99 protein-coding genes and 1 pseudogene (1 of these 100 running past the window's edge) are annotated in these 115,343 nt (G+C 71.5%); 41 read left to right on the forward strand and 59 right to left on the reverse strand.

The features are described 5' to 3' along the window. The first annotated feature begins 52 nt into the window (after nt 1-52). Together MMF94_RS07360 and MMF94_RS07365 are read left to right on the forward strand one after the other, a co-directional pair. A complete protein-coding gene (locus tag MMF94_RS07360; protein ID WP_277398668.1) occupies nt 53-1,777 on the forward strand; it encodes a S8 family serine peptidase in 1,725 nt (574 codons plus the stop codon). 84 nt (nt 1,778-1,861) lie between these two features. Then, nucleotides 1,862-2,545: a hypothetical protein gene (locus tag MMF94_RS07365; protein WP_241035533.1), complete on the forward strand. Its 684-nt coding sequence runs from the start codon at nt 1,862-1,864 to the stop codon at nt 2,543-2,545. 6 nt (nt 2,546-2,551) lie between these two features. Here the strand turns inward: MMF94_RS07365 and MMF94_RS07370 are convergent, their stop codons facing one another. Together MMF94_RS07370 and MMF94_RS07375 are read right to left on the reverse strand one after the other, a co-directional pair. Continuing rightward, the gene (locus MMF94_RS07370) at nt 2,552-4,009 is read right to left on the reverse strand and encodes an SGNH/GDSL hydrolase family protein (protein ID WP_241035534.1); all 1,458 of its coding nucleotides are present in this window, start codon (nt 4,007-4,009) and stop codon (nt 2,552-2,554) included. 139 nt (nt 4,010-4,148) lie between these two features. Continuing rightward, entirely contained in the window at nt 4,149-6,197 is a 2,049-nt protein-coding gene (locus MMF94_RS07375) for a SpoIIE family protein phosphatase (RefSeq protein WP_241035535.1), read from the reverse strand. Nucleotides 6,198-6,460: 263 nt separating this feature from the next. Between MMF94_RS07375 and MMF94_RS07380 the strand changes: the two genes are divergently transcribed. Both MMF94_RS07380 and MMF94_RS07385 read left to right on the forward strand, forming a co-directional pair. Continuing rightward, on the forward strand, nt 6,461-10,609 hold the full coding sequence (locus tag MMF94_RS07380) for a HAMP domain-containing protein (RefSeq protein WP_241035536.1): 4,149 nt from the start codon (nt 6,461-6,463) through the stop codon (nt 10,607-10,609). Next, entirely contained in the window at nt 10,606-11,145 is a 540-nt protein-coding gene (locus MMF94_RS07385; RefSeq protein ID WP_241035537.1) for a response regulator, read from the forward strand. The genes MMF94_RS07380 and MMF94_RS07385 overlap by 4 nt, the downstream gene beginning before the upstream one ends. An 81-nt stretch (nt 11,146-11,226) precedes the next feature. Here the strand turns inward: MMF94_RS07385 and MMF94_RS07390 are convergent, their stop codons facing one another. The 6 genes from MMF94_RS07390 to MMF94_RS07415 form a co-directional block, all read right to left on the reverse strand. Beyond that, the gene (locus tag MMF94_RS07390) at nt 11,227-11,394 is read right to left on the reverse strand and encodes a CsbD family protein (protein ID WP_241035538.1); all 168 of its coding nucleotides are present in this window, start codon (nt 11,392-11,394) and stop codon (nt 11,227-11,229) included. A gap of 416 nt (nt 11,395-11,810) precedes the next feature. After that, on the reverse strand, nt 11,811-11,984 hold the full coding sequence (locus tag MMF94_RS07395; RefSeq protein WP_241035539.1) for a CsbD family protein: 174 nt from the start codon (nt 11,982-11,984) through the stop codon (nt 11,811-11,813). 138 nt (nt 11,985-12,122) lie between these two features. Further along, nucleotides 12,123-12,506 carry a VOC family protein gene (locus MMF94_RS07400; protein ID WP_241035540.1) on the reverse strand — a complete coding sequence of 128 codons (384 nt, stop codon included), beginning with the start codon at nt 12,504-12,506 and terminating at the stop codon, nt 12,123-12,125. A gap of 40 nt (nt 12,507-12,546) precedes the next feature. Next, a complete protein-coding gene (locus tag MMF94_RS07405) occupies nt 12,547-13,281 on the reverse strand; it encodes a class I SAM-dependent methyltransferase (RefSeq protein WP_241035541.1) in 735 nt (244 codons plus the stop codon). A gap of 68 nt (nt 13,282-13,349) precedes the next feature. Further along, a complete protein-coding gene (locus MMF94_RS07410) occupies nt 13,350-14,411 on the reverse strand; it encodes an AbrB family transcriptional regulator (RefSeq protein ID WP_241035542.1) in 1,062 nt (353 codons plus the stop codon). Nucleotides 14,412-14,613: 202 nt separating this feature from the next. Then, nucleotides 14,614-15,825: an acyl-CoA dehydrogenase family protein gene (locus tag MMF94_RS07415; protein ID WP_277398669.1), complete on the reverse strand. Its 1,212-nt coding sequence runs from the start codon at nt 15,823-15,825 to the stop codon at nt 14,614-14,616. A 180-nt stretch (nt 15,826-16,005) separates the two neighbouring features. Here MMF94_RS07415 and MMF94_RS07420 point away from each other — a divergent pair, with 180 nt between their 5' ends. The 3 genes from MMF94_RS07420 (at nt 16,006) to MMF94_RS07430 (ending at nt 19,710) form a co-directional block, all read left to right on the forward strand. Beyond that, nucleotides 16,006-17,697, forward strand: a complete 1,692-nt coding sequence (locus MMF94_RS07420; RefSeq protein WP_241035544.1) for an MFS transporter — start codon at nt 16,006-16,008, stop codon at nt 17,695-17,697. A 125-nt stretch (nt 17,698-17,822) separates the two neighbouring features. Then, nucleotides 17,823-18,242, forward strand: a complete 420-nt coding sequence (locus MMF94_RS07425) for an STAS domain-containing protein (protein ID WP_241035545.1) — start codon at nt 17,823-17,825, stop codon at nt 18,240-18,242. A gap of 193 nt (nt 18,243-18,435) precedes the next feature. Next, the gene (locus MMF94_RS07430) at nt 18,436-19,710 is read left to right on the forward strand and encodes a glycosyltransferase (RefSeq protein ID WP_241035741.1); all 1,275 of its coding nucleotides are present in this window, start codon (nt 18,436-18,438) and stop codon (nt 19,708-19,710) included. A gap of 126 nt (nt 19,711-19,836) precedes the next feature. Here MMF94_RS07430 and asnB read toward each other — a convergent pair. The 10 genes and pseudogenes from asnB to MMF94_RS07480 all read right to left on the reverse strand — a co-directional run bounded on the left by asnB (nt 19,837) and on the right by MMF94_RS07480 (nt 30,680). Beyond that, a pseudogene (asnB, locus tag MMF94_RS07435) lies at nt 19,837-21,658 on the reverse strand (asparagine synthase (glutamine-hydrolyzing)). A gap of 325 nt (nt 21,659-21,983) precedes the next feature. Further along, nucleotides 21,984-22,925: a 1-phosphofructokinase family hexose kinase gene (locus tag MMF94_RS07440; RefSeq protein WP_241035546.1), complete on the reverse strand. Its 942-nt coding sequence runs from the start codon at nt 22,923-22,925 to the stop codon at nt 21,984-21,986. Between the two features lie 60 nt (nt 22,926-22,985). Further along, on the reverse strand, nt 22,986-23,177 hold the full coding sequence (locus MMF94_RS07445) for a hypothetical protein (RefSeq protein WP_241035547.1): 192 nt from the start codon (nt 23,175-23,177) through the stop codon (nt 22,986-22,988). An 88-nt stretch (nt 23,178-23,265) separates the two neighbouring features. Then, on the reverse strand, nt 23,266-24,966 hold the full coding sequence (locus MMF94_RS07450) for a formate--tetrahydrofolate ligase (RefSeq protein ID WP_241035548.1): 1,701 nt from the start codon (nt 24,964-24,966) through the stop codon (nt 23,266-23,268). Further along, nucleotides 24,966-26,171: a methionine adenosyltransferase gene (gene metK / locus MMF94_RS07455; RefSeq protein ID WP_241035742.1), complete on the reverse strand. Its 1,206-nt coding sequence runs from the start codon at nt 26,169-26,171 to the stop codon at nt 24,966-24,968. The genes MMF94_RS07450 and metK overlap by 1 nt, the downstream gene beginning before the upstream one ends. 5 nt (nt 26,172-26,176) lie before the next feature. Continuing rightward, nucleotides 26,177-27,286 carry a uroporphyrinogen decarboxylase/cobalamine-independent methonine synthase family protein gene (locus MMF94_RS07460; protein ID WP_241035549.1) on the reverse strand — a complete coding sequence of 370 codons (1,110 nt, stop codon included), beginning with the start codon at nt 27,284-27,286 and terminating at the stop codon, nt 26,177-26,179. Beyond that, complete coding sequence (locus MMF94_RS07465; protein ID WP_241035550.1) at nt 27,286-28,761, reverse strand: SAM-dependent methyltransferase; 1,476 nt, start codon at nt 28,759-28,761, stop codon at nt 27,286-27,288. The genes MMF94_RS07460 and MMF94_RS07465 overlap by 1 nt, the downstream gene beginning before the upstream one ends. Continuing rightward, nucleotides 28,751-29,695 (reverse strand): methylenetetrahydrofolate reductase, encoded by a 945-nt coding sequence (locus MMF94_RS07470; RefSeq protein WP_241035551.1) that lies wholly within the window; start codon nt 29,693-29,695, stop codon nt 28,751-28,753. Before MMF94_RS07470 ends, MMF94_RS07465 begins: the two co-directional genes overlap by 11 nt. Then, a complete protein-coding gene (locus MMF94_RS07475) occupies nt 29,692-30,306 on the reverse strand; it encodes a methylenetetrahydrofolate reductase C-terminal domain-containing protein (protein WP_241035552.1) in 615 nt (204 codons plus the stop codon). Before MMF94_RS07475 ends, MMF94_RS07470 begins: the two co-directional genes overlap by 4 nt. An 80-nt stretch (nt 30,307-30,386) precedes the next feature. Continuing rightward, nucleotides 30,387-30,680 carry a hypothetical protein gene (locus MMF94_RS07480; protein WP_241035553.1) on the reverse strand — a complete coding sequence of 98 codons (294 nt, stop codon included), beginning with the start codon at nt 30,678-30,680 and terminating at the stop codon, nt 30,387-30,389. Nucleotides 30,681-30,817: 137 nt separating this feature from the next. On the opposite strand from MMF94_RS07480, the gene MMF94_RS07485 reads away from it, so the two are divergent. The 3 genes from MMF94_RS07485 to MMF94_RS07495 are packed head-to-tail and all read left to right on the forward strand — an operon-like array spanning nt 30,818 to nt 34,645. Then, on the forward strand, nt 30,818-32,164 hold the full coding sequence (locus MMF94_RS07485) for a PucR family transcriptional regulator (RefSeq protein ID WP_241035554.1): 1,347 nt from the start codon (nt 30,818-30,820) through the stop codon (nt 32,162-32,164). After that, a complete protein-coding gene (locus tag MMF94_RS07490) occupies nt 32,161-34,005 on the forward strand; it encodes a bifunctional homocysteine S-methyltransferase/methylenetetrahydrofolate reductase (RefSeq protein WP_241035555.1) in 1,845 nt (614 codons plus the stop codon). Before MMF94_RS07485 ends, MMF94_RS07490 begins: the two co-directional genes overlap by 4 nt. A 46-nt stretch (nt 34,006-34,051) precedes the next feature. Further along, nucleotides 34,052-34,645 (forward strand): UdgX family uracil-DNA binding protein, encoded by a 594-nt coding sequence (locus tag MMF94_RS07495; RefSeq protein WP_241035556.1) that lies wholly within the window; start codon nt 34,052-34,054, stop codon nt 34,643-34,645. 24 nt (nt 34,646-34,669) lie between these two features. On the opposite strand, the gene MMF94_RS07500 is transcribed toward MMF94_RS07495, so the two are convergent. Continuing rightward, nucleotides 34,670-36,736 carry a helix-turn-helix domain-containing protein gene (locus MMF94_RS07500; protein WP_241035557.1) on the reverse strand — a complete coding sequence of 689 codons (2,067 nt, stop codon included), beginning with the start codon at nt 36,734-36,736 and terminating at the stop codon, nt 34,670-34,672. A 201-nt stretch (nt 36,737-36,937) separates the two neighbouring features. Then, nucleotides 36,938-37,060: a hypothetical protein gene (locus MMF94_RS43275; protein WP_277398670.1), complete on the reverse strand. Its 123-nt coding sequence runs from the start codon at nt 37,058-37,060 to the stop codon at nt 36,938-36,940. A 47-nt stretch (nt 37,061-37,107) separates the two neighbouring features. On the opposite strand from MMF94_RS43275, the gene MMF94_RS07505 reads away from it, so the two are divergent. After that, on the forward strand, nt 37,108-37,365 hold the full coding sequence (locus tag MMF94_RS07505; protein WP_241035558.1) for a hypothetical protein: 258 nt from the start codon (nt 37,108-37,110) through the stop codon (nt 37,363-37,365). 2 nt (nt 37,366-37,367) lie between these two features. Beyond that, on the forward strand, nt 37,368-38,477 hold the full coding sequence (locus tag MMF94_RS07510) for an alpha-hydroxy acid oxidase (protein WP_241035559.1): 1,110 nt from the start codon (nt 37,368-37,370) through the stop codon (nt 38,475-38,477). 152 nt (nt 38,478-38,629) lie between these two features. Here MMF94_RS07510 and MMF94_RS07515 read toward each other — a convergent pair whose 3' ends face one another. The 8 genes from MMF94_RS07515 to MMF94_RS07550 all read right to left on the reverse strand — a co-directional run bounded on the left by MMF94_RS07515 (nt 38,630) and on the right by MMF94_RS07550 (nt 47,569). Beyond that, nucleotides 38,630-39,283 carry a 2'-5' RNA ligase family protein gene (locus MMF94_RS07515; protein ID WP_241035560.1) on the reverse strand — a complete coding sequence of 218 codons (654 nt, stop codon included), beginning with the start codon at nt 39,281-39,283 and terminating at the stop codon, nt 38,630-38,632. Nucleotides 39,284-39,326: 43 nt separating this feature from the next. Further along, nucleotides 39,327-39,977 (reverse strand): hypothetical protein, encoded by a 651-nt coding sequence (locus MMF94_RS07520; protein WP_241035561.1) that lies wholly within the window; start codon nt 39,975-39,977, stop codon nt 39,327-39,329. Then, nucleotides 39,974-41,365 (reverse strand): ABC transporter substrate-binding protein, encoded by a 1,392-nt coding sequence (locus MMF94_RS07525; protein ID WP_241035562.1) that lies wholly within the window; start codon nt 41,363-41,365, stop codon nt 39,974-39,976. Before MMF94_RS07525 ends, MMF94_RS07520 begins: the two co-directional genes overlap by 4 nt. A 73-nt stretch (nt 41,366-41,438) precedes the next feature. Next, complete coding sequence (locus tag MMF94_RS07530; RefSeq protein WP_241035563.1) at nt 41,439-42,332, reverse strand: carbohydrate ABC transporter permease; 894 nt, start codon at nt 42,330-42,332, stop codon at nt 41,439-41,441. Next, entirely contained in the window at nt 42,329-43,222 is an 894-nt protein-coding gene (locus MMF94_RS07535; RefSeq protein WP_241035564.1) for a carbohydrate ABC transporter permease, read from the reverse strand. Before MMF94_RS07535 ends, MMF94_RS07530 begins: the two co-directional genes overlap by 4 nt. A 75-nt stretch (nt 43,223-43,297) precedes the next feature. Then, nucleotides 43,298-44,320, reverse strand: a complete 1,023-nt coding sequence (locus tag MMF94_RS07540; protein WP_241035565.1) for a LacI family DNA-binding transcriptional regulator — start codon at nt 44,318-44,320, stop codon at nt 43,298-43,300. After that, a complete protein-coding gene (locus MMF94_RS07545; RefSeq protein ID WP_241035566.1) occupies nt 44,313-44,936 on the reverse strand; it encodes an HAD family hydrolase in 624 nt (207 codons plus the stop codon). The genes MMF94_RS07540 and MMF94_RS07545 overlap by 8 nt, the downstream gene beginning before the upstream one ends. An 80-nt stretch (nt 44,937-45,016) precedes the next feature. Continuing rightward, on the reverse strand, nt 45,017-47,569 hold the full coding sequence (locus MMF94_RS07550) for an ATP-dependent Clp protease ATP-binding subunit (protein ID WP_277398671.1): 2,553 nt from the start codon (nt 47,567-47,569) through the stop codon (nt 45,017-45,019). 157 nt (nt 47,570-47,726) lie between these two features. Here MMF94_RS07550 and MMF94_RS07555 point away from each other — a divergent pair, with 157 nt between their 5' ends. The 5 genes from MMF94_RS07555 (at nt 47,727) to fabG (ending at nt 52,383) form a co-directional block, all read left to right on the forward strand. Then, nucleotides 47,727-48,167 (forward strand): MarR family winged helix-turn-helix transcriptional regulator, encoded by a 441-nt coding sequence (locus MMF94_RS07555; RefSeq protein WP_241035567.1) that lies wholly within the window; start codon nt 47,727-47,729, stop codon nt 48,165-48,167. Between the two features lie 69 nt (nt 48,168-48,236). Then, the gene (locus tag MMF94_RS07560) at nt 48,237-49,100 is read left to right on the forward strand and encodes an SDR family oxidoreductase (protein ID WP_241035568.1); all 864 of its coding nucleotides are present in this window, start codon (nt 48,237-48,239) and stop codon (nt 49,098-49,100) included. 212 nt (nt 49,101-49,312) lie between these two features. Next, nucleotides 49,313-50,692, forward strand: a complete 1,380-nt coding sequence (locus MMF94_RS07565; RefSeq protein WP_241035569.1) for an MFS transporter — start codon at nt 49,313-49,315, stop codon at nt 50,690-50,692. 50 nt (nt 50,693-50,742) lie between these two features. Further along, nucleotides 50,743-51,498: an IclR family transcriptional regulator gene (locus MMF94_RS07570; RefSeq protein ID WP_241035570.1), complete on the forward strand. Its 756-nt coding sequence runs from the start codon at nt 50,743-50,745 to the stop codon at nt 51,496-51,498. A 123-nt stretch (nt 51,499-51,621) separates the two neighbouring features. Continuing rightward, entirely contained in the window at nt 51,622-52,383 is a 762-nt protein-coding gene (fabG, locus tag MMF94_RS07575; protein WP_241035571.1) for a 3-oxoacyl-ACP reductase FabG, read from the forward strand. Nucleotides 52,384-52,491: 108 nt separating this feature from the next. Here the strand turns inward: fabG and MMF94_RS07580 are convergent, their stop codons facing one another. The 7 genes from MMF94_RS07580 to MMF94_RS07610 all read right to left on the reverse strand — a co-directional run bounded on the left by MMF94_RS07580 (nt 52,492) and on the right by MMF94_RS07610 (nt 61,287). Beyond that, a complete protein-coding gene (locus MMF94_RS07580; RefSeq protein WP_241035572.1) occupies nt 52,492-53,844 on the reverse strand; it encodes a hypothetical protein in 1,353 nt (450 codons plus the stop codon). Nucleotides 53,845-53,874: 30 nt separating this feature from the next. After that, the gene (cydC, locus tag MMF94_RS07585; protein ID WP_241035573.1) at nt 53,875-55,626 is read right to left on the reverse strand and encodes a thiol reductant ABC exporter subunit CydC; all 1,752 of its coding nucleotides are present in this window, start codon (nt 55,624-55,626) and stop codon (nt 53,875-53,877) included. Next, complete coding sequence (gene cydD, locus MMF94_RS07590; protein WP_241035574.1) at nt 55,623-57,374, reverse strand: thiol reductant ABC exporter subunit CydD; 1,752 nt, start codon at nt 57,372-57,374, stop codon at nt 55,623-55,625. The genes cydC and cydD overlap by 4 nt, the downstream gene beginning before the upstream one ends. After that, entirely contained in the window at nt 57,371-58,375 is a 1,005-nt protein-coding gene (gene cydB / locus MMF94_RS07595; RefSeq protein WP_241035575.1) for a cytochrome d ubiquinol oxidase subunit II, read from the reverse strand. The genes cydD and cydB overlap by 4 nt, the downstream gene beginning before the upstream one ends. An 18-nt stretch (nt 58,376-58,393) precedes the next feature. After that, the gene (locus MMF94_RS07600) at nt 58,394-59,827 is read right to left on the reverse strand and encodes a cytochrome ubiquinol oxidase subunit I (RefSeq protein WP_241035576.1); all 1,434 of its coding nucleotides are present in this window, start codon (nt 59,825-59,827) and stop codon (nt 58,394-58,396) included. A 213-nt stretch (nt 59,828-60,040) separates the two neighbouring features. Continuing rightward, nucleotides 60,041-60,751, reverse strand: coding sequence for an anti-sigma factor family protein (locus MMF94_RS07605; RefSeq protein ID WP_241035577.1), 711 nt, complete (start codon nt 60,749-60,751; stop codon nt 60,041-60,043). Beyond that, nucleotides 60,748-61,287, reverse strand: a complete 540-nt coding sequence (locus MMF94_RS07610; protein WP_241035578.1) for a sigma-70 family RNA polymerase sigma factor — start codon at nt 61,285-61,287, stop codon at nt 60,748-60,750. Before MMF94_RS07610 ends, MMF94_RS07605 begins: the two co-directional genes overlap by 4 nt. A gap of 209 nt (nt 61,288-61,496) precedes the next feature. Between MMF94_RS07610 and MMF94_RS07615 the strand changes: the two genes are divergently transcribed. The 8 genes from MMF94_RS07615 (at nt 61,497) to MMF94_RS07650 (ending at nt 70,353) form a co-directional block, all read left to right on the forward strand. Continuing rightward, nucleotides 61,497-62,207: a hypothetical protein gene (locus MMF94_RS07615; RefSeq protein ID WP_241035579.1), complete on the forward strand. Its 711-nt coding sequence runs from the start codon at nt 61,497-61,499 to the stop codon at nt 62,205-62,207. Further along, the gene (locus MMF94_RS07620; RefSeq protein ID WP_241035580.1) at nt 62,204-62,800 is read left to right on the forward strand and encodes a DUF6529 family protein; all 597 of its coding nucleotides are present in this window, start codon (nt 62,204-62,206) and stop codon (nt 62,798-62,800) included. The genes MMF94_RS07615 and MMF94_RS07620 overlap by 4 nt, the downstream gene beginning before the upstream one ends. Before the next feature lie 10 nt (nt 62,801-62,810). Next, entirely contained in the window at nt 62,811-63,272 is a 462-nt protein-coding gene (locus MMF94_RS07625; RefSeq protein WP_241035581.1) for a Rieske (2Fe-2S) protein, read from the forward strand. A gap of 165 nt (nt 63,273-63,437) precedes the next feature. Next, complete coding sequence (locus MMF94_RS07630; protein ID WP_241035582.1) at nt 63,438-65,402, forward strand: methylmalonyl-CoA mutase family protein; 1,965 nt, start codon at nt 63,438-63,440, stop codon at nt 65,400-65,402. After that, nucleotides 65,399-67,570, forward strand: a complete 2,172-nt coding sequence (scpA, locus tag MMF94_RS07635) for a methylmalonyl-CoA mutase (protein ID WP_241035583.1) — start codon at nt 65,399-65,401, stop codon at nt 67,568-67,570. Before MMF94_RS07630 ends, scpA begins: the two co-directional genes overlap by 4 nt. A 35-nt stretch (nt 67,571-67,605) precedes the next feature. Beyond that, nucleotides 67,606-68,589, forward strand: coding sequence for a methylmalonyl Co-A mutase-associated GTPase MeaB (meaB, locus tag MMF94_RS07640; protein ID WP_241035584.1), 984 nt, complete (start codon nt 67,606-67,608; stop codon nt 68,587-68,589). Between the two features lie 89 nt (nt 68,590-68,678). Beyond that, nucleotides 68,679-69,482, forward strand: coding sequence for a metal-dependent hydrolase (locus MMF94_RS07645; protein ID WP_241035585.1), 804 nt, complete (start codon nt 68,679-68,681; stop codon nt 69,480-69,482). Nucleotides 69,483-69,525: 43 nt separating this feature from the next. Further along, nucleotides 69,526-70,353: a DUF1932 domain-containing protein gene (locus MMF94_RS07650; protein ID WP_241035586.1), complete on the forward strand. Its 828-nt coding sequence runs from the start codon at nt 69,526-69,528 to the stop codon at nt 70,351-70,353. A 95-nt stretch (nt 70,354-70,448) separates the two neighbouring features. On the opposite strand, the gene MMF94_RS07655 is transcribed toward MMF94_RS07650, so the two are convergent. Further along, complete coding sequence (locus MMF94_RS07655; protein ID WP_241035587.1) at nt 70,449-70,592, reverse strand: hypothetical protein; 144 nt, start codon at nt 70,590-70,592, stop codon at nt 70,449-70,451. 85 nt (nt 70,593-70,677) lie between these two features. On the opposite strand from MMF94_RS07655, the gene MMF94_RS43715 reads away from it, so the two are divergent. From MMF94_RS43715 to cysC, 3 genes are read left to right on the forward strand one after another with little or no spacing between them, the layout of a single operon-like run. Next, nucleotides 70,678-70,947 (forward strand): FAD-binding protein, encoded by a 270-nt coding sequence (locus tag MMF94_RS43715; RefSeq protein ID WP_379660326.1) that lies wholly within the window; start codon nt 70,678-70,680, stop codon nt 70,945-70,947. A 34-nt stretch (nt 70,948-70,981) separates the two neighbouring features. After that, nucleotides 70,982-71,218: a hypothetical protein gene (locus MMF94_RS07660; RefSeq protein WP_241035588.1), complete on the forward strand. Its 237-nt coding sequence runs from the start codon at nt 70,982-70,984 to the stop codon at nt 71,216-71,218. Between the two features lie 55 nt (nt 71,219-71,273). Further along, entirely contained in the window at nt 71,274-71,813 is a 540-nt protein-coding gene (cysC, locus tag MMF94_RS07665) for an adenylyl-sulfate kinase (RefSeq protein WP_277398672.1), read from the forward strand. A gap of 36 nt (nt 71,814-71,849) precedes the next feature. Here cysC and MMF94_RS07670 read toward each other — a convergent pair whose 3' ends face one another. From MMF94_RS07670 to MMF94_RS07715, 10 genes are all read right to left on the reverse strand, one after another. Next, entirely contained in the window at nt 71,850-72,776 is a 927-nt protein-coding gene (locus MMF94_RS07670; protein WP_241035590.1) for a sulfotransferase domain-containing protein, read from the reverse strand. Further along, a complete protein-coding gene (locus MMF94_RS07675; protein WP_241035591.1) occupies nt 72,773-73,723 on the reverse strand; it encodes a sulfotransferase domain-containing protein in 951 nt (316 codons plus the stop codon). Before MMF94_RS07675 ends, MMF94_RS07670 begins: the two co-directional genes overlap by 4 nt. A 45-nt stretch (nt 73,724-73,768) precedes the next feature. Further along, nucleotides 73,769-74,680, reverse strand: coding sequence for a sulfotransferase domain-containing protein (locus MMF94_RS07680; RefSeq protein WP_241035592.1), 912 nt, complete (start codon nt 74,678-74,680; stop codon nt 73,769-73,771). A gap of 126 nt (nt 74,681-74,806) precedes the next feature. Next, on the reverse strand, nt 74,807-76,009 hold the full coding sequence (locus tag MMF94_RS07685) for a CehA/McbA family metallohydrolase (protein ID WP_241035593.1): 1,203 nt from the start codon (nt 76,007-76,009) through the stop codon (nt 74,807-74,809). A 1-nt stretch (nt 76,010) separates the two neighbouring features. Next, nucleotides 76,011-77,141 carry an ABC transporter ATP-binding protein gene (locus MMF94_RS07690; RefSeq protein ID WP_241035594.1) on the reverse strand — a complete coding sequence of 377 codons (1,131 nt, stop codon included), beginning with the start codon at nt 77,139-77,141 and terminating at the stop codon, nt 76,011-76,013. Next, nucleotides 77,141-77,974 (reverse strand): carbohydrate ABC transporter permease, encoded by an 834-nt coding sequence (locus tag MMF94_RS07695; protein WP_241035595.1) that lies wholly within the window; start codon nt 77,972-77,974, stop codon nt 77,141-77,143. The genes MMF94_RS07690 and MMF94_RS07695 overlap by 1 nt, the downstream gene beginning before the upstream one ends. Beyond that, nucleotides 77,971-78,906: a carbohydrate ABC transporter permease gene (locus tag MMF94_RS07700; RefSeq protein WP_241035596.1), complete on the reverse strand. Its 936-nt coding sequence runs from the start codon at nt 78,904-78,906 to the stop codon at nt 77,971-77,973. The genes MMF94_RS07695 and MMF94_RS07700 overlap by 4 nt, the downstream gene beginning before the upstream one ends. After that, a complete protein-coding gene (locus tag MMF94_RS07705) occupies nt 78,878-80,290 on the reverse strand; it encodes an extracellular solute-binding protein (RefSeq protein WP_241035597.1) in 1,413 nt (470 codons plus the stop codon). The genes MMF94_RS07700 and MMF94_RS07705 overlap by 29 nt, the downstream gene beginning before the upstream one ends. An 85-nt stretch (nt 80,291-80,375) precedes the next feature. Further along, nucleotides 80,376-81,119, reverse strand: a complete 744-nt coding sequence (locus MMF94_RS07710; RefSeq protein WP_241035598.1) for a GntR family transcriptional regulator — start codon at nt 81,117-81,119, stop codon at nt 80,376-80,378. Nucleotides 81,120-81,158: 39 nt separating this feature from the next. Further along, nucleotides 81,159-83,993, reverse strand: coding sequence for a glycoside hydrolase family 38 N-terminal domain-containing protein (locus tag MMF94_RS07715; RefSeq protein WP_241035599.1), 2,835 nt, complete (start codon nt 83,991-83,993; stop codon nt 81,159-81,161). A gap of 229 nt (nt 83,994-84,222) precedes the next feature. Here MMF94_RS07715 and MMF94_RS07720 point away from each other — a divergent pair, with 229 nt between their 5' ends. Then, the gene (locus MMF94_RS07720; RefSeq protein ID WP_241035600.1) at nt 84,223-85,449 is read left to right on the forward strand and encodes a PucR family transcriptional regulator; all 1,227 of its coding nucleotides are present in this window, start codon (nt 84,223-84,225) and stop codon (nt 85,447-85,449) included. Here MMF94_RS07720 and MMF94_RS07725 read toward each other — a convergent pair. The 8 genes from MMF94_RS07725 to MMF94_RS07760 form a co-directional block, all read right to left on the reverse strand. Further along, entirely contained in the window at nt 85,439-88,285 is a 2,847-nt protein-coding gene (locus MMF94_RS07725; RefSeq protein WP_241035601.1) for an aminotransferase class III-fold pyridoxal phosphate-dependent enzyme, read from the reverse strand. The genes MMF94_RS07720 and MMF94_RS07725 overlap by 11 nt on opposite strands. Before the next feature lie 115 nt (nt 88,286-88,400). Then, nucleotides 88,401-89,165, reverse strand: a complete 765-nt coding sequence (pxpA, locus tag MMF94_RS07730) for a 5-oxoprolinase subunit PxpA (RefSeq protein ID WP_241035602.1) — start codon at nt 89,163-89,165, stop codon at nt 88,401-88,403. Then, on the reverse strand, nt 89,162-90,181 hold the full coding sequence (locus MMF94_RS07735) for a 5-oxoprolinase subunit C family protein (protein WP_241035603.1): 1,020 nt from the start codon (nt 90,179-90,181) through the stop codon (nt 89,162-89,164). The genes pxpA and MMF94_RS07735 overlap by 4 nt, the downstream gene beginning before the upstream one ends. Continuing rightward, nucleotides 90,174-90,977, reverse strand: a complete 804-nt coding sequence (locus MMF94_RS07740) for a 5-oxoprolinase subunit B family protein (RefSeq protein WP_241035604.1) — start codon at nt 90,975-90,977, stop codon at nt 90,174-90,176. Before MMF94_RS07740 ends, MMF94_RS07735 begins: the two co-directional genes overlap by 8 nt. After that, nucleotides 90,974-92,653 carry a purine-cytosine permease family protein gene (locus MMF94_RS07745; protein ID WP_241035605.1) on the reverse strand — a complete coding sequence of 560 codons (1,680 nt, stop codon included), beginning with the start codon at nt 92,651-92,653 and terminating at the stop codon, nt 90,974-90,976. The genes MMF94_RS07740 and MMF94_RS07745 overlap by 4 nt, the downstream gene beginning before the upstream one ends. A 333-nt stretch (nt 92,654-92,986) precedes the next feature. Next, nucleotides 92,987-93,715, reverse strand: a complete 729-nt coding sequence (locus MMF94_RS07750; protein WP_241035606.1) for a ferredoxin reductase — start codon at nt 93,713-93,715, stop codon at nt 92,987-92,989. Between the two features lie 14 nt (nt 93,716-93,729). Beyond that, nucleotides 93,730-94,338 carry a sulfite oxidase-like oxidoreductase gene (locus tag MMF94_RS07755; protein WP_241035607.1) on the reverse strand — a complete coding sequence of 203 codons (609 nt, stop codon included), beginning with the start codon at nt 94,336-94,338 and terminating at the stop codon, nt 93,730-93,732. Nucleotides 94,339-94,396: 58 nt separating this feature from the next. Then, the gene (locus MMF94_RS07760; RefSeq protein ID WP_338104173.1) at nt 94,397-94,957 is read right to left on the reverse strand and encodes a PadR family transcriptional regulator; all 561 of its coding nucleotides are present in this window, start codon (nt 94,955-94,957) and stop codon (nt 94,397-94,399) included. Nucleotides 94,958-95,103: 146 nt separating this feature from the next. On the opposite strand from MMF94_RS07760, the gene MMF94_RS07765 reads away from it, so the two are divergent. The 5 genes from MMF94_RS07765 to MMF94_RS07785 all read left to right on the forward strand — a co-directional run bounded on the left by MMF94_RS07765 (nt 95,104) and on the right by MMF94_RS07785 (nt 102,545). Next, complete coding sequence (locus MMF94_RS07765) at nt 95,104-95,595, forward strand: GNAT family N-acetyltransferase (RefSeq protein ID WP_241035609.1); 492 nt, start codon at nt 95,104-95,106, stop codon at nt 95,593-95,595. Nucleotides 95,596-95,686: 91 nt separating this feature from the next. Beyond that, a complete protein-coding gene (locus MMF94_RS07770; RefSeq protein ID WP_241035610.1) occupies nt 95,687-97,195 on the forward strand; it encodes a class I adenylate-forming enzyme family protein in 1,509 nt (502 codons plus the stop codon). After that, entirely contained in the window at nt 97,188-99,623 is a 2,436-nt protein-coding gene (locus MMF94_RS07775) for a xanthine dehydrogenase family protein molybdopterin-binding subunit (RefSeq protein ID WP_241035611.1), read from the forward strand. The genes MMF94_RS07770 and MMF94_RS07775 overlap by 8 nt, the downstream gene beginning before the upstream one ends. Continuing rightward, complete coding sequence (locus tag MMF94_RS07780) at nt 99,614-100,393, forward strand: enoyl-CoA hydratase/isomerase family protein (RefSeq protein ID WP_241035612.1); 780 nt, start codon at nt 99,614-99,616, stop codon at nt 100,391-100,393. Before MMF94_RS07775 ends, MMF94_RS07780 begins: the two co-directional genes overlap by 10 nt. A 7-nt stretch (nt 100,394-100,400) precedes the next feature. Beyond that, complete coding sequence (locus MMF94_RS07785; RefSeq protein WP_241035613.1) at nt 100,401-102,545, forward strand: FAD binding domain-containing protein; 2,145 nt, start codon at nt 100,401-100,403, stop codon at nt 102,543-102,545. A gap of 50 nt (nt 102,546-102,595) precedes the next feature. On the opposite strand, the gene MMF94_RS07790 is transcribed toward MMF94_RS07785, so the two are convergent. Together MMF94_RS07790 and MMF94_RS07795 are read right to left on the reverse strand one after the other, a co-directional pair. Next, nucleotides 102,596-103,594: a hypothetical protein gene (locus MMF94_RS07790; protein ID WP_241035614.1), complete on the reverse strand. Its 999-nt coding sequence runs from the start codon at nt 103,592-103,594 to the stop codon at nt 102,596-102,598. Continuing rightward, nucleotides 103,591-104,079, reverse strand: a complete 489-nt coding sequence (locus tag MMF94_RS07795) for an NUDIX hydrolase (protein WP_241035615.1) — start codon at nt 104,077-104,079, stop codon at nt 103,591-103,593. Before MMF94_RS07795 ends, MMF94_RS07790 begins: the two co-directional genes overlap by 4 nt. A 351-nt stretch (nt 104,080-104,430) precedes the next feature. Here MMF94_RS07795 and MMF94_RS07800 point away from each other — a divergent pair, with 351 nt between their 5' ends. Next, nucleotides 104,431-105,183, forward strand: a complete 753-nt coding sequence (locus tag MMF94_RS07800) for a DUF742 domain-containing protein (RefSeq protein ID WP_241035616.1) — start codon at nt 104,431-104,433, stop codon at nt 105,181-105,183. Between the two features lie 73 nt (nt 105,184-105,256). Here MMF94_RS07800 and MMF94_RS07805 read toward each other — a convergent pair whose 3' ends face one another. Beyond that, entirely contained in the window at nt 105,257-105,640 is a 384-nt protein-coding gene (locus MMF94_RS07805; RefSeq protein ID WP_241035617.1) for a hypothetical protein, read from the reverse strand. A 95-nt stretch (nt 105,641-105,735) separates the two neighbouring features. Further along, on the reverse strand, nt 105,736-108,261 hold the full coding sequence (locus tag MMF94_RS07810; RefSeq protein ID WP_241035618.1) for a DEAD/DEAH box helicase: 2,526 nt from the start codon (nt 108,259-108,261) through the stop codon (nt 105,736-105,738). 107 nt (nt 108,262-108,368) lie between these two features. Here MMF94_RS07810 and MMF94_RS07815 point away from each other — a divergent pair, with 107 nt between their 5' ends. The 5 genes from MMF94_RS07815 (at nt 108,369) to MMF94_RS07835 (ending at nt 114,711) form a co-directional block, all read left to right on the forward strand. Then, a complete protein-coding gene (locus MMF94_RS07815; protein WP_241035619.1) occupies nt 108,369-109,976 on the forward strand; it encodes an ATP-dependent DNA ligase in 1,608 nt (535 codons plus the stop codon). Between the two features lie 25 nt (nt 109,977-110,001). Then, nucleotides 110,002-110,748 carry a beta-phosphoglucomutase family hydrolase gene (locus MMF94_RS07820; RefSeq protein ID WP_241035620.1) on the forward strand — a complete coding sequence of 249 codons (747 nt, stop codon included), beginning with the start codon at nt 110,002-110,004 and terminating at the stop codon, nt 110,746-110,748. Next, nucleotides 110,745-113,105 carry a glycoside hydrolase family 65 protein gene (locus tag MMF94_RS07825; RefSeq protein ID WP_241035621.1) on the forward strand — a complete coding sequence of 787 codons (2,361 nt, stop codon included), beginning with the start codon at nt 110,745-110,747 and terminating at the stop codon, nt 113,103-113,105. Before MMF94_RS07820 ends, MMF94_RS07825 begins: the two co-directional genes overlap by 4 nt. 128 nt (nt 113,106-113,233) lie before the next feature. After that, nucleotides 113,234-113,593, forward strand: a complete 360-nt coding sequence (locus MMF94_RS07830; protein ID WP_241035622.1) for a TraR/DksA family transcriptional regulator — start codon at nt 113,234-113,236, stop codon at nt 113,591-113,593. A gap of 59 nt (nt 113,594-113,652) precedes the next feature. Next, nucleotides 113,653-114,711: a DNA topoisomerase IB gene (locus MMF94_RS07835; protein ID WP_241035623.1), complete on the forward strand. Its 1,059-nt coding sequence runs from the start codon at nt 113,653-113,655 to the stop codon at nt 114,709-114,711. Nucleotides 114,712-114,733: 22 nt separating this feature from the next. Here MMF94_RS07835 and MMF94_RS07840 read toward each other — a convergent pair whose 3' ends face one another. Then, a complete protein-coding gene (locus MMF94_RS07840) occupies nt 114,734-114,943 on the reverse strand; it encodes a hypervirulence associated TUDOR domain-containing protein (protein ID WP_241035624.1) in 210 nt (69 codons plus the stop codon). A gap of 76 nt (nt 114,944-115,019) precedes the next feature. On the opposite strand from MMF94_RS07840, the gene MMF94_RS07845 reads away from it, so the two are divergent. Further along, nucleotides 115,020-115,343: the 5' portion of a type 1 glutamine amidotransferase domain-containing protein gene (locus MMF94_RS07845; protein WP_241035625.1), read on the forward strand. 258 nt of this gene lie beyond the right edge of the window; 324 of the gene's 582 nt are visible here — the first part of the coding sequence; its start codon is at nt 115,020-115,022; its stop codon lies off the right edge, out of view.

Here is a 115,343-nt window from a genome sequence, read left to right on the forward strand (position 1 = left end):
AGGTCATCCGCACTCGTCCTGTCCCCGGGGCGGCACTCTCGGGAAGGCTGCGATGAGGAACCCCCGCGTACTCGCCCTTGTCGGCGTGCTCGTCGGCGTCGCGCTGGTTGCGCCGGTCGTGATGGTGGTGCCGAGGGCTGTGGCGCCCACGAGCACGGCGAACGTCGGGTACGCGGAGTACACGGTCCTGCTCACCGCGACCGGGGACGCCGGCGTGCGCGCCGCGGCCGACGCGGCGGTGCAGGCGGCCGGGGGGCAGGTGCTGCGCGAGAACGCCGCGGTCGGCGCGCTGGTCGTGCAGGCGCCTGCCACCGGATTCGTGGAGGCGGTCACCGCCGACGACGCCGTGTTCGGGGCGGTGCGTGCTCGGGTCGTCGGTGCAGCGCCGCCAGCGCACACCGCGCAGGCCCCTTCCCCGCTGACGGCCGCCTCGGCGGTCACGGCCGTTGCTCCCCGGGGGCCCGCGGGGCTCGACCCGATGGATTCACAGCTGTGGGGGCTGGCGATGATCAAGGCCGATGCCGCTCGCGCCGTGCAGGCCGGAGACCGGCGGGTGCAGGTCGGAATTCTCGACAGCGGCATCGACGCCACCCATCCCGACCTCGCCGCGAACGTCGACACGCGGCTGTCGCGCAACTTCGTCACCGACATCCCGCGTGACGAGACCGGCGCCGAGATGGACGGTCCGTGCGAGTTCGCCGACTGCATCGACCCCGCCGATCACGACGACGCAGGCCACGGCACGCACGTGGCCGGAATCGTGGCCGCTGCTGCCGACGGGTCGGGCATCTCGGGTGTGGCGCCGGGCGTCACGCTCGTGAGCATCCGGGGCGGCCAGGACTCGGGGCTGATGTTCCTGCAGCCGGTGATCGACGCGTTGACCTATGGCGCCGACATCGGGCTCGACGTGATCAACATGTCGTTCTTCGTCGATCCCTGGCTCTACAACTGCCTCGACAACCCGGCCGACCCGCCCGAAGCCCGGATCGCGCAGCGCACCACAGTGGAGGCGGTGAGCCGCGCGCTGGAGTACGCCCACGCCAAGGGCGTCACGCTGGTGGGCTCGCTCGGCAACGGGCACGTGGACCTCGGCAGCCCGGGATCCGACCCGACCAGCCCCAACAGCCCGGCCGGGAGCGCCTACGCGAGGAAGATCGACAACGGCACGTGCCTGCTCTTGCCGGCAGAGGGCCCGCACGTCATCGGGGTGTCGGCGGTCGGGCCGTCGGGCACCAAGGCCGACTACTCGAACTACGGCATCGAGCAGGTCTCCGTGGCCGCGCCCGGTGGCTGGTTCCAGGACGGGTTCGGGACACCGAGCTCCCGGCGTCCGGAGAACCTCGTGCTCTCCACCTACCCGCGCAGCCTCCTCCAGGCGAGCGGGGCGGTCGACGCGAAAGGTGCGGTCACGGCGAGCGGCACCGCCAACGGTGTGCAGAGTTTCTGCGGGCCGCGTGGCTGCGGGTACTACGTGCCGCTGCAGGGCACGTCGATGGCGGCGCCGTACGTGGCGGGCGTCGCGGCACTGGTGGTGAGCGAGTTCGGCACCCCCGACCCGCAGCACCCCGGGAACCTGACGATGGCTCCCGACGAGGTGGAGCGCGTGCTCGTGGACACGGCCGCGTCCAGGTCGTGCCCGGCGCCGGTCGTGTCCTACACCCGGGAAGGGCGGACGCCGGACTTCGACGCCCGGTGTGCCGGCGATGCGGAGTTCAACGGGCACTACGGCGCGGGCATCGTCGACGCGCTGGCCGCGGTGAGCGCCGACGCGCGCTGATCCAGCTGGTCAGCGCGAAACCCGGGGATGATTCCGGGGTTCCTCCGGAGCCCTCCCGCGCCGCGGTCCTCGATGATCGCGGCCATGGCGAGCACCTCCCGTCGTTGGCGGCAGATGACGGTCTGGCTGCACGTCCTGACCTCGGCGGGCTGGATGACATTGGCGCTGGTGCTCTTCGCGCTGCTCTACCTCGCCGCGACGGCCCGTGATCCGGTGACGGCGACCGGGGCGACGGCGATGGCGCACTACCTCGACGTCGCACTGCTTGCCCCGCTCGGGAACGCGTCGGCGGCGACGGGGATCATGCTCGGACTCGGCACGCAGTGGGGCTTGATCCATCACCGCTGGGTCCTCGCCAAGTTCGCGATAACGCTCGTACAGCTCTACGCCGGCGTCTTCCTGCTCTCGCCGACGCTCGACGCGACAGGCGACGCACCGGGTGCGGGTCCACCGCCGGGCCTGCTCCTGGGCACCGTGGCGATGGCCTCGGCCATCGCGTTCCAGGCGTGGCTGTCGGTGGTGAAGCCGGGTGGGAAGACCCGATGGTCCCGCGATCGGCGCACCGGTCGTCCGGTGCGTCTCCCCACGGCGGCGCCCTGGGTCTTCGCGGGTGCGGTGCTGGCGCCTGCCGCCGACATCGCCGTGGGCACCGCGCTCGGGTTTCCCAGCCCGTTCCTGTCGCTGATCGTGGTCGGCGTGGCGGTCGGGGTGCGTCGCCGGACGCTGCGGGCGGCACGGGCGCTCGCCGTCACCCCGGGCCTGGGCTGAGCCTGGTCAGCGCGTGGGCGTCGGTGCGATGAGCCGCACCACCGACGAGGCCATCCGCAGCGAACCGATCCCGGTGGGATGGAACGGGAAGGGGTCGGCCATGCCCTGCAGGTCGGGCCCCAGACCGTCGACCCCGTCCTCGCACAGCAACCCGAGCTCCGGGCGGGCCACCGCGAAGCCGTACTTCTCCGCACCGGTCTCCAGCACCGCGTTGAGCTGCTCGTTGCGGTCGGTGAGCAGGCCGATCTTGCCGGCGTCGAGCCCGGGGTAGCCCTCGGCGCGCGTGTCGGCGCAGTCGGCGTCGGGAGGGAACGCCCCGTAGGAGGTCATCACGATGATCTGGGGGCGGCCGGGAAGATCGTTGAGGTCGATGAGCAGGTCGCCGTAGACACGGTCGAAGGCCGCCATCCGATAGTCGAACTCGCCCTGGGTGAGCTGGTCGGAGCAGTCCGCCACGCCGTAGCAGTAGCGCAGGAAGTCGGTCCAGCCGACGTCGTTCGGGCCGATCGCCACCACGACGAACCGCAGGTCCCGCACCTGCTTGAGCACACCGATCTGGGCAGGGACCAGCCGGTCGCCGCGCTGCTGCGGACCGCGCAGGCCGGTGGTGACGGTGGCGCTCGGACAGGCGAGGTTGAGCACGTTGGCCGAGGTGAGATGGCCGATCTCGGCGGCGAGCGAATCGGTGCTGCGCTCACAGGCGCCGTCGTCGGCCGTGCCGCCGGGCAGCGGCGGCCCGCCGACCCGGACGGCCCGCGAGTCGCCGATCACCGCGCCCTCGAACCCGCTGACCGGCGGCCCGACCGGATCCGGGCTCAGGTGGTACGCGCCGACGAGCTGAGCGAGCGACGACACCCCGCGCAGCCCCTGCACGGCGCCGCCGTAGGCGAGCACCCCCGACACGCCCCACGCCACGACGGAGGCGACGACCGCGATCGCGGTCATCCGCCGCGCCGCCCGCAGGCAGTACGCGACGATCTCGGGAAGCGGCGCGTGGCCCCCCGTCTCACGGCTCTGGCGGCGGAGCACGACGAGGGTGCGCACACCGGCCGCGCCGGCCGCGGCCGTGAGCGTGAAGGCGACCAGCCCGAGGCCACCGAGCACGTACCAGGTGACGAAGCCCTTGGTGACGGTCGAGATCGCGGCCTCGCCCGCCTTGGGCGCCGCGCCGGCGTCGAACACCGCGGCTGCGGCGGCGTTGCGCTGCACCGGGCCCATGGTCAGCTGCGGGCGCAGGGGTCCATAGACCCGCAACCGGTCGACGTCGAGCGCGGTGTTCCCCACCTGCACGAGCCGGGCGGGACCGGCGACCGACAGCTGCGGGGGCCGGGCCCCGACCTCGATGTGCTGGCCGAACACCTCGAGATCCTGGGCCGGGGTGAGCGCGACCGCGGTGGGGATGCCGACACCGAGGCAGAACAGCACGAGCAGCAGCGTCGGCCACGAACGCAGCTCCTGGAGCACGGTTCGCCGGCTATCCCCCCTGTCCAGTGCTCCGCCCCCGTTCGTCCGTGATCGGCGATCGCCAACCAGGATGAGCGATCGCGACCACCGACGGTACCTGCGAGCGGTCGATCTCCGGAGTCCGATTCCTCCGGCCGGGTCAGCGTGCGGGTACGGCTCGCACCGCCAGGAGGGCCACGTCGTCGTCGAGCGGATCGGCGGAGAAGCGTTCGACCGCCTCCCGCACCGCTGCGACGACCTGTCGCGCGGGCCGCCCGGCCGCACCGGTGGCCACGTCGAGCAGCCGTTCCGCGCCGAACTGCTCGCGGCCACGACGGCGCTCGGTGACCCCGTCGGTGTAGACGAGGAGCGTGTCGCCCGGTCCGAGACGGTGCGGCGTGCACGTCAGGCGCACGGAGGGCAGCAGTCCGACGGCCGTGCCGAACTGCCCGATGAGCTCAGCGGTGCCGTCGGCGCGCAGGAGCACGGGTTGCACGTGCCCGGCGAGCACGAGCTCGACGTCGAGACCGGCATGCGTGCTGCGGCCCGACGGATCCATCCCGGCCGGTCGCCGCCTGCTGATCATCGCGGCGGCGAGGGTGCAGAACTGCAGGGGGTCACCGGCCTCGATCATGACCTGGTTGAGCATCTCGATGGCCCGCGGCAGCGGCCGGTCATCCCGCACGAGGACCCGCAGGACGTCCCGTACGAGACCGGTGCGCGCCGCGGCGCGGGCGCCCTTCCCGCAGACGTCACCGATCGAGACCAGCCAGTGCGACGGGTCGACGGTGAGCACGTCGTAGAAGTCGCCGCCGACATCGCTTCCCGTGCTCGCAGGGAGGTACTCGGCCGCGAAGTCGACCCCGGGCACCACCGGCAGCGCCCGGGGGAGCAGTGCCTGCTGGAGAGCCTGTGAGACGGCGACGTGCGCACCGGTGCTCTGTGCGTTGTGGATCGTCAGCGCGGCGCGGCGGGCGATGTCGCCTGCCATCACGATGTCCTCGGGGCTGTGCGGGCGCCCGTCGGGGCGTCCGACGAGGAGCGTGCCGATCGTGCGGCCGCGGGCGCGCAGCGGCACCGCGATCCCGTCGGTCGGCACCGCGAAGCGCACCGGGGCGGAGCCGTCGCGGGCCAGCTCGGTGAACCGGGACCGCAGCTCGGGAGGCAGGCCGGGGGAGCCGTCCGGATCGAGCACCCCGCGCAGCTCGGAGAGCTTGGTCTCGTCGGCGTGGGTGAGCGCGGCCAGCCGGAGACGTCCGGAGGGCTCGACGAGATGGACGGCGCACCACCGGCCCAGCCGGGGCACGACGACCTGAGGGACCACCGCGACCGCAAGGTCGACGTCCAGGGACTGGCCCAGCAGCTCGCTGGTCTCCGCGAGGTAGGTCATCCACGAGCGCCTGCGCTGGTCCACACCGCGCAGCCAGTTGGACTCGACGGCCATCGCGATGCGGGTGGCGACGAGCTCGGTGAGATCGCGTGTCCTGTCGGCGTCGATGCTCGCGTTCTGCCGGGACGGGCGGTGCACCACCCGCAGGAGGCCGCGAAGCGGTGCCGTCATGGGCAGGCGCACCTCGACGGACACGCCTCCGCTCGTCGCGGCGCCGTCCCGGGCGATCTCCCGGGAGCCGGTGCCGTCGCCCTCGTCGACCTCCACCTCCACCGACTCGGCGCCGAGGAGCTCACGCAGCCTCCGGACCAGCTCGGCCACCAGCTCCACCGGTTCCAGCCGGTCACCGAGGGCCGAGGGGACGTGCAGCAGCCAGCGGGCCTGCTCGGCACTGGTCCACACGCGCTCGGTGTCCGGCGGTGCGGCCGGGGCGGTGGGTGCGGCCGTGGTGCGGCCCCGGCTGAGGGAGAACCACGTGATGTGGCGACCGTCGGACTCGTGGCGGGTGCCCCACGTCGTGGCGAGGCGCTGCACGAGTGCGAGGCCGCGGCCGTGGCTGGCCGCGCGGCCGTAGCGCTGCCGTGGCTGGGCGAGGTGCAGCTCGAGCGGACCCGCACCCCGGTCCGTCACCGCGACGGTGACCTCGTCATCGCTGACGGTGAGGGCAACCTCGAATTCCGTGCCGGCGTGCAGGACGGCGTTCTCGCACAGCTCGCTCGCGAGCAGCACGACGGTGTCGACGAGGTCGGCACCGTGGGCCCCGGTGCTGCCATCGCCGCTGGTGGCGGGGTCGAGATCGCGCAGTGCCTCCTGGAGCATTCGGCGCGCTCGTCCGGCCGATCGGGCATCCGGCGGCAGCCTGGTCCGCCGCTCGAGCTGAACGGGCACGGACGCAGTGTGCACTGTCGGCTGCGGACGCGCTCGCGCCGCCGTCCGTAGCGCCGCCAGATCGATGGAAGCGGGATCGACTGCAACGGGATCGGTTGCTATGGGATCCACTAGGGTCGGGTGCTGCGGCGGCCGCGCCGGTGCCGTGGTGCGCCCGTGCCCGGCCGCTGTCCGAGCATGGGAGGACGGCGGGCATGACCACCACACGGCCCCAGAGCTCCCCGGTCCCCGGGGAGCCCGCCGCGGCCGGCGACACCGCCTTGTTGGCGGAGTTGGCCGAGGCCCTGCGCAAGGTGCGGCTCGGTCGCTTCGAGGTCCGATTGCCGCGGCGGCAGGGGCCCGCGGGAGAGGTCGTCGACGAGTTCAACGAGATGGTCGCGCTCCAGGAGCGGCGCAACCGCGACCTGCTCCGGATCAGCCGGGTGGTCGGCCGTGAGGGCCGGATGTCCGACCGGCTCAACGAGGAGTCCTACGACGGGGCCTGGGCCACCGGGGTGCAGGCGGTCAACGCGCTGATCGACGACCTGGCCGCGCCCACCGCCGAGATCGCGCGCGTGATCGAGGCCGTCGCCGAGGGCGACCTCTCGCAGCACATGGCGCTGGAGATCGAGGGCCGCCCGCTGCGCGGTGAGTTCCGGCGGATCGGCCGCACCGTCAACACGATGGTCGACCAGCTCTCGAGCTTCGCCGACGAGGTCACCCGCGTCGCGCGGGAGGTCGGCACCGACGGCAGGCTCGGTGGCCAGGCCGACGTCCGGGGCGTCGCCGGCACGTGGCGCGCGCTGACCGACTCGGTCAACACCATGGCGAGCAACCTGACCAACCAGGTCCGCTCGATATCGTCGGCGGCCACCGCGATCGCGCAGGGCGACCTGTCGCGCACGATCACCGTGAACGCCCGCGGCGAGGTCGCCGAGCTCGCCGACACGATCAACGCGCTGACGGCCACCCTGCGCCTGTTCGCCGACGAGGTCACGCGGGTGGCGCGCGAGGTCGGCACCGACGGCCGCCTCGGCGGGCAGGCCGTCGTGCCCAACGTGGCCGGCACGTGGAAGAACCTCACCGACGCGGTCAACCTGATGGCCGCGAACCTCACCGACCAGGTGCGCGGCATCGCGCAGGTGGCCACGGCCGTCGCCACCGGCGACCTGTCGCAGAAGATCACCGTGGATGCGCGCGGCGAGATCCTGGAGCTGAAGTCCACCGTCAACACGATGGTGGATCAGCTGTCGAGCTTCGCCGACGAGGTCACGCGCGTGGCCCGCGAGGTGGGCACCGAGGGCAAGCTGGGCGGGCAGGCCGCGGTGCCCAACGTCTCGGGCACCTGGCGGGATCTCACCGAGAACGTGAACCAGCTGGCGGGCAACCTCACCGCGCAGGTGCGCAACATCGCGCAGGTGACCACCGCCGTCGCGCGGGGCGATCTGAGCCAGAAGATCACGGTGGACGCTCGGGGCGAGATTCTCGAGCTGAAGTCCACGGTGAACACGATGGTGGATCAGCTGTCGAGCTTCGCCGACGAGGTCACGCGCGTGGCCCGCGAGGTCGGCACCGAGGGCATGCTCGGCGGCCAGGCCGAGGTGGAGGGCGTCGCCGGCACCTGGCGCGATCTCACCGACAACGTGAACTCCATGGCCTCGAACCTGACCAGCCAGGTGCGCAATATCGCGCAGGTGACCACGGCGGTGGCCGGGGGTGACCTGACGCAGAAGATCACGGTGGATGCTCGGGGCGAGATCCTGGAGCTGAAGTCGACGGTGAACACGATGGTGGATCAGCTGTCGTCGTTTGCTGATGAGGTCACGCGGGTGGCTCGTGAGGTGGGCACCGAGGGGAAGCTGGGCGGGCAGGCCGAGGTCAAGGGTGTCGCGGGGACGTGGCGGGACCTGACGGAGAACGTGAACCAGCTGGCGGGGAACCTGACCGACCAGGTGCGCAACATCGCGCAGGTGACCACCGCCGTCGCGCGGGGCGATCTGAGCCAGAAGATCACGGTGGACGCCCGGGGCGAGATCCTGGAGCTGAAGTCCACGGTGAACACGATGGTGGATCAGCTGTCGAGCTTCGCCGACGAGGTCACGCGCGTGGCCCGCGAGGTCGGCACCGAGGGCAAGCTCGGCGTGCTGGCGCAGGTCCACGGGGTGTCCGGCACCTGGCGCGACCTCACCGAGAGCGTCAACCAGCTGGCGGCCACGCTCACCACGCAGCTGCGCGCGATCTCCGCGGTCTCCACGGCGGTGGCCCACGGCGACCTCACGCAGCAGATCGCGGTGGCGGCGCGGGGTGAGATCGCCGACCTCAAGGACACGATCAACCAGATGATCGCCAACCTGCGCGAGACCACGCGGCAGAACGCCGAGCAGGGCTGGCTGGACTCCACCCTCGTGCGCATCGGCGGGCTGCTGCAGGGCCAGCGCGACCTCGGCGAGGTCTGCCGCATGATCATGAACGAGGTTGCCCCGCTGGTGAACGCCCAGGTCGGGGCGTTCTTCCTGGCAGCGGAGCCGGTGAGTGGCTCCCGGGGCGCGCGCTGGGTGATGAGCGGCGGATACGCGATGACGCCGGGCGACCCGCCCCTCTCGTTCGGCACGGGGGAGGGCCTCGTCGGGCAGGCGGCGGCCACCCGCAGGATCGTTCGGGTGGAGGCCGTTCCGGAGGGCTATCTGCCGATCCGCTCCGGGGTGGGCTCCGCCGCGCCACAGGCGGTGGTGGTGCTGCCCGTCCAGTTCGAGGGCGAGTGCCTCGGCGTGATCGAGCTGGGCTCGGTGTCGCCGTTCTCGCCGCTGCACCTGACGTTCCTCGAGCGCCTCGTCGCCACGATCGGCGTCGCGATCACCACGATCCGGGCGAACCGCCGCACCGAGGAGCTGCTGGCCCAGTCCCAGGGCCTGGCGATGGAGCTGCAGGACCAGTCGGCGGAGCTGCAACGGGCCAACTCCGAGCTGGAGGAGAAGGCCGAGGAGCTCTCCGAGCAGAACCGCAACGTCGAGATCAAGAACATGGAGATCGACGCGGCACGCCGAGGCGTCGAGGAGAAGGCCCAGCAACTCGCGCTCGCCAGCCAGTACAAGTCGGAGTTCCTCGCGAACATGAGCCACGAGCTGCGCACGCCGCTCAACTCCCTGCTCCTGTTGTCCCGGCTGCTCGCCGACAACCCGAACAACAACCTCACCGACAAGCAGATCGAGTTCGCCAGCACCATCCACAGCGCGGGCTCGGATCTTCTACGGCTGATCGACGACATCCTCGACCTCTCGAAGATCGAGGCGGGGCGCGTCGACGTCGACCCGGCCCCGGTGGACCTCGTCCAGATCCGCGGCTACGTGGAGCAGGCGTTCCGTCCGCAGGCCGAGGAGAAGAGCCTGGAGCTGCGCGTCCGGATCGATCCCGACCTGCCCGAGACGATCATCAGCGACGCGCAGCGGCTCCAGCAGATCCTGCGGAACCTCCTCGCGAACGCCGTCAAGTTCACCGACTCCGGGTTCGTCGAGCTGTCGATCGGGGTCGCCCCGCCGGGAACGCTGCACGGGGTGCCGGCGCTCGACGCGGCGCACACGGTCATCGCGTTCTCCGTGCGGGACACCGGGATCGGCATCCCGAACGCGAAGCTCGACATGATCTTCGAGGCGTTCCAGCAGGCCGACGGCACGACCAGCCGGAAGTACGGGGGCACGGGGCTCGGGCTCTCGATCTCCAAGGAGTTGGCCCGGATGCTCGGCGGCCGCATCGAGGTGACCTCCGAGGTCGAGGAGGGATCGGTATTCACCCTGCTGCTGCCCGACGAGCTTCCGCCGGTCACGGCGGCGGCCGCCCGGATGATGCCCCGGCGTGTGCCGGACATGCCCGCGCTGGAGCGTCCTGCCTCCGCGGGGCAGCCCATCCTGCGGCCTCCGTCGGGCGACGGCCCGGTGGGCGGGCGGCCCACACCCGAGCTCGCCGGTGTCACCGTGCTCATCGTGGACGACGACGTGCGCAACGTGTTCGCCTTGACCAGCGCGCTGGAGCTGCACGGGCTGACGGTGCTCTACGCCGACAACGGCAGCGACGGGATCCGGCTGCTCACCCAGCACCCCGAGGTGGACGTGGTCCTGATGGACGCGATGATGCCCGATATCGACGGCAACGAGACGACCCGGCGGATCCGCACCCTTCCGCAGGGACGGGACCTGCCCGTCGTGTTCCTCACCGCGAAGGCGATGCCCGGAGACCGGGAGTCCAGCCTCGCGGCCGGCGCCACCGAGTACGTCACCAAACCGGTGGATCTCGACGCGCTGCTCTCGCTGATGGCCGAGTGGGTGCGGCCCAGATCGGTGTCCGCACGTGCAGGGGAGTCGGCCGAATGACCGGACGACAGGCGGCCAGGGTGCTGGCCGTGGACGACCGCCGCGACAACCTGCTGGCGCTGCAGGCGATCCTCGAAGGACTCCCGATCGAGATCGTGTCGGTCACCAGTGGTGAGGACGCCCTCAAGCGGCTGCTGGTGGAGGACTACGCGGTGATCCTGCTCGACGCCCACATGCCCGGCATGGACGGCTTCGAGACCGCGGGCCACGTCAAGCAGCGCGAGCGCACGCGGCACATCCCGATCCTGTTCCTCACAGCGGTGGACTACGACCCGCACCTGGCGTTCCGCGGGTACCAGGCGGGCGCCGTGGACTACATCACCAAGCCGTTCGACCCGTGGGTGCTGCGGTCCAAGGTCACCGTGTTCGTCGACCTGTGGACGATGCACACGCAGCTCGCCGAGCGTGCCGCGGAGTGCGGCATGCTGCGTGCGGCCGTGGACGACGCGCTGGAGTTGCTCGAGGGCGGCGACCCGACCGGCAAGGACCGGGCCCGGGAGCGCCTCGCCGTGGCCCGCCCGCCCCGGCCCCGGTAGGCGGCGCGCACCCCCCTGACGGCCACGGACCCGGCCGCTCCTGCGAGCGACCGGGCCCGGTATCGGTGAGCTGGCGCGGGATCAGCCGCGGTAGACGTCCTTCATCTTCTCGCCGACCTGCCGCATGTCGCCCTTCGCTTGGTCGGCGTGCCCTTCGGCCTGGAGCTGCTGGTTGCCGGTGGCCTGGCCGACCTTCTCCTTGGCCTTGCCCTTGAGCTTCTTGGCCTTGTTGCGGACCTTGTCGCCCATTCCTCAGTCTCCATTCTCATCGGATGCCGCGGACGCCCGCGGAATCACCTGCGGTCAGGAGCTACCCCGGGGCCCGGTGAGCCCACACTCCGTGCGCGAGGGATTACTCGGACGTGTCATCCCGGCACAGGTAGAACGGGTGGCCGGCCGGGTCGAGTACACCCGAAAGGTGATGCCCGGGCCGGTGCTCGTGCCCACGGGCACCGATCGCGAGCCCCGGCCTTCGATGGCGGCCCACCGCCATCATCGTTCGGGGGTTCGGCAGCCGCGAGTGACACGGCTCGCGGGCCCGAACCGCCGATCGCGAAAGACCAGCGGGCGGGCCGGGACATGCGATGCGCGGGACGCGGACGCGCGAGGGCCCGGCCGCTCCAGGCGCGACCGGGCCCGTTCTGCGGTGAGCGGAGCGACAAGGCTCAGCTGCGGAAGACGTCCTTGATCTTCTCGCCCGCCTGCTTGAGGTTGCCCTTGGCCTGGTCGGCGTGACCCTCGGCCTCGAGTTCCTCGTCGCCCGTGGCGTGGCCGATCTTCTCCTTGGCCTTGCCCTTGAGCTGCTCGGCCTTGTTGTCGATCTTGTCGTCGGTACCCATGTGGAGCCTCCGTTCCTCGGATGCCCGGGGAGCGCCCCCGGCATCGATCGCTGGAACCGGCCTACCCGGGCTTCGGCGATCCCACACACCGGCCGCCCCCGGTGGCCGTGGGGAGGGGGACGGCCGGCTGTTGTGCGACTACGAGGCGGGGGAGGCTAGGCAGAGGCAGAACGGGTGGCCGGCGGGATCGAGGTAGACCCGGAAGGTGGTGCCGGGCTGGTGCTCGTGCTTGCGGGCACCGATCGCGAGCACCTGCGCCTCTGCGGCGTCGAGGTCGGGCACGTCGAAGTCGAGGTGGATCTGCTGCGGCTGCTCCTCGCTCGGCCATTGCGGCGGGACGTGGTCGGGAGCCAGCTGGAAGGCCAGCGCGACACCACCCTGGCCGGCGAGCTGCACCCAGTCGTCCTCCGAGCGCACGACGGGAGCGCCGGAGAGCGCGCTGTAGAACTCGGCGAGGGCCTTGGGCTCGCGGCAGTCGAGGGCGATGACGCTCAGCGTGGCGATTCCGGTGGTGGTCGTCATGGCACGGACGGTAGCGGGTCCACCCGACATTTCGGGCCGGTCAGGACCGGGGGCGCAGGACGTAGCCCGTGTAGCCGTAGTCGCCGCCGTAAGCACGGCGGATCTCGATCTCGCGCGCCACCTCGTCGAGTGACGCTCCGTCGATCCCGTCGGCCCGCAGCGCCTCGATGCGTGCGGCGAGGGGGTCGTAGTAGGCAGCCCAGTCGGAGTCGGGGAGCAGGTAGGTCGCGGCGACGGTCCAGCCGGCCGCCAGCGCTGCGCGGACGTTGCCGTCGGTGGTACGCATCGCCGGGTACGCCGCGTCCCAGAACGCGCGAGCACCGGGGGCGGGCTCGGGGGTGGTCCACTCGCACTCGGTGAGCACCAGCGCGCCGCCCGGGGCCAGCAGGTCTCGCCATGCCGCGAGCGCCGCGTCGAACCCCATCAGGTAGGCCGAGCCCTCGGCCCAGAGCAGGTCCACCGAGCCGGCGGGGAGCGGTAGGTCCTGCATCCGTGCGGCCACGGTGCGCACCCGGCCACCGAGACCGGCCGCGGCAGCGGCTGCCCGCGTCTGCTCCAGGAACGGCTCGTGCGTGTCGACGGCCACGACCTCGGCGCCCGCCTCCGCGGCCAGAAGGACGCTCGCCTGGCCACCACCGCAGCCGATGTCCACCGCGCGGGGTCGGGCAGGCAACGGTCCGGCCAGCCGGAGCAGCAGGCGGGTCGTCGCGGCCGACCCCGGGGCCTGCTGCGCGAGCCCGTCATGGGCCGGCCAGAACGCATTCTCGACGTCCATGGCGCACACCCGACCGTATGAGCGGCACGTTGGTCCAGCGATTTCGGACGCGTGTGCCGCTCGTGCGGTCAGGGCTCCGGCGCGCGGCCGCGCCGGCCCACCAACCGGGCCAGCAGCGGCGCCACCAGCAGCATGAGGACCAGCCGCAACACCTGGACCGCCACGACGAAGGTGGCGTTCGCGCCCGACGAGACCGCCGTCGCCAGCACCGCGTAGATCCCGCCGGGTGTGGTCGCGAGGTAGGTCTCCAGCGGGGTGGCACCGGTCAGGCCCGTGAGCAGCAGACCGAGGCCGGCGCACGCGACGATCACCGCGGCGATGAGCGCCGCGGCGAGCGGCAGTATGCCGAGCACCATGCGCAGGCTCTCGCGGGTGAAGCGCACGCCCGCCTGCCAGCCGATCACGGCGTAGGCGACCTCGACGATGAGCGTGGGCGGGGTCGCGCCGAAGGACCAGCCTGCGAGGTTGAGCGCGATCGCGACGGCCATCGGCCCGAGCAGCCCGCCCGCCGGTACCCGGGCGAGGTGGGTCAGTGCGAGCCCGACGCCGGCGCAGACCACGAGGAAGCCGAGGTCGACATACCAGGCCGGCCCTCCCGTGTCCGGGCCCGACGTGGTCGAGCCGGACGCGCCGAACACGAGCGCCGCCACGATCGGCATCGTCGCGGTGACCAGGCCGACGCGCAGGTACTGCACGACGGCCACGACCCGGTCGTCGGCACCGAGGTCCCGGCTGACCGCGACGAGCCCGGAGGCCCCGCCCGCGGTGAGCGCGAGCATCCCGGTCAGGGGGGTGACACCGGGACGCAGTCCGAGGAGCAGGCCCGCCGCCATGCTGACGCCGAGTGTGGCCACGCTCACCAGCAGCACCGGCAGCCAGTCCGCCGCGAGCTGGGTGAGCGTGGAGGGCTGGGCGAGCACGCCGATGACCACCCCGATCACCGCCTGGGCCAGAGTGGTGGCCGACGGCGCCACCTGCTTGGGCGCCCAGCCGGCGAGCGCGAGCACGGTGGCGACGACCAGCCCGGCGAAGAGGCCGGGAGACGGCACGTCGAGCAGGGCCATCCCGCCCGTCACCACCGCCGTCAGCGCGACCAACAGTGCCCACTGTGCCCAGCCGCGCGATCTCATCGCCTCGATCCTCGGCCACGGGGGCGTCGCGACGCACTATGGCCGGGCCGACAAAGCCCACCTCAGTGACGAGACGAACAGTGCGGGCTACTCCACCCCGCCGCACCCGCTGGTCCTGGCGATCCGAGGTTCATCGCGGGTGAGGATGCGTGCGCCGCACAGGCCACCCGGCCGCGGAGCGGACAGTTCGCACGCGGGCGGTTCAGATCAGGTTGCTGACCTGTGGCTCGACGCCGAGCAGCGCGCGTCCGTAGATCTCGCGGCTGAGGTCGGGGGAGAGGATCTGGTGCCGTACCACCGTCTCCAGGTCGCGCCAGATCCGCTGGACCGGGTTGCCCAGGTCGAACCCGCCGCTCCCACCCGCGTCCAGGAGCAGGCCCACCGCCTGCTGCGTGCTCCGCATGACGGTGCCGACGTCCATGCGGATGCGGGCACGGGTGTCCAGGTCCAGCGGGTGCCGCTCACGGACACCCTGCTCCATGTCCCGGACGGCCCGATCGGCGTGCATCCTGGCGGTGTCGATCAGCCGTGCGGCGTCGGCGACGTTGAACTGCACGCTCGGTGAGTCGATCGCGTTCTGGTAGATCGACGTCCCGACCGCCCGGCCCGCGCCGAGGACGTCCAGCGTGTGTTCCAGAGCCGCGGCGGCCAGGCCGAGCGCCGGGGCCGCCTGGGCGACGGCCACCAACGAGGACGCCGAAATGGCGTACCGCGGCTCGTCGGAATGATCGGCCGCGTAGTCGCCGGCGAGCGCCCTGGGCATCGACAGAATGCGATGTTCGGGCACGAAGACGTCGTCGACGACAACGGTGTTGCTGCCTGTTCCCCGCATTCCGGCGACATTCCAGGTCTCTTCGATGCGGGCCTGGCTCATCGGCACGAGCACCAGCTTCCGGTCGACGACCGCGCCCTGCTCGTCCTGAACCGGTAGGCCCCCCATGACCCACTGGGCGTGGTTGCAGCCGGACATGGGCCGCCACCGCCCGCTGACGACCATGCCACCCTCCACGGCGCGGCTGCGAGCACTCGGGTTCGGGTTCAAGCAGACCGCCGCATGCGGGTCGGCGGCCCAGACGTCGGAGCGGGCGCGGTCCCCGAGCAGGCCGACCCAGTGGGAGCCCATCGAGAGAAGCGTGGCGACCCAGGCGCTGGAGCCGCATCCGCGGGCGAGCTCGGCGACCACGTCGACCCATGTCCGGAAGTCGACCTCAGGTCCTCCGACACAGCGCGGGGCGCCGAGTGCGAAGAAGCCCGCGTCGCGCAGCGCGGTGACGTTGTCCTCGGGGAGTCGGCCGAGGCGCTCGGTCTCGGCGGCGTTCGCACGCAGGAGCGGCACGAGCTCCCGGGCCCGATCGATCAGTTCGTCGTGCGGACTCGTGCATTCCGTCGAAATCGACGGTGAAGGGCCGATCACAGTTCCTCCACGGTCTGGGTCGACGTTCGACGAGAATGGGTGACCATCTTCGCAGTATTGGCGCCGGGGCCGGTGACAGGCAATGCACGGGTGTCGTCGGCCATGTTTCGGTGTCCGGGCTCCCGGCTAATCGCCGGCATGGTGGGGGCGAGCACGGTACGAACCGACGTTCCGGCTCGAATGGATCGCCTCCCGTGGGTGCGCTGGCACCGGCTCGTGCTGCTGGGCCTGGGCACCGTCTGGATCCTCGACGGTCTCGAGGTGACGATCGTCGGCGCGCTCGCCGCCCGGCTCACCGAACCGGACAGCGGCCTGGCGTTGACCGACACCGAGGTCGGGCTCGCGGCCGCGATCTACGTCGCAGGCGCCGTCGTCGGCTCGCTGGTGTTCGGCTACCTGACCGACCGGTTCGGCCGCAAGAAGCTCTTCCTCGTGACGCTCGGGCTCTACCTCGCGGCCACGATCGCCACCGCCTTCTCCTTCACCGCCTGGTTCTTCCTCGTCATGCGGTTCCTGACGGGCGCAGGCATCGGCGGGGAGTACGCCGCCATCAACTCGGCGATCGACGAACTGGTGCCCGCCCGCATGCGTGCCACCGTGTCGCTGGCCGTGAACGGTTCGTACTGGGCGGGCGCCGCGGTCGGGGCCGCGCTCACCCTGGTGCTGCTCGATCCCGTGCTCATCCCGGCCGAGATCGGCTGGCGGGTGGCGTTCGCCCTCGGCGCCGTGCTGGGTGCGGTGATCCTCGTCGTCCGCCGGCACGTCCCGGAGAGCCCGCGCTGGCTCTACACGCACGGCCGCAACGACGACGCCGAGGCCCTGGTCGGAGACATCGAGCGCGGGGTCGAGCGGGAGACCGGTGCGCCGTTGCCCCCGGTGGAGGACTTCCTGGAGGTGACCCGGCGAAGCAGCACCGGCTTCGGCGAGATCGCCAGGACGGTGCTGGGCACCTATCCCCGGCGCGCGCTGCTCGGGCTCGCGCTCTTCGTGGGCCAGGCGTTCCTCTACAACGCCGTGTACTTCACCTTCGGGCTCGTCCTCGCCACGTTCTTCGGGGTGCCGAGCGCCTCCACCGGCCTCTACCTCATCCCGCTGGCGCTGGGCAGCCTGATCGGGCCGCTGGTCCTCGGCAGGCTGTTCGACACGATCGGGCGCCGGGTGATGATCACGGTGAGCTATGTGGGTTCGGGTCTGCTGCTCGTCGGCACGGCGTGGTTGTTCTCGGCGGGCGCACTGTCGGCCTGGACCCTCGTGGCGGCCTGGACCGCCGTCTTCTTCCTCGCGTCCTGCGGCGCCAGCGCGGCCTATCTCACGGTGTCGGAGATCTTCCCGATGGAGATCCGAGCCATGTGCATCGCGCTCTTCTACGCCGTGGGAACGGGACTCGGCGGGATCATCGGGCCGGTGCTCTTCAGCTCGCTCGCGGCGAGCGGCCGCGAGGAGAACGTCGCATTCGGTTACTACATCGGCGCCGGGGTCATGATCGTCGCCGGGCTCGCCGAGCTCCTGCTGGGGATCGAGGCTGCCGGCCGGTCGCTGGAGGACGTCGCGGCGCCGCTGTCGGCACGGACGGCGGGCAGCCGGGCCGGGCACGCGGAGACCGACGGGCGGCCACCAGGCCGTCCGGCCGTTGCCGCCCGCAGCGACAACCAGGCGCCTCCGATCGAGGACCCCGAACGAGACCGGGAGCTGGGCGCCATCCTCGAGGCGCTGCGCAACGGCCCGTTGCCGTCGTCGGAGCTGGGCGAACGCGTCGGCGCGGACGCCTGGGCGCCCGACCGGTTCGCCGCGGCGCTGCGCTACGGGCTGGCCGTGGGCGCGCTGGTCGACGACGGGCCGGACGGCGCGGTGCGGGCCCGCTTCCAGGACTGAGGGCCAGATCACCCACCCGCCGACCGAGTGGCGTGGTTGCGCCCCAGGTCGGCGGGGAGCATCGTTGAGGCTGCTCGGGGTTGGTGGTGCCCCTCATTTACCTCACCACCGGAGGTGAGTATCGGATGACACGGCGCTTCGAGCTCGCCTCGGCCGGCTCCGAGGTCCCGCAGCCGCGCACTCCTGTGTCGCTGCGTCCCGATCTGCTGACGGTGCCGGTGTCCGAGCCGCGAAGCGGAGTGCTCGTCGTCGCACCGGCGGGCGAGGTGGATCTCTCGACCGCCGGGCTGCTGCGTGAGGTGGCGTTCCGGGCCGTGGACGCGGGCCCGAAAGGGCTGGTCGTGGACATGTCCGGCCTGTTGTTCTGCGGTTCGACGGGGCTCGTCGTGCTGATGGACGCCCGCAGTCGCGCAGACGCAGGTGGAGTCTCGTTCCGCACGGCAGCCGCTGGACGGGCCGTACGTCGCGTCCTTCAGATCACCAACCTGCTCGAGGTGTTCCGGCACTGCGACACCCTCGACGAGGCGATCGCCGAGATCGCCTGAGCCGAGAGCCGCGCCCGCGGGGTCGTTCGGTTTCCGGAGCGCGACGGAGCGTAGTAATTGGCTCCGACGAGTAGCAGTTGCGCCTGTGAGGTTTTCTTCGCAGTGGCAAGAGTTAATCCCTTGGCGTGAACATTCTGCTGTGGCACGTGAACGGCTCGTGGACGACGCCCGTCGTCGGAAGGAGCTGCTGCTGATGCGTATCGCGATGGTGTCCGACCACGCCAGCCCCCTCGCCGCACTGAGCGGGACCGACGCCGGCGGCCAGAACGTGCACGTGCTGGAGCTGAGCTCCGCTCTTGCCGCGATGGGCCACGAGGTGACGGTGTGGACGCGCCGCGACGATCCCTCGCTTCCCGACACGGTGCCGTTGCGACCGGGCGTGGTGGTCCGCCATGCATCGGCGGGCCCGGCCGAATCGCTACCGAAGGACGAGCTGGTGCCGCACCTCCCGGCCTTCACGGACACGGTGAAGGCGGCCTGGGCGACCGATCGGCCCGATGTCGTCCACGCGCACTACTGGATGTCCGGCATGGTGGCGCTCGCCGCCGCGGGTGGGCGGATACCCGTCGTGGAGACCTTCCACGCGCTCGGGAGCGTGACGCGCCGCCACCAGGGCAGCGAGGACACGAGCCCGGAAGGGCGCATCCGTGCGGAGCTCGCCGTGGCTCGCGCGGTGGATCGCGTGCTCGCCACCTGCACCGACGAGGTCTTCGAGCTGGCGCGGCTCGGTGCGCCGCGCCGGCGGATCAGCGTGGTGCCGTGCGGGGTCGACACCGAGCTGTTCGCTCCCGAAGGGCCGGTGGCGCAACGCTCCGAGCGACCGCGGCTTCTCTCACTCGGCCGAATGGTGCGGCACAAGGGTGTCGACGAGGTGATCGAGGCGTTGCGCCGCATTCCGCACGCCGAGCTGGTGGTGGCCGGCGGGGCGCATTCCGACGATCCGTACGCCGAACGGTTGCGCTCGCATGCAGAGGCCGTCGGGGTGGCCGATCGGGTACGGCTGATCGGGCCGGTCGGCAGGGACGAGGTCCCTGCCCTGCTGCGCTCGGCGGACGCGGTGGTGTGCGTGCCGTGGTACGAGCCGTTCGGGATCGTGCCGCTCGAGGCGATGGCGTGCGCGCGTCCGGTGGTGGCCAGCGCCGTCGGAGGGATCCAGGACACGGTGGTGGACCAGGTCACCGGCCTGCTCGTCCCGCCTCGCCGTCCGGACGCCGTGGCTGCCGCGGTGCGTGACCTGCTCGCCTCCCCGACGCGTGGCGCGGCCTTCGGCATCGCCGGGCACGACCGCGTGCTCGCCCGCTACGACTGGGAACGGGTGGCGGCGGCCACCGCGGTCGTCTACGAGGAGGTCATCGAGGTGCGCAACGGCCGCGTCCGTGCCGCAGCGGATCCCGAGCCGGACGTGGACGGTGCCGAGATGGACGGTGCCGAGATGGACGGGACGAAGACCGCAGGCGCGGGCCGATGAGCCAGCGGCGGCGCCTGTGCCGGGCGTACCGGTGCCGCCGACCACGTCGACCGGCACGGTGGCCACGCTGATCGCCTCCTCCGTATTCTCCGGCGACGGCGGTGACCCCGATCGACTTTCGCGGGATCAGATTTTCAGGGTCGGGTTGTAGATATCGAGCCAGATGGCCAGGTCGATGGACCGTCGAGGCTGCGGCGGGTGCTCGGCCGCGCCGGCCCATCCTCGACGACGGCACCGGCCAACCAGTTGCGATCGACCAGTTCGACAACCGGATGGGCTGAGCCGATGACATAGTCTCGGCAGATGCCCCGCAACTTGGTCACGTAGGCGGGATCCTGAGTGGAAGGGTACGGCGCTTTTCTCCGTTCCAGCACGGAGCGGGGCAAAAGGTCACCGACGGCCCCGCGCAGCAGCGACTTCTCCCTCCCGTCATATACCTTCAAAGGCCACGGTGCGTTGTAGACGTATTCGACCAGCCGGTGATCACAGAACGGTACCCGGACCTCCAACCCGACGGCCATGGACAGCCGATCCTTACGGTCCAGCAGCAAGCGAAGGAAACGGGTCAGGTAGAGATGGCTGAGCTGGCGCATCCGATACTCGTGATCATCGTCGTCGTCCAGGCATGGAACCGCCGCGACCGCACTGTCATAGGTATCCCTGGCGTACTCGGGCAACGCCAGTGTGGCCTGCAATCCGGGATCGAGAGTTTCGACGGCCCCTCATGGGCGTCACCTCCGTCAACCAGGGAAAGCTGCGGGCCTGCAGCGCCTCGGGGCTGAAGAACTCGCGGTAGCCGCCGAAGATCTCGTCGGCCGACTCGCCGGACAACGCAACGGTGGAGTGTGCCCGCAAGTCTCGGAACAGCAGGTACATCGACGTGTCCATATCTCCGAGGCCCTGCGGGATGTCCCGGGAGCGCACGACGGCGGTCCGGACATCGATGTCGGTCAGGGCTTCGGGGTCCAGCCGGATGTCCTGATGCTCGGTGCCGGCATGCGCAGCTACCTCGTGCGCGAACGGGGTGTCCGGGGCGTCGCGGGCGGTGTCGGCGACGAAGCGCTCGGTCTGGCCGGCGTACTCGACGGAGAAGGTGCGGATGGTCTCACCTGCGCGCGCCTGCCGCCCGGCGGCGATCTCGGTGATGACGGACGAGTCGAGGCCGCCGGACAGCAGGGTGCAGCATGGCACGTCCGACACCAGCTGACGCGCCACGATGTCCTCGAGCAGTTCCCGGACGTGGGCGACGGTGGCATCTCGGGAATCGGTGTGCTCGCGGGTGGGCAAGCTCCAATAGCGTGTGGCCTGGAGGCCGCCCCGGGGGGTGGTGACCACACAGCCGGGCTCCACCTCACGCATGCCCTCCCACACGACCATCGTCGGCGACTTGGATTGACTGAACATGTCGCGCAACCCGTCCAGGCTGACGACATGCTCGGCGAGCGGGTGGGCCAGGGTCGCCTTCGGCTCCGAGCCGAACAGCACGCCGTCCTCGGTTTCGTAGTAGTACAGGGGCTTGACGCCCATCCGGTCGCGGATCATGACGAGCCGCTGGATCCGGGCGTCCCACACGGCGAACGCGTACATCCCGTTCAGGCGCTCCGCCGAGGCGCTACCCCATTCCAGGTAGGCGCGCAACACAACCTCGGTGTCTGAATGCGTCTCGAAATAGTGGCCCCGGGAGACGAGCTCGTTGCGCAGCTCGGTGAAATTGTAGGTCTCGCCGGAGTAGACGAGCGCCACCGGGCCGTCGGCGGTTTCTTCGACCATCGGTTGCCGCCCGCCCGCCAGGTCGATGATGCTCAGGCGCCGGTGCCGCATGCCCGCGCACCCAGGTGCCCTCGTCGTCGGGGCCTCGGCAGGCCATCGTGTCGGTCATCGCGCTGATGGCTTCGGATTCGGCGTGCAGGTCGGCGTCGAACGCCACCCAGCCGGTTATTCCACACATGAAGGCCCCCCGAATCCATGATCCTCGGAACGAGGATGCGAGAACTGTGCCAAGATCGCGATCGGTGATGATCGTGGCTGCTGCTATGTGTCCGCATATCGTCGACGGTGACGATGCCGGCTGCAGCTGAAAGCGAGCGACCAGGCCAACGTACGCCACATGGATCGCGGGGCGCCATCGTCGCAGGATCACAGTGATACCGCTCACGGGAATTCGACGCCGACGCGATATTCCGGCTTCCTACTTATGAGGAAAACTAATTGCTTGAAACGGCTGAGGTTCTGACGGATGCCGGTCACCAGGAAGTCTGGATGCGGGCGCGGCGTCACTTCTTCCAGTCGCTGAGCTCGACCCGCTCGGCGAGCGCACGGATGGCTTCCGCACCGCCCGTCCCGAGCCCGCGCCGGACGACGTTCAGGGCCCCGCACGCGGCGCCTGTGCGCAACGCCTCCCGCACCGGCGCCCCCTGCACGAGTGACGCCACGACGCCCGCCGTCATCGAGTCGCCCGCCCCGCGGGTCTCGGCGGGGGTCAGCTCCGGCACGCGGATCTCCAGGACGTCACTCCCGTCCTGGAGTCCCTCCGGCAGGAGGGCGAGTGTGGGCTCGGCGGCACGCGAGACGATCACCGTGCCGGCACCCTCCGCTCGCAGCTGCCGCATCGCTGCGACCAGCGTCGCCGGGTCGTCGTTCTCGGCGCGGCCGTCCGCGAGCAGCTCTTCGTGGCTCACCTTGATGACGAACGGGCCGCCCTCGAGCACTGCGTCGAGACGTTTGCCCGAGAGGTCGGCCGCCACGCGGCAGCCGTTGCGGGAGAGGTCGGCGGCGAGGCGGGCGTAGAGCGCCGCCGGGATCACGTCGTCGGAGTTCGGGCCGCCGAGCAGGGCGGTGCCGTGCGTGATGCCTTCGTGCAGCATCAGTTCGTAGAGAGCGTCTTGCTCGTGGCGGTCCAGCGGCGAGCCGGGCGCCTCAGCGATCGGGTCGCGGTCGCCGTCCCGGCGGTCGTGCACATAGCCGCCGTTGCGCGAGTCGACGGGCACGGCCCGCAGCTCCACGCCCTCGCTGGGGAGCAGGTGCCCGAGCACGTCACCCGCCTCGCCGCCCAGGGTGGCGCACAGCACCACCGGGACACCGAGACTGGAGATCATGCGGGCCTGCCACACCGCCTGCCCGCCGGCGTGGACGTGGATGTCGGGCACACCGGCCCGGTCTTCGATGGTGACGGTCAGCAGGGGAGAGGGAGCGAAGACGACGACTGTCGGTGGCATGTCCGTTTCGTACCCGTATCGCCTTTTTGCTACGCGGTGGGCATTCCAGGTCGCGGAGCGTCACGCGGGGTCGGGCGCCTCCGACGGAGGACCGTGCTCGTCTCGCCCGTCGGTGTCTTGACGGGCCCCGTCCTCGTCCTCGTCCTCGTCGTCCTCGGGCTCGAGGGCGTCCGGCCGGACGCTACTGGGACAGTCGCTCGGGTCGAGCCGGGGTCGTGCGCTCTCGACGGGCTCGTGTTCGTGCTCGGTCATGCGCTCGGGTACCCCGGCTGGTCATGACCGACTCGCGGGCAACGGACGTGCACCGGCTCCGGGGAACCGGTGCACGTCCGACCGGCCGTCAGGACAAGTTCATGATGTTTCCGTCGGCGTCCAGGTCGATCTTGTGCGCCGCGGGATGCGCCCCGAGCCCCGGCATGGTGCGCATGTCGCCGCAGATCGGGTAGATGAAGCCCGCACCCACCGACGCCCGCACCTCCCGAACCGGTAGTCGCCACCCCGTCGGCGCGCCCTTGAGCGAGGGGTCCGACGAGATCGACAGGTGCGTCTTCGCGATGCACACGGGCAGGTGCCCGAACCCGTTGCGCTCGTAGGAGTCGAGCTGACGCGCGGCGGGTGGGTCGTAGTCCACGCCGTCGGCGCCGTAGACCTCCCGCGCGACGATCTCGATCTTCTCCCGCAGCGGGGCGCTCTCGGGGTAGAGGAAATGGAAGTCCGACGGTTCGTCGGCTGCCTCCGCCACCGCGCGCGCGAGATCGGTGGCGCCGCGTCCGCCGTCGGCGAAGTGCGTGCACACCGCCGAGCGGGCGCCCATCGACTCCGCGATATCGGCGATCGCGGCGTGCTCGCTCGGGTGGTCGTCAGGGAAGGCGTTGATCGCGACCACCGCGGGGATGCCGTGCAGGCGGATGTTCTCGATCTGCTTGCGCAGGTTGGCCCCGCCGATGTGCACCTCGTCGGGGTTCTCGGCGAGCAGCGCCTCCGGCAGTGGCCGGCCGGCCACGATGCGGTGCTTGCCGGAGTGCGCCTTGAGCGCCCGGACCGTGGTGACGACGACCGCGGCGTCGGGGGTGAGACCCGAGGCACGGCACTTGATGTTGAAGAAGCGCTCGGCGCCCATGTCGGCACCGAACCCGGCCTCGGTGATGAGGTAGTCGCCGGAGTGGATGCCGATCAGGTCGGCCACCACCGAGGAGTTGCCGTGCGCGATGTTGCCGAACGGGCCCGCGTGCACCAGCACCGGAGTGTTCTCCAGCGTCTGCAGCAGGTTGGGCGCCATCGCGTCCCGCATGATCACGGCCATCGCGCCGGCGCCGCCGATGTCCTCGGCTGTGACCGGCTTCCCGTCGCGGGTGTAGGCCACGACGATGCGTCCGAGCCGTTCACGCATCTCCGGGACCGACCGGGCGAGCGCGAAGATCGCCATTACCTCGGACGCCGCCGTGATGTCGAACCCGGTCTGGCGCGGCACGCCGTCGAGCCGCGAGCCCAGCCCGACGATGACGTTGCGCAGCGCCCGGTCGTTGACGTCGAGCACCCGGCGCCAGGTGATGTTGTGCTGGTCGATCTCGCTCTCGTTGCCCTGGAACAGGTGGTTGTCGAGCACCGCCGAGAGCATGTTGTGGGCGGCGGTGACGGCGTGGAAGTCGCCGGTGAGGTGCAGGTTGAGCTGCTCCATCGGCACCACCTGCGAGTAGCCACCACCGGCGGCGCCACCCTTGATGCCGAACGTCGGCCCCATGGACGGCTGGCGGATCGCGATGGTGGCGCGCTTGCCGATGTGGCGCATCGCCTGGCCGAGCCCCACGGTGGTGGTGGTCTTGCCCTCACCGAGCGGCGTCGGGGTGACTGCGGAGACCACGATGTACTTGGCGCGCGGCCGGTCGGCGAGCTCGTCGATCGCTGCGAGCTCGATCTTCGCGACCTGCCGCCCGTAGGGCGTGACGAGGTGCGGCCCGATGCCCATCTCGGCGGCGATGTCCCCGAGGGGTTGTAGCTTCGCCGCCTTCGCGATCTCCAGGTCGGTCGGAAATCCGGCCATCAGCCCAGCCCCGCCGCTGCGCGCAGCTCGTCGGCCTTGTCGGTGCGCTCCCACGTGAAGTCGGGGTCGTCACGGCCGAAGTGGCCGTAGGCGGCGGTCTTGCCGAAGATCGGGCGGTTCAGCTGCAGGTCCCGGCGGAACGCGGCCGGGCGCAGGTCGAAGTGCTCGTCGACGAGCTTGCGGATGTTCGCGAGGGGCACGTGCTCGGTGCCGAAGGTCTCCACCAGCACCGACAGCGGCCTGGCCACCCCGATCGCGTACGCCACCTGCACCTCCACCTTGTCGGCGAGCCCGGCGGCCACGAGGTTCTTCGCCACGTAGCGGGCAGCGTAGGCGGCGGACCGGTCGACCTTGGACGAGTCCTTGCCGGAGAACGCGCCGCCGCCGTGGCGGGCGAACCCGCCGTAGGTGTCGACGATGATCTTGCGGCCGGTGAGGCCCGCGTCGCCGACCGGGCCGCCGATCACGAACCGGCCCGTCGGGTTGACGAAGTAGTTCTCCTTGAGGGCCTCGGCGGAGTAGAGCTCGGCCGGGATCTCGCGGGTGACGACGTGCTCCCACAGGTCGTTGCGGATCTGCTCCGTGGAGACCTCCTCGGCGTGCTGCGTGGAGATCAGGACCTTCTCGACGGCGACCGGAACGCCGTCGCGGTAGCGCACGGTGACCTGCGTCTTCCCGTCGGGACGCAGGTAGGGCAGCGTGCCGTCCTTGCGCACGGCCGCGAGTCTCCGCGAGAGCCGGTGGGCGAGCGCGATCGGCAGGGGCATGAGCTCGGGGGTCTCGCGCGTGGCGAAGCCGAACATCATGCCCTGGTCGCCCGCGCCCGCGCTGTCGAGCTCGTCCTCGGAGAGCTTGCCGCGGTGCTCATGAGCGACGTCGACACCCTGGGCGATGTCGGGTGACTGCTTGTCGAGCGTGATCATCACGGCGCAGTGCCTGCCGTCGAAGCCGTAGGCGCCGTCGTCGTAGCCGATGTCGCAGATGGTGCGCCGCACGACCCCGGCGAAGTCGATCGTGGCCCTGGTGGTGATCTCGCCCGCCACGACGACGAGCCCGGTGGTGACGAGCGTCTCGCACGCCACGCGCGAGGTCGGGTCCTCAGCGAGTGCCGCGTCGAGGATCGCGTCCGAGATCTGGTCGGCGATCTTGTCGGGGTGGCCCTCGGTGACCGACTCCGAGGTGAAGAGGTGTTCGTTCTCGGCCAGGGGGATCACGTGTTCTCCTTCTGGATACGGTCGCGGACAGCGGCGGCCGCGCTGGTCATTGCGCGCAGCTTCGCGCGGGCGGCGTCGGCCGGCACATGCCGGAGCCCGCAGTCGGGGGTGACGAGAATCCGGTCGGCGGGCAGGACCTGCAGAGCCCGCTCGATGCGCTTCTCGATGACGTCGACCGCTTCGACGTCGGGCGTCTTCACGTCGAGGACGCCCACGCCGAGCACGCGGTCCCACCCGTGACGCTCGATCAGCTGCAGGTCCTCGTCGCCCTTGCGCGCGAACTCCAGCAGGAGCTGGTCGACCGCGGCGTCCAGGACGGCGGGGAACAGGAAGTCGTAGTGCCCCTCCCACAGGGGACGGGCATAGCGGTTGCCGTAACAGACGTGCAGCGCCCAGGTGACCGGGACGTCCTCGGTGACGATGTTGACCGCCTCCACAGCGAGCCCCACGTCCTCAGGGTGCCCCGCGAGCAGCGGTTCGTCGATCTGCAGCAGCTGCGCGCCCGCCGCGGCGAGCGCGCGGGCCTCGGCGTTGAGCACGCGGGCGAGCCCGCGCACGAGGTCGGCCCGCTCCGAGTAGGCGGCGGCGCCTCCGCACCGCAGCCGCCGCGACAGCGAGAACGGGCCCGTGACCGAGAACCGCACCGGCCGGTTGGTGTGGGCGAGGGTGAACTCCAGGTCCGGGACCAGCCCAAGCGGCCCCGGCCCGGGGTCGGGGATCGGCCTGGGCAGGTGCAGGTCCAGATAGTCGAAGTAGAAGGCCTTCACGGCGTCGCGCACCTCGACGCCGGGCACGCGGGCCAGCAGGTAGTCGATGTCGTTGTCACGGCGCAGCTCACCGTCGGACACGATGTCGATGCCTGCCACCTCCTGGTCCTTCAGCGCGGCCTTCACCGCCATGTCGTGCATGTCCGCGAGCTGGCTTCGGCTCACGCTGCCGTGGTGGATGCCGGTCTTGGCCCGCTCCAGCCAGTCCGGCACCGACCATGATCCGATCACAGTGGTGGGGAGCAGCGTGCGGGTGGGCCGGGGCGGAGGTTCCGGCGTGGCCTGCGGGCCCGCCGGGGTCGTGTCCGGGATCGTCTCCTGGGCCGTCGTCACGGTCATCAATCCCTCACGTCCGCCGTCATCGTGGTGATGTTGCTGCCGCTGCGCCGGAACGGCGCGAACGAGACGTCGAAGCCCTTGCGGGCACCGATGTGGGCGAGCAGCGGCCCGTTCACCCAGTTCACGACCGACCCGTCGTACTTGCCCGGACCGCGGAAGCTGTTGCGGAACTGGTGGGGGTCGGTGACGACGATGTCGTGGCACTGCAGCGTGCCGTAGGGGTGCAGCAGCGGGAGTGTCTCGGCGAAGCTCGTGGCCGCCCCGTTCGACACGTGCATCCGCACGTCCCCTCCGGTGGAGAGCAGCGGCCGCAGCAGCTCGCCGTTGATGCCGGGGGCGATCTCGTAGGTGTCGAGGCCGTGCAGTGGAACGTAGCGTTCCTGCAGCTTCAGCGCCTGCCAGCAGGCCCGCCAGAACTGCACCGCTGCGGGAACGTCGGGGAAGTGCTGCGGCATCGCCTCGGCAAGGAGGGTGGGCCCCAGGCGCAGCAGCTTCTGCACGAGCGCGGCGAGCGCCTGCTGCTCGATCCCGAGGCCCGCGGCGATCGCATCGGCCTCCGGTTCGGGGAGGTAGGCCCGTGCTTCCACCAGGTGCTCGCGCTGCCCGATCGTGGCGATCTCGTCGGTGGGCAGGTTGTCGTAGACGTTCGAGATGTAGACGAAGAAGACCTTGAACTTCAGAAAGGCGAGCGAGGTCAGCGGGCGCATGGCGTCGAGCACGAACGAGCTGACGTGCTCGGCGTGGCCGCGGACGGTGGCCCGGGCCATCTCCAGAACGTGCGGGGAGTAGTCGCACATGAGGTAGTGCAGGCGCCGGTAGTACTCGCGCCCGTGTGCCCGGTCCATCTCGACGAACGTGTCGAGCCAGGTGCTGGCCTGGTTGCCGTTGCCCACGCCGAGCTCCACGACGTAGAGCTCCTCGGGCAGCGCCCGGCGCTCGGCGAGCGAGTCCCAGATCGCGAACAGCCTGCCGATGGTCTCGCGCACCGGCTCCAGGTGGCGCGCGTCGCTCTGCCCGCCCGGCAGCGCCGACTCGTAGCCCTGCCCCGTCGCCTCCTCCCACAGCTGCAGGTGCTGCCAGTACAGCGAGTTGAACGCCCAGATCTGGCTGGAACGGCTCGGCGCCCACTCCTCCAGGATCAGGTGGCGGGCGCTCGCGCCTCCGCCGCGGTGGGCGTGCAGGGCGGCGCCCACCCCGGAGCTGACGGCGTCGGGGTCCGCACCGGAGAGTCCGCGCAGGTCCAGGGCCAGCTCGGGCGGTCCACCCCCGACGACCGGGCGCAGCTCGACGGGGGTGCGGAAGTTGTTGCGGTACTGGACCCAGTCGGCCACCACCCGCAGCCGGGACAGGTCGGTGACCGGCCCGTCGTCGGCGTTCTCGGTGCCGAGGGCGCCGAACACCGGGGCCAGCGCCGCGGTGATGTCCACGGCGTTCTTGCCCCGCAGCCGGGCCGCCGGCCGGATCTCAACCAGCACGTGCACTCCTCTCCAGCCCGGCCCGCTCGAGGATCTCGGGGATCCCACGCTCGTAGCCGAACGCCATGATGTGCACCCCGGCGACACCGGGGATCTCGCGCAACGCCTGGATGGTCTCCACGCAGATCGCCACGCCCTCCGCGGCGACGCGGTCGGCGGGCACACCGCGGAGCCTGCGGCCGACCTCGTCGGGGACGTGGATGCCGGGCACCTTGGTGCGGATGAACTCGTACGCGCGCAGCGACCGGATCGGGCCCACCCCGGCGAGCACGGCGCAGCGGGTATCGAGGCCACGGTCTGTGACCTCGGTCATGAAGCGGGCGAAGCCTGCGACGTCGAACACGAACTGGGTCTGGCAGAACTCCGCGCCCGCGGCCACCTTCTTGCCCAGCCGCGCCGCGCGGAAGTCGGTCGGCGGGGCGAACGGGTTCTCCACGGCACCGATCAGGAACCCCGGCCGCGGGTCCAGTGGCCGTCCGGAGAGCAGGAGCCCGTCGTCGCGCATGGTGCGGGCGGTCCACACGAGCTGGACGCTGTCGAGGTCGAACACCGGCTTCGCGTCCGGATGGTCACCGAACCGGGGGTGATCCCCTGTGAGCAGCAGCACGTTGGGGATGCCGAGGGTCGCGGCGGCGATCAGGTCGGACTGCAGCGCGATCCGGTTGCGGTCGCGGCAGGTCAGCTGCATCACCGGCTCCACACCCGCCTCGGCCGTCAGCAGGCTCCCGGCGAGGCTGGAGAGCCGGACGTGGGCCCCCTGGTTGTCGGTGACGTTGGCGGCATCGACCCAGCCGCGCAGAAGCGCCGCCGACTGCCCGACCGAGTGCGGGTCGACGCCGCGGGGCGGCCCGATCTCGGCCGTCACCGCGAACCGGCCCGACGCGAGCGCTCCGCGCAGGCCGCCTGCCGTGCGCAGCTGCGGGGGCGCGCTCACGAGTCCTCCTCGCTGACGCTCGTCGGCCGCGTTCGCGGGGCTGCTGTGTCCGATGATTCGCTCGCAAGCTCGCGCGTGCGCACCGCCGGCAACCCCAGATCCACGGGGGAGCGGTGGATCGCGGGACGGTCGGCGAGCCCGTCGTCGCCGGTCCAGAGATCCTCGTCGCGGCCGAGCCAGTAGTTGACCCAGGAGCTCGACCCGCTGGATCGGCGGTCCACCGGCCGCTGCAGCAGGGCGAGGTCGTCCGCGCGGCCCGCGCTCGCGGCCCGTTCATGGGCGATGACCCAGACGCAGCGTTCGGCCGGGTACACCTCGCACGCACCGCTGGGCGACACCCCTCCGCAGGGTCCGTTGCGCAGCTGCTTCGGGCAGGTCATCGGGCAGGCGTAGCCGGTGGCGGGGAGTGCGCACTGACCACACATCCGGCAGCCGAACACGGCTTCCTTGGTGCGCCGCTCTGCCGCGGTGAACATGCGCAACGCCCGCGGGGAGCGCTCCAGCCAGGCGGCCAGCCGCCGGTACGCGGAGTTCGGCCGAAGGAACGGAGCGAGGCGATAGGTGCCGCGCGCAGATGCTGCCGGCGGAGTGGGGTGGGGCCGTTCCGTCATCGGGGTGCCTCTCCCTCGCAAGTGCCGTCGAATCGCGAGCGGTCAGCGCGTTTGTGGCCGATTACAGCCCGCGCGGGCACTCAGCCTGTGGGCGTGGAAGGGTCGGAGCCCGCGGTCTCCACGGCGATCATGGCGCGGGCGACGACGGGCTGGAGGTGCCTCGGCAGTGCCGCGGTGCCTGCGCGCAGGTGTGCCACGGCCGCCCGCAGAGCGGTGACCTCCGCGCGCAATGCGGCGATGACAGCCTGGTCAGCGGCGGCACGCTCGGTGTCGGCGTGCCCGGAGATGCGCTCCAGCTCGCGCAGGAGCGGGCCGACCGGGGAGGTCTCGGCAGCGGTGCGCAGATCTTGTCGCGGCCTCGAAGTCGTGTCCACGCCCGCTCCTTCGCTTCGTCGTCCCGGTGGGTGTTGGTGACGTTATCCAGGCCATGGCGCCGATCACATGTGCCGGAACACAAAGACTGACCGCTGATCCTTGGGTCAATCGGACAGAGGTGATTACGCTTCCCCCCATGCCTGCGTCGGCGCATCCGTCACGGGTCGCTCCGGCCGCGACGGCGGCGGGCGACCGGCGGGAGAACGTGCTCCTGCGCGAGCTGGTGGCCGTCTACAGCCACCTGTCGGGCCTCGCCTCGCAGGACTCCGACGTCGACGGTGTCGTGCGGCTCGTCGCGCACCGCACGGGATCGGCCGTGGCCGTGCTGGGACCCGCGGTCGAGGTGCTCGCCGCCGCCCCTGCCGACACGGGGGAGCGGCTGGCGGAGACCTCGGCGTCCGCCTCGCTCGGGCCCGTCCTCGCGGCGGCCGCGCAGAACCGCAGACCGGTGTCGCTACCGGGACTCGGCGTCGAGGCCGGCCCGGTCGTGGGGCCCGTCGTGGTGGCGCCGATCCTCGTCGGCGACGAGGTCGCGGCGTACCTCGTGACGCTGCCCCCGGTGCAGCCCCGCGCTCCGGAACAAGAGCTCGACGACGACCTGAACCTCCTGCTGACCGAGCACGCGGCCACCATCTGCGGGATCATCCTGGGCCGCGAGCGGGTGGTCGCCGCGGCCGCGGGCCGGGCCCGCACCGACCTGATCGAGGGCCTGCTCCTCGCCAAGGACCGCGACGACGAGGAGGCGCAGCGCTGGGCCGGGCACCTCGGCTTCGTCCGGGGCACCGACCACCACGTCCTCGCCGTGGGGCTGCTCGACGGCGCCGCGGCCGCCGGGCGCGCGCCTGCCGACACCGCCCGCGTGCTCACGCCTGCCCAGCACGTGATCGCGCGCCGGATGCCGGGCGCCATCGTCGCCTTGCGGGACACGGAGGTCGTGGCCGTGGTGCCGGCGCCGCCCGAGCGCGGTGGCGGCCTCGACGGGGTCCGCGCGCTGGCCGAGAAATGCCGGGCGGCGGTGCTGGACCGCCATCCCGAGGCGGCGATCGTCGCGGGCGTCGGCGGGTGCTGCCGCACGGCCGCGGAGATCTCGCGGAGCTACTCCGAGGCACGCAGCGCGGTTGACGCGGCGCGTCGGATGGGCCGGGCACCCGCCGTGCTCGCCTTCGACGACCTGGGCGTACACCGGCTGCTGCTGCAGGTGCCCGACCTCGGCGAGCTGCGCGCCTTCGCCGCGGACGTCCTCGGCGAGCTCGTGCGTGACCGCGAGCACCGCGCCGACCTGGTGGGCACGCTCTGCGAGTGGTTCCGCTGCAACGGCAGCCCGCAGCGCACCGCCCGGGAGCTGCACGTGCACCCCAACACCGTGACTTACCGGATCCGGCGGGTCGAGGAGATCGCGGGCCTGCGGCTGGACCACTACCGTGACCGGCTGATGGCGCAGCTGGCGTGCGAGATCATGCAGGTGCTGGGGGACGTGCCATGACAGGGTCGAACGGGTCGCCCGAGGGGTTCCGGGAGCGGGTGGCACAGGGGGTGCTCGTCGCCGACGGTGCGATGGGCACGGTGTTGCACGCCGCGGGCAACCCGCTGGAGCGGGCGCTACCGGAACTGAACCTGTCCGACCCGGACCAGGTGCAGCGGATCCACGACAGCTACCTCGCCACCGGGGTCGAGCTGATCCAGACCAACACGTTCGGTGCGAGCAGGCTGCGGCTGGAGGTGCACGGCCTCGGTGATCGCACGGCCGAGATCAACATGGCCGGCGTGCGGGTCGCCAGGGCGGCCGCGTCGGCAGCGGGCCGGCCCGTGTTCGTGGCCGGATCGGTGGCCCCGGCCGTCACACTGCAGCAGCGGCGCCGGGTGGCCCCCGCCGACCGTGAGGCGGCGGTGCGCGAGCAGGTGGCCGCGCTCGTCGCCGCCGGCGTCGATGTGATCGTGCTCGAGACCTTCGGCTACCTCGACGAGCTGGTGGAGGCGGCAGGCGTCGCCGTGGCGACCGGAGTTCCGGTGCTGGCCCAGGCCACGTTCGCCGCCGACGGGCGCACCCTCGGCGGGGACACCCCACACGACGTGTGCGCCGCGCTGGCCGACCTGCCCGTTGCGGCGCTGGGCACCAACTGCACACTCGGGCCGCAGGGCGTGCTGGCGGTGGTGCAGGAACTGCGCTCCCACACCGACCTCCCGATGTCGGCGCTGCCCAACGCAGGCCTCCCGCGCCGCACCAGCGGTCCCCGCTTCTCCTACGACGTCGACGCGCACTACTTCGCCCGGTACGCGCAGCTGCTCGTGGCGGCGGGTGTCTCGGTGGTGGGCGGGTGCTGCGGCACCACCCCGGCGCACCTCGATGCGGTCGTCCGGGCGATCGCGCGCACCGTCCCGGGCGTGGCCTCGCGCCGTGCCGCCGCCGTCGCCGAGCCCACCGCCGCCGGGGCCGCAGCCGAGCGGCCCGGACCGCGCTTCGACGTGCTGGCCGAGATCCAGGCCCCGCAGGCCGGGCACGTCGCCGAGGCGCTCACGCAGGCAGAGGCCGTCCAGGCCCTGGGCGTGAACCGGGTGTGGGTGCCCGCGGGCGACGGCCCACGGGCCCAGCTGAACCCGGTGAACCTGGCCGTTCACCTGCAGAACCAGCTCGACGTCGAGGCACTCGCGAGCGTCACCACCTGGGACCGCACGATCATGGCGCTCCAGGCCGACCTGCTCGGGGCCCACGCGCTCGGGGTGCGCCGCGTGGTGTGCGAGACCGGCAGCCCCCCGCTGCTCGGCGACTACCCGCACGTCGACGGTGTGTGGGACGTCGACTCGATCGGCCTGGTCGAGCTGCTGGCGGGCCTCAACGACGGCCGTGACTGCAACGGGCTGCGGCTGGCGGGCAAGACCGCGTTCGAGATCGGGGTGCGGGTGGCGCCGGGTTCGCACGACCTGCACGCCGAGGCCGCCCGTGCGTTGCGCAAGGTGGAGGCGGGGGCGCAGTTCCTCATCACGCGGCCCGTCTACGACTTCGACTCGTTGCAGCGGTTGCGCGACGTGCTGGGCGAGCCGGCACCGCTGCTCGTGTCGGTGCGGCCGCTGCGCAGCTTCGCCGAGGCGGAGTACCTCGCGCACGAGGTGCCCGATACGGCGGTGCCCGCGGCCACCCTCGTCGCGCTCGACCGCGCCGACAGCGGCCGGGACGGGGCAGCGGGTGGCGGAGCGGCGCGGGCCGGCGTGGAGCTGGCGGCTGAGCTCGTGCGAGCGGCCCGGACGTTCGCGGCGGGTGTGGTGCTGGCCCTGCCCTCCGACGCCGAGGCAGCCGCAGAGCTGCTGGCCGCAGCCCGGGGCGACTGAGATGGCGCCACGGTTCCCCGGCGGCGGGTGTGGGTAGCACGACGGTGTGGAGACCGGCGAGCTCAGCCTGGACGCGCTGCGTCGCGAGGCCACGCACTGCACGGCCTGCGAGCTCTACGAGTCCGCCACGCAGACGGTGTTCGGCGAAGGCCCACCCACAGCCTGGCTGATGCTGGTGGGGGAACAGCCGGGCGACAAGGAGGACGTCGCGGGCAGGCCCTTCGTCGGGCCGGCCGGGCGCGTGCTCGACACGGCTCTGGAGCGCGCCGGAATCGACCGGGCCGAGGCGTACCTCACCAGCGCGGTCAAGCACTTCCGGTTCGAGCAGCGGGGCAACCGCCGATTGCACAAGACGCCCGGCGTGACGCACATCCGGGCCTGCCGCCCGTGGCTGGACGGCGAGCTGCGCGCCGTGCGGCCCGCCGTGCTGGCCACCCTCGGCGCGGTCGCGGGCAAGGCGCTGCTCGGGCCGGGTTTCCGCATCAGCCGGGTGCGTGGAGAGGTGCTTGAGTGGGAGGGCCGCAGTCTGGTGCCCACCGTCCACCCCTCGGCGATCCTGCGCGGACCGCCGGAGACCCGCGACGAGGCGCTCGACGCGCTGGTGTCCGATCTGCGGGTGGTGGCCGGTCTGCGCCGCTGATCCGGGCTGGCGGGGACGGCGGCGTCAGTCGGGTAGCGCTCGTAGGGCGGCGCGGAGGCGCAGCATGAGATGAAGGTCGAGTCGGCGTGCGGGCTGGCGCCAGTCGTCGCCGAGGGCCGCGGTCACCGTCTCCAGCCTCTGGTAGAGGGTGTTGACGTGCACGGCGAGCGCTTCGGCCGCTGCACCGGGACGCAGGTTGTGCTCGAGGTAGGCCAAGAGGGTCGCGCTCAGCGGGACGCCCCGTCGTTGCTCAGCGGACAGCAGCGGGCCGAGGTTGCGTTCGATGGCCGTGCGCAGGCCGGCGCGGCCGGCTGTGCTGAGCAGCACGCGGTAGATGCCGAGGTCCTCGGCGGTGCAGAGTTCGCCGACCCGTCCGAGGGCGAGCAACGCGTCCACGATCTGACCGGCCTCGCGGTAGGTCCGCCCCAGCCGCGCGCCTGCCTGCCCCGGACCGTCCGCACCATCGGCGTGTGTGCCATGTGCCCCAGCGGCGACCGGGCCGGCCAGTCCGGCGGTCACGGACCTGAAGCGGGTGCTCCAGGAATCCGTCACCGCCTCGACCGCATCCTGAGGGAGCACGATCACCGTGCGCGACCCGAGGTCGGCGACCACCGCGTTCTTGGGCGCCGCTGCCCGCAACGCGGCCAGCCCGTGGCCCGTCGTGGTGGTCCCGGCGGTGGCCACCAGCACGTTGTAACGGGTCGACGGGTCGAGGCCGGCGAACCGCATCTGGCGGTCGAGCACGGCCGGGTCGGCGCCGGGGTTGTTGAGCAGGTCGGACAGGAACGAGTCGCGAGCTCGGCGGGCCGCCTCGTCGACCGCTTCGGCTCTGGTCAGCGTGAGTGCCAGCGCCGGAGCCGCGCGAGCGAGCAACCGGTCGATGAACTGGTCGTCCAGGAACCTCGATCCATCTGCCGCCGTCGCCGAACCCGTTCCCGAGACGTCACCGGACGCGTCGGACCCGGTGACGACCTCGCAGCCGAGGCTCTCGGCTTCGAGCGCGGGGCCGAGCGCGGGCTCGGTGTGGGGGAGGCTGGTTGCGGGCACCGCGACCAGTGCGCCGAGGACGCGGCGACCGGCGACAACCGGGTACAGACCAGGCTCCGAGTCGACGGCGGCAGTCGGACCGGTGGCGAGAGCGGCCAGCGTGGCGTGTACGGCGGCCAGTCGGTCCGCCGGTATGCCTTCCGGCGGTGGACCGTCGGCAGTGACCAGGTACACCGGGCGGCCGGCCAGCGTACGGACCTCGGCCAGCAGGTCAGCGACCTGACCGCCTCGTAACACCACCTGGGTGAGCATGTTGTCCCAGCGCAGCGCCTGCTCGAGCTCACCAGTGCGCCGTTCCAGTTCGCGGTTGACCCGGTTGAGCTGGGCCAGCCCGTCCTGGTATCGCTGCACCAATCGCTGGTTGTCCAGTGCGACGGCGGCGTGCGCGGCCAGCGCGACCAGCAGCGCGATGTCCTCCCCGGTGAATCGGCGCGGCCGCCGCTCCAGCACGAACAGCACCCCGAGCACCCGGTCGCGGCCGAGCAACGGCACTCCGAGCACGGACCGGGCGTGCTCGGCGCGGGCGGCGGCGTCGTTGTCCGGGTGATGGTTGAACGGCGCGGTCTCGTAGTTGTCGGTCCAGGCCGGCCGCGTGTGGCTCAGTACCTCGCCGGCCAGCCCGGCTTCGGCCGCCATCGACATCCCGACCATGTGGGGGGTGAGCGCGCCGCTCACCGCGTGGATCCGCAGCCGGCGACTCGCCTCCTCGAGGCCGAGGTAGGCCATGTCCACCCCGAGCACCCTCCGGGCGTGCACGACGATGTCGTCGATCAGCCCCAGCTGGTCGCGCGGGCCGGTGGCGGTGAGGTCTGCGGCGACCTCGTTGAGCGTGGCCAGCTCGCGGGCCCGTTGGGTGCGCTGTTCGAGCAGGGCCCGGATACGCAGCGCGGCCACGGCCTCGCCTGCGGCGCGTTCGGTCGATCCTTCCTGCTGGGCCAGCCGGCGCTCGTGGGCCGCGAACTCAGCCTCCGGCGCCTCGCTCAGAAGCAGCTCCAGCCAGCCTCCCTCGCCCACAACCACCTCACTGCTCGTGCGCTTCTCCATCGGAGCAACCAACTAATGGAGACCCCATCCATTGTAGCTACCGTCCACGGCTGATTATCTGGTCGTCACGACACTGAAACGTCGAGAACAACGGAGGACCATGTAGCCAATCGGCATTTCGGTCGACCGATCGTGAATGCCGAAAACCGAGAGTTGTCCGGCGGATCCGCGCGTATCGATCGGGGAAGCGCGGCGACCGCGTCAGCGGGGCCCGGCCGTCGGCGACGTGGCTCGGTGGTTCACCTGGTCGAGTTTCCACGCCTGCGGGTGCGGATCACCGCCGAAGAACCCGGCCTTCCCGGTGAGATCGCTCTTGTGCGCCACTCGACTCGTCGACCATTCTTGAGTCAAACCAACGCAAGGAAATGCCAATGGCGAGCCCTTCCGCCCGCGCCGGCGACGGCATCACCGAGTCGACCCTGGCTCTGTTGCACGAGACCGCCCAGGCGGGACGAGCGGTCGGGGTTCTGCTCAGGGAACCCCGGTCGGCACCTCCCGACGACCCGTTCTCAGCCGGACCCGGGCGTGGAACCACCGCTTCCCTGCTCGCCGGTCTGATCACCGCGTCCCGGGCAACGGTGATCGACCGCCGCGTGATCGCGGACCGAACACCAGGAGAAAGGGCCTGACAATGGCGGCACCCGACAACGTGATCAGCTACTTCCCACGAGACGCCGACTTCGCGACGCTGTCGGAGATCGTCGAGGCGGCCCGGGCCGGGCTGCCGCCGGACGTCCGCGACTTCCTCGACGGCGGTGCCGGGCGGGAGCTGACGCTGCGGCGTAATCGGCAGGCATTCGAACGGTGGGCCTACCGCCCGCGGATCATGACCGGCAACGGCGCGCCGGACCTGACCACGTCGTTCCTCGGCGTCTCGCTGGGGCTCCCGATCCTGACCGCGCCGTTCGGCGCGGACGGGCTGTTTCACCCCGAGGGGCACTGTGCCGTCGCCCGGGCGAACGCGGCCGAGGGCGCGGCCAGCATCGTGCCGGAGGCAGGCACCCACGCGGTCGAGGCGGTCGCGGCAGCCGCCCCGGTCGCGGCGCGGATCGCCCAGATCCACCCCATGGGCAGGCCCTCGAACTTCGCCGCCATGTTGCGGCGGATCGAGGACGCCGGCTACGGCGCCGTGTGTGTGACGGTCGACTGCCCGACCGTCGGTTGGCGCGAGGGCACCCGGCACAACAGGTTCGACCCGGACCCGGCCGTCCTGACCGGCAACTACCCGGTCGGCGGGCCGGTCGCGCTGGACGAGGTCTTCGGGCAGCTGTTCACCCGCACCGAGCCGGACTGGACGTGGGCGGAGCTGGGCGAGCGGATGGCGGCGACCCGGCTGCCGTGGATGGCCAAGGGCATCCTGACCGCTGAGGCCGCCTCCGCGGCGGTGGATGCCGGCGCTTCCGCGGTCCTCGTGTCCAACCACGGCGGGCGCCAGCTCGACGGAGCTCCCGCGGCACTGGAGCAGCTGCCCGAGGTCGCCGCCGCGATCGCCGGCCGGGCACAGATCGCCCTCGACAGCGGTATCCGCTCGGGCACCGATGTGGTCACGGCGCTCGCGTTGGGCGCTGACGTCGTCGTGATCGGCCGGCTCGCCGCCTACGGGCTCGCCGCCGCCGGTGAGGCCGGGGTCCGGCGCATCCACCAGCTGTTGCGCGAGGAGATGCGGACGGTCCTCACCCTGCTCGGCGCCGGCAGCGTGCGTGACCTCGGCCCGGACTTTCTGCAGAAGGCGCAGCCGTGAGTGCTCGCCCACCGGGCAGCTTCTCGCGATTCCCAGGGCCATGGTGCACGTCGGCGTCGTCCACGGCTGGTTCGAGCTGACCATGTCTGCACCGGTCGCCCTGTGGTTGGCCGCGGAGGGGGCGGCCAACCACGGGACGGCATCGAGAACTGTCAGCCGGCCCGAGGCAGCCGCCAGGTGTGCAGGTGCGTCCACGTGAGGGTGAGCCAGTACCGTCCGCTCCAGTCGTCGCTGCGAGTGCGGTAGAGGGAGACGTACTCCGCGGGGAAGCCCGGTGGCACCTCGACCCCGAGCCCGTGGATGAACTCCTCGACCTCGACGTTCAGGTCCGGCCGCAGGCGCAGGTCGTGCGACGCCAGGGAGAGGTGCGCGCGGAAGGCCCGGCGGTCGAACAGGTTCGGCTCGGGGTCCTCGGCGGCCCTGCGCAGCGGTGCCACGGCGGTGTCGATGGCGGCGGCCAGCTCGACGATCAGGGTGTTCGGGGTGCCGTCGGCGAGATGGTGCACGTCGTAGACGACGGCGCCGTCGTCACCGAGCCGCCGGATGCCGCTGTTGACCACCGGGAACGACGTCAGCGAGGCGACGCCCTTGGTGACGGCCTCGACGATCGCGTCCTCGTCGCGGCCGATGTGCTGGCTCCCGACCAGCGTGGCATGCGGCGGGAACGCGTCGGCGGAGATGAACCCGAACTGCGCGCGCAGCTGCGTCGTGATGGTGGTGACGGCGAGGCTCGTGCGCGGGTCCGGGCGCAGGAACACCCCGTAGCGATAGGGATCCCCGGCCTGGCGGGGCGAGAAGCGGGTCATGGGCGGTCCCTGAGGTCGATGGTGTTCGGGGAAAGCGCAACGATCACGGCGTGGGCGCCGGCAGCCGCCAGGTGTGCAGGTGCTCCCACGTGAGCGTGTGCCACCACCGGCCGCTCCAGTCGTCGGCGCAGGTGCGGTAGAGATCGACCGTGTCACCCGGGAACATCGCTGGGGCCTCGACGCCGAGTCCTCGCACGAACTCCTCCACCTCGTCGCCCAGCTCGGGGCGTTCGTAGAGGTCGTGCGAGGCGAGCGAGAGGTGCGCCCGGAACGTCGCGGGGTCGAACCTGTTCGGCTCGGGATCGGCGGCGGGGATGCGCAGGGACGCCACGGCGGCGTCAACGGCCGCGGCCAGTTCCACGAACGACGTGTTGGGAGCCCCGTCGGCGAGATGGTGCACGTCGAATATCACCCCGCGACCCGGTCGCCGGATCCCCTGGTTGACCACCGGGAACGCGGTCAGCGGGACCAGAGCCTTGGTGACGGCGTCGACGATCGTGTCCTCGTCGCGGCCGAGATGCTCGCTGCCGACCAGCGTGGCGTGCGGCGGGAACGCCCCGGCGGAGACGAGACCGAACTGTGCGCGCACGTGCGTGGTGATCCTGGTGACCGCCATGCAGGTGCGTGGGTCGGGCCGGAGGTAGACGCCGTAGCGGTAGGGATCACCGGGCGCCACAGGAGAGAAGCGGGTCACTGGCCGGCCTGCTCGCGGTAGTCCTTGATGATGTTCGTGCCGGTGGACTGGGCCTGTGAGACCGCCCCGTCGAACGGGGTGGTGCCGCCGAAGGCGCGGTACAGCGACGTGATCATGGCCTGCCGGATCCGCGGCAGCGCGCCGGACAGGCAGCCCGCCGTGGCCGGGCTCGCGGGAGTGTGGTTGAACTCCTGCATCACCGCCCCCCATGCCGGGTGCTGCGCGAGGAACTGTTGCTGCGTCGGGCTCTGGTCGACCTTCACGTTGATCGGCGCGTATCCGGACGCGTGCGAGAACTGTTCCTGCACCGGCGGAGAGTCGAGGTAGCTGATGGCCTTCCAGCTCGCGGCCTGGTGCGCGGCGTCGTGGCCCGGGCCGCTGACCCACAGCGACGCACCGCCGATGATCGCACCGGCCTGTCTTGCCGGCCCGGACACCGGGATCGGGAGTGCCGTGTACCCGGTCAGGCCACCCGTGGTGAGGTCGCCGATGACTCCCGAGGAGTTGAACATCATCGCGACCTTGCCCGCGATGAACGCCTGGGTGAGCGCGTCGTCGTCGGAGCCGGTGTCGAGAGCCACGCCGTCGGTGTAAAGGCCGGTGATCGTCTCGAGGCTGGCGCGCTGCTCCGGGTTGTTCAGGCTGAACGCGGTGGCCCCGGCGCCGGTACGCCCGTTGTCCGGCGTGCAGTACTCGGCGCCTGCGGCAGCCGTCATCTGCTCGAACCACCAGCCGTCGCCCTGGGGTTCGGCGAACCCCGCCACCCCCGGTATCGCCGAGTGGATCTTCCGTGCCGCCGCGTCCAGGCCGGTCATGGTGGTGAGCGTGGACGTGTCGACACCGGCCCTCGCCAGGAGCGAGTCGTTGACGTACAGCATCGGCATCGAGGTGTTGAACGGCGCCGAGAGCAGCTTCCCGTCGGCGGTGTAGTAGTTCCGCGCTGCGGGTCGGAGATCCCGCAGGTTCAGCTCGCCCGGGTTCGCGGCCGCGAGATCCTGCGCGCTGACCGTCTGCCCGGCGTCATGGATGAAGCCGGTGGATACATCGTTGGACAGCAGCATGTCGGGTGTGTTGCCGTCCCGGATGGCCGAGGTGTACTTCGCGAGCGTGTCGTCGTAGTCGCCCTGGAAGACCGCCTGCACGGTGATGTGGTCGGCGTTGTGGGCGTTGAACCCGGCCACGGCGTCCTGCAGCGCCTTGCCTGCCGCTCCGCCGAGGCCGTACCAGAGGGTCACGGTGACGGGCCCCGCCTGCGCGAGTGCCGACGGGCCGGGTGCGGGGCCCGAGGCGGGAGCCGTGGAGCTCGAGCAGGCGGCGCTCAGCGCGGTCACCAGGATTGCGAGAACGGTGACGGCGAGGCGCCTCCGGGTGCGGTGGTCCGTGCGCATGGACTTCCCTTCTCCCCGCACTCGACGGGGACACCTCGATCAGGACACGTGACGGGCGAGCGGGGAACGGCGGTCAGGTGATCCGCGCCGCCAGGCCGCGCACGAGGAACCGCTGCCCGAGGAGCACCAGCAGCAGCGTGGGGGCGAGCACGACGAGAGTGCCCGCGTAGATCACCCCCGGTGCGCCGAACTCACCGGCGACGAGCTGGGCGAGGCCGACCTGCACGGTGCGGTGCGCGGGGGAGTCGGTGATCAGCAGCGGCCAGAAGTAGCCGTTCCAGGCCGACAGAGCCGACCACAGCGCGGCCGTCACGAGCTGCGGCCACGTCATCGGCACCACCACGTGCGCCAGGCAGCGCAGGTGGCCCGCGCCGTCGAGCCGCGCGGCCTCCCACACCTCCCGGGGCAGGGTGGAGAACGCCTGGCGCAGGAGGAACACGGGATACGCGACGCACAGGTAGGGGAGTGCGATCGCGACGACGGTGTCGCGCAGCCCCAGGCCGCTCACGGTCTCGACGTTCGGGATGACGACGCTCTCCCCGGGGATCGCGAGCGTGGCGACGACGACGGCGAACGCCGCGGTCCGTCCGCGCCAGGAGGGGAAGACGAGCGCGTAGGCGGCGAGGGATCCCGTGATCAGCTGGGCGCCCGTCTGCAGCAGCGTGACGGCCGCGCTGACCAGGTACTGCTGGAGGAGCGGTATCACGCTCAGGGCCTGCCGGACGTTGTCGAGCGTCATCCGCCGCGGGTCGGGGAGAAGATCCCCGCGCGCGACGTCACCGGCCGGCAGGAAGGCCGTGGCCAGGGTGGCGTAGACGGGGAACAGCACGATCACACAGAGCACGACGAGCCCCGTCCAGCGCAGCACACCGGCCGTCCGGGAGGACGCTGCCGCTCCCCGCGTGTGGGCCGCGGCCGGCGAGAGCGGTTCGGCCGCTCGCGGGCGCGTCGGTGCGGACGCGGTCATGAACGCTCCCGGGCCAGGCGGAACTGGGCCGCCGTGGCCAGGACGACGAGCACGAGCAGCAGCAGGGCCAGCGCCGATGCCGTGCCGTACTGCGGCGAGCCGCCGCCGAAGGCCCGCTGGTAGAGCTCGAAGACCAGCGTGTGGGTGGCGTCCGAGGGGCCGCCCCCGGTCAGCACCTGCACCTGCGTGAAGATCTGCAGCCCGCTGACGGTCTGGGTGACCACGAGGAACAGCAGGCTCGGGCGCAGCGCCGGCACCACGATCGAGAACGCGGTGCGCACCTCTCCGGCCCCGTCGAGCGCGGCCGCTTCGAGGACCTCACGGTCCAGCCGGGAGATCGCCGCGACCAGGACGAGGAAGGTGAATCCGAACTCGTACCAGGCGGTCGTGATGACGATGGCGGCAATCGCCGCCACCGGGCTCGCGAGCCAGTTCGGCCCGGCGATGCCGGCCAGGGCGAGTGTGCGGTCGAGGATGCCCACCGCCGGGGCGAACAGGCCGGCGAACGTGGCCGACACGGCGGCGGTGGAGTAGGCGAAGGGCAGCGACAGTACGAGGGAGGCGACACGCCCGCCCCGGGGCGCCGCCCCGCGCATGAGGAGCGCGGCGGCGAGCCCGGCACCGGTCGCCAGTGCGGTGGCGAGCACGGCGATCAGCACCGTCGTCAGGATCACGCGGCGCAACTCGGGGTCGCTGCCCAGGCGCTCGAAGTTCTCGGCCCCCACGAACCGCGTCGGACGGCCGAGCAGGTCGCTCCCGTGCACGCTGAGATAGCCGCTCTGCGCCGTCGGCCAATAGGCGAACAGGGCGAGCAGCACCAGGCACGGCGCCATCAACAACGGTCCGGCGAAGCGGTTCCGGGACAGCGGCGTGGGAACGTTCCCCAACACGTCACGAACGTTGCTGCCCACGGGTGGCCGCGGCGCCGATGCGGGCTGAACAGGCCCTGAACGAGGTGGAACGGCTCAGCGGCGTGGCGGTCCGGCCGTCCGGCCGCTGATCAGTTGTCCGTTGATCGCCTGGTGGCGGGTATCCGTGGTGAGTCCCTCGACGTGGGAAACGACCTCATCCACGGCGCGCGTGCCGAGGTCGGCCAGCGGCTGCACCCATGTCGTGAGACCGAGCAACGGCGTCGTCAGCGGTGCCACCCCGTCGTAGCCGGTGACGGAGAGGGCATCCGGCGCCCGCAGCCCGCGCCGGTCCAGCGCCTCGAGGATCTCGAGGGCATAGGGGTCGGTGGGAGCCATGACCGCCGTGATCGCCCGGTCGGCGAGGAGGCGGGCGACGAGACCGTCGATCCCGCCGCCGGCGCGGGTCTCCTCGTCGGGCGCCTCGACCACGTCGGCTCCCAGCTCGCGCAGCCGGCGGGCCATCTCGGCGGTACGGGGCGCCTGGGTCAAAGAGCGTTCCGGCCGGAGCGTCACCACCATGATCCGGCGGTGCCCGAGCGACCACAGATGGTCGGCCATCCCGCGCCCGCCGTGGATCTCGTCGCAGTAGACGCTGCTCAGGGCCTCGTCCCGCGCCGGGCGCCCCGCGAGGACCGTGGGAACGCGGCGGGCATGCTGCAGGACGTCCGCGACGGGGACCAGGCCGCTGCAGACCACGAGCCCCTCCACCTGGAGCCCGACGAGCGTCTCCAGCGCCCGTCGTTCGTCGGAGACGGCGAAGCTCCCCGACCCCGTGGCCGTCACCACCCGGTACCCCCGCGCGGCCGCGCGCTCCTGCATCGCGGTGAGCAGGTGCCCGTAGTACGGGTTGGAGGCGTCGCGCACGAACGCACCGATGGTGTGCGTACGCCGGGCGACCATCCCGCGGGCCATGGCGTTCGCGACGTACCCGAGCTCGGCGGCGGCCAGCCGGACGCGCTCCTGTGTGCCGGCCGCCACCCCGCCGGACCCGCTGAGGGTGCGCGAGACGACCGATTTCGACACGCCCGCCCGCCGCGCGACGTCGATGATCGTCGGAGCCGTGCGCGGGTCAGGCACCCGGCACCGCTACACCTGCCGACGCGAGGTCGGTGAGGCACTGCCGTGGCCCCTGCCACCGGAACGCCGACCACCCGCTCTGCTGCGCAGCGAGGACGTTGACGGGCCGGTCGTCGAAGAACACCAGCTCGGTGGCGGGCAGACCGAGTGCGTCCTCCACCGTGGCGTACACGCCGGGGTCCGGCTTGGCGAGACCCATGTCGCACGAGAAGAGCTTGGTCGGGAACCTCGCTCCCCATCGGGAGCCGCGTACCTGCTCGGCCATGGATCGGGGCGCGTTGGACAGCAGTGCCAGCTGCACCCCCGTCCGTGCGATGGCGTCGATGAGCTCAGCGGCCCCGGGGGCGAGCTCGGACCATCGCTGCGCGTCCGCCGAGTCCAGCCGGCGCACCTGCGCGGCGGTCAGGACCCGGCCGAGGTCGTTGGCCACGCGGTTCCAGTAGTCCTCCGCCGCGCTGCCCAGGTCGTAGGCGTCGCGGTGGCGCCAGTAGGCCGCCGCAAAGCTCGTGGCGGCCACGCCGAGCTCGGCGGCGAAAGCGAAGATGCCGTCGGCGGAGCCGCCCAGCACACCCCCGATATCGAACACGACGGCGCTGGGCGGCCCGGTGCGGTCCACGTGGCCACTCTATGGAAGCTCCTCGGGCAGCGGCAGGGCGCCCGTGCCGACGGGGAGGGCCGCGGTCCGTGTGAGTGCGGCTAGTCGGCAGCCACGGCGTTCCCGACGTGGATGTCGAACTCGCCGTCGGGGGCGTCCACCGCGACGTGGCTTCCTGGCCCGAGCTTGCCGGCCAGCAGGAGGCCGGAGAGCCGGTTGTCGATCTCGCGCTGGATCGTGCGACGCAGAGGACGTGCCCCGAACTCGGGCTGATGTCCCAGCTCCGCCAGCCGCCGCACCGCGGCAGGCGTGAACTCGATGCTGATGTTCTGTGCCTGCAGTCGACGTCGAGTGTCCTCCAGCAGCAGGTCGGTGATCGTGGCGAGTTGCTCGGGGTCGAGCCGGCGGAACACGATGATCTCGTCGATGCGGTTGAGGAACTCCGGGCGGAAGATCTCCCGCAGCCGCGGCATGATCCGGTCTCGCAGCGCGGCATCGTCACGAGCCCCGGCGTCGGCAGAGCTGCCGAAGCCCAGGGTCGCGCCGTGGCCGGAGACCAGTTCCGAGCCCACGTTGCTGGTCATGATGATCACGGTGTTGCGGAAGTCGACGGTGCGGCCCTGCCCGTCGGTCAGCCGCCCGTCCTCGAGCACCTGCAGCAGCACGTTGAACACGTCCGGGTGCGCCTTCTCGACCTCGTCGAGAAGCAGCACGGAGTACGGCCGGCGCCGGACGGCCTCGGTGAGCTGGCCGGACTCGCCGTAGCCGACGTAGCCGGGCGGCGCCCCGACCATCCGGGCCACGGTGTGCCGCTCGCCGTACTCGCTCATGTCCAGGCGCACCATCCGGTCCTCGTCGCCGAACAGCGCGACCGCGAGCGCCCGCGCCAGCTCGGTCTTGCCGACGCCGGTGGGGCCGAGGAACAGGAAGCTCCCCACCGGCCTGCCCTCGTCGCCGAGGCCGGCGCGGTTGCGCCGGATCGCCTCGGCCACGGCCGTGACGGCCTCGTCCTGGCCCACCACCCTGCTGTGCAGCTCCTGCTCCAGGCGCAGGAGCCGGTCGCGCTCGGTCTCGGTCAGCTCGGACACCGGCACCCCGGTCTGGCGCGACACGACATCGGCGATGTCGCCGACCCCCACCTCGGGAACGCTGTCGTCGGGCTCGTCCCCGGAGCCCAGGCGTGTGCGCAGCTCGGCGATCTGGTCACGCAGCTCGGTGGCCCGTTCGTACTGCTCATGGGCCACGGCCTGGTCCTTGTCCCGTTCGAGCTGCTCGAGCCGGCGTTCCATCCCGCGCCGGTCACTCGAGGGAGTGCGGGTGCGCAGCCGCACCCGTGCCCCGGCCTGGTCCATGAGGTCGATCGCCTTGTCGGGCAGGTACCGGTCGGTGATGTAGCGGTCCGACAGCTCGACGGCGGCGCGCAGCGCGTCCTCGGTGTAGCGCACCTGGTGGTGGGCCTCGTAGCGGTCGCGCAGCCCGTTCAGGATCTCGATCGCGTCCTGGGCGCTCGGTTCCGGTATCAGGACGGGCTGGAACCGGCGGGCGAGCGCGGCGTCGGACTCGATGTGCTTGCGGTACTCGTCGAGCGTCGTGGCGCCGATGACGTGCAGCTCGCCGCGGGCGAGTGCGGGCTTGAGCATGTTGCTCGCGTCCATGGCGCCCCCGGTCTCCCCGCCGCCTCCGCCCGCGCCCACCATCGTGTGCAGCTCGTCGATGAAGACGATCAGCTGGTCGCCGTGGTTACGGATCTCGTCGATGAGCGCCCGCAGCCGTTCCTCGAAGTCGCCGCGGTAGCGGGTGCCGGCGACCACGCCGGAGAGCTGTAGTTCCACGACGCGGCGGCCGAGGAGCGTGTCGGGGACGTCCCCGTCGACGATGCGCTGGGCGATGCCCTCCACGATGGCGGTCTTCCCCACGCCCGCCTCACCGATGAGCACCGGGTTGTTCTTGGTGCGTCGCGACAGCACCTCGATGGTCTGCTCGATCTCGTCAGCGCGCCCGACCACGGGATCCAGCCGGCCGCCGCGCGCGGCCGCCGTGAGGTCCTGGCCGAACTGGTCGAGTGTCGGGGTGTTCGACGTGGCCGGCCCGGACTGCGGGCCGCCGGGCACGCCCGGCTGCACACCCGACTGCGGCGGCCCGAAGCCGGACGGCCCGCCGCGCGAGAGAGCCTGGGCGAGCAACCTTCCCGCGGCCGACTCCGTGTTGGTCGCGATGGCCAGCAGCACGTGTTCGGGCCCGATGTAGGTGGAGCCGAGGGAGCGCGCCACCTGGTGCCCGTCGAGCAGCGCGCGCTTCGCGGCGGGCGTGAGGGTGGGAGCGCGGCCGGTCGGCTCGCTGTGCCGCAGCCGTTCGTCCAGCAGCCGGGCCATGGCGTCCGGATCGACACCGGCCCGGTCGAGCCACCGTCGCGTCGCGTCGATCACGGTGGAGGCGAGCAGGAGGTGCTGTGTGTCGAGATCGGTCTCGCCGCGGTCCATGGCCTCCTGCGCGGCGGCCATGACGAGCTCGCGGGCGCCCGCGCTCATCAGCCGGTTGAAGTCGACCCGCCGTACCGGGCCGCGGGGACCACCGGTGCCCGAGCCGGAGCCGAGGTAGCGGGCGATGAACTCGTCGAACGAGCCTGGCTCGTCGGGCCCGGTGAAACTGGTCATCAGCACGGCCTTCCCGTCGGATGTGGTTCGCGGTGAAGCGTTCCCCCGGGGCCGAGCGTGAAACGGGCCTCGTGGTTCGCGGCTCTCGAGAGGTGACGCCGATCGATCGCCCCGCCGTCCGGTTGATCGACATTGCTGTATATGCAACACTGTGGCCGTGGGTGCTTCCGACATCGACGAGATCGTGTCCGACTGCCTGGCGGTGCGCGTCCGGCTGATCGGCCGTGCCGTCACGGGCCTCTACGACGGCGCCCTTGCCCGCCATGGCCTGACCATCGCTCAGGTCAATCTCCTGGCCGCTCTGGGCAGGGTCGGCCCGTGCTCGCCGTCGAAGCTCGGCGATGTGCTGCAGCTGGAGAGGTCCACGGTCAGCCGGAATCTGAATCTGCTGCTGAACCACGGCTGGGCCGAGGCGCTGTCCTCCGATGCGAAAGGGGTGCGGGAGGTCGCGCTCACCCGGGCCGGCCGGGTCAAGATCGCGTCGGTGATGCCCGAATGGCGCCAGGCTCAGCGACAGGCTGCGCAGCTTCTCGGCGCGACGGGCGTGAAGGCGGTCGAGGAAGTCGCGAGTGGCATGGGGTACAGGCCAGGCGTCTAGATGCACGGATCGGCTCGGGAACATTCCAACCGCAAGACGTTGCATACACATCAAGAGGAGGCCGGTCAGATGAACGCGTCGTTCGCGAACAAGGTGGTGCTGGTCACGGGCGCATCGCGTGGAATCGGCAGGGGTGTGGCGCTGGCGTTCGCCCGGGAAGGAGCGCGGCTGGTTCTTGCGGCCCGCTCGGACGACCGGCTTGCCGAGGTGGAGAAGGAGGTCCGCGACCTGGGCGCGGAAGCGCTGTCGGTCCCGACGGACGTGACCTCCCCTGATGCGGTGGCAGCGCTGGTCGACGAGGCGATGACCCGATTCGGCAGGATCGATGTGCTGGTGAACAACGCCGGAATCGGGAAGGTGGGCGGTGTCGAGTCGGCGGGGTTCGAGGACGACGTCCGTCAGACACTGCAGGCGAGTCTCTTCGGGATGATCCACGTGACCCAGCGCGTGCTTCCGATACTCCGGCGCCAAGGGTCGGGCGCGATCGTCACCATGTCGTCCGTGATGGGGCGCAAAGCGTTCGCCCGGTTCGGCTCGTACGCGATCGTGATGCACGCGGTCTCTGCGTTCTCCGACAGTCTTCGCCAGGAGGTGGCCGACAGCGATATCCGGGTCTCCGTCATCCATCCTGCGCTCACCGCCACGGACCTGTTGCGGGAGGCGGAGGAAGCCGAGATGCCTCCCCCGTTCCGGCACATGACTCCGCTGTCGCCGGACGACGTCGCGCGAGCCGTGGTCATGGCGGTCCGGCGCGGGAGACGACGTGTCGTGGTGCCGCGGACGGCGAACATGCTGCTGCTCGGCGAGGCGCTGTCACCTCGCATCGGCGACTCGATCGCCACCGCTCTGACGCTGCGGCCCATCGCCGGACTGCTCGGGATGAGCCGCGGGAGGACCTACCACGAAACGATCGCCACTCGCGCAAGCGCATGACCCTCGCCGCGGAGCGGTGCGTCGCCGCAGGGTGGGGGCTGGATCTTCCCTGGCGCGAACGGCACCGCCCGAGGCCGGGCGCGCCGGACGCGGTGACGGTGGTGTGGTCGTCGGCCGGACTGCGCTTTCCATTCGGACGAACCGGGCGTATCGTGCGCAGCCATCCTAGAACGCAGTTCCATGTGCCGGAACGAGCGCCCGAGGAGCGAGAGATGACGACGCCCCGGTCCACCGATGCCACGCCGACACCGGATGATCGGCCCTCCCCGGTCGGGCCGGCTGCCTCGACCACCGCGACCACGCCCGTCGAGCTGCGCCGGGTGGTCAGCGGCTCGTTGGTCGGCACCGCGCTGGAGTGGTACGACTTCTTCATCTACGGCACCGCCGCGGCGCTGGTGTTCAACGTCCTGTTCTTCCCGCAGTCCGACCCCGCTGTCGGCACCCTCACCGCGTTCGCGACGTTCGGTGTGGGCTTCGTGTTCAGGCCGCTGGGCGGGATCCTGTTCGGCCACATCGGCGACCGCATCGGCCGGCGGGAGACGTTGATCATCACCACGCTGGTGATGGGCGTGTCCACCGGCGTGATCGGGCTGCTGCCCACCTACGCGTCGATCGGGGCGTGGGCGCCCGCGCTGCTCGTCCTCCTGCGGGTGCTGCAGGGGCTCGGGGCCGGTGCGGAGTTCGGCGGGGCGTCCACCCTGCTCGCCGAGCACGCTCCGGCCCACCGCCGGGGCTTCTACACCTCGTTCGCGCAGACGGGCGTGCAGATCGGTCTCGTGTTGGGGACGGTCGCATTCCTCCTGGTCGGCCTGTTGCCCGACGAGGAGCTGTTCTCCTGGGGCTGGCGGGTGCCGTTCCTGGTGAGCTTCCTGCTCATCGGCGTCTCCCTGTACGTGCGGCTGCGGGTGGCGGAGTCACCGGTGTTCCGGACGCTCGCCGCCGAGCGGCAGACGGTGAAGCTGCCCGTGGTGGAGGCGCTGCGCCGCTACCCGCGCAACCTGCTCATCGGCGTGGGTGCCCACATCGCCGACACCGCGGCGGTCTACCTCTACGCCACGTTCACCGTCTCCTACGCCACCGGCACGCTGGGCATCCCGCGGGGCACCGTGCTCACCGGCGTCATCGTCTTCGGCCTCGTGGTGATCGCCCTGCAACCCGTGTACGGGGCGCTGTCGGACCGGATCGGGCGCCGCCCGCTGAACATCTTCTCCGTGGTGTTCACCGCGGCGTTCGCGTTCCCCTACTTCCTGCTGCTGCGCACCGAGCAACCCGTGCTGGTGGTGCTCGCGCTCGTCGTCGCCACCGCCTTCGGGGTGGCTCCCATGATCGCCGTGCAACCCGCCTTCTACGCCGAGCTGTTCGGCGCGCGGGTGCGCTACACCGGCTTCGCCACCTCCCGGGAGGTCGGCGCAGCACTGGCCGGGTTCACCCCGCTCGTGGCCGCGGCGCTCGTCACCGCGGCGGGCGGCGCCCCGTGGCTGGTGGCCGCCTACCTCATCGCCCTGTGTCTGGTGTCGTTCGTGGCGTTCGTCGCCGCGCCGGAGATGAAGGACATCGACATCGCCGACGCGGGGCCGCCGGGACCGCGGTGAGCCCGCGGCCGGCGAGCGAACCGCCTGGTGGGGCCGCATAAGCTGGCGGGGTGGCACGTCCGGTCGGCAGCAATTCGGTGGAGAAGACCCTCGCGGTGCTCGACGCGCTGGGCGACCACGAGCGGATCGCCGACATCGTCGTCGCCACCGGGCTGCACAAGTCCACGGTGCACCGGATCCTGCAGGACTTCGCCCGGCTCGGCTTCGTCCGCGTCACGGAGCGGGGCACCTACGAGGGTGGGCCGCGGATCCTGCGGCTGGCCGGTCGCGTGCTCGCCCGCACCGACGCCGCCGAGCGGGCGGCCCCGGAACTCCATGCCCTGCAGGAGCGCTGTGGCGGCACCGTCCACTTCGCCGTGCTCGACGGCGACGAGGCCGTCTACGTGGCGAAGGTCGAGGGCAACAAGCCCTACCGGATGGCGTCGCGGATCGGCATGGCGGTGCCGCTGCACTGCACGGCCATCGGCAAGGCTGCGCTCGCCGAGCTACCCGAGGACGAGGTGCGGGCCCTGCTCCGGCGTGCGCCCCCGCACGCTCGCACGCCGGCCACGATCGCCGATCCCGACCGGCTGGTCGAGCACCTGCGGGCGGTGCGGGACCGCGGCTGGGCGGTGGACGAGGAGGAGAACGAGGCGGGCGTGCGGTGTGTCGGTGCCGCCGTGGCCGACCACACCCGCCGCGTGATCGGTGCTGTGAGCGTGTCCCAGCTGGTCGCCGACGTTGCCGGCCGCGCACCGGTCGAGCTCGGCCCCGAGGTCGCCGCCACCGCACGGGCGATCTCTCGGCTGCTGGGGGCGCCGGGCTGAGCGCGGCCGGCCGGGGTCCACGGGCGACGGACACCACATCCCACGCCGGTGCCCAGGAGTTGGCGATCATCGCCGTGGGGGGAAAGACTCCGCTGACGGCGTCGTCGACAGGAAGAGGATCAGATGACCCAGACCACCGCCCGGGTGGCGATCGTGACCGGAGCGGCCCGCGGAATCGGGGCCGCCACTGCCCAGCGTCTGGCTCGTGACGGGTTCGCGGTTGCGGTGATCGACCTCGAGGAGTCCGCGGCCAAGGCGACGGTGCGCGCGATCGAGGACGAGGGCGGGCGGGCGCTCGCCGTCGGCGCCGACGTGTCCGACGCGGCGCAGGTCGACGCCGCCGTCACGCGCGTGGCCGAGGAGCTCGGTCCGCCGACCGTGCTGATCAACAACGCCGGGATCACCCGCGACAACCTGATCTTCAAGATGGCGGAGCAGGACTGGGACATGGTGATGGGCGTGCACCTGCGCGGCTCGTTCCTGATGACCAGGGCCGTCCAGAAGTACATGGTCGAGCAGCGCTTCGGCCGCATCGTGAACCTGTCGAGCACCTCGGCGCTCGGCAACCGGGGCCAGGCCAACTACTCCACGGCGAAGGCCGGGCTCCAGGGCTTCACCAAGACCCTCGCGATCGAGCTCGGCAAGTTCGGTGTCACGGTCAACTGCATCGCGCCGGGCTTCATCGTCAGCGACATGACGAGGGCGACGGCCGAGCGGATCGGCGAGGACTGGGACACCTATGTGGCCGCCAGGGCCGCCCAGATCCCCGTGGCGCGGGCCGGTCAGCCGGAGGACATCGCGAACACCGTCTCGTTCTTCGTGAGCGAGGGTGCCGGGTTCGTCTCCGGTCAGGTGATCTACGTGGCGGGCGGCCCGAAGGCCTGATCCGGGGGGATCCGCTTCGCGCGGATCATCACGGCCGACGACTCGTGAACGCTGACCGTCCTACCGGCCGCGGGCGCCGAGCCCGCGGCCGGTAGGCGGGAGCGGACGTCAGGGAGCGCGCTGGGAGAGCAGGACCGCCCACGGCGGAAGCGGGTCGCCTTCCGAGAGATCGACGGGGTCCTCCGTCAGGTTCACGACGAGCATCCCGTCCGGTGCCCGGAACGCGAGCACCGGCAGCGTCGGTGAGTGCCCGATCGCCACGTGGCCCGCCTCCAGCCGTGGCACGAGCCACTGCCATGGCGCCGTGAGCGGGGTGGGGCGGCCGCCGTCGGCCTGGGTGCTGTCCGTCCAGAGGGCGGAGAACCCGAGGTCGGACCCCTGCGGACCCCAGAGGAGGGCGCCCGACACCCCTGACTGCGCATAGGCGGCCAGGACAGCGAGGGTGGACGCGGCGCTGGCCTGGCTGGTGGCCCCGCCCTGCTGGTCGGAGGGCACGTCCGGGTAGAACTCCGCCCACCAGACGGGTAGCTGTGTGCGCGCGCGGATCCACGTGGTCAGGTCGGCGAACTTCCGCGCGGCAGCGTCGGCAGGCTCCGCGAGCGTCTCGTTCCTGGTCGCCGTGGCTCCGTCCACCGCGACGAAGTCGGCACCGACGTTGTTGGCCAGCCAGTAGTCGACAACGTCGAGGGCGCGCTGGTCGGCGACGCCCCACGGGCCCCGGACGTCCGAGGAGTCGGGGGAGCCGGGGTCGAGGCTGGTCAGCACGACGTAGGGGCCGCCGATCTCGACGTTGGGGCGAACCGCCTTCACCGCCGTGTAGACCTTGTTGTAGAGCTCGGTGTAGCCCTCGTAGTCCCAGCGGTTCTTGCCACTGTCGTAGAAGCCCTTGAGCTCGTTCCACACCAGCACCCGCTCGATCTGCGGGTAGCGCTGCACCGCCTGCGCGGCGAGCGCGGCGAAGTCGTCGAAGTGGGCGGGCTCGGGGGCCGTCTCCAGCTCCGACCAGTCGGTCTGGCCCGGCTGGCCGCCCTTCATCCAGTCGGGCGAACAGCACAGCGTGAGGACGGTGCGCCCGCCGGTCTCCTTCACGAGCTGCATGCGCTCGTCGAGGCTCGACCAGTCGAAGTCGCCCGGAGCGGGCTCCGGGTTGAGCGTGCCGAAGCCCATCAGGTGGATGTTCTGCCATATCGCGCCGTTGTTGGCCAGGATGCCCTCGCCCCGCTGGCGGGCCTCGGTGGGCTCGTCGGGGTCGAGGCTGTACTGGGTGTGCGTGACGCCCAGCTCCAGTGGCGTGACCTGCTGCTTCCAGTTCCAGTCGTTGCCGAAGCCGAGCGCACGCACCGTCGCGTCCGACAGATCCGATGGGCCCGTCGGTGCGGGCGCACCGGAGCAGGCGACCAGCGCCATGGCGAGCGCCACCAGGACGGCGGCGAGCTGGGGACGACGCACGAAGGACCTCATCGAATCGGTGGATGGTGGATGATCTCGACCCTATCGACATGAGAGTGTCGGATCGTCGCTGTGGCCCGGCTGAGAAAGCCACCCATATCGGTACCATCCGTGCGCATTGATCAGCTGGTCATGCGTGCCGCGCTGCGCGACTCGCCCTCCCACCACCACGATGATCTCGTCGAGCCGCTCCAGGCGGGCCGTGTCGTGGGTGATGAGAATCATGGAGCGGCCCTCGGTGGCTGCGAGTAGATCGTCGAGAACCGCGTCGCGGGTGTCGGGATCGAGGTGGGTGGTCGGTTCGTCGAGCACCAGCATCCCGGGATCGACGAGCAGCGCCCTGGCCAGGGCGAGCCGCTGGCGCATTCCGCCCGACAGCCGGGCCCCGTGCGCGCCGACCTCCGTGTCGAGCCCGTCGGTGGCGCGCAGGTCGGCCGCGAGCCGGACACGGTCGAGAACGTCCCACAGCTCCTCGTCGGACGCGCCGGGCCGGGCGAGCCGCAGGTTCTCCCGCACGGTGCTGGCGAAGACGTGCGGGTCCTGCGGCACGCCGCTCACGCCGGCGCGCACGACGTCGGGGTCCTGGGTCGTGACGTCCACGCCGTCGAGGCGGACGGTGCCGTGGTCCGGGTCGCGGAAGCGGAACAGCACGTCGGCGAGTGTGCTCTTCCCCGAGCCGCTGGGGCCGAGCACCGCGATGCGCCGGCCCGGTGGGACGTCCAGGTCGAGGCCGTCGAGGGCCCACGGTTCGTCCGGCCCGTAACGGACGCGCAGGTCCCGGATGCGCAGGCCGTTCTCCGGGAGGGCGGGCCGGGCACGCCTCAGCCGCACCGCGGACGGGGTGTCGAGAACGTCGAACAGGCGCGCACCGGCCGCGCGCACCGCCCCGAGCCGTGCCGCCGCCGCGGGCAGCGGGGCGACGATCTCGAACGCGGCGAGAGCGGTGAGCACCAGCACGGCGAGTGGCACTGGGCCGAGCGCGCCGTTCTCGACGGCGGTGACGCCCAGCAGCAGCGTGCCCCACAGCGTCAGGCCCGCGATCAGCGCGGATGCCCCGGCACCGAGCCCGAGCAGGCGGGCATCGCGCCGCTCGACGCGCGTGAGCTCGGCGTCGGCGTCCTCGACGCGCGCGATGGCAGCGGGCATGGCTCCGTAGGCGACGAGGTCGGGCGCCCCGTGCAACGCGTCGACCAGGGCGGTGGAGAGCGCCCCGCGGGCAGCGGCGCGCCTGCGGCCCGGCTCCCGCCCGGCGGCCGCCGCGATCAGCGGTACGGCGACCCCACCCAGGAGCAGCCCGGCCGCGAGCAGGACTCCGCCCGGCACCAGCACCACCGTGGCGACCGTGACGACGCCCGCGCCGGTGACCAGGGCGGCCAGCGGTGGGGTGAGCCCGCGGACGAGCAGGTCCTGCGTGGCGTCGGTGTCGCTCACCAGCCGCGTGACCAGGTCTCCCGTGCGGAAGCGGTGGATGGGCTCGGTGCGTGCGAGCCGCTCGTACACGCGCACCCGCACATCCGAGAGCGTCCGCAGCGCCGCGTCGTGCGTGATCAGGCGTTCGAGGTAACGCGCGACTCCGCGCGTGACACCGAGCGCCCGGGTGGCGACCACCGCCACGCTGAGCGCGGTGATCGGGGGGTGGGTGGCGGCGGTCGCGATCAGCCAGGCCGCCACGACGAGCAGGCCCACCCCGGCCGCGGTGGCGGTCGCGCCGGCGAGCACGCCGAGGGCGAAACGGGCCCCGCGTGGACGGGCCAGCGCGATCATGCGGCGCAGCGGGTCGTGCGGGCGCCTCATCCGGCTGCTCCGACCGTCTCGGCCGGCACCGCGATCCGACCGTCGTGCAGGTGCACGACCTCGTCGGCGAGGTCGGCCCATCCCGCGTCGTGCGCGACGATCACGCCCGTGCGTCCCCGCAGCAGCCGGGTGACGCCCGCCCGCACGGCCGCGGCGTTCTCCGGGTCCAGATGGGCGGTGGGCTCGTCGAGCAGGACGATCGGCGCGCCATCCCCTTCCTGGCGAAGGAACGCCCTGGCCAGCGCGATGCGCTGGCGCTGCCCCGCCGAGAGCCTGCTGCCGCGCTCACCGAGCCGGGTTGCATACCCGTAGGGGAGTGCGCCGATCAGCTCCTCCGCCTCGGCGAGCCGGGCCGCACGGCGAACGGAGGCGTCGGAGGCGTCCGGGTCGCCGAGGCGGATGTTGTCGGCCACGGAGGCGTCGAACAGGTAGGGCCGCTGCGGCACCCACGCGATCCGGCGCCGCCACTGCTCGACGTCCACGTCACGCAGGTCGCGGGGCTCGCCGTCGTCCCCCGTGACCGCGATCCGTCCTGCCGTCGGGTCGGTGAACCGCAGCAGCAACGACACCAGGCTCGTCTTGCCTGCTCCGCTGCGTCCCGTGACGAGGACGGTCGCACCGGGCCGCAGCGTCAGGTCCACTCCGGTGAGCGCTGGTCGCGACCGGCCGGGATAGGTGAGCCCGACGTCGTGGAACCGGACCTCGGGGGCGGCGGCGACTCGTACCCGGGATGCGGGCGACTCGCGCACGGGACCCGGGCTCGCGGAGAGGACGCGCGCGTCGCCCGTCCGGGTCGTCACGGTCTGCGGGCGCTCCAGTGCGGCGAAGACCTGTTCGGCCGCGGCGAGGCCCTCCGTGCTCGCGTGGAACCGGGCGCCTACCTCGCGCAGCGGGAGGTAGGCCTCGGGGGCGAGGATCAGCACGAGCAGGGCGGTCTCCAGGTCGAGCTGCCCGTAGAGCAGCCGCAGCCCGATCTCCACCGCGACGAGCGCCACGGCGAGCGTGGCGAGCAGTTCGAGCACGAACGCCGAGAGGAACGCCACCCGCAGCGTGCCCATCGTGGCGGAGCGGTGCTCCTCGGTCACCCGCCGGATCAACCCGGCCTCGGCCTTCGCACGGCGGAACACGGCCAGCGTCGGGAGCCCCTCCACGACGTCGAGGAAGTGGCCGCCGAGGCGTTCCAGCAGGTGCCATTGGCGGCGTGTGCGGGACTGGGTGTGCCAGCCCACGAGCGCCATGAACACCGGAATCAACGGCAGTGTCAGTGCGATCACGAGGGCGGAGATCCAGTCGGCCCGGACCACCACCACGAGCACGGCCACGGGGACGAGCGCAGCGAGCACGAGCTGGGGCAGGTACCGGGCGACGTAGTCGTCGAGGGCGTCCAGGCCGCGGGTGGCGAGCGTGACGAGCTGCCCGGCGTCGGTGGAGGCGGGGTCGCCGCCCGTGACGTGCCGGACGAGTCGCCGGCGCAGGTCCGACTTCACCCCCGCCGCGCTGCGCAAGGCCATGGTCTCCGCCCCGTACGAGAGCGCGGCGCGGGCCAGTGCCACGAGCGCCACGGCACCGACGGTGCCGGCCACTGCCTGCGCGGTCACTCCCGTGGTGGCGGTCGCGACGGCGTGGGCGATCAGCCATGCCTGCAGCAGGATCAGCCCGGTGGCGGCGGCGGCGCAGGCCACGGTGACCGCCAGGTGCACCCGCACCGCGCGGGTGGTGCGCACCAGCCGTGGGTCCAGGGGCCTCATGCGACGTGCGCCCTGGTCACCCGGCGCCGGAAGACCCAGTAGCTCCATGCCTGGTAGGCGATCACCAGCGGCAGGAACACCGCGCCGATCCAGCTCAGCACCCCCAAGGTGTAGGGCGCCGAGGCGGCGCTCGCGACGGTGAGGTCGAACGCCGGGTCGACGAGCGAGGGGAGCACCACCGGGAACAGCGAGCCGAAGATCGCCGCGGTGAAGGCCGCGACCGCGACGGCCGTGGCCGCGAACGACCAGCCCTCCCGCCTGCGCAGCACGAGCACGAATGCGGCGAGCAGGGCCGCGACCGACACGGCGGCGGGGATCACCGGCACCCCGTGCTGGTCGGCGGTCCACAGCAGGAACCCGGCCAGCGCCACCAGTGCCACGGGCCCGGCCCTCCGGGCGACGGCCCGGGAGCGGTGGCGTACGGGCCCGTCCGTCTTGAGCGCCAGGAAGACGGCGCCGTGCAGGACGAACAGTGTGACCGTCGTGATGCCGCCGAGCAGCGCGTACGGGTTCAGCAGGTCGACCAGGCTCGAGGTCACGACCCCGTCCGGTCCCAGCTCCACGCCCCGCACGATGTTGGCGAACACCACTCCCCAGATGAAGGCGGGCACCACGCTGCCCGTGACGATCGCCACGTCCCATCGCGCCCGCCAGCGCGGGTCGTCGACCTTTCCGCGGTACTCGAACGCCACGCCGCGGCCGATCAGCGCGAGAATGACCAGCAGCAACGGGAGGTAGAACCCGCTGAGCGTGGCCGCGTACCAGGCGGGGAAGGCCGCGAACATGGCGCCGACAGCGGTGATGAGCCACACCTCGTTGCCGTCCCAGACGGGGCCGATCGCGTTGATGACGACACGGCGGTCGCTCTCCCGGTGGGCCGGGTCGTCGCCCCTGCCGAGTACGGGCAGCAGCATCCCGACGCCGAAGTCGAAGCCCTCGAGCACGAAGTAGCCGGTCCACAGCACGGCGATGGCGACGAACCAGACTGTTGGGAGATCCATCTCGGCTCCTCGTGGCCGCTAGTAGCTGAACGCCGGCACGGCGTCGGGCTCGCGCTCGCCGTCGCCCGGGTAGGGCATGACGTGGCCGGGGCCGGCCTTGACGTAGCGCCAGAGCAGCCGGGCCTCCACCACCGCGAGCGCCCCGTAGATCGCGGTGAACAGGGAGAGTGAGAACGCCACCTCGCCCAGGCTCACGCCGGGGGAGACGCTCGCGGCCGTCAGGAGCTCGCCGACCACCGTCCAGGGCTGGCGTCCCATCTCCGTGAGCACCCAGCCGAAGATGTTGCCGGCCATCGCCGCGGGCAGCCCGACCATCGCCACGCGGTACATCCACCGCTGCTCGGGCAGGTGGCCGCGCCGGGTGACCCACAGCCCGAGCACGCCGATGACCACACCGGCCAGGCCCAGACCCATCATCAGCCGGAACGCCCAGTAGATCACCGGGATGTTCGGCGCGTAGTCGCCGGGACCGTACTGGGCCTCGTAGCGTTGCTGCAGGTCGTTGATGCCCTGCACCTCACCGGCCGGCGATCCCGTGGCGAGGAAGCTCAGGACGTAGGGCACCTGGATGTCGAAGACGTTCTGCCCGGTGCCGGCCTCGCCGATCGCCGGGTCGCCCACCGCGAAGAGTGAGAACCCCGCAGCGTTCTCCGAGTCCCAGAGCGCCTCGGCGGAAGCGAGCTTCATCGGCTCGTACTCGGCCGTGAGCTTGGCCTGGTGGTCGCCGGAGTAGATCACCACCGCCCCGGCCAGCACGGTCGTGACCAGCCCGGCGCGCAACGCCTTCTGGAACATCCCGGGCTCGCTCGGGTGTGGTGCGCGGTCGCGGTGCAGGAGCTTGTAGGCACTGACCGCCACGACGAACAGGCCGGCCACGACGAACGACGCGGAGACGACGTGCAGGTAGGTCGACCAGGCTTGTGGGTTGGTCAGCACCGCCTCGATGTCGGTGAGCCGCGCCCGACGCGTGACGGGGTCGACGGTGTACCCGACCGGGTGCCGCATCCAGGCGTTGGCGGCGAGGATGAAGTACGCGGACAGGTTGGAGCCGAGCGCGGCCGCCCAGATCGTGGCGAGGTGCACGCGGCGGGAGAGCCGGTCCCAGCCGAAGATCCACAGCCCGAGGAACGTGGACTCCAGGAAGAACGCGATCAGCGCCTCCAGTGCGAGCGGGGCCCCGAAGACGTCCCCGACGAAGGTCGAGTAGGCGCTCCAGTTCATGCCGAACTGGAACTCCTGCACGATGCCGGTGACCACGCCCATCGCGAAGTTGATCAGGAAGAGCTTGCCGAAGAACTTGGTGGCCCGCAGGTACTCGGTCCGGCCCGTGCGGTACCACGCCGTCTGCAGCGCGGCGACGACCACGGACAGGCCGATCGTCAGCGGGACGAACAAGAAGTGGTAGATCGTCGTGATCCCGAACTGCCAGCGCGCCAGGTCCAGGGCGTCCACGCAGAGCCTCCGCTCGACCGATTTTCTACGTTATGTAGTAGTTTCTACAGGACGTAGAAGCTGGCGGTCGAGCGGGGTGTCGGAGGTCTCGAAGTCGACCGAGGACGGTGTCTGCGCACCGGTGTGATGCGCGGTGCAGCCGGGACGAGAACGGCCGGGCGTCCGCGCGCTGTGATCAGCGCGCGGGCGCCCGGCCGTGTGTCTGTGCCGTGTCTAGGCGTGCAGCTCGGCAAACTGGTGGCCCGCCTCGTTCTGCACCACCACGGCCGCCACCTGGTCCGGGGCGACGATCGCCGAACCGTCGAGCGTCATGCCTTGGCGCCAGCCCGACTGCGGCACGAGCCAGCTCCCGGCCACCTCGCGGCTCCCGTCACGGCCCACCACGACCAGTTGGCACCGCTCACCGGCCGGGACGCCCTGCACCGTGGCACTGACCCGTACCCAGCCCGCGGCCGGGATGATCTTCGCCGTCATCTCCACGCCGCCGGGGCCGCTGCCGGTGAGTACCCGGGTGCCCGCGACGGCGTCCTCGTCCGCCGGCGCCGGCGCGGCGGCCACGGTGGTGGGCTCGGGCGCCACGGCCCGGCCGACGGCGACACCACCGCCGAGTACCACGGCCACACCGACGACCGCAGCCGCCGCGACGGTCAGGCGGGTGCGCCGCTGTCTGGCGCTGACCTCCGAGCGGATCTGCCGCAGGGTTCGCTGCAGTACCAGATCCCCGTCCGGAGGACCCTCGAGGAACACCTCAGGGGGCACCTCATCGAGCAGGTCGGTCATCTGGCGTAGCTCCTCCCACTCGCGGTGGCACTCCGGGCACACGGCGAGGTGCTCCTCCACGTCGTGTGCCTGCTCCGGGGAGAGGAGTCCGAAGACGTAGGCCCCCAGCTCCTCCGGGTCATGCGATCGATAGGCGTGCGTCATGCCGGCACCTCGTCCCCAGCCGGATCACGGCTCGTCAAGTGCTGTCGCAGGGCGCGCAGCGCGTAGTACGACCGTGACTTGACCGTGCCCGGCGGTATGCCGAGCGCAGAGGCGGCCTCGCCGAGGCTCCGCCCCTGGAAGTAGATCTGGTCGAGCACGCCCCGGTGGTCCTCGGACAACTCTTCGAGGGCCGCCAGGACGGTGACGGACGTGGCCACGCGATCGGCGTGATCGCGCTCCACCGGTGGAGCGTCGGGCGCCTCGGGCACTTCCTGGGGCCGGGACGCTCTGGCCCGGATCCGGTCGGTGATGATGTTGCGCGCCACCGTGAGCAGCCATCCCCGGGTGGAGCCCCTGCCGTTGGCCAGCGCGTCCGGGTGGCGCCACACGCGGATCAACGTCTCTTGCACGACATCCTCCGCGGCGCCGCGGTCGCCGGTGAGCCGTGTGGCGTAGGCGAGCAGGGCTCGCCCGTGGTCCTGGTAGACGGCATGCACCAGGGCCTCGTCTGGTGTTCGAGGACGTGCATCGGGCATGCTCCCGGATCTCCCTGGGACGTCGGACGGGGCGCGGAACCCCAACGGGGAACAGCACCTATACATGGGACGTATCAGGGCGTCCGGCGGTTCAGTGCGGTTGGTGTTCCGATTTCGCAGAATATCCGATTGAACCCTTCCTGCCCGTTGGCCGTGTGTTGAGTGAGCACGTCCGGCAGCCGGCCGGGCCCCGACCTCGCGGGGAGAACATGAAGAGGTACGCGCCCCTGCTGACGCTGGCCGCGGTGGCCGCACTCGGCGCCGGTTTCCTCATCGCCAACATGCTGAGCCAGCAAGACGCGGCGCAGCAGTCCGCAGCCGCGTCCGCGGCAGAGCCGTCCACAGTGGTCGACCTCGCTCGTCTCACGCCCGTGCCCGCTCCGGCTGCCGCCGCCCCGGCCGAGAACGCCGGCGCCGCGAACGAGGCCGTCGCCGAGAAGGCCTACGCCGGGTGGACAGCGGGCCGAGAGGCCTCGGTGGCGATCGCGGTGAAGGACGGCCGCGCCGTCGCCTACGTCTGCGACGGCAAGGCCATGGAGGCGTGGCTCGAGGGAAGCCTGCGCGGTGACCAGCTCACGCTCGAGAGCAAGGACGGCTCCACGACGATCACGGGTACCGCGGACGGCACGTCGTCGACGGGCACCGTGAAGACCAACGGCGAGGAGGCGTGGCCGTACACGGCGGAGGGTGTCGACGCGCCTGCGGGGCTCTACGAGGGCCGGGCCGACGTGCGCGGCGTGGCCACGCGGGTCGGCTGGGTCGTCACCGGTGACGGAGAGGTGACCGGGGTGGCGTCCGCGGCGGGGGAGCGACGGCCCGCCCCTGTGCTCGACCCCGCGAACCCCGCCGGTGTCACGATCGACGGGGTGCCCGTCGAGGTCACCGCGCTCGACGGCGGCTCCCCGGTGATCCGCCGGTGACCGCGGCGATGCCGTCCCCGCAGGCCGTCCGCAGGCGTCCCCGCCGTAGGTTGCGCAGGCGTCCCCGCCACGGGGGAGTGCTCCTACCGGTGGCCATCGGCTCGCTCGTCGCCGTCGGGCTCGGGGTGTACGGCCGGGTGCACGAGCCCACGTTCTTCGCCATCAACCTCGCCGGCTTCTCCAGCGGCGTCGCGGTCAAGGCGTGGCTCGGCACCGCAGCGTTCCTGCTGGTCCTCGTGCAGCTCGGCTCGTCGATGCTGATGTACGGGCGCTTCCCGCGCGTCCGCGCACCGCACTGGGTACCGGCGCTGCACCGCTGGTCGGGCCGGGTGGCGGTGCTGTTGACCGTGCCGGTTGCGGTGCACTGCCTCTACGCGCTCGGGTTCCAGGGCGGCAGCCTGCGCGCGCTCCTGCACTCGCTCTTCGGGTGCTTCTTCTACGGCGCCTTCGTCACCAAGATGTTGTTGCTACAGAGGTCACACACCCCGGCATGGAGCCTTCCAGTGCTGGGCGGGATGGTGTTCACGGCGATGACCGCCCTCTGGCTGACCTCCTCGGTGTGGTTCTTCACCACATCGGGCCTGACTTTCTGAGGAGTTCCTCGTGCACGCCAAGCTCCCCACCCCGGCCCTTCCGCGGCGGGCTGTCATGGTCGGCGCCTGCGGCGTCTGTGCCGCGGCGCTGAGCGCCTGCAGCAGCTACGGCTCCGGCGGTTCGGCCGCCCCGGCCCCGGCGCCCGCTCCCACCGGTGCCCCAGGTGGGGCGTCGTCCGGTGGCGGCGGCGCGCTCACCAGCACCACCGACGTCCCGGTCGGCGGTGGCACGATCTTCGCGGAGCGGCAGGTTGTCGTCACCCAGCCGACGGCCGGTGAGTTCAAGGCGTTCTCCTCGACGTGCACCCACGAGGGATGCACCGTCTCCCAGGTGTCCGACGGCACGATCAACTGCCCGTGCCACGGCAGCCGGTTCTCCGTCACCGACGGCTCCGTGGTCCGCGGGCCTGCGCAGTCGCCGCTGCCCGCGATGAACATCCAGGTGGAAGGCAACTCGATCGTCCTGGCGTGAGCCCGCGGTGCGGCACGTCACGCTGCGCGCGAGAGGCCCTCGGCGGGCGCCGTTCACTAGACTCCGACACCTGGCCCGTACACGGCGCAGACGCCGCGGGCGGCGAGGAGTCGCAGTGATGAGCAGGTCGAGGACGGCGACGATCAGCGCGAAGACGGCGAAGCGATGAACACGGCGAAGGTCGGCAGCGACGCACTGGACGCCGGCGCCCCGGCCGAACCGGAGGAGCTCTCGCTCGCGGCGGACTTCCCACCCGCTCGCCGCGACGACTGGCTCCGGCTCGTGGACGAGGTCGTGCGCCGGTCCGGGCGGATCGGCGAGGACGCACCGCCCGGCGCGGGGTTCGAGAAGCTGACCAGGACCGGTCCCGGCGGTCTTCGCGTACGCCCGCTCTACACGGCCGAGGACGCACCACGGCTCGACGTCGGTGTGCCCGGCGCGGCCCCATACGTGCGGGGTGCCGGGGCCGCCGGATCGGCGCCGGACGGATGGGACGTCCGGCAGCGGCACGCCGAACCCGACCCCGCACTCGCGCGGCAGGCCGTGCTGGCGGACCTGGAGAACGGCGTGCGGTCGATCTGGCTGGCCGTCGGCGCGGGAGCCACTGCCGTCGCCGACCTGCCCTCCGTGCTCGGCGACGTGCTTCTCGACCTGGCGCCCGTCGTCCTCGACGCCTCCGCCGCCCCCACCGACACCGAGATGGAGGCCGCGGAAGCGTTCCTCGAGCTCGCCGCTGAGCGCGCGGTGCGGCCTGCCGACCTGCTCGGCACGCTCGGTCTCGACCCCGTCGGACGGCGGGTGCGTACCGGCGAGGGTCCGGACATCGCCGAGGTGATCCCGCTGGCCCGGCGCGTCGCCGAGGAGTTCCCGCAGGTGCGGGCCGTCGTGGTGAACGCGCTGCCGGTCCACGGGGCAGGGGCGTCCGACGCGCAGGAGCTGGGCTGGTCACTCGCGGCGGGCCTGGAGTACCTGCGCGTGCTCACCGGCAGCGGGGGTCGCGAGGGCGACTTCGCCGGTCTGGACCTGGCCACCGCGAGCCGGTTGCTCGAGTTCCGCTACGCCGCCACCGCCGAGCAGTTCCCCACGATCGCGAAGCTGCGAGCGGCCCGGCGGCTCTGGGCGCGTGTCACCGAGGTGTGCGGCTCGCCGGAGCCGCAGCGCCAGCACGCGGTCGGCTCGCCGGCGATGCTCACCCGGCGCGACCCCTACGGCAACCTGCTGCGTGGCACTCTCGCGGGATTCGCCGCCGGGGTCGGTGGTGCCGACGCGGTCACCGTCGCGCCGTTCGATGCCGCCCTCGGGGCCTCCGAGCCGTTCTCCCGGCGGATCGCGCGCAACACCCAGTCGCTGCTCATGGAGGAGGCGCACCTCGCCCGGGTGATCGACCCGGCCGGCGGCTCCTGGTACGTCGAGTCGCTCACCGCGGAGCTGGCTCGCGCGGCATGGGCGTTCTTCCAGGACATCGAGGCCGCAGGCGGTGCGCTCGCCGCGATCGGGTCCGGCTTCCTGGCCGAGCAGGTGGCGATGGTCCGTGGGCGCAGGCTGGCCGACGTGGCCACGCGCCGGGCTGCCATCACCGGGGTGAGCGAGTTCGCCGATCCCGCCGAGAAGCCGGTGGAGCGTCGCCCCGTGCCCGAGGCCCCCGGTGGCGGGTTGCCGCGGTTCCGGCTCGCCGAGCCGTTCGAGGCCTACCGGGACCGGTCCGACGCCCTTCTCGCGGCCACCGGGGCCCGTCCGCGCGCGTTTCTCGCCACGCTCGGGCCGCTGTCCGCTTACACCGCCCGGGCCGGCTTCGCCCGCAACCTCCTGCAGGCGGGTGGGATCGAGATGCCGGAGGCCGGGCCCACCACCACGGCCGACGAGGTCGCCGCCGAGTTCGCCGAGGCGGCCACGCCGGTGGCGGTCCTGTGTTCCACCGACGCGCTCTACCGCGAGCGGGGTGAGGAGACGGTGGCGGCGCTGCGCGACGCGGGCGCCCGTTACGTGCTCCTCGCGGGCACGGTCGCCGTCCCCGGTGTGGACGACACGCTCTACACCGGCGTCGATGCGCTGGCAGTGATCGAGTCGGTATACGCGGCCCAGGAGATCGCGCAGACGCCACGAGCGACGGCACAGGAGGGGGCGCGATGACGAGCCTGCCCGACTTCACCCAGGTCCCCCTGGAGAGCGGCGTGGAGGGCGGGACCGGGCAGTGGCCCGCTGATGTCCCGGCCTGGGACTCCCCGGAGGGGATCGCGGTGAAGCCGCTGTACACGGCGGCTGATCTCGCCGACGTGGACTTCCTCGGCACGTACCCGGGCATCGCGCCGTACCTGCGCGGCCCGTACCCCACGATGTACACGACCCAGCCATGGACGATCCGCCAGTACGCCGGGTTCTCCACGGCCACGGAGTCCAACGCGTTCTACCGGCGCAACCTCGCCGCCGGGCAGAAGGGGCTGTCGATCGCGTTCGATCTGGCCACCCACCGCGGCTACGACTCCGACCACCCGCGCGTGGCGGGTGACGTGGGCATGGCGGGCGTCGCGATCGACTCGATCTACGACATGCGGCGGCTCTTCGAGGGCATCCCGCTCGGCGAGATGTCGGTGTCGATGACGATGAACGGTGCCGTGCTGCCCGTGCTCGCGCTCTACATCGTGGCCGCGGAGGAGCAGGGCGTCCCCCACGACAAGCTCACCGGGACCATCCAGAACGACATCCTTAAAGAGTTCATGGTCCGCAACACCTACATCTACCCGCCGCAGCCCTCGATGCAGATCATCTCGGACATCTTCTCGTTCACCTCACGGGAGATGCCGCGGTTCAACTCGATCTCCATCTCCGGCTACCACATCCAGGAGGCGGGAGCCACCAACGACCTCGAGCTCGCCTACACCCTCGCCGACGGCGTGGAGTACCTGCGGGCCGGGCTCGACGCGGGCCTTTCCATCGACCGGTTCGCGCCGCGCCTGTCGTTCTTCTGGGCCATCGGGATGAACTTCTTCATGGAGGTCGCGAAGCTGCGGGCGGCGCGCCTGTTGTGGGCGAAGCTCGTGAAGCAGTTCTCCCCGCAGAACGAGAAGTCGCTGTCGCTGCGCACCCACTCCCAGACCTCCGGCTGGTCGCTGACGGCGCAGGACGTCTACAACAACGTGATCCGCACCTGCGTCGAGGCGATGGCGGCGACCCAGGGCCACACGCAGAGCCTGCACACCAACGCGCTGGACGAGGCGCTCGCGCTGCCCACCGACTTCTCCGCGCGCATCGCGCGCAACACGCAACTGCTGTTGCAGCAGGAGTCCGGCACCACGAGGGTGATCGACCCGTGGGGCGGCAGCTACTACGTCGAGCGGCTCACCTACGACCTCGCCCGCCGCGCCTGGGCGCACATCCAGGAGGTGGAGAAGGCAGGCGGGATGGCGCAGGCCATCGACGCCGGCATCCCGAAGCTGCGCGTGGAGGAGGCCGCGGCCCGCACGCAGGCGCGGATCGACTCGGGTCGCCAGCCGGTGATCGGCGTGAACAAGTACGTGGTCGCCGAGGACGAGGACGTCGAGGTCCTGAGGGTCGACAACGCCGGGGTGCGTCGCGAGCAGCTGGAGAAGCTGCGGCGGCTGCGCGAGGAGCGCGACTCGCGCGAGGTCGACGCGGCGCTGCAGGCGCTGACGAGCGCGGCCGCGCAGATCGCGGAGGGCGCGGCGCGCAGCGACGAACAGAACCTGCTGGCCCTGGCGGTGAGCGCGGCGCGCGCGAAGGCCACCGTGGGGGAGATCTCCGACGCGCTGGAGAAGGTGTTCGGGCGCCACGCCGGTCAGGTGCGCATCATCTCCGGTGTGTACTCCGAGGAGGCCGGGTCGAGCCCGGCGATCGACCGGGCGCGCGAGCTGGTGGACGAGTTCGCGGCGGAGGAGGGGCGCCAGCCGCGCATCCTCGTCGCGAAGATGGGCCAGGACGGGCACGACCGCGGCCAGAAGGTGATCGCCACCGCGTTCGCCGACCTCGGCTTCGACGTCGACGTCGGCCCGCTGTTCCAGACCCCGGGTGAGGTGGCCCGGCAGGCGGTGGAGGCCGACGTGCACGTCGTCGGGGTCAACTCGCTCGCCGCGGGGCACCTCACGCTGGTCCCGGAGCTGCGGGAGGAGCTCGCGAAGCTGGACCGCGCCGACATCATGGTCGTGGTGGGCGGCGTGATCCCGCCCGGGGACTACCCGGCCCTGCACGATGCGGGCGCTGCGGCGGTGTTCGGCCCGGGCACCGTGATCGCCGAGGCCGCCGTGGACCTGCTGCAGAAGCTGGCGGCCCAGCACAGGGCGTGAGCCACCGCCGATGCGGCGAGCTCGGGAGGAGGGCCGTGGCCCGCGAGATCGATGTGCCGGCCCTCGTCAAGGGGGTGCTCGGCGGCTCACGCGCGGTGCTGGCCCGTGCCATCACCCTCGTCGAGTCGAACCGCACCGACCACCGGCAGGCGGCGCAGCAGCTGTTGATGGAGCTGGCGCCGGAAGCCGTCACGTCGCGGCGGGTCGGGATCAGCGGCCTGCCCGGCGTCGGGAAGTCGACGTTCATCGAGCGGCTCGGCACGCGGCTCACCGGCGCGGGGCACCGCGTCGCTGTGCTCGCCGTCGACCCGTCCTCCACCCGGACCAAGGGCTCGATCCTGGGTGACAAGACGAGGATGGCCGCCCTGGCCGTCGACGAGAATGCGTTCATCCGCCCCTCCCCGAGCGCCGGCACGCTCGGTGGGGTGGCGCGCGCCACCCGCGAGTCGATCGTGCTGGTGGAGGCGGCCGGATACGACGTGGTGCTCGTGGAGACGGTCGGCGTCGGCCAGTCCGAGGTGGCCGTGGCCGGAATGGTCGACACGTTCCTGCTGCTCACGATCGCCCGCACCGGCGACTCGCTGCAGGGGATCAAGAAGGGCATCCTCGAGCTGGCCGACGTGATCGCGGTCAACAAGGCCGACGGCCCGCACGAGAAGGACGCCACACGTGCGGCGAGCGAGCTCGCCGGCGCCCTGCGGCTCGTGACGCCCCCGAATGCCGTGTGGCGTCCCCGGGTGCTGGCCTGCAGCGCCCAGAGTGGCGCCGCCATGGCGGAGGTCTGGGCCGCCGTCGAGGCCCACCGCGCCGCGCTGGAGGAGGCGGGCGAGCTGGCCGGCCGCCGCGCCGACCAGCAGGTTCAGTGGATGTGGGCGATGGTCCGCGACCAGCTGATGGACCGGCTGCAGTCCGACCGCACCGTGCGCGAGGCGATCCCCCAGCTCGAACGCGACGTGCGCGGCGGGGAGCTCACCCCCACCCTCGGTGCGCAGGAGATCCTGAAGCGCCTGGGTCTCTGAGCAACGGGCCGCCGCGGCCGACCAGCAGGGCTTGGCGGGTCCGGCGCGCCTCGCACATTTGTTCGCCCAAGATCGATTACGTTGTCCGGGTGCTCGGGGTAAGTCACGCAACGTCCGGTGCAGCCCTCGGGCTCGCAGTCGCAGGATTCGCACCACGGTGGGTGGGCGTCGAACCGAGTGCGGGGACGGTGCTGACCTTCGCCGCTGTGTGCGCGGGCGCCGCGTTGCTGCCCGACCTGGACCATCCGTCGTCGATGGCGACCCGGCGGTTCTCCGTGGCGTCGTGGTTGGCCTGCTACCTGGTCCGTCCGCTGTCGGGCTTCGTCTACGACCTGACCAAGGGACGCCGGGACACCGGCAAGGGCACGCACCGCGGGCTCACCCACACCGTGGCGGCGGCCGTGCTGATCGGCCTCGCCGTCAACTTCGCGTCGGGCCGCTGGGGCACTCCGGTGCTGGTCGGAACGCTCTTCGTCTGCATAGCCCTGGCGATCAAAGGGCTCGACGCGCTGGTGCCTGGCCCACCGTCGCTGGTGATCGCGGGTTTCCTGACCTACGCGGTGGAGGAGTTCGTGCCGGGCGGCACGGCGGGCACGGCCGGCTGGCTCGGCTCGGCCGTGGCGCTGGGCATGGTGGTCCATTCGGTCGGCGACGCGATCACCGAGTCCGGCGCCCCGCTGCTGTGGCCCATCCGGATCCGCAAGCGCAGCTGGTATCCGGTCGGGAGCCCGCGCCCGCTGCGTTTCCGCACCGGCGGGCGGGTCGAGACCTGGGTTGTCGCGCCTGCCCTCACCGTGGCGACGTTCGTGCTGGCCGGGCTCGTCGTGCCCGGCGTGCGCCCGATGCTGCTGGACCTGCAGGCCGAAGTGGTGCGGCTGTTCGCCGGTGCCTGACGGCCTCCGCCGTGCCCGTTGCGTGAGGGGCGATGATGGTCGCGTGGACGAACATGCAGGCCTCCCGCCCCGCCCGGTGATCGGCGTGCTGCACCCCGGCGCCATGGGTGCGGCCCTCGGAGCAGCCCTCAAGCCCGTGGCCGGCGCCGTGATCTGGGCGGCCGCCGGACGCAGCAACGCCACGTCGAAGCGCGCGGAGCTCGCCGATCTCGTCGGCGTACCCGACGTCGCCGCGATGGCGGCCCGCTCGCACGTGATCGTCTCGATCTGCCCGCCGCACGCCGCCGTCGACGTGGCCGAGCAGGTGGCCGCGGCGCTGGCCGACCGCTCGGACCGGCCGATCTACGTCGACGCGAATGCCGTCTCCCCGGACACCGTGCGGCGGATCGGCACGGTCCTGGGCGCCGAGAACGTCGTGGACGGGGCTGTCATCGGGCCGCCGGCATGGGAGGCCGGGCACACCGTGCTGTTGCTCTCCGGCACGCACGCCGCCACGGTGGCGCAGCTGTTCGCCGGTTCGCCGTTCGAGGCCCGCGTGCTCGGCCCCGACCTGGGCTCGGCGAGCGCGCTCAAGGCCTGCTACGCGATGCAGAGCAAGGCGATGCCCGCTGTCTGGCTCGCGGTGGCCGAGGCCGCGCGCGGCTACGGCGTGCAGGATGCGCTGGGTGATCTGCTGGCCCGCGACGGGGTGGACCTCGCCGGTGTCCTGGACAAGCTGAGTGCACAGGCTGGCCCGAAGGCCTGGCGCTGGGTGGGGGAGATGGAGGAGGCCGCCGACACGGTGGCCGGTGTGGGCGTACCCGACGGGTTCTCCCGGGCTGCCGCCGAGATGTACCGGCGGATGGCGCAGGACCACCCGGCGGATTCCTGAGGCGGATCGCGAAGGACCGAACGACCGCCGCCGCACCGGGGGGAGGGTAGGGCGGCGGCGGTCGACGGGGCGGGGTGTCGCCCCGGTCTCGTGGGCTAGTGGTCCACCAGGTCCGCGGTGTCTCGCGGGTCCTGGCTCCAGCCCCGGTTGGTCACCGATTTCCAACCGCGGTTGCCCGGCACGACAGGTGCCACCGCGCCGCCGACGGCGGCCGTGGTTTTCTGTGACGTGCGGTGCATGTGGGACAGCTTGGACTGTTGTGGCTCATGAGATCCAATCGTCCCGAGAATCTCACTCGAAGGTGTTCCGACCAGCGGGCTTAAGGTGCTTGCGAACCGGCGGGGTTGTTGTCGGCCGGTTCGTGACGGTCAGGTCGTGCTCCACCTCGGCCGTCGGATGAACCGGATCCTCGAGGTCGACGAGCGGCTGGGATATGCGCTGATCGAGCCGGGAGTGACCTTCTGGGAGCTTCGTGCCGAGCTCGCTCGCCGTGGCGACACGAGACCTCCCGGCGGATCCTCGCCGAGCACGGGCTCGACTACGCGGCGGAGTTCGTCTGCGGTCCACGCGCTGCCCGTGCCCTGCATGTCGTGATCTTCAACCGGGAGACCCCGACGAGGCCTCGAGGGTGGACGCCGCCTACGAGGCGCTCGTTGCCGCCTACGACGCGCTGGGCTGTCCGATCGGGCGGACGCCGACCGACCGGCAGGAATGGGCGATGCGGCGGCTGCCCGAGTTTCCGGAGCCTGACGTCGGGCATCAAGTCGGCACTCGACCCGAAGGGAATCATCGCGCCCGGAAAGTACGGCATCGCATGAGCACACCTATCAGTCGTTCCGGCGGCGGGATCGTCGTCAACCACTAGTTGTGAGCTGCGTGCCACCAGATCAACCGTCACTACGGTATTAGATTGGATCGACATGACGGGATCAGAATGTGGCCTCGGTATTACCGTGTGGTTCACCGGTTTGCCCAGTTCAGGCAAGTCGACGATTGCCGCGGGACTCGCGGCGCAGCTTCGCGACGAGGGATTGCGGGTCGAGGTGCTCGACGGCGACGAGATCCGGCGCAACCTCACCCCGGATCTCGGTTTCAGCCGTGCCGACCGGGAGGAGAACGTTCGGCGGATCGGTCATATCGCCATGCTCCTCGCGCGCAATGGCGTCATCGTCCTCGTCCCGGTGATAGCGCCTTATGCGCAGGCGCGGGACAAAGTCCGTGCCGCACACGCCGAGTCGGGCGTGAAATTCTTCGAGGTATATGTCGCGGCCCCTGCCGACGTGTGCGCCGATCGCGACGTCAAGGGGCTCTATGCGCTGCAGCGTGCGGGCCGGTTGACCGGCCTGACCGGCGTGGACGACCCGTACGAGCCGCCCGCCGGACCGGAGTTGACCATTCCGACGCACGTCCAGACGGTCGGCGAGTCGATCCGAAGCGTGCGAGCCCTGCTGCCGACCTGAACGCGAGGACGGGCATGTCCGCATCTCGTGAGCCGGTCACGAGGGTGTCGTGACCGGCTCGCGGTGCACCCAGCCCAGCAGGTCGGGCGCGGCGAGTTCGGTGACGCGCGCCGCATAGTCCTGCAGGTCGGTGTCATCCAGCACGTCTACCCATTGCCTGCTCACCCCACGGTTGAAGAACCGCTGATTGTCCCGCCAGATGCCCAGTCGGGACTCCGGGACGAGACGGGCGTTGCGCCGCATGTTCTCGAAGGTCCCCGCGTTCGCCAGTGACGGCCACACCGACTCCGGCAGGGTGATGTCGAGTCGCTGTGCGAGGCGGCGCATCTCGGCGAGCAGATCGGCCTTGAGATCGTCGTAGTGCATGAGCACCACGTTGGCCGAGTTCCGTACCTCCCAGAACGTGCTCAGGTGGTGCAGCGTGAAGCGCAAGCTGAAGAGGTGCTCCGTGACGGGGGTGTCGTCCAGCATCCACTGCCGGAAGTGGTCGCGTGCGGAGAGCTCCCGCGCCGTTTGCGTCTGGGTGGGAATCTCGCTCACGTCGGCGGGCCCGACCGCTGATTCGCGTGCGCGCAGGAACGCTTCCGCATTCACGTTCGCCAGGTGGTTCCGCGACGAGATGCCGACATCGCGCGGGTCGCGGCCGACGCACACATAGGTCACCCGCGGGTCGAACGGCAACCCGTCCAGCGGCGTGTGCGTTTTGATGAACCTGCGATGTCGCTGAGCCTCCAGGGCTGCCAGCACCGAATCGTGCGACTGCGTCAGCGCGTCCAGCCATGGCGAGAGCGCGTCCAGGTCCCCGTCGAAGTCCGGCGTTCCGAACACCAGGAGAGCGCAGATCATCTGAGTCCAGGTGGTGCCGCTCTTCGCCGGGGTGCTGATCACGATGTCGCCGTCGCGGAACGTGAAGCCGTCCCAGCGCGCGTTGTCCTGGGCCAGCATCCGGTATCGCACCGTCATCCCGCTTCCTTCCGAGCCGCTCCCGAGGGTGTTGTGATCGGCGTGCGGTGGACCCATCCCAGTAGGTCCGGTGCGGCGAGTTCGGAGACGCGCGCCGCGTATTCCCGCAGGTCGGCGTCGTCCAGCACGCCGACCCACTGCCTGCTCACACCGCGGTTGAAGAATCTCTCCCTGTCCCGCCAGATCGCCCTGCCGGCTTCGGGGACGAGCCGGGCGGCCTGTTTGCGCATGTTGTCGAACGTCGCTGCGCGCACCAGGGACGGCCACGCCGACTCCGGCATGGTGATGCCGAGTCGCTGTGCGAGGCGGCGCATCTCGCCGAGCAGATCGGCCTTGAGATCGTCGTAATGCACCATCACGACGTTCGCCGAGTTCCGCGCGCCCCAGAACGTGCCGAGGTGGTGCATCGTGTAGATCAAGGTGGCGTCGCTTTCCGTGACCGGCCGGTCGTCCAGCATCCAGCGCCGGAAATAGTCCCGTTCGGAGAGCTCCTGCGCGGTATGCGCACGGCTGGGGAACGCGCCCACGTCGGCGGGCCCGACCGCTGACTCGCGTGCTTTGAGGAAGGCTTCCACATTCATGTTCGCGCTGTGGCTCCGATGCGAGATGCCGACATCTCGCGGGTCGCGCCCGACACACACATAAGTAGCCCGGGCGTCGAATGGCAACCCGTCCAGCGGGACGTGCGTTTTGATGAACCGGCGGTGCTGCTGAGCCTCCAGGGCTGCCAGCACCGAATCGTGCGACTGCGTCAGCCCATCCATCCACGGCGACAGCGCGTCGAGTTCTCGGTCCACATCCGGTGCTCCGAACACCAACAGGGCGCAGATCATCTGCATCCAGGTGGTGCCGCTCTTCGGCGGGGTGCTGATCACGATGTCGCCGTCACGGAACGCGAAATCGTCCCAGCGCGCGCTGTCCTGGAACACCGACCGGTATCGCACCACAGGGCCATCCCTTTCCCTACGTCGATCTGCAGTACACGTCGGTCACTATTGCGTGATCGGTTCCCTGTGGGCCCATTCCAGCAGGTCGGGCGCGGTGAATTCGGTGACTCGCGCCGCGTACTCCCGCAGGTCGGTGTCGTCGAGCACGTCGACCCACTGCCCGCTCACGCCGCGGTTGAAGAACCGCTCATTGTCACGCCAGACGGCCTTGCTGACATTGGGGACGAGTCGGGGAGCCTGCTTGCGCATGTCCTCGAACGTCGCCGCACGCGCCAGCAGTGGCCACGCCGACTCGGGCACGGTGATATCGAGCCGTACGGCGAGGCGGCGCATCTCGCCGAGCAGATCGGCCTTGAGATCGTCGTAATGCACCATGACCACGGTGGCCGACTCGCGCGCCTGCCAGAACGTGGTCAGGTGATGCATCGTGAAGCGCAGGGTGTAATGGCTGCTCGTCACCGGCGTGTCGTCCAGCATCCAATGCCGGAACCGGTCGCGCTCGGATGTCTCCTCGCTCAAAGCCGCGCCGGCGGGGGACACGTGCGCGAGGCCGGCCGCCTCACGTGCCCGCGCGACCGCCTCCGGGTCGATGTTCGCCCTGTGGTTTCCCAATGAGATGCCGACATCGCGCGGGTCGCGGCCGACGCACACATACGTCACCCGGGGGTCGAACGGCAGCCCGTCCAGCGGCGTGTGCGTCTTGATGAACCTGCGGTGCCGCTGAGCTCCCAGGGTGGCCAGCACCGACTCACGCGGCTCCAAGGACCAGTCGAGCCACGGCGAGAGCGCGGCCAGATCGCCCTCGAAGTCCGGTGTTCCGAACACCAGCAGGGCACAGATCATCTGCATCCAGGTGGTGCCGCACTTCGCCGGGGCGCTGATCACGATGTCGCCGTCGCGGAACGCGAAGCCGTCCCAGCGTGCGCTGTCGAAACCGACCATCCGGTATCGCTCCATAGAGCCGTCCCTTTCCGCACATCAGCTTGCGGTAAACGCTGAACCGCGGGGAGACGGCCTTGTCCGCGGGCGGCCCGTAGCGATCGTACGACGTCCGGGCTACCCGCCGTGGGTGACCAGCGGTACCTACGCGACCAGCGCGATGACGGAATTATCGGAGGATTCCAGCCGATACGGGCCCGGATTTGCCCGGAAAGACCTACGGTCGCCGAATACCACTCGGCGACCACCGTCGGGATTGACGAGGTATGTCCCGTCGCCCCCGTGCACCACGATCTCGTCGCCGACGCGGAGCACGAGCGGGGCATCGCGACCCGAGCTGATCGCGATCCGGCCCGCGGAGATCCCTGCCAGCACGTCGTCGCCTGGGCACTGCACCCACGTTGTGGGTGCCCCCAGGGGGCGGCCCTGTGCGGGGGAATGGAAGTCGCTGCCGCCGAGCGGGATCACGTCCGGGTCCCAGGCGAGCCACCAGGCCAGCGGCCCGCCCCAGCGCCGGTCCTGCCAGGTCCAGTGCCAGATCTCCGCGAAGCGGGGCCGGCGTGGCATGGGGTGGCGCCACGCGCAGTCGTTCGCCAGCGGGTGGTTGACCGACAGGAGGCCGCCCCGGCGTTCGGTCTCGGTCAGCCAGTCCGCGGCGGGTCGGCGGAAGTCGATCCATCCGATGTCACCGAAGGCGTTGGCGTGTCCAGTGTCGCGCGTGACCTCCTGGCCGGGCAGCAGCAGGACGCCTGCGCGCCGCCCCGCCGCGGCCAGCGCGGGATGGTGGCTCACGGTGTTGTGGTCGGTCACCGCGACGAAGTCCAGTCCACCCGCGGCGGCGAGGCTGGCGAGTTCGTCGACGGTCAGCGCGCCGTCGGAGTGCACGGTGTGGCTGTGCAGGTCGCCGGCGAGCCAGCGCATGCCGGGCTCGGCGGGCAGGTCCCGGCGCGGCGGGCGCGCCGGGACGGTCGGCGGGGGCGGGGCGTTCGGCGGCGCGGGCGGCGCCCCGATCCCGGCCTCGGCCACCACCTCGTACTCCAGACCGCCGGCCGGCACCCGGTGCAGCCCGAGGCAGACGTGCCAGATGCCGCCCTCGAGCGGGCCGGGCAGGTAGCCGGGCGTCGCCCACCCGGGCGTGATCGTGAACGAGTCACGGGCGCCCCCGGACCAGCCGCGGAAGCCGTCGGGTCCGAAACAGCCGAGGTCGAGTACGCCCGCGCTCCGGTCGAACGCCAGCCGGACGGTGAGGGCGCCCGCGCCGTCGGGCACCTCGACGGGGAGCTCCCGGTAGAAGCCGTCGGCGCGGTCCTCCAGCGTCCACCGGCCGCGGTGCACGACCTGCGCCATGTCAGGCCCCGGCGGCGGCGAGCGCCGCGTCGTCCGCGGTCCTCTCGCTTCCCACGAGCTCGCCGTCGTCGTGCCGGTAGAGGAGCACGCGCTCGGGCACCGCGACCGCCCAGCCGCGAGAGCCGATCTCCGGTTCCTCCCCCTCGGACACGGTCACCTGGACGATGCTCGGGCCCTGGGCGCCGGCGATCTCGAGCGAGACCAGCGACCCCACGCCCATGTTCTCGACGATCGCGACCACCCCGGCGAGCCCGGCAGGCTCGGGTTCGGTGCGCAGGCCCATGTACTCGGGCCGGGCGGCGAAGACGAGCCGCTCGCCGTCGCTGACGTGCGGGCGTGCCTCCGCGGGCAGCGGCAGCGTGGCGCCCGCGACCCGCAGGGTGTCGCGGTCGACGGTGGCGTCGAGGAGGTTCATCGGGGTCGACCCGATGAAGCTCGCGACGAAGGTGCTGGTGGGACGCTGGAACACCTCGCGCGGGGTACCGACCTGACGGATCCGCCCCGCGTCCATGACGGCCATGCGATCGCTCATCGCGAGCGCCTCGGCCTGGTCGTGGGTGACGAACACGGTGGTGACCCCGAGGTCGCGCTGGAGCCGCTTGAGGAACGTGCGGGCCTCGAGACGTAGCCGCGCGTCCAAGTTGGATAGGGGCTCGTCGAACAGGAACACCTGCGGGTGGGAGACCACGGCCCGGGCCAGCGCCGCGCGCTGCTGCTGTCCGCCCGAGAGCTGGCCGGGCCGCCGGTCGAGCAGGTGGCCCAGGCTGAGCCCCTGTGCCGTCTCGTCGGCCCTGGCGTGGCGCTCCGGCTTGCCCACCTTCTTGATCCGCAGCGGGTAGGCGATGTTGTCGCGCACCGTCATGTGCGGGAAGAGCGCGTAGTCCTGGAAGACCATCGCGATGTCGCGCGCGCCCGGCGTGAGCCGGGTGACGTCGCGGCCGCCGATCTCGATGCTCCCACTCGTGACGGTCTCGAGGCCGGCGATCGACCGCAGCAACGTGGTCTTCCCGCACCCGGACGGGCCCAGCAGCGCGAAGAACTCGCCGTCGGCGATCGTGAGGTCGAGGCCGTCGACGGCACGCACCCCGTTCGGGTACTCCTTGACCAGCCGGCGCAGCTCGATGTCGGCCATCAGCGCTTGATCCCTCCGTGGAATCGGAACCCGTAGCGCCGGTTGACGAACACGTACATCGCGACGACGGGGATCGAGTAGAGCAACGAGAACGCCGAGATCAGGCCCAGGTCTGCCTGACCGCCCTCGGTGTAGAAGGTGTAGAGCACCACGGCAGCGGGCGACTTCTCGGGGCTGCGCAGCAGGATGAACGGGGTGAGGAAGTTGCCCCACACGTTCACGATCGTCCAGACGGCGATCGTCGCGATGCCCGGCCGCACCACCGGCAGCACCACGTCACGAAGGATCTGCAACGGTCCCGCACCGAACACCCGTGCCGACTCCTCGTAGGAGCGCGGTGTGGCGTCCATGAAGTCCTTGAGTATGAAGATCGCCGCGGGGAGCAGCCCGCCGCTGAGCACGAGCACGACGCCCAACTGGGAGTCGATGAGGTCCAGCTCGAACATCAGCAGGAAGATCGGCACCATCGCCGCCGTGCCGGTGACGATCGACGAGAGCAGCAGCAGGACGTAGAGCAGCGCGTCGCGGCCCGGGACGTGCACGCGGGACAGGGCGTAGGCGGCCAGTGCACCGAACACGGTGACGAGCACCATGCTCCCCAGTGCGAGCAGCACGGAGTTGCCCAGCGAGATCAGCGCGTAGGGGTTCTCCATGAGGCCCGTGAAGTTGTCCCAGGTCCACTGCGGCAGTGACGCGCTGAGCGTCGGCGTGCGGTCGAAGGGCGCGAACAGCAGCCACAGGACGGGGACCGCCATGAACGCCGTGATCAGCGCAATGAGCACGTAGAACGCCACGCGCCCGACGAGCGCGCGCGGTGTGAGTACGGGGTTCACGTGCGCCGCTCCCGGAGCAGACGTAGGTAGATCACGGCGATGACGAGGTTGATCAGCAGCATGATCAGCGAGATCGCGCTGCCGAACCCGAGCTGCCCGTCGAAGATCGCCGTCTGGTAGACGAAGACCGGAAGGATCTCGGAGCGGTCGTTCGGCCCACCGGCCGTGATCAGGTACGGGCCGAAGTCGTTGAACGTCCAGAGGCTGATCAGCAGCAGGTTGGTGAGTACGTGCCCCCGGATGTGGGGGAACACCACGTCGCGCAGCTGCTGCCACCCCGATGCCCCGGCCATGCGCGCGGTCTCCAGCTGCGAGGGCGGAACCGCGTTCAGCGCGGCGCTGAAGAGCAGCATCGAGAACGCCGTGCCCCGCCAGGTGTTGAACACGATGATCGAGAGCATCGGGTACTCGAGCAGCCAGGCCATCCCCGGCGTGCCGAGCAGCGCGTTGAGCGTGCCCGAGTCGCGGTCCAGCAGCGCGATCCAGAGGAAGGCGACGACCGAGCCGGGCAGGATCCAGGCCAGCATCACCAGCGACTCGACGATGGTGCGTACCACCCGCGGAACGGTGCGCATCGTCCAGGCGAGGACGAACCCGAGCACCGACTGGCCGATCACGGCCGAGCCCAGCACGTACAGCAGCGTCAGCCAGAGCGAGTTCAGGAACTCGGGGTCGGAGAGCGCGTGGGTGTAGTTGTCGAGCCCGACGACCTGGGGCCGCGCCGCGGCGATGCCGGTGAGCCGGTAGTTCGTGAGCCCCAGGTAGAGCGTCCACAGGGCGGGGTAGACGAGGAAGACGCCGATCAGGGCCAGCGCCGGCACGACGAACGCCGAGGCCCGGAACCGTCCGAGGCCTGCGGCGTCCGTCGCGACGGTGGGGGCGGCCCCCCTGCCGGCGCCTGTGTCAGCCGGTGGTGATGTTGTCAGCGCCACCGAGCGCACCCTCCAGAGCCGTCCGGTACTGCTGTGCCGCCTGGTCCGGTGCGGTGCCCGAGACCACGGCCGCCGTCGCCTCCTGCAGCGCCTGGGAGACCTGCGGGTACTCCGCCAGTCCCGGGCGGTACGCGGTGAGCGGAAGCACCTGCTCGGCGACGAAGCTGAGCATCGGGTCGCGGCCGAGGACGTCGGCGTTGACGTCGTCGCGCTGGGTGATGCGGGCGGTGTCGCCCAGCTGGGCGCGCACGGCCTCGGCGGAGTTCATGAACGCCAGCAGCTGCCAGGCCTGCTGCGGGTACTTCGTGGCCGGGTTGATCGCGCGCATCGACCCGCCGGACATGCTCACGAAGTCCTGACCCGACAGGCCCTTGCCGGGCTGCTCGGCCGGGATCTTCGCGTAGCCGACGACCTGGTCGCGGTTCGCCATCGGGGCGATGCCGTCCTTCGGCGCGACGACCGAGCGCCAGAAGTAGTCGCTCTCCAGCAGGATGCCGACGCGGCCTGCCGCGAACTCCTGGAACGACTTGTCCCGGCCCTTCGCCTCCTGCTGCAGCTGCGGGTCGCCGAGGCCGCCGCCGTAGATCTTCTGGTAGAGACCGAGCACGTCGCGCAGTTGCTGCGAGTCGCCCATCCACTTGCCGTCGGTGTTGAGGTGCGCGCCGGTGCCGGCGAGCAGGGGGAGCACCCCTTGCATCGTGGTGGCCTCACCCATCGCGGTGCCCGCGTTGAGCTGGATCGGGTCGACACCGGGTAGCTGCTTGAGGCGCGTGGCGGCGTCGATGACCTCCTGCCAGCTGGTGGGCTGCCAGTCGGCCGGCAGACCCGCGCGGGCGAAGAGCTCCTTGTTGTAGAAGAGCACGCGGCCGTCGGTGCCGTACGGGATGCCGTAGCGCTTGCCGTTGAACGACGCGAGCTGTTCGACGGTGTCGGGGATCTGTGCCCAGCCGTCCCACGACTCCGCGGCCGGGCCCACGGCCTCGTCGAGCGGCTGGATGTAGCCGGCCTGTGCGAACTCACCCACCCAGATGCCGTCGAGGGCGACGACGTCCGCTCCGCCGCCGCTGCGCATGTCGAGCGAGAGCTTGGTCTTGAACTGCTCGTCGTCGACACCGGAGGGCTGGAGCGTGACCGTGGCCTGCACGCCCTGGTCGGCCATCCGCTTGGTGAACTCCGGGATGATGTAGTTGACGATCCAGTCCGCCTCCTGGGCGTTCTTCCCGCCCTGGGCGACGTTGGCCGCGATCGTCAGCGTGACGGTCTTGGCGTCCGCGTTGCGCTGCGGGTCGCCGGCGTCGGAGCTTCCCCCGCCCGCGCAGCCCGCCAGCGCGAGCGCGGCCACCGCCGAGAGCGCCACCGCGATCCGTGCTGTCCTGCCTGGCATACCCACCTCGTGCGTACGTGACGACAATGATCAGCGGGACTATGTCATGACTTATGTTCGTCGTCGATGACAGTTGGGTCTCGGCTCACCGTCCGGTCAGCGCCACTTCGAAGGAGTATCGCGAGGCGCGATAGAGGTGATCGCCGTACTCCACCACGACGCCCCGGTCGTCGAACGTCGTGCGGCGCATTGTGAGCAGCGGGGCGCCCCGCTGCTCGTCGAGGAGGCGGGCCTCCGCCCCGGACGCCTTGCGGGCGCCGATGCTCTGCTGCGCGGCGGCAAGGGTGATTCCGGCCTCACGCAGCACCTCGTAGAGGCCGCGGTGTTCGAGCACCGCGGGGTCGAGCTGCACGAGATCGGCTCGCAGGTGGTTGCGCATGATGGCGAGGGGCTCACCGCGTGTTCGGCGCAGGCGCTCCAGCGTGAGCACCGCGGTGCCCTCCGGGACCTCCAACGTCGCCGCGACCACACCCGAGGCGGCCCCCACGCTGTGGGACAGCACGGTGGTGGTCGGTTGCTGCCCGGAGCCGGAGAGGTCGTCGTAGAGGCTGGTCAGGCCCACGGGACGACGCACTCGAGCCCGGGCGACGTGTGTGCCCACGCCACGCCTGCGCACCAGCAGGCCCTTGTCCACCAGGTACTGGATCGCCTGGCGCATGGTGGGCCGGGACAGTCCGAGCTCCTCGGCGAGGGCGATCTCGTTGTCCAGCCGCGAGCCCGGTGGGAGCTCGCCCGACTCGATGGCCTGTTCGAGCTGGCGGGCGACCTGGAAGTAGAGCGGCACCGGGCTGGCACGGTCGACGACGACCTGTGGACGGTCGGGCATCATCGGCTCCTCGTCAGCCACATCGCGTCGCCGGCTCTCGGGTCATGTGTCGAACCTGAGGGTTGCGATCTCCCAGGGACGCAGGGGCAGCTTGACGGTTCCCTCGGTCACGGGCAGCTCCCGCCCCGGCGTGCCGCGCAGGTCGACGGTGCGGGCGGTGTCGAACCGGCCGCGCACCACCGCTGTGACCGGTTCCGGGTTCTGTGCCACCAGGCGTGCCTCGAGCACGCCGCCCCGGAGCCGCACGCTCGTCAGGACAGCGCCGTCGACGGTGAGACCGTGGTGGCTCTCCAGGGGGCCACCGGGCAGGCTCTGGCCCGCGGCGGCGTGGAGCGGATGCCGGTACCGGTCGGCCGTCGCGACGAGGTCGGCGTCGACCCAGCTCCCGGCGTGCGGCAGCACCGCGAGCGCGACGGTGGTGGTGCCGATCATCTGTGCCTGCGGTGTGGGGATCTGCGGTCCCGCAGGCTCCTCGCGGTACGGATGCACGTTGCGACTGATCTGTCCCGTGCAGCGCAGCACGGTCAGCGCGAGCTCGCCCGCAGAGCCGTCACCGAGCAGCTCGTACTCGCAGGCCTGGGTGAGCAGCAGCGCCGCCCCGCCCGCGTCCACGAAGCCGTGGGCCGGGAACGTCGGGAGCGGGTACTCGCCGCTGGGCGACCCGGCGGCCGAGTGGACGTCGAGCTGCTCGCCGCCCTCGGCCGCGCGGCCCCGCTCGACCACCGCGAACTGGCCCTCGGCGTGCGAGACGGCGGCCGTGCGGGCCACCGGGACGTGCAGCCGGACGCGATGGTCGGCGCTGCGGTTGTCGATCGCCAGCTCCAGCCGGACGAACGGCTCGTCCGCCCGCAGCTCCACCCGCATCGAGACGGACGCCGGTTCGCTCGCCGCGCTGCGCCGGTCCTGCGCCCAGTCCATCGTGGCCGGCCACGAGTAGCCGCGCACCACCGTGAACGCAGCCCGCAACGGTCCGGACTCCGCCGCGGTGATCACGATCGTGTCCGGTGTCTCGAGCAGCGCGTCCGTGGCGGGCGGTGCGTAGTTGTAGGTGTCGCCACGGTCGCCGCCGTCGACGATCCGGCCCACTCCGTCGAGCACCGTGCCGTCGGCCGCGACGATCCGTAGCGTGCCGTCGTCGTGGACGGTCACGCTCACCAGGCCGTTGTCCAGGCAGTGGTTGTCCATTTCGGGGTCCGACGCCTGCACGGGACGTGTCACCACGGCGTCCTCGGCGGGCACCGGTCGCACCGAGCTCCAGCCCAGCGCCGGCGCCGTCACCAGCCCGGTGACCACCCGGCGCTCCTGCGCCTGCAGTCGCACCGTCCAGGTGCCCGATACGGCCGCAGCCGCCACGGCGGCACGCAGGGCGTCGATGTCGAAGGGCTCCTCACCGCCGTGGCGAGCCAGCTCGAACTGCAGCAGCCGCTCGTCGGCGTGCACGGCCCAGGAGACGATCTCGAGGCCGAACAGCTCGCGGCCGTGGATGCGTGGGAAGAAGGTGGGCAGCTCCGCGGCGCCGATCCGCTCCTCGTGCAGCAGCGCAGCGGTGCGGTTCTCCACCTGCGCCGGGAGCACCGTGCCGTCGGCCTGCTGCAGCGCGACCGCGGGCCAGGAGGCGGGAATCTCCAGGTCCAGCGTCACGAGGTCGGTGCGGTCGATCGCCGACGGGTTGGCGACGACGATCGCGTCGCGGGGGACGTCGCGAGCGATCGCGCCGATCACCCGGTCGCGCACGGCCTGGCCCAGGTGCTCGGCCTCGGTGATGCGGGCGAACACCTGCACCGCGGTCTCGTCGACGCCGCATCCCGTGACGGAGTCGTGCCCGGATGCGTCGACGAGCCGCCACCAGGCCATGTCCAGGAACCGCTGCGGCCACACCGGCGACCACAGGGCGGCGAACGGTTCGGCGTAGCGCTCCACCATCCGCTCGGCGCGGGCCATGGCCTGCTTGAGGTGCGGACGCACCGAGAGCACACCGGGCAGGATGTTGGCCCCCGCGTGGCTGCGCAGCTCACCGCGCACCACGGTGATGTCGCTCGCGCCGGCGTCGCGGCCGGTGATGTAGTCGCCCAGCGTGGTGATCTCCATGCGCACCGGGGCGCCGGCGTCCTCCAGCCCCGTGACGAGCTCGACGAGCGAGCGCACGGGGGCCGAGTGGTCGGTGCCGTACATGCCGAGCACCGGTTCCGTGCCGAACACCGGCCGCAGCGTGGCCTCCAGGGCCACGGCCCGCTGCGCGAACCGGGTGGGGTCGGCGAAGAGCGACGCCGCGTTGCCGTAGCCGCTCACCAGGTACTCCACGCGCACGGCACTACCGTCGGGGGCGACCCAGCGGAAGGCGTGCCCGTCGACGGCTGCCGGCACCCCGCGCCAGAGGCAGGCGTGCTCGAAGCCCGCGGCGGCCAGGATCTGCGGCATCTGCGCGCAGTGGCCGAACTCGTCGGGCAGGTATCCCACCGGCATCGCGCCGCCGAGCTCGTCGGCCCGTGCGCGCCCCAGCTCCAGGTTGCGGATGATGTTCTCGCCGGAGACCAGGAACTCGTCGAGCAGGATCTGCCAAGGGCCGACGGCGAGCTGGCCGCGCTGGACCAGCTGCGCGATCCGGTCGCGGTTCTCCTCGCGGACCTCGAGGTAGTCGTCGACCGCGGCCATCTGCCCGTCGAGGGTGAAGCGGAAGCGCGGATCGGCCTCCGCCCAGGCCAACACGTCGTCGAGCAGGTCGACCAGGCGCAGCCGGAAGCGCTGGAACGGCTCGTACCACTCCCGGTCCCAGTGCGTGTGCGGAACCAGGTGGACCGTCCCCACACCGGTCGCCTGCACCGCTGTGCCGGTGGTCGCTGCCCCCGTGGTGAGCGTCCCGGTCGTCGTTCCGGTCATGCGCTGACTGCCTCGCTTCGATCGGGTTGCTCAGGCCGTGCATTGGTCCTGACAACCTAACGATCTTTGGCGAGTATGTCGATGCTGGCCGATTTGTCCATCGACGTCCCCGTGGTGACATCTGCAGAACGGCAGGCGACGGGGCCACAAAATACAGTGCCTAGGTGGTCACCCGAATCCGTGCGCACCGCGCTGCGGCAGCAGGAATCCGTCCGGACGGACGGCGATCGTGTCCGCGCTGAAGCCGGGCATGGTGCCGGACCCTTCGGACCCGCAGCAGGCGATGCGGCTCGTGGCCGGGCGGCTGCTCGACACCCGCCTGGACGAGCTCGTGCACCGCGCGGTGGAGCGGTTGTGGGCCGACGAGTCGGAGTACGCGACGTCGGAGGTCAGCCGCGGCGACCTCGCCACGATGATGCGCAAGACACTGGCGCTGGCGCTCACCCGTGCAGCGGGGCGGCCCATCCCGCCGGACATCATGGATGCCGCTGTCGAAGCAGGCCAGGTGCGTGCACGTCAGCGCCTGCCGTTGCCCGCCCTGCTGCACGCGTTCCGGATCGACCTGCGGATCCTGTGGGAGGCGGTCATCGACGAAGGACGGGCGAGCGGCGTGTCGGCCAACGAGTCGTTCGTCGAGGGCTCGGTCCTGCTGTGGGAGGCGGTCGAGCGGAACACGGCGGAGATGGTCGACGCCTATCGCACCACCGAGCACGACATGGCGCTGGATCTCGACGAGCTGCGACACGCAGCGTTCGAGCAGCTGATCGGCGCGGGGGACGGGGACCAGGCAGCGGTGCGGGAGGCCGCCAAGCGCCTCGACCTCCCGGCCGACGGGCGGCTGCTGGTCGTGGTGGCCGAGGACGTACCGCATCGGCACGAGGCCGGCCGGACGGTCACCTCCTTGCTGCGTTCGCTCGGCCTGCCCCACTACCCGGCCTGGCGCGCCGACGAGCTGTGCCTGCTCGTCCTGCTCGGAGATCGGCAGGCCGGGGACGTGCTCCCGGCGCTCCATGCCCTCTCGGCGTGGCGCTGCGGAGCATCCGTGGCCGATGGGCTCGCCGCGGTGCCGCGCGCAGTGCGGCTGGCACGGGCCGTGATCCGGTCGATGCCGGACCCTGGGCTGCACATGCTCGGCTCCTCGTGGCTGGCGGCCGTCGTCTACGCCGACAGCGAGCTCGGGGGTGCACTGGCCCATGATGTGCTCGGCAAGATCCTCGCGCTGCCGGACCACGAGCGTGAGGCGATGTTCGAGGCCCTCGAGAACTACCTGTACGGAGAGGGCTCCGTGCGCGAGGTGGCCGAGAAGATCTACCGCCACCGCAACACGGTGCGTAACCGGTTGCAGGCGATCGAGCGGATCACCGGTCTCAGCCTGTCCCGCCCGCGAGACCTGGCCGCCCTGACCCTGGCCGTCGAGTGGCTGAACGGCCCGGGCAGCCGTCCGGTCAGCGGCTGAGCAGCACCGCGTCGAGTGCTTCTGCGAAGAGATCGACGTGCTCGTGGCCGAACACCATCGGTGGCTTGATCTTGAGCACGTTGTCCAGCGCGCCGGTGGGATAGACGATCACGCCCCGATCCTTCAGGCCCTCGGCGATCTCCAGCGCCTCCGACACGGCCGGTTCCTTGCTCGCCCGGTCGCGGACGAGCTCGATGCCGAGGTAGAGCCCACGGCCGCGCACGTCGCCGATCAGCTGGTGCCGGTCCTTGAGGTCCTCCAGCACGCCGAGGAAGTAGGTGCCGACCTCTCCGGCGCGTGCCTGCAGCCCGTCCTGGACCACCACGTCCAGCACGCTCTGCCCGATGGCGCACGACACGGGGTTGCCGCCGAAGGTGTTGAAGTACTTCATGCCGGTGTCGAAGGCGTCGGCGATCTCGCGCGTGGTGACGACCGCCGCCATCGGATGCCCGTTGCCCAGCGGCTTGCCCATCGTCACGATGTCCGGCACGACTCCCTGCAGCTCGAAGCCCCAGAACGCCTCGCCGAGTCGGCCCAGCCCCACCTGCACCTCGTCGGAGATGCACAGTCCGCCGACGGCCCGCACGGCCGCGAACGCTTCCGGCAGGTAGCCGTCTGGCAGCACGATGTTCCCGGCCGTGCCCATCAGGGACTCGGCGATGAATCCCGCAGGAGCGCGGCCCTGCGCCGTGAGCCGCGCAGCCGTGGCGGCGACCTCGGCCGCATAGTGCGCTCCGGCGTCGGGGTCGTCGTGCCCGTACGCACCCCGGTAGCGGTCGGGACGCGACACCTCGTGCGTGGTGGGCGGCGCGCCGGCCCCTCCTCTTCCCTTGTACCGGTTGGGGCTGATGCCGGTGACGGCGGTGGTGTTGCCGTGGTAGGCGCCGTCGATCACGATCATGTCCTCGCGCCCGGTGACCTGCCGCGAGATCCGCAGGGCCAGATCGTTCGCCTCGCTGCCGGTGCAGACGAGGAACACCACCTCGAGCGGCGCCGGCAGCGTCGCACAGAGCCGTTCGGCGTAGGCGGCGATGCCCTCGTAGATGAACCGGCTGTTGGTGTTGAGCTTGCTCATCTGCCGCGCCGCCGCTGCGGCCACCCGCGGTTCGGCGTGGCCCACGTGCGACACGTTGTTGATCGCATCGAGATAGCCGAAGCCGTTCTCGTCGTAGAGCCAGACGCCGCGCCCCCGGACGAGATTCATCGGACGCCGGTAGTAGGCGCGCTGCGAGCGACCGAACCGGTGCTCGCGCAGTGCCACCACGTCGTGGACGTCCATCCGAGGCTGCTGGGCGGGTTCGAGCCCGAGCAGGACCGACGGATCGGGGGAGAGCCGCGACCAGACCGGAACGTCGTCCGGCCGCACCCACCGGGGCGGCGGCTCGGCCGCGAGCTCGGCGGAGGTGACCAGCTGCACCTGGACACCGTCCCGGCCCGTCCCGAGGGCCGTTCCGGCGTCGATCTCCATTCCGTCGCAGACCAGCGGTTCCAGGCCCCACCAGCACGTCCACACGCGGTCATGGCGCACCACCAGCGGCGCAGCGATGCGCTCGACCACGCCGGCCAGCGGGGTTCGGAGCGGCTCCCCCTCCGGCGGGAACAACGCCATCCCGAGCTGCACCGTGGCCGCACGGGCCGACCGCTGAGACGCGTGTAGCAGCGACGCCGTCAGATGCCGGGCCACACCGGTGGTCCTGCCGCGCCGGTGGGCGATCGCCGCCGTCACGGCGTCGGGGTCGCTCCAGTCGAGATCGTCGTACAGATCGCTTCCGGGGGTGAGATCGAGCTCGGTGAGCGCTCCGTGCACCACGGCCGCCTGCCCGGTGACGGCGGGCGTCGGTGCCGGCTCGAAGCCGCAGGCGTCGCGGAAGGCGGCCTCGGCCAGCGCCGGGCTGATCTCGACGATCCGGGCCAGTGCCGGCCAGGTGTGCCGCATCCGTTCCTTGGCGTATCGGTTGTCGCTGGTCGTCAGCCGCCGCGTCCACGTGGTGGCGTTCACGCACAGCCGGGCGGCGGCGAGCGGGAAGAGAACCGAGAGCTCGGCATCGGTGAGCGGCACCACCGAGTGGAACCCGGCCACAACCGCCGCCGCGGCGGCGAGGGGATCGTCCTTCCGCAGCATTGCGTACGCGGCTGCGATCGCCACCTCCGCCACTCGGATGGTGAAGAGTGCGTCGCCGACGTCGAGCACCCCGCTGACGTGCACCCCGGTGTCGCCATCGGGGAGCACGAGCACGTTGAAGTCGTTCATGTCCTGGTGCACGACGCCCGTCGGCAACCCGTCGAGCGTGGCGCCGGCACGGTCGAACCAGGTCAGCACGTGTTCGACGGTTCTGCGGTTCCGCTCGTCCGGGACGAAACCGAGACCCGCGTCGATGGCCGTCGCGGCTTTGCGCACGTCCCAGTGATGGGAGCGGACCCCGGCCCGTACCGGCAGGTCGGCCAAGGCGCGGGTGAGCCGGCCCGCGACGCGGCCGAGTTCGGTGAGCAGCGCCGGCGGGTGGTGCTCGATCTCCGCGAACAGGGTGCCGGGCAGCCAGGTGAGCAGGCGGACGGCGTAGGAGCCGACGGACACGAGTTCTGCACCGGATGTGGCGGGAACGAGCCGTGAGACCGGCAGGTCCGGCGCGCGATCGGCCAGATGTGACAGCACATCGGCCTGCCAGCGCAGCGAGACGTCGTCAATGGAGCCCGCAGAAGCCTTGAGCAGGAACTGGCGGCCGTCGACGGTGACGATCCGAACATTGTGATCGCTCTCGCCGCCGAGCACCTCCTGCTCCGCCACGTCGAGCCCATAATGCTGCTTCAGCGCCGTCTCGATGTCGAATGGCTCCACGTTGTCGAGTCAATTCCAGCCCTACGGCGGGCGCAATGTGCGTGCGCGATCGGTCGCGGGTGGCGGACTGTGCACGAGCACTGCCGTGTTCTCGAGGGCGGCGAATCCGCGCCGATCAGCGGACCGCGGACGCGAGATCCACGATCTCGATGTCCTCCTCGGCAAGGCGGTCGCGCACCCGCGCGGCCACCTCCAGCACGTTGGGCATGTCGCCGTGCAGGCACAGGGTCGGCGTCGCCACCTCGATCCGCGAGCCGTCGAGCGCCCTCGCCGTGCGTTCCTTGACGATCGCGACGGCGCGCCGGGCGACCTCGTCCGGGTCGCACGCCTTCTTGACCGGCTCCACCTGCGGGAATCCGTCGGGTTGGTAGTCGAGGTCGATGTAGCCCTCGTGCCGGACGGTGAGCCCGTAGGAGTCGGCCAGCAGTTCCGGCCAGCCCTGCCCGACGATCACGATCAAGCTCGTGTCGTAGCGTGCGACGGCATGCAGCAGCGCGCGGGCGTAGTGCTCGTGCCGTCCGCACATGGCGTAGAGTGATCCGTGTGGCTTGACGTGCCGCATCGTGCCGCCCTCTGCCCGCACGAACGCGTCCAGCGCGCCGATCTGGTAGAGCAGGTCGTCGCGCAGATCATCGGCGTCGATGTCGATCGGACGCCGTCCGAAGCCGCGCAGATCCGGCAGGGCGACGTGGGCGCCGACGTCGGCACCCGCGGCGATGGCGGCCGCCGTCACCCGGTGCATGATGCGAGGATCGCCGGCGTGGAATCCGCAGGCGATGTTCACGGTGGGCACCAGCGGAATGAGTTCTTCGTCCGAACCGAGCTGCCACCGCCCGTAACCCTCGCCCATATCCGAATTGATGTTGATCTGCCAGCTCACTTCTTCTCCAGGAAGTCGGGAAAACCGATGGATCGGGCAGCGACATGGGCTTCGAGCGCCTCGTCGGAATCGACAGCGCAGAACCGTACGGAATCGCCCGGTCGTAGCTGGGCGAGCGCCGGCAGGTCCGCGCTGATCACCGTGGCGATCTTCGCGTAGCCACCGAGGCTGGGACCGTCCACACCCATCACGATCGGCTCCAGCCCGCTGGGCACCTGGATCGACCCGACGCAGATGGCGTCGTCCACGATGTTGGACGGATCGGATCCCGCCTGGCCCACCAGGTGGTCCGGCCGTGGCAGGAAGTGCAGCGGCGGGCCGACGAACCGGCACCCCATGCGGTCCGAGATGGGCGAGAGCCGCCAGGCCGTCTGGAGGAAGGTGCGCACGCTCTCCGGCGTGAACAGGTGGTCCTGCGGCCCGAGGACCACACGGAGCACGGGACGGTACCCGGGCAGCCGGTCGCGTCGGATGCGGCGACCTGCCAGCTCCTCCACACGACGGCGGCGGGGCCGGGCGGCCAGTACATCCCGGGTTTGCAGCGCGCGCCCCGCGTGCCCGCCGATACCCGCACGCACGTTGGTCGCGCGGCTGCCCAGTACGGGCGGCACGGCGATGCCACCGGCCACTGCGAGGTAGGTCCGGGCGCCGGTCCGGGCCGCACCGAGCGCGATCTCGTCGCCGGCGCGCACCGCGATCGAGGTCCACATCGGGACGGGCTCGCCGTTGACCCGAGGCTGCATGTCGGCGCCCGTCACCGCGATCACGGTGCTGCCCAGTGCTCGCAGCGTCGGGCCGCTGAGCAGCATCTCCAGCCCGGCCGCACCCGGATCCGTCCCGACCAGGACGTAGTCGCCGACATCGTTGCCCACCACCAGGTTCGCGAGCTTCAGGGCGGGGCCGTCGAACGCGCCCGACGGAGGAATGCCGTCGGCGAGGTACCCGGGGCGCCCGAGGTCCTGGACCGTGGTCTGTAGGCCCGGTTGCAGCACCTCGAGAACGTTGAGCTCATGCATCGATCCGCTCCAGCCGTTGCACCCCGTCCTCGATCTCGTGCTCGTAGTCACCAGCCACCACGTGCGCGCGGATCTCGGCGTACTCCGCGCCGTCGATCGGCACGTATCGGTGCCGGTCGCCGACGCGGGGCAGGACCGGGCTGTCGGCGAACGCCGGAGTGCGTTGCAGCGGGTCGAACAGATCGATCGGGGTTCGCCCGAGCAACTGGTAGCCGCCCGGGCTGCGCACCGGGTAGTAGGAGGTGATGGTGCCCGCGAGGCACACGATGCCGGGATCCGTCCACTGCCTCGGGCGCTCGTACTTGGGGCCGGTCAAGCCCATCGGTCCCAGGGGCACCGCCTGGTACGTGCTCGGTTGGAAGCCGACCGCGGACACCCAGTGCCGCACGCCGGCGTGGCGGTTGATCACCTCCTCACGAGAGATCCCGTTGGTCTGCGCGAGGTAGTCGATGTTGTTGTCCACGCCGTGTGCCCGCGCGCAAGCCTGCGACCACGGGTCGTCGTACCAGACAGGGATGGTCACCAGCCGCGACGGGAACTCGGTCAGCTCGGCCAGGCCGGCAACGAGATCGGTGATCAGCCGTTCCATGTCACGCCGCCGGATCACGGCCGGGTCGTACACGACGCCCAGCGAACGGTGCGTCCGTACCGTCTCCCGCACCCCCGGCGTACCGGTGCCGGTGAGCGCGCGATCCAGCGCCAGCACCCGGAAGTTGAGTGCGAGCTCGATCCGGTCGCCGAACTCGACGGAGAGCGCCATGTCGCCCAGGGGACGAAAGACGACGTCATCGCTCACGACCGCTCCACCGGCCGCGTGTCGCGCCGCACCGCGACGATGTCGAGGTGCCGCCGGATGTCCGCATCGGACTGGCCGAAGTCGTCGGTCTTGCACCGTTCGCCACATGTGCGATGTGCTGCGCAACAGACCGAACAGAGCACATGGGAGTCGGTGACGGGGCAGGTCACCATGTCCTGGCGCATCACCTTCTCGGCGCAGTTGCCGCAGGCCAGCATGTTCTCGCCGGACTCCATCTCCTCGTCCGAGCGGGAGAAGTCGTCGACCCAGTCCGGGTCCGGCACCCGGTCCAGCCGCTCGAAGCGGCCCTTGGCCACCAGTTCGACCACGATCGGACCGCAGAACCCGATGCCGAAGGCCAGGACGTCGCCGAGGATCGGGCCCGTGGCCGCGTCGGGAATTGCCGCCATCGACAGAACGGCCCCGACCACCGCGCCCACCAGCAGGCTGCCCAGCGCGGGGACTCCCCACCTCGCCAGGTATCCGCGACGGTGCTCGATGTGGGTGGGCGGCACCCGCAGCTTCGGCTTGATCACACAGATGTCCGCGATGAGCACTCCGAGCCAGGCCAGGCAGAAGATGCCCATGAAGGACACGACCCCGATCAGGTGCTCCTCGACGTGCAGCATCGCGCCGACGAAAGCGGCCGCGCCGACGAAGACCACCCAGAAGCGGCGGCCCGGCACCCAGTGCAGGATCCGCGACGCGAAGTTCGCCAGCGCGAGTGACCCGCTGTAGAAGTTCATGTTGTTGATCCGCAGCTGCGTGGCGGTCACCCAGATCACGCCGAACAGGCCGAGAACACCGGTGATGTAGCTGCCCGGGTTGTCGCTCCCGGTGTACAGCGCGAGCACCGCGCCCGCCGGGAACGAGATCAGGTAGACCGCCGCGATCACGACGAACGGGCCGACGACCATGGCCCGCTTCACCTCGGTCTTGCGGATGAAACGGGAGAAATCGCCGGTGCCCAGGACCTGGATGACGACGTTGGGGAGCAGGGCTCCCAGCGCGCCGAAGAATCCGACCGCGGAGAAACCAGGACTGCTGAACGACGGAGACAGGCCGGAATGCTGGACGCCGGCGATGACCAGCCACGCCAGGCCCACCAGAAATATCGGCCCCAGCCAGCGCTGCACGAAGTCGTTCTGCGTGAAGCCGTACCAGCAGATCGGCACGGAGACGAAACCGGTGAGCAGAAACCACACCGGCTCCGGAAGAACCGGCCATTCCGTGTGGAGCGCGGTGCCGAGATACGCCGCCTCGATCGCCGCGTACATCATCCAGTTGACGGCATAGATCAACGACGTGATCGCCGATCCGAGGAACCCGAACCCGCTCCCGCGTGTGATCAGGTCCAGGTCCAGGCCGGTCATCGCCGTGACCCTCGCGATCACGGCCGAACCGAGCCAGCCGAGCACGGTCCCGGCCACGAATGCAGCCATGGCCGAGGGAAACCCGAAGGTCAGGGTCAGCTGGCCGCCGAGCGCCAGGAAGAACACCGACGACGTGAGGCCGCTCAACGACATCGCGAAGCTGAGCGCCGGCCGCTTCCAGTGCGCCGGAACCTTCCGCAGCGCGTAGTCCTCAGCGGCCTCGCGGCGTGCCTGCTTTCCCTTCGGTATCAGTGCCGCCTTCACGTGCCGGGGTCCGGCGCTTCCGCTGGATGTGGTGGCCATCGTCGCCCTCCGCTGCGTCAGCTGCTGGGGCCGCACCCCCAGGCGGCCTGTTCCGGCGCGCTTGGATCGAAATCCCATCACCGAGCAAGAGAGCCAACAAGGGATGCTGTCCCAGTGGACGGCGCACCAGATTGTGCAGGTGCACAGTGGCGCGGTTCACCCGTTACGCCACTGTTCCGGGACTTCGCAATGCAGGAAAAACACCACGGCCGTCACTGCATCGAGGGCTCGGCGGACGAGCGGCTGTGCGTGGCCAGTTCTCTCTCTCGCCCGCACAGCGCGCCGGAATATCGGCAGTTCAGGGATGCCGGGTGGGCACCGGCACGACGGCACTCAGCCCGACGGTCCGAAGCGCTCCACCCGGATGCGCTCCGCCGGGATCCCGGCGCCGATGATCACGTCGGTGGCCGCGTCGGCGAAGGCGGGGGAGCCGCAGACGTACACGTCCTCGTCGCCGCGCACCAGCGGTGCGATGTCGGCGACGGCGATACGTCCGGCGGTGCGACCCGCGCCCGGTGGGGCCTGCCAGGTGTAGAGCACCACGGACTCGGGGCCGGGCAGCTCGTCGGCGTAGTACAGGTCGCCGGGGGAGCGCGCCGACACCACGAGACGCAGGAGGTCGCCGCGCCCGATTGCCCGCGCCTGGCGCAGCATGGCCATCAGCGGGACCACGCCGGAACCACCGCCGACGAGAAGCGCGGGCCGTTCGCCCTCCCAGACGAAGAAGAGGCCGATCGGGCCGCGGACCTCCAGTTCGTCGCCGGGACGCACGACGTCGTGCAGGAACTCCGAGACCTCGCCGCCTTCCAGCCTCTCGACGGTGAGCTCGATCTCGCCCGTGCCGTCGGGAGCGGACGCCACCGAGTACGACCGCGAGGCGGTGTAGCCGTCGGGAGCGGTGAGTCGCACGACGTAGTGCTGGCCGGCGAGGTGCGGGCGGGGCTCGGGCAGCGCGAGCCGGAACGTGCGGGCCCGTGGCGTCTCGTCGCGCACCGACAGCACCCGGGCGGTCTGCCAGCGCAGGGTGCGACGGTGGGTGGTGCCACCAGGGGTGAGGGTCATCGGCCGGTCACCGGTCAGTCGCCCTGGTAGCGCTGCTCGAGCCAGGGGTCGCCGCGGTCGTGGTAGCCGTTGCGTTCCCAGAACCCCGGCTCGTCGTGGTCGAGCAGGCGCAGCCCGGACACCCACTTCGCGCTCTTCCAGAAGTAGAGATGCGGCACGAGGAGCCGGGCGGGGCCGCCGTGCTCCGCGGTGAGCGGGTGCCCGTCGGCGTCCCAGACGACCCAGGCCTTGCCGTCGGTGACGTCGGCCAGCGGGAGGTTGGTGGTGTAGCCGGTGTGCGAGAAGGCGACGACGTACGAGGCGCTGGGCAGCGGGCGTGCCGCGGCCAGCAGCGTGTCGACCGAGACCCCGTCGAAGGTCATGCCGAACTTGGACCATGTGGTGACGCAGTGGATGTCACCCTCGTAGCGGGCGCGAGGGAGGGCGCGGATCTCGTCCCACGTCCAGCTCACCTCCTGCTCGACCAGGCCCTCGACGGTGAACGTCCACGTCTCGGTCCTGATCCGGGGGGTGGCCTCGGCATGCAGCACGGGCCACTGGTCGCGCGCGTCGTACTGGCCTGGAGGTAGCCGTGGGTCGCGGTCGCCGCGGCGCCCCAGAAATCCTCGTGTGATGCCTGCCATACCTTGCTAAGCCTCCGGATGCCGGATTCATTCCACCTGGCGACGGGCGGAGTGCTCCTCAGGCCTTGCGAGCGCGGCGCAGCCGGTCGAGGTCGCCCTCCGCGAGCGCCGTCCAGAACCGTAGCGCGGCGTGTTCCATCTCCAGACCCAGCTCCAGTGTGATCATCCGGGGGCGGCTCGCGGGATCGTCGCCGAACCGCTCGACCATGCCTTCGTAGACGGCGATGCGCTGCTCGTGCTGCTTGATCTGCTCGGCGGCGAGATTCGGCACGTTGGCCGGGTCGCCGACCTCGTTGAAGAACAGCTTGAGCTCGGCGATGTCGCGCATCTGGAAGTGCTCGTCGGTGGGTGAGGCCAACCAGCTGCGCAGGGCCTCGCGCCCGGCGCCGGTGATGGAGTAGGTCTTGCGCCGCCGCCCGGTGTCCTCGACGGAGAGGGCGAGCAGCCCCGCGACGGTGAGGCGGTCGGGTTCGGAGTACAGCTGGGCGTGGGGGAAGTTCCAGAAGTAGCCGACCGAGTGCCCCACGGCCCGTTTGAGGTCGTACGGCGTGGACGGGCCGCGTAGCGCGATCATCCCCAGTACGACGTAGGACGTCGGGGACAGTCGGACTGCAGGCACCGTCGGATCGTACCGGACCATCCGGGTGAGACCGTCCGGTCTAGCTGGTGGCTTGTGCTCTTCCTGAGCGGCCTCGGGGCTAGCGTCGCGAACGTGAGAGCTCGTACGTGCGCGCCCTACCGGACCGACGAACTGCCTGCCGAATCATGACGATCCGGACGGCCACGGAGGAGGACTGGCCGCAGATCTGGCCGTTCCTCTCCCGGATCATCGAGGCGGGCGAGACCTACGCCTACCGCACCGACCTCACCACCGAGGAGGCTCGCGACGGCTGGCTGATGCGGCCACCGGCCCGCACCGTCGTCCTCGAAGAGGAGGGGCGGGTGCTCGGGTCGGCCACGATGGGCCCCAACCGTCCCGGCCGGGGCAGCCACGTCGGGACGGCGTCGTTCATGGTCGACGAGGCGGTGCGCGGCCGCGGTATCGGGCGCCGCCTCGGCGAGCACGTGGTGCAGTGGCACCGCGACGAGGGGTATCGCGGCATCCAGTTCAACGCCGTGGTCGAGACGAACCTCCCGGCTGTCCACCTCTGGCAGAGCCTCGGTTTCGAGATCGTCGGAACGGTGCCGGGTGCGTTCTGCTCGCGGGCACACGGGTACGTGGGTCTGCACGTGATGTACCTGGCGCTCGGCTCCTGAGCCTGGCGCGTCGCCGCGTGGGACCGTCCCGGTTGCCGGTCGAACCTCTCCTCAGTACCGTCCGAGACAGATGGTGTGACAGGGGAGGGATATGGACCTGGCGACCACTCTGGGATGGGCAGCGCGGCGCCATCCCGGGCGTCGCGCAGTCGGTGGATCCGGGCGCGCCCTCACCTATCGCCACTGGGACGCCCGCACCAACCAGCTCGCGCGGGCGCTCGCGGCCGCAGGCGTGCGCCCGGGCGACCGTGTGGCGTTCTCCCTTGCCGGTGGTGAGCCGCTGGCGAGCCTGCATCTGGGCGCGCAGAAGCTGGGCGCGATCTCCGTGCCACTCTCGACGCGGTTCGGGGCCGAGGAGCTCCGGTACTGCATCGGCGACGCAGCCGCGGTGCTGCTGGTGACCGACCCGACCACGGCGGAGCGGGCGTCGGCCGCCGCGGGCGATGTGCCCGTCCGGACCGCTGCGGAGCTCGACGCGATGGCCGCCGGCGAGCACGACGGCGCACTCCCGATCGTCCCGGCCGAGGATTCGGTGAGCGTGCTGCTCTACACGTCCGGCACCACCGGGCGGCCCAAGGGGGTGCCGCGCTCCCACCGTGCCGAGCACACGGCGGCCGTGGCACATGCCGTCCAGACACAGCAACGCCACGGTGAGGTCGTGCTCGGCGTGATGCCGATGTTCCACACCATGGGCTTGCGCACCCTGCTGACCAGCATCGTCGTGGGCGGGACCTGGGTCGCCCAGCCCGACTTCGACCCGGGCGAGTCGCTGGAGCTGATCCGCACCGAGAACGTGACCTCGCTCTACCTCGTGCCGACGATCTTCTGGTCGCTGCTGCACACGGGTCGCCTCGGCGAGGCGCGGAGCGTGGACCGGCTCGCCTACGCAGGCGCGGCGATGACCCCGACGCTCGCGGAGCAGCTCGTGTCGGCCGTGTCGCCCACCGCGTTCGTCAACCACTTCGGCAGCACCGAGATCTACACGTTCACGATCGGTCCCCACGTGGCTGCCAAGCCCGGGTCGGCCGGCCGCGCCGGGATCTTCTCCGAGGTCCGGCTGGTCGCCCCCGAGGGCGACGCCCCACCGGACGCGCTGGTGAGGCCGGGGGAGCAGGGGCAGGTCATCGTGTCGATGGCGAGCCCGGAGGCGTTCGCCGGGTACTGGCAGCGTCCGGACGCGGACGAGAAGGCGATCCGGGAGGGCTGGTACTACACCGGCGACCTGGCCACGGCCGACGACGACGGCGACCTGTGGGTGGCAGGCCGCGTCGACGACATGATCAACTCCGGTGGGGAGAACATCTACCCCGACGAGATCGAGGCGGCGCTGGTGCGCTGCCCCGCGGTCGCCGACGTGTGCGTGGTCGGTATGCCCGACGAGCGGTGGGGACAGGCGGTCACCGCGTTCGTCGTGCCGGCGCAGGCCACCGACCCTGCGGCGGCCGTGGCGGCCACCGCGGCACACGCCCGCTCGGTGCTCCCGTCGTTGAAGCGCCCCAAGCGGGTCGTCGCGGTCGGGGCCATCCCGCGCTCCGGGGTGGGAAAGACGCTGCGGCGCACGCTGGTCGCCGGCGAGTTCGAGGCGCTGGCCGATGCCTGAGGACGCCCCGCGCTGGGTGCCGTCGCGCATCGAGGACGGTCCTCTGGTCACCGGGCAGGGGCGGTTCCTCGACGACATGGACCCGCTCCCCGGCACGCTGGTGGCGGCGGTCGTACGGTCCACGCAGCCGCACGCCCGGCTGCGCTCCGTGGACCTGTCCCGGGCGAGGTCGCACCCGGGCGTCGCCGCCGTGATCGGGCCCGACGAGGTGCGCGCCGCGCTGCGCCCGTTCCCGCTGTCCACCGGCGCTGCGATGCCCTACTACCCGACCGCGGTCGACAAGGTGCGCTTCGTCGGGGAGCCGATCGCGGTCGTCGTCGCGCGGGACCGGTTCACCGCGGAGGACGCCGCCGAGCTCGTCGCGGTGGACTACGAGCCGCTCGACGTCGTGATCGGAGCGCGGGCCGCGCTCGCGCCCGGAGCGCCGCTGCTGCACGAGGAGGCCGGTTCGAACGTGGCCACCGACCGCACGTTCCGGTTCGGCGCGGTGGACGAGGCGTTCGCGAACGCCGAGCGCGACGGTGGGTACGTCGTCGAGGGCGAGTACGACTTCCCGCGCTATTCATCGGTGCCGATGGAGTGCTACAGCGTCATCGCCCAGTGGCAGCAGACCGGCAGCGGGCCCGGCGTCGAGGCGTGGGCGAACTTCCACGGCCCGTTCACGATGGTCCCGGTGATGGCGGGGGCGCTGGGCATCCCGACGTCCGCCGTGCGGCTGCACGTGCCGGCCGACATCGGCGGCAGTTTCGGAATCAAGGCGGGGATCTACCCGTACGTGGTGCTCATGGCGCTGGCGTCGAAGCACTCGGGCACACCGGTGCGCTGGACGGAGGACCGCGTCGAGCACCTGCTCGCGAGCTCGTCGGGCGCGGACCGGGTGATGCGCTTCGCGGCGGCCGTGACGGCGTCGGGCGAGGTCACGGCTCTGCGGACGGACCTGGTCGACAACGTCGGCGCCTACCTGCGGCCGCCGGAGCCCTCCACGCTCTACCGCTGCTACGGCAACATCACCGGCCCGTACCGGATCGGGGCGGTCGAGATCAGGGCCCGCGCGGTGGTCACCAACTCGATGCCCACCGGGCTCAACCGGGGCTTCGGTGGCCAGCAGCTGTACTTCGGGCTGGAGCGGCTGATGGACGCCGTAGCCGCGAGAACCGGGCTCGACGTCGTGGAGGTCCGCCGGCGCAACCTCGTCGGTTCGTTCCCGTACGAGACGCCCACCGGCGGCTGTTACGACTCCGGCGACTACGTGGCCGCCGTCGACCTCGCGGTGAAGGTCGCCGACCTGGAGGAGCTGCGCAAGCGGCAGGCCGCGGCTCGCGCCGAGGGTGTGCACTACGGCATCGGGGTCGCGCTCGTCGTCGACCCGTCCGGCACGAACATCGGCTACGTCGGGCTCGCGACGCCGTCGGAACAGCGCAAGCCGCGGCGGGACAAGTCCGGATCGACCGAACACGTGCGCATCTCCGTCGACGTGCAGGGGATCGTCACGGTGTTGCTCGGGTCGGTGCCCCAGGGGCAGGGGCACGCCACGGTGGCCCGCCAGGTGGCCGCCGAGCGGCTCGGGCTGCCCGTCGACCAGGTGCGTGTCGTCGTCGACATGGACACCGCGACCACGCCCTGGACGGTGACGTCGGGGAGCTACTCCTCGCGCTTCGCGCCGCTCGTCACCAGCGCGGTGGTGCAGGCGGCCGACCGGATCGCCGCGACGCTGCGTGCGGCGGCCTCGGTGATGCTCGGCCTGCCCGCCGACGAGCTGTGCCTCGTGGACGCCACGGTGGCGCACCCGTCCGGGGCGAGCGTGCAGTTCCGGCACGCCGCGGGGGTGGTGCACTGGGATCCGGCGTCGCTGCCGCCCGGCACGTCGGCCCGGCTCTACGAGGAGGCGGCCTTCACCCCGCGCGAGACCAGCGCCGCCACGCGCGACGACCGCATCAACTCGTCGCTCTGCTACGGGTTCGTCGCGGAGCTCGTCGCCCTGCGGATCGATCCGGGCACCCTCGAGATCACGATCGACCGCGTCTGCTCGGTCCACGACGCCGGCACGGTGCTCAACCAGCAGCTCCTCGACGGCCAGGTGCACGGCGCGCTGGTGCACGCGCTCGGGGGCGCGCAGTACGAGGAGTTCACCTACGCCCCGTCCGGGCAGCCGACGTCGGCGACCTTCCTCGACTACCTGTGTCCGACGAGCGCGGAGACAGGGTTCGACCTGCGTACCGATCACATCGCGACCCCGTCCCCGCTCACCCCCCTCGGCGCGAAGGGCTGCGGGGAGGGCTCGTCGATGAGCTTCCCGGTCGCGTTCGCGAACGCCGTGGCCGACGCGCTCGCGCCCTCCGGCGTCGAGATCACCCGGCTGCCGCTGCACGGAGAGGTGCTGCACCAGCTCATCGAGAAGAACGAGAAGGAGACCCCACCATGGCGTTGACCGGCGGCGAGGTGCTGCTCGAGCGCGGGCACGAGGGGCGGGTCGCGTACCTGACCCTGTCCAACGGCCCCTACACCGTGATCACCTGGGAGATGCGCCAGGCGGTGGCGGAGCGGTTCGCCGTGATCGACGCCGATCCGGACGTGCGCGTCGTCGTGGTCCGCTCGGACGGTGAGCACTTCACCTCGGGCGGCGACATCGCGGGCTTCATGGAGGTCGACCCCATCGACTTCACCGACCTCGGCCACAACGTCACCGCCGCCGCGCGCAGCCCGAAGCCGGTGATCGCCGCGGTCGACGGGTACTGCTTCGGAGTGGGCCTGGAGATCGCCCTGTCCTGCGACATCCGCCTCGCCACCGCGCGCAGCCAGTTCGCGCTGCCGGAGATGAACCTCGGCATGATCCCGGGTTCGGGCGGCACACAACGACTCGCCCGGCTGATCGGGCTCTCCCGCGCGAAGTTCCACATCATGACGGCCACCCGCATCCAGGCCGCGCAGGCGCTGGACTGGGGGATCGTCGCCGGCCTGCACGACGATCGCGACGCGCTCCACTCCGCCGTCGACGAGCTGGCCGGGCGGATGGCGGCCTTCTCGCCCGCCGCCCAGCGCACGGCGAAGGAGGTGCTGGACAAGGGCGCCGACGGCCCTCTCTACACGGGCATCGAACTGGAACGGAAGGCCTACGCGATGCTGCGCTCCACCCACGACTTCGCCGAGGGGGTCGCCGCGTTCACAGAGAAGCGGAAGCCGGACTTCACCGGACGGTGACGAGCCCATGAAACCGGCACCGTTCGCCTACGTCCGCCCGACGAGCCTCGACGACGCACTCGCCGAGCTCGCAGGCCGCGACGCCAAGGTGCTCGCGGGCGGGCAGTCGCTGGTGCCGGTGCTCGCGATGCGCCTGGGCAGGCCCGCCACGCTCGTCGACATCACTGCGGTCGCCGGCCTGGACCGGATCAGCGTCGGCAGCGGTGCCGTCCACATCGGAGCGGCGGTCCGGCAGCGCGCCGTGGAACGGTCCGAGCACGCTCGTGCCGTACCTCTGCTCGGGATGGCGCTCCCCTTCGTCGGGCACCGGGAGCTGCGCAGCCGCGGCACGGTCTGCGGAAGTCTCGCCCACGCCGACCCGGCGGCGGAGCTACCCGCCGTGGCCTGCTGCCTCGATGCCGTGCTGGAGATCGCCGGCCCCGGAGGCCGGCGCACCGTCGCGGCCGGGGAGTTCTTCGCCGGGGCGATGACCACCGCCCTGGCTCCCGACGAGGTCCTCCTCGCCGTCCGGTTCCCGGTGGCCGCACCGGGGGAGGGGTACGGCTTCGGCGAGATCGCCCGCCGGCACGGCGACTTCGCGCTGGCCGGGGTGGCCACGCGGGTGCACCGCGGTGACGACGGCACTCTGCTCGCCGCCCGGCTCACGGCGTTCGGGGTGTCCGACCGCCCGGTGACCAGGGACGTCACCGACCTCGTCCGGGCCACCGACGGGGCGGAGCAGCCGCTGCGGGACGCGATCGCCGAGCTCGCCGCCGAGCTGGTCGACACCGCGGGTGACGCGCACGGCTCACCGGGCTACCGGCGCCGGCTGCTGACGGTGTTGGCCGCCCGTGAGCTGTCCCGCCCGCACCGCACCGCCGCGCCGGACCGTCCCGCGGACGAGCGGCCCGACCGGACAGAGCTGTCGCCCGACCGTGCCGGCCGGCCCGCGGGCGCAGGTGTGGCCGCACGAGCGCAGGCCCGGGTGGAGGCGCAGGAGCTCGTGGCTGTGACGCTGCGGGTGAACGGGAGTGAGGTCACCGTCCGCGTGCCCCCACGGATGCATCTCGCCGACGCGCTGCGCGAGCACCTCGGCCTCACCGGCACCCATCTGGGCTGCGAGCACGGCGTCTGCGGAATGTGCACGGTGCTCGTCGACGGCACCGCGGCCAGGGCCTGCCTGCTGTTCGCGGTCCAGTGCGACGGTGCCGAGGTCGTGACGGTCGAAGGGCTCGGCAGCGCCGACGAGCAGCACCCGCTCCAGCAGGCGTTCTCCGCACACCACGCGTTGCAGTGCGGCTTCTGCACCCCGGGGATGCTCATGAGCTCCTACGACCTGCTTGCCGGCGGGCCGGTCACCCCTGAGGAACTTCCCGGGCAGATGTCAGGTGTGCTGTGCCGCTGCACCGGCTACCGCGGCATCCTCGCCGCCGTGGCCGACGTCGCCGAAGCGCATCCCAGGGGCGTGCCGGAGCCGATGAACTGCGTCGCTCGGCCGCTGGTGGGGCGCGGCGGGGGAGCGGGCGAGGGCTTCGCCGCCGGACGCGAGCCCGCCGCACCCGGCGACGGGGACAGGCGCGAGGTCTCGGCCGTCACCGACCTGTCCGTCCCGGCCGGGGCCCCGACCGCCTCGGTCGAGGTGACCAGCGAACTCACCGCCCCGGTCGACGCCGTGTGGGCAGTGCTCGCCGACGTCGAGCGCATGGTCGCCTGTCTCCCCGGCGCCGAGCTCACCGAGGTGCTCGGCGGGGACCGGTACCGGGGCCGGGCCGGTGTGGCCCTCGGCCCGGTGAAGCTCTCGTTCGCAGGCCTCGCGCAGATCATCGACCGCGATCCGGCCGATCACCGGCTGCGCATGATCGGCCAGGGCTCCGACGCGGGCGGTAGCGCCACGCAAGCCGACATCCGGCTACGGGCCGAGCCCGGGCCGGGTGGCGGCACCGTGCTCCGGGCGGACGCCGATCTCTACCTGTCCGGGCGCATCGCCCAGTTCGGGCGTGCCCTCGCCGGCGACGTCAGCAGGCGGCTCTTCGAGCAGTTCGCGAGATCGGTGGACGCCGCTGCCACGGGACGGGAGGCGCCCGCGGCACGGCGCGCGTCCTCGCTCCGGCTCGCGATCGGCGCGCTCCTCGCCGCCGTGCGACGACGCATCACAGCGCGCCGCAGGCACTGAGCCGCCGGTTCACACGTGGGTGAGTTGCGGGTGCTCGGGCCGGGACCGCCTCAGCGGGCCATCGGCTCCGCGGTGATCAGCGCGTCCTTGGGAGCCCGGCGAGCGCCGAGCCAGCCCAGCAGCACGGCGGCCGCGTCCTCGGCGAACGCCCCCGGCTTGTCGGAGCCGAACCGGTGCGCGGCGCTGGCTCGCAGCCGCGATCCGAGCACCGAGGTCGCCACGGCGGAGACCAGCCCGACGAGCGTGGGCAGCATCGCGTCGGCGCGGTCGCGATGCGCCATCGCCGCCGCGGACGTGGCACCCAGTGCCAGCCGGGACACCAGTCCGGGAGGGGCGAGGCGGCTCGGCGCGCCCGGCAGCTTGTCGGCCACAAGCTCGGCGGCCGCCGCCACGGTGGTGGCCGCGGTGCCGGTGCGTCCGCCCAGCCGGGAGGCCACGGCTCCGTGGTCGCCGCGGCCGGAGGTGAGGGCGATCGCGGTGATGCCTGCGGTGCTGCGGGATCCGGTGGCTGCGCCGAGCGCTGCGGCCCGCAGGATCGTCCCTGGGCTGCTGTGGGGCACCGCCTCGCGACCCTCGGCCACCCGAGAGACGGCGACAAGCGTGGCGTGCGTGGTGAACCCGTAGACGAGGTGCGGGACGACGTCGGCGACCCAGTCGGTGACACTCCAGCTACGGGGATCACTGATGCGCAGGGCCGCGACCGGGCCGTCGGCGGCCACCATGGCCGCGACGCCCAGGAGGGGCCCGCCGACGGCCGTGGGCATGCGCAGGCCCGCCGAGCGCAGCACGCCGGCGATGCCACCGAGCGTCACGCCGGTGACGGTGCCGGCGAGCGGTCCGAGTGCGGAGAGCCGCCGGGCCTGCTCCCGACGGTTGCCCGGCAGCTCCAGCCCGGCTGCCTCGGCGAGCGCGGCCACCACCTGCTGTGGCGCGTCGCTCGCCGCCCGGCCACGGACAACCATGTCCAGATAGGTGGTGGCGTTGTGGGCCGTCGTCCCGGCGGCACCCGCGGCCGCGCCCCGTGCGAGGCCTGCCCAACTCGCGCTCACGACGGCGCCCCGCCCGACGCGGCGGCGAGCGAGCCCAGCAGCCGGTCGACGAACTCGACCTGGCCGGGCACGAGCTTGCGCCGCGCCGTCTCGGTGTCGAACCACGCGGCGCGGTCGATCTCCGGGAACTCCCGGAGCGTGCCGGAGCGCGGCGGCCACTCGAGCTCGAACGTGCCGGGCGTGATGGCGTCGGCGTCGAAGTCGGCCTGCCGGGCGAACACGGTGATGAGCTTCCCCGCGCGCTGCCGGACGGTGCCCAGCTCGACCTGCGGGCCGAGCGGAGGCGGTGATCCCAGCTCCTCGGTGAACTCCCGCTCGGCGGCGGCGCGCGGATCCTCGTCGGGGCCGTGCTCGCCCTTCGGGACGGACCACGCACCGTCGTCCTTGCGAGCCCAGTAGGGGCCACCCATGTGTCCGAGCAGGACCTCGACGCCGTCGGCGGCATCCGGCCGGAACAGCAACAGACCTGCGCTCAGTGTCGCCATCTCAGTGCCATCTCCGTGGCCGTGCCCGCGTCATCTCCGTGCCGCCATCCCTCGCGTCCGGGCGCTGTAACAGCGGCCGTCTCACAACCGATACGCAGCGCAGCATGGCAGACGTGGCGAAGGGAGGAACCCTGACGCGCGACGGTACGGCCGTACGAGGTGCGCGTTACCCCCTGATGGGTCTCCGGCAGCGCTGAACGGACCGACACCGGTAGGCCAGTTGTACCAGGCAAACTGCGCATAACGGGCCAATCGTTATAACTACGCGATTGTCAGGTAACGCCTCCGTAACGCAAGATCGACATGGTGCGTCGGCACGGTATGGACGGGCGGGAAGGAGGGGGCCTCGAGGTGGATGACGAGGACGTTCCGCAGCCGCCGTCGATCGAGCTCACCGGCGCGCGGTTCGGCGGCCGGGCGCGGCGGCGCAAGTCGAAGCGTCGAGGATCCCGCAACCTCTCCGGTGCCGAGGTGGACACCGCTGTGATGGCGGTGGTCTCCGGCGAGGAGCCCCCCGGCGGGTTCGACCGTGCGCCAGATGCCGGATTCGTCGTGTATTCTTCTGCGCCCGTAGTGCACACCGGTGCGCGCTCCGTGGACGCTCCGCACGACCTCCGCGAGAGCACCCAAACCGACACTGAACTCGAGGAGCGACCGATCAACGGTCCATCGGCCGGTTCTGACCCGGCAGGCGCTGACCCCGCATCCACATACCCCTACTACTCTGCGGAGTCGCCGCTGAGCGGCTTCGGGGCGGAGGCGGGAGCGGTCGAGGGCCCCACGTCGTTCGTCCGGCCTTACGTGCTGACGCGCGGCCGCACCCGCTCGCAGTACGAACTCTCGATCGAGACGCTGGTCTCGGCCGTGCCGATGGCCGCCAGTGGCCCCGCGGCTGCCGAGCACGAGGCTGTCATCTCGTTGTGCCAGGAGCCGCGTTCGGTGGCGGAGGTGGCGGCGCTGCTCGGGGTGCCTCTCGGGGTGGCCCGCGTGATCCTCGGCGACCTCGTTGCCGCCGGTGCCGTGGCGGTGCACCGCACGGCCGGTGTCGCCGGTCCCGACCTGGCGCTGATGGAGCGGGTGCTCGCCGGACTGCGCCGACTCTGACTCGATCGCCGAGCTTCCTTCAGCCGGCCTGCCCGGCCCTCTCGGGGGTCGATGCAGGCCGGCTGTTGTCGTCTCAGGCTTGCGGCTGGTCGGTCTGCTTGCGGCGGCCACCGCGCTGCATGTTGCCGGTGGTGATGCGCCTGCCGGGGTCGACGAGCCGCTTCCACTTGGCCTGCGCGGCCTGCCGGCTGCCGAGCTGCGCCTGGACGGCGTCGGCGACCTGGGCCCATGTCAGCCCGTCCTGGCGCAGCTTGCGGATGAGGTCGCGCTCGTATCGGTCGGCCACCCGGTGCATCTCGTGCACGATCGCGTACCAGGCCGCGGCCGCGTCGCGGGTGAGTGGCCCCTCCTTGCTGCGTTGCTTGAGCGTTTCGAGCTCCTCGGTGAGCGAGCGGGCCGTCTGCGTGATGCTCGGCTCAGCGCGTTCGAGCCAGCGGTGCGCCTCCTCGTACTTCATTGGTCAATGATACATTGACGCCAGCAAATCGGCAATGATCGGTTGACCAGGAGCGAAGCCGACATCGTGAACGACAACGAGGAGCAGGGCAGGCCTCAGTTGCCGCCGAGCGGCTCCACGGCGGTGATCCAGACGACGGGGGAGCCGTCCTCGTCGGACGCCGCCAGGTCGACCTCCGCGGTGATGGCCCAGTCGCGGTCGCCCGCAGGGTCGTCGAGCACCTGCCGGACGAGCCAGCGCTCCGGCTCCTCGGTGATGGTGATCATGAGTGGTCCGCGGGCGTCGGGACCGGTGCCGATGTCGGCGTGCTCGGCGAAGTAGGGATCCAGCGCGGTGCGCCAGGCCTCGGCGGTCCAGCCGGCGTCGGCGTCGAGCTCGCCGAGGAGGTCCCAGCGCCGCAGCGCGGCCAGCTCGACGCGGCGGAACATCGCGTTGCGCACCAGCACCCGGAACGCCCTGGCGTTGCGGGTGACCCCGGCGGGGCCGTCGTCGAGCGACGGAGGAGCGGGCTCCTCCCCGGTGCCCTCGCCTGCGGCGAGGGCCTCCCACTCGTCGAGCAGGCTGGAGTCGACCTGGCGGACCAGCTCGCCGAGCCACTCCTCGACGTCGGTGAGCTCCTCGGTCTTCGCCTCGTCCGGCACGGTCTGGCGCAGCGCACGGTAGGCGTCGGCGAGGTAGCGCAGCACGAGACCCTCGGAGCGGGCGAGCTGGTAGTGCGAGACGTACTCGACGAACGTCATCGACCGCTCGAACATGTCGCGGGCGACGGACTTGGGGGACAGGCGCGCGTCCTCCACCCACGGGGCGCCACGGCGGTAGGTCTCCAGGGCCGCGTGGAGGAGCTCGTCGAGGGGTTTCGGGTAGGTGACATCCTCGAGCAGCGTCATGCGCTCCTCGTACTCGATGCCGTCGGCCTTCATCGCCGCGACGGCCTCGCCGCGGGCCTTGTTCTGCTGGGCGTACAGCACCGCGCGCGGGTCGTCGAGGGTCGCCTCGACCACCGACAGCACGTCCATGGGGTAGCTCGGCGACTCCCGGTCGAGCAGCTCGATCGCGGCCAGCGCGAACGGGGAGAGCGGCTGGTTCAGGGCGAAGTCGAGCTGGAGGTCGCCGACCAGACGCACGCGGCGGCCCTCGGCGTCGGGCTCGGGCAGGTCCTCGACGACGCCCGCGGCCCGCAGCGCCCGGTAGATCGCGATGGCGCGCAGGATGTGCTTGCGCTGACGGGCCCGCGGCTCGTGGTTGTCCTCGAGCAGGTGCCGCATCGCGGCGAAGGCGTCGCCGGGCCGCGAGATCACGTTCAGCAGCATCGCGTGGGTGACGACGAAGTGGCTGGTCAGCGGCTCGGGCTGGGCGTTCTGCAGCTTCTCGAAGCTGGTCTGGGACCAGCCGACGAAGCCTTCGGGTGGCTGCTTGCGCACGATCCGGCGGCGCTTCTTCACGTCGTCGCCCGCGCGGGCGATCAGCCGGGCGTTCTCCACCTCGTGGTCGGGCGCTTCGGCGACCACGGTGCCGACGGTGTCGTACCCGGCGCGTCCGGCCCGGCCGGCGATCTGGTGGAACTCCCGCGCCTTGAGCGGACGGGTACGTTGCCCGTCGTACTTCGACAGTGCGGTGAAGAGCACTGTGCGGATCGGCACGTTGATTCCGACGCCGAGCGTGTCGGTGCCGCAGATGACCTTCAGCAGCCCGGCCTGCGCGAGTGTCTCCACGAGCCGGCGGTAGCGGGGGAGCATGCCGGCGTGGTGCACCCCGATGCCGTGGCGCACCAGGCGGGAGAGCGTCTTCCCGAACCCGGCGGTGAACCGGAACCGCCCGATGAGGTCGGCGATCGCCTGCTTGTCGTCCTTGGAGGTGACGTTGACGCTCATCAGCGCCTGCGCGCGCTCCACGGCGGACGCCTGGGTGAAGTGCACGACGTAGACGGGTGCCTCGTGCGTCTGGAGCAGCTCGCTGATCGTCTCGTGCAGCGGGGTGAGGACGTAGCGGAAGTGCAGCGGCACGGGCCGCTCGACGGAGGTGATCACCGCCGTCTCCCGGCCGGTGCGGCGGGTGAGGTCGTCGCGGAAGAACGAGACGTCGCCGAGCGTGGCGCTCATCAGCAGGAACTGCGCCTGCGGCAGCTCGATCAACGGCACCTGCCACGCCCATCCGCGGTCGGGGTCGGCGTAGAAGTGGAACTCGTCCATCACCACCGAGCCCACGTCGGCGTCGCGGCCGCCGCGCAGGGCGATGTTGGCGAGGATCTCCGCGGTGCAGCAGATGATCGGGGCCTTCTCGTTGACCGCGGCGTCGCCGGTGAGCATCCCGACCTTGTCGGCCCCGAACACCTCGATGAGCGCGAAGAACTTCTCGCTCACGAGCGCCTTGATCGGCGCGGTGTAGAACGTGCGCTCCCCGCGGGCCAGCGCCGCGGCGTGTGCTCCCACCGCCACCAGCGACTTCCCGGAGCCGGTGGGGGTGGAGAGGATGACGTTGCTGCCGGTGACCAGCTCCAGCAGCGCCTCCTCCTGCGCCGCGTAGAGCGACAGCCCCTGCTCCTCGAACGCCCAGTCGGTGAACGCCTCGACGAGCGCGTCGGGGTCGTCTGGCGTCGGGGGGAGCCGGTCGGTGAGCGTCATGATGCCTCGATCGTCCCTCGTCCGGCCGACCGTGTGGTCGCCGGGGCCCGCGAACGTCGGCGGCGCCGGGGGCGTGGATCCGTACGGTAACCGTTAGCGTATGCCCCGTGACAGGGCGGCCCAGATCGGACGATCTGCCCGATCTCGTCCCGCCCATGCAGCCGGCCACGGTGTCGGGGGACCCGCCGTCCGGCCCCGACTGGGTCGTCGAGGTGGCCTGGACGGGCCACCGGTGCATCGCCTACGTGCAGCCGGGCAGGCGGGTCCGGCTGCTCAGCGGGGGCAACAACTCGATGAGCGCCGCCTATCCGGAGCTCACCGAACCGCTGCTGCGCCGCTCGCCGCCGGGCGGCATGGTGCTCGACGGCACGCTCGTCGCGCGGGGAGAGGAGCACGCGCCACGACCCCGCCTGCTCAAGCGGCGCAGTGCCCGCAACCGCCCGTCGGACGAGACGATCCGGCGGATCCCGGTGGACTTCCAGGTGGCCGACCTGCTCTGGCTCGACGGGCACAGCACCACCGACCTGCACTACGCCGATCGGCGCGCGCTGCTCGACGGCCTCGGGTTCGCCAGCCCGCCGGTCTGGACCACATCGCCGCTGCCTGCCACCGAGCTGGACACGATGCTGGCCATCGCCGACCAGAAGGGTGCCGAGGGGCTGCACGCGCGTCATCTGCGGGGCCGGTACCACCCCGGTGGGCGCTCCCGCTTCTGGATCCGTGTGCCGGTCCGGCGGATGCGCCAGGTGTGCGTCGGCGGGTGGACGCCGGCCGACCCCCGGCGTCCCGACTCCGTCGGCACGCTGCTGCTCGGCGTGCCGAGCGGTGCGTCGCGCGAGGTGCCGAGCGCACTGCACTACGTCGGGCGGGTGGGGGTGTCGCTGGAGCAGCGCCGCCAGCTCGCCGCCGCGCTCGTGGCGCGCCGGGTGCCGGTCTCGCCCTTCGTCGGGGACGTGCCTGCCGACGCCGCCCGCCACGCGAGCTGGGCGGTGCCCGAGCTGGTGGGGCTCGTGGAGTTCACGGGCTGGATCGGCGGCGACCGGATGCGGCGGCCGCAGTGGCGAGGCCTGCTGGTGCCCGCGGCCGTGCGGGAGACGGCGTGGGCGCGGCCACCGGAGCCGACCCCGGACACCGCGGCGCCGCCGCCGGACCGCCCGCCTGCCCCGAGCAGGCGTGGCTCCGGCGCATCGCCCGCGTCGCAGTCGCGCGAGCTCGACCCAGCTCCCGTGACGCCGCCGCCCGGGGAGAACAGACGGCTCGAGCAGCACTTCGTCTACAACTCGCTCAACACCATCGCCGCGCTGATCCGCACCGACCCGTCACGGGCCCGCGAGCTTCTGTTCGGCTTCGCCGACCTGTCCCGTGCCAATGATCGGGACGGGACGAGCACTCTCGGTCAGGAGCTGGACGCGGTGCGCGGCTATCTGCAGCTCGAGCAGGCGAGGTTCGGGGCGCGGCTGCAGGTCGAGATGGACGTCGAGGGCGGGCTCGAACCGGTGCCGGTGACCGCGATGCAGGTGCTCCACGTCGTGCGCAGGGCGGTACAGGAGGAGATTGAACCGCTCCCCAACGGCGGGACACTCTCGGTGGTCGCACGCAGGACGCCTCCGGGCTGCGCGATCACCGTCACCGCCGGTGCCGGAACTCCGACGATGTTGCTGCTCACAGCCGTACCTGACCGAGTGGGTGACCAGGGCGTGCGCCCCCGAAGGTGATCATGGGCTTCTGTACCGTTGTTTCATGCTCGGCCTCCCTGATGGCACGCGCGCGTGCCTCTTCGATCTCGACGGTGTCCTGACCGACACCGCCAGCGTGCACGCCGCCGCGTGGAAGCAGATGTTCGACGACTATCTGCGAGCCCGCGCGGAACGCGACGGCACCCCGTTCCAGCCCTTCGACGTCAAGGCCGACTACGGCCCCTACGTCGACGGAAAGCCGCGGCTGGCGGGCACCGACGCGTTTCTCCGCTCACGTGGGATCGAGCTACCGGAGGGTGGGCCCGGTGACCCGCCTGACGCCGAGACGATCTACGCGCTGGCCACCAAGAAGAACGACCTCGTCCAGGAGAAGATCACCACCGTCGGGGTGACCGTCTACCCCGGGTCGGTCCAGTACCTGCACGCCGTGAAGGACGCGGGCCTGGCCACGGCATGCGTGTCGTCCTCGGCCAACGCTGCACAGGTGCTCGACGTGGCAGGGCTGAGCTACCTCATCGACCACCGCGTCGACGGCGTCACGGCCCGTGAGCGCGGCCTGCCGGGCAAGCCGGCACCCGACACGTTCCTCGCCGCGGCGGCCGATCTGGACGTCGACAAGTCGCAGGCCGTCGTCTTCGAGGACGCGCTGGCCGGGGTGGCATCGGGGAAGGCGGGCGGGTTCGCCTTCGTCGTGGGGGTCGACCGCGTGGGGCACGCCGACGCCTTGCGCGCGAACGGAGCGGACACGGTGGTCACCGACCTCGCACAACTGCTGGAGGAGCAGCGATGAGCCCTGACACCGCACGGCCCTTCACCGTGGAGCCATGGGTCGTCCGTGAGCCGAGACTCGATCTCGACACCATCGGCCAGGTCGAATCGGTGTTCGCGCTGTCGAACGGCCACATCGGGTTGCGGGGCAACCTCGACGAGGGGGAGCCCAACGCCTGGCCGGGCACCTACCTCAACTCGTTCTACGAGCGCCGGCCCCTGCCGTACGCCGAGGGTGGCTACGGCTACCCCGAATCCGGCCAGACGATCATCAACGTCACCAATGGCAAGCTGATCCGGCTGCTCGTCGAGGACGAGCCGTTCGACCTGCGCTACGGCGAGCTGCGCCGTCACGAGCGGGTGCTCGACCTGCGCGCCGGCACGCTCACCCGCGAGGTGGAGTGGGCGTCGCCCGCCGGCCGGGTGGTCGCCGTGCGCAGCACGCGGATGGTCTCGCTCACCCAGCGGGCCGTCGCCGCGATCTGTTACGAGGTCGAGGTGCTCGACGCGCCGGCGCTGCTCGTCGTGCAGTCGGAGCTGGTGGCCAACGAACAGATGCCGGCCCGCAACGACGACGACCCGCGCGTCGAGGCCGCGCTGACCGACCCGCTGGTCGCCGAGCAGTACCGCGCCGACGAGGCGGGCGCGATCCTGATCCACCACACCCGCCGGTCCGCCCTGCGGGTGGCGGCGGCGATGGACCACGAGGTCCACGGGCCCGACGGCGTGAGCGTCAGCTCGGAGGCCAGCGACGACATCGGGCGCACCACGGTGATCACCCGGCTGCAGCCGGGGCAGAAGCTGCGGATCATCAAGTACCTGGCGTACGGCTGGTCGGCCCGGCGCTCGCAGCCGGCGTTGCACGACCAGGTGCGCGCGGCGCTGGCCGCGGCCCGCTACACGGGCTGGGAGGGCCTGCTGGCGGAGCAGCGCCAGTACCTCGACGACTTCTGGGAGACCGCCGACGTCGAGATCGACGGTGACGCGGAGCTGCAGCAGGCCGTGCGGGTGGCGGTCTTCCACGTGCTGCAGGCCGGTGCCCGGGCGGAGCGACGGGCGATCGGGGCCAAGGGCCTGACCGGCGAGGGCTACGACGGCCACACCTTCTGGGACACCGAGACCTTCTGCCTGCCGGTGCTCTCGCACCTCGCGCCGGAGGCTGCCGCTGACGCGCTGCGGTGGCGGCAGTCGATCCTCCCGATGGCGTACGAGCGCGCCGAGCAGCTGGGGCTCTCCGGAGCGGCGTTCCCCTGGCGGACGATCCGCGGGCACGAGTGCTCGGGCTACTGGCCCGCCGGCACCGCGGCGTTCCACATCAACGCCGACATCGCCGACGCGGTGCGCCGGCACGTCGCCGCCACGGGCGATGTCGACTTCGAGCGTGAGGTCGGGCTGGAGCTGCTGGTGGCCACCGCGCGGTTGTGGCGCTCGCTGGGGCACCACGACTCCGCCGGACAGTTCCGGATCGACGGCGTGACGGGCCCGGACGAGTACACGGCCATCGTCGACAACAACGTCTACACGAACCTCATGGCCCAGCAGAACCTGCGGGTCGCCGCCGACACGGCCGCGCGGCACTCGCGTGCGGCGGGGCGGCTGGGCGTCAACGCCGAGGAGATGGCGAGCTGGCGCGACGCCGCCAAGTCGATGCGCATCCCCTACGACGAGGTGCTGGGCGTCCACCCGCAGTCGGAGGGCTTCACCAACCACCAGGGCTGGGACTTCGAGAACACCCCACCGGAGAAGTACCCGCTGCTGCTGCACGTGCCCTACTTCGACCTGTACCGCAAGCAGGTCTCGAAGCAGGCCGACCTGGTGCTGGCGATCCAGCTGCGACCGGACGCGTTCACCACGGAGCAGATGCAGCGCAACTTCGCCTACTACGAGGCCATCACGGTGCGCGACTCGTCGCTGTCGGCCTGCACCCAGGCCGTCGTCGCGGCGTGGACGGGGCACCTGGACCTGGCATACGACTACCTCGCCGAGGCCGCGCTGGTCGACCTGAACAACCTTGCAGGCAACACCGAGCACGGCGTGCACATCGCGTCGATGGCGGGCACCTGGACGGCCGTCGTCTCCGGGTTCGGCGGGATGCGGCTCGACAACGGCGGCATCGCGTTCGCCCCGCAGCTGCCGCCTGCGCTGTCGCGCATCTCGTTCGGCCTGAAGTGGCAGGGCCGGCAGCTGCGCGTGGAGATCCGGCCCGGTGAGGCCGAGTACCGGCTCGTCAGCGGGCCTCCGATGCGGCTGCGCCACCACGGCGAGCCGCTGGCCCTCGCCGACGCCCCGCAGGTGCGACCGATCGTGCCGTGTGAGCCCGTCGAGCCGGTCGAGCAGCCCTACGGTCGCGCTCCCAACGCCCGCCACCCCGGGAGCTGACCCCCGCAGAACCCGCTGAGCTGGTCGTCTCCACCATCGGGCGGACCGCCCGTGGTGGAGGCGTACCGGCTCGGCGGGGTGGGTATGCGAGTCCACTGATGCTTCCCGGACCCGGCGGAAGGACGAATGTGGACCTCGACCGTGCCCGCACGCTCCTCACCACCGAGCTGGCCGAACTCGCCGAGCGCGAACGGTTCGCCCAGTCGAGCCTGGCGCAGGCGTCGGCCGACATGGTCGGCGAGGAAGGCTCCCTGGGCCAGCATCCGGCCGACTACGGCTCCGAGGTGAACAGCACGATGGAGGCCGAGCTGAGCGTCGGCACCATCGCCGAGCAGCGCCGCCGGCTGATCGACGCCGTCGAGCGGATCGACGCGGGAACCTACGGCCGCTGCGCCGTCTGCGACCACCAGATCGACGACGAGCGGCTGGAGGCCCGGCCGGAGGCGGCGACCTGCCGGGCGCACGCGGACAGCCCTGTGGTCACCTGACGGGCGGTCCCGCGTGGTTCGGTGGGTAGGGGGCCGTTCGGGCGGGTAGTGAGCCCAGTGTGAGTGAGGTCCCACTCGGGCTGGTCCGCGTCGATCCCGAGACACCCGGCATGACCCGACGCCGCCGTGGGCGCGGGTGGAGCTACTACGACGCTGCCGGTAGCCCGCTCGCCGACCCCGCGGAGATCGCCCGGATCAGGGCCTTGGTCATCCCTCCCGCCTGGCAGGACGTGTGGATCTCCTCGGACCCGGATGGGCACATCCAGGCTGTGGGCGTCGATGCGGCGGGCCGGCGCCAGTACCGCTACCACGAGGAATGGCGGCGTCTGCGGGACCAGGAGAAGTACGACCGGGTCCTCGGCCTGGGGAGGCGGTTGCCCGACGTGCGGATCGAGCTGCTGGACCGGCTGGCGGAGAAGGGCCTCGGGCGGGACCGCGTGCTGGCTGCCGGCGTGCGGATGCTCGACATCGGGGTCTTCCGGTCGGGCGGCGAGGAGTATGCCCCCGGGGACGACGACGAGGACGGCACCTTCGGGCTGGCGACGCTGCGGCGCGAGCACGTCCAGCTCAAGCGCGGCGCCGTCCTGTTCTCCTACCCGGCCAAGGGCGGGATCCCGCGCACCATCGCGCTGCGGGACCCACTGCTGCACAAGGTCGTCAACTCGTTGCTGCGCCGCCGCGGCGGCGGGGAGGACCTGCTCGTCTACCGCGTGGGCCGGGACTGGCACGACGTGCGGGCCGAGGACCTGAACACGGCGGTGAAGGAGCTGATGGGGGAGCAGCACACCTGCAAGGACCTGCGCACCTGGAACGCCACAGTGCTGGCCGCCGTCACGTTGGCGGCGGGCGTGGCACAGGGCGGCGTCCCGGAGAAGGAGCGGGCGCGGGGGCGCGTGGTGAACCGGGCGATCAAGGAGGTGGCGGAGCACCTCGGCAACACCCCGGCAGTCGCCCGTAGCTCCTACGTCGACCCGCGGGTGCTCGAGCGTTTCGAGGAGGGGCGCACCGTGCTGCCGGCGCTGCGCAGGATGAACGGATCCTCGCCGGTCCCCGACCTGACCGACGACGCGATCCGGGCGACGGTCGAGCGGGCCGTGGTGCGCCTGATCGGCTCCTGACGCCCACGTCCGCGCCGCAGGGTCAGCTCTCCTTCTTCAGTGCACCCGGCTTGTGCACCGCGTCTCCGCCACTCTTCTCGCTGCGGACCTTGTACTGGGGGTCGTCGCGCGAGGCCCGGACGGTGCGTCCGGCGGCCTCCGTGTCCTCGGTGATCTTCTCCTCGACCTCGCCCTCTGCGGTGCCTCCATGGCTCTTCCAGGAGACGCGGTCGCCCTTCTTGAACTCGGCCATGCCGGTGCTTACCCGCCACCGGGGCCGGGTACGCGAACCGCAGAGGTTCACATCAGTGAGAACGAGGAAGGAACACATGACCGGCAGGCTGAACGGCAAGCGCATCGCCATCCTGGCCACCGACGGCGTGGAGCAGGTGGAGCTCGAGCAGCCCCGCGAAGCGGTGAACCGGGAGGGCGCGCAGACGGAGATCCTCTCGCTGTCCGAGGGCGAGATCCAGGCGATGAACCACGACATCGAGCCTGCTGACACCTTCACCGCGGACAAGGCGGTGAAGGAGGCATCCGCGGCGGACTACGACGCCCTCATCCTGCCCGGCGGCACGGTCAACGCCGACCGCCTGCGGATGGATCCTGACGTCGTCGGCTTCGTGCAGGAGATCTTCCGTGCCGGGAAACCG

This window comes from Pseudonocardia alaniniphila, assembly GCF_022524485.1.
In the GTDB taxonomy this organism is placed as follows: domain Bacteria; phylum Actinomycetota; class Actinomycetes; order Mycobacteriales; family Pseudonocardiaceae; genus Pseudonocardia; species Pseudonocardia alaniniphila.

Coding starts and splice junctions, on each gene's coding strand:
- MMF94_RS07810 (WP_241035618.1), bottom strand. CDS start 108,261: ATGACGCTCACCGACCGGCTCCCCCCGACGCCAGACGACCCCGACGCG.
- MMF94_RS07385 (WP_241035537.1), top strand. CDS start 10,606: ATGACCGGACGACAGGCGGCCAGGGTGCTGGCCGTGGACGACCGCCGC.
- cydD (WP_241035574.1), bottom strand. CDS start 57,374: ATGAGGCCCCTGGACCCACGGCTGGTGCGCACCACCCGCGCGGTGCGG.
- cydC (WP_241035573.1), bottom strand. CDS start 55,626: ATGAGGCGCCCGCACGACCCGCTGCGCCGCATGATCGCGCTGGCCCGT.
- MMF94_RS07705 (WP_241035597.1), bottom strand. CDS start 80,290: ATGCCAGGCAGGACAGCACGGATCGCGGTGGCGCTCTCGGCGGTGGCC.
- MMF94_RS07395 (WP_241035539.1), bottom strand. CDS start 11,984: ATGGGTACCGACGACAAGATCGACAACAAGGCCGAGCAGCTCAAGGGC.
- MMF94_RS07795 (WP_241035615.1), bottom strand. CDS start 104,079: ATGGCGACACTGAGCGCAGGTCTGTTGCTGTTCCGGCCGGATGCCGCC.
- MMF94_RS07400 (WP_241035540.1), bottom strand. CDS start 12,506: ATGACGACCACCACCGGAATCGCCACGCTGAGCGTCATCGCCCTCGAC.
- MMF94_RS07560 (WP_241035568.1), top strand. CDS start 48,237: ATGAACGCGTCGTTCGCGAACAAGGTGGTGCTGGTCACGGGCGCATCG.
- MMF94_RS07825 (WP_241035621.1), top strand. CDS start 110,745: ATGAGCCCTGACACCGCACGGCCCTTCACCGTGGAGCCATGGGTCGTC.
- MMF94_RS07500 (WP_241035557.1), bottom strand. CDS start 36,736: ATGGAGAAGCGCACGAGCAGTGAGGTGGTTGTGGGCGAGGGAGGCTGG.
- MMF94_RS07735 (WP_241035603.1), bottom strand. CDS start 90,181: ATGCATGAGCTCAACGTTCTCGAGGTGCTGCAACCGGGCCTACAGACC.
- MMF94_RS07365 (WP_241035533.1), top strand. CDS start 1,862: ATGGCGAGCACCTCCCGTCGTTGGCGGCAGATGACGGTCTGGCTGCAC.
- MMF94_RS07360 (WP_277398668.1), top strand. CDS start 53: ATGAGGAACCCCCGCGTACTCGCCCTTGTCGGCGTGCTCGTCGGCGTC.
- MMF94_RS07425 (WP_241035545.1), top strand. CDS start 17,823: ATGACACGGCGCTTCGAGCTCGCCTCGGCCGGCTCCGAGGTCCCGCAG.
- cysC (WP_277398672.1), top strand. CDS start 71,274: ATGACGGGATCAGAATGTGGCCTCGGTATTACCGTGTGGTTCACCGGT.
- MMF94_RS07775 (WP_241035611.1), top strand. CDS start 97,188: ATGCCTGAGGACGCCCCGCGCTGGGTGCCGTCGCGCATCGAGGACGGT.
- MMF94_RS07515 (WP_241035560.1), bottom strand. CDS start 39,283: ATGACCCGCTTCTCGCCCCGCCAGGCCGGGGATCCCTATCGCTACGGG.
- MMF94_RS07630 (WP_241035582.1), top strand. CDS start 63,438: ATGAACACGGCGAAGGTCGGCAGCGACGCACTGGACGCCGGCGCCCCG.
- MMF94_RS07750 (WP_241035606.1), bottom strand. CDS start 93,715: ATGACCCTCACCCCTGGTGGCACCACCCACCGTCGCACCCTGCGCTGG.
- MMF94_RS07505 (WP_241035558.1), top strand. CDS start 37,108: ATGGCGAGCCCTTCCGCCCGCGCCGGCGACGGCATCACCGAGTCGACC.
- MMF94_RS07745 (WP_241035605.1), bottom strand. CDS start 92,653: ATGGCCACCACATCCAGCGGAAGCGCCGGACCCCGGCACGTGAAGGCG.
- MMF94_RS07755 (WP_241035607.1), bottom strand. CDS start 94,338: ATGGCAGGCATCACACGAGGATTTCTGGGGCGCCGCGGCGACCGCGAC.
- MMF94_RS07440 (WP_241035546.1), bottom strand. CDS start 22,925: ATGCCACCGACAGTCGTCGTCTTCGCTCCCTCTCCCCTGCTGACCGTC.
- MMF94_RS07715 (WP_241035599.1), bottom strand. CDS start 83,993: ATGACCGGAACGACGACCGGGACGCTCACCACGGGGGCAGCGACCACC.
- MMF94_RS07380 (WP_241035536.1), top strand. CDS start 6,461: ATGACCACCACACGGCCCCAGAGCTCCCCGGTCCCCGGGGAGCCCGCC.
- MMF94_RS07710 (WP_241035598.1), bottom strand. CDS start 81,119: ATGATGCCCGACCGTCCACAGGTCGTCGTCGACCGTGCCAGCCCGGTG.
- MMF94_RS07605 (WP_241035577.1), bottom strand. CDS start 60,751: ATGACGCACGCCTATCGATCGCATGACCCGGAGGAGCTGGGGGCCTAC.
- MMF94_RS07490 (WP_241035555.1), top strand. CDS start 32,161: ATGACAGGGTCGAACGGGTCGCCCGAGGGGTTCCGGGAGCGGGTGGCA.
- MMF94_RS07405 (WP_241035541.1), bottom strand. CDS start 13,281: ATGGACGTCGAGAATGCGTTCTGGCCGGCCCATGACGGGCTCGCGCAG.
- MMF94_RS07410 (WP_241035542.1), bottom strand. CDS start 14,411: ATGAGATCGCGCGGCTGGGCACAGTGGGCACTGTTGGTCGCGCTGACG.
- MMF94_RS07785 (WP_241035613.1), top strand. CDS start 100,401: ATGAAACCGGCACCGTTCGCCTACGTCCGCCCGACGAGCCTCGACGAC.
- MMF94_RS07840 (WP_241035624.1), bottom strand. CDS start 114,943: ATGGCCGAGTTCAAGAAGGGCGACCGCGTCTCCTGGAAGAGCCATGGA.
- MMF94_RS07510 (WP_241035559.1), top strand. CDS start 37,368: ATGGCGGCACCCGACAACGTGATCAGCTACTTCCCACGAGACGCCGAC.
- MMF94_RS07485 (WP_241035554.1), top strand. CDS start 30,818: ATGCCTGCGTCGGCGCATCCGTCACGGGTCGCTCCGGCCGCGACGGCG.
- MMF94_RS07655 (WP_241035587.1), bottom strand. CDS start 70,592: ATGCACCGCACGTCACAGAAAACCACGGCCGCCGTCGGCGGCGCGGTG.
- MMF94_RS07805 (WP_241035617.1), bottom strand. CDS start 105,640: ATGAAGTACGAGGAGGCGCACCGCTGGCTCGAACGCGCTGAGCCGAGC.
- MMF94_RS07765 (WP_241035609.1), top strand. CDS start 95,104: ATGACGATCCGGACGGCCACGGAGGAGGACTGGCCGCAGATCTGGCCG.
- MMF94_RS07615 (WP_241035579.1), top strand. CDS start 61,497: ATGAAGAGGTACGCGCCCCTGCTGACGCTGGCCGCGGTGGCCGCACTC.
- MMF94_RS07375 (WP_241035535.1), bottom strand. CDS start 6,197: ATGCTCCAGGAGGCACTGCGCGATCTCGACCCCGCCACCAGCGGCGAT.
- MMF94_RS07475 (WP_241035552.1), bottom strand. CDS start 30,306: ATGACGGAACGGCCCCACCCCACTCCGCCGGCAGCATCTGCGCGCGGC.
- MMF94_RS07525 (WP_241035562.1), bottom strand. CDS start 41,365: ATGCGCACGGACCACCGCACCCGGAGGCGCCTCGCCGTCACCGTTCTC.
- cydB (WP_241035575.1), bottom strand. CDS start 58,375: ATGGATCTCCCAACAGTCTGGTTCGTCGCCATCGCCGTGCTGTGGACC.
- MMF94_RS07770 (WP_241035610.1), top strand. CDS start 95,687: ATGGACCTGGCGACCACTCTGGGATGGGCAGCGCGGCGCCATCCCGGG.
- MMF94_RS07390 (WP_241035538.1), bottom strand. CDS start 11,394: ATGGGCGACAAGGTCCGCAACAAGGCCAAGAAGCTCAAGGGCAAGGCC.
- MMF94_RS07580 (WP_241035572.1), bottom strand. CDS start 53,844: ATGAGGTCCTTCGTGCGTCGTCCCCAGCTCGCCGCCGTCCTGGTGGCG.
- MMF94_RS07420 (WP_241035544.1), top strand. CDS start 16,006: ATGGATCGCCTCCCGTGGGTGCGCTGGCACCGGCTCGTGCTGCTGGGC.
- fabG (WP_241035571.1), top strand. CDS start 51,622: ATGACCCAGACCACCGCCCGGGTGGCGATCGTGACCGGAGCGGCCCGC.
- MMF94_RS07430 (WP_241035741.1), top strand. CDS start 18,436: ATGCGTATCGCGATGGTGTCCGACCACGCCAGCCCCCTCGCCGCACTG.
- scpA (WP_241035583.1), top strand. CDS start 65,399: ATGACGAGCCTGCCCGACTTCACCCAGGTCCCCCTGGAGAGCGGCGTG.
- MMF94_RS07820 (WP_241035620.1), top strand. CDS start 110,002: ATGCTCGGCCTCCCTGATGGCACGCGCGCGTGCCTCTTCGATCTCGAC.
- MMF94_RS07670 (WP_241035590.1), bottom strand. CDS start 72,776: ATGACGGTGCGATACCGGATGCTGGCCCAGGACAACGCGCGCTGGGAC.
- MMF94_RS07450 (WP_241035548.1), bottom strand. CDS start 24,966: ATGGCCGGATTTCCGACCGACCTGGAGATCGCGAAGGCGGCGAAGCTA.
- MMF94_RS07780 (WP_241035612.1), top strand. CDS start 99,614: ATGGCGTTGACCGGCGGCGAGGTGCTGCTCGAGCGCGGGCACGAGGGG.
- MMF94_RS07530 (WP_241035563.1), bottom strand. CDS start 42,332: ATGACCGCGTCCGCACCGACGCGCCCGCGAGCGGCCGAACCGCTCTCG.
- MMF94_RS07610 (WP_241035578.1), bottom strand. CDS start 61,287: ATGCCCGATGCACGTCCTCGAACACCAGACGAGGCCCTGGTGCATGCC.
- MMF94_RS07445 (WP_241035547.1), bottom strand. CDS start 23,177: ATGACCGAGCACGAACACGAGCCCGTCGAGAGCGCACGACCCCGGCTC.
- MMF94_RS07685 (WP_241035593.1), bottom strand. CDS start 76,009: ATGGCGCAGGTCGTGCACCGCGGCCGGTGGACGCTGGAGGACCGCGCC.
- MMF94_RS07690 (WP_241035594.1), bottom strand. CDS start 77,141: ATGGCCGACATCGAGCTGCGCCGGCTGGTCAAGGAGTACCCGAACGGG.
- MMF94_RS07550 (WP_277398671.1), bottom strand. CDS start 47,569: ATGACCAGTTTCACCGGGCCCGACGAGCCAGGCTCGTTCGACGAGTTC.
- MMF94_RS07460 (WP_241035549.1), bottom strand. CDS start 27,286: ATGACCGTGACGACGGCCCAGGAGACGATCCCGGACACGACCCCGGCG.
- MMF94_RS07565 (WP_241035569.1), top strand. CDS start 49,313: ATGACGACGCCCCGGTCCACCGATGCCACGCCGACACCGGATGATCGG.
- MMF94_RS07680 (WP_241035592.1), bottom strand. CDS start 74,680: ATGGAGCGATACCGGATGGTCGGTTTCGACAGCGCACGCTGGGACGGC.